The organism is Pseudomonas laurylsulfativorans, from assembly GCF_002906155.1.
GTDB classification, from domain to species: domain Bacteria; phylum Pseudomonadota; class Gammaproteobacteria; order Pseudomonadales; family Pseudomonadaceae; genus Aquipseudomonas; species Aquipseudomonas laurylsulfativorans.
Window position 1 is genome coordinate 340,060 of record NZ_MUJK01000004.1, and the last position, 113,731, is coordinate 453,790.

The window sequence follows — 113,731 nt, forward strand, 5'->3', positions numbered from 1 at the left end:
TTGCAGCAACCCCGGCACATGGATCGGGAAGTGCCCGATGGCCAGGTGCAGGCGACCGTCGAGTACCCGTTCTTCGAGTTCCGCCGGGGTGCCGACGTACACGTTCAGGTGCACATCATGGCCCCGTGAAACGAAGCGCTGGGTGGTGCGCGGGATTGGCGAATCGGGGTCGGTGATGGTGGTGTCGATGATGCCCAGGTTGAGCTTGCCGCTGATGTGCTGCTTGAGCACGTCGGCGTCCATGCAGAAGTTTTCCACCGCCGACAACAGGCGCTGGGTGGCTTCATGAATCGCCACGCCTTGTTCGGTCAAGCGAAAACCGCTGCGCCCGCGCTGGCAGAGTTTGACCCCGAGGCGGGTTTCCAGATGGGTCATCTGTTCGCTGATGGTCGACTGCCCGGCGTTGAGCGCAGCCTGCGCGGCCGAGAACCCCCCGCAGCGCACAATCGTGGCAAACACCCTGAGCAGTTTCAGGTCGACATCGTGCAGCTGGATCATCAGGCACCTCCGGCATGTGGATGCATCGGCAATGCCGATATGAGTATCTGATGTTTAGCATTTTTTCCACGAAAACCTGCGCCCATAGTCTCTCCAACGGCGGTCGCCTTGCAGTTCCGCCAAGCCGATAACAAGAAGTGGAGAGGCTAGAAATGTCGAACAACGGTTATGAATCCGGTCGCCTGAACCTGCCATTCGTAGGTCATTGCACCTTTGGCAAATCCCCGGTGTGCACCGATTGGGACGCGCTGGATGCCGACGTCGCGGTGCTCGGCGTGCCCAACGACATGGGCACCCAGTGGCGCTCCGGCGCACGCTTCGGACCTCGCGGGATTCGTGAAGCATCGACGCTGTTTTCCTTCGGCCACGCCGGCGCCTACGACCACGAAGATGACGTGATGTACCTCACTGCATCGGACGTGCGCATGGTCGACGTCGGTGATGCCGACATCGTCCACACCGACATGGCCACCAGCAACAAGAACACCGAATATGCCGTGCGCAAGATCCTCGACGCCGGCGTGATGCCGGTGGTGCTCGGCGGCGATCACTCGGTCCACGCGCCAGTGATCAAGGCCTTCGAAGGTCGCGGCCCGATCCACATCATTCACTTCGATGCGCACCTGGATTTCGTCGACGAACGCCACGGCGTGCGCTACGGCCACGGTAACCCGCTGCGCCGTGCTTCGGAAATGAACCACATTGTCGGCATGACCCAGATGGGCATCCGCAACGTCTCGTCGTCCAACCGCGACGACTACGAAGCGGCCCACGAAGCCGGCTCGAAAATCCTCTCGGTGCGCGATGTGCGTCGCCTCGGCGTTGAGGGCGTGCTGGCGCTGATCCCACAGAACATCAATTACTACATCACCATTGACATCGACGGTTTCGACCCGTCCATCGCCCCTGGCACCGGTACCCCGAGCCACGGCGGCTTCCTCTACTACGAAGTGCTGGAAATCATCCAGGCCCTGGCCAAGCGCAGCAAAGGCAACATCGTCGGCATGGACCTGGTGGAAGTGGCACCGGTCTACGACCCGACCGGCATGACCTCGATCCTCGCCGCGCAACTGTTGCTCAACAGCATCGGTTTCATCTTCCACGAGCGGGGCAAGGTGCGGGCCGCCGCCGAGAGCGAAACCGCTCCGGCCTGACAGCCATTACCGATCATCGAAACCAGTGACCCGGCAGGACCTGACTGCCGGGCAGAGAGAACAAAAATGGACACGATCGTCAAAAGCTACCTGCAAAAATTCGGCGTCAGCGAAGCCACCCAGACCTTCCTCAGCAAGGTCCAGAAGATGTTCATCGGTGGCGCCTGGGTCGAATCCAGCAACGGCGAAACTTCCGATGTGATCGAACCTTCGACCGAAGGCCTGATCACCCGTATTCCCATGGGCACCACCGACGACCTGGACCGCGCCGTGCAAGCCGCCCGCGCCCAGTTCGATGGCGGCGCCTGGCGTCAGGCCAAACCGGCCGAGCGCGAGCGCATGATGCAACGCCTGGCCGATCTGATCGAACAGAACGCCGCTGAACTGGCGGAAATCGAATCCATCGACATGGGCAAATCCGTGGCTTTCGCCAATGACGTGGACATCCAGGGCACCGTCGATACCCTGCGTTACTTCGCCGGCTGGGCCACCAAACTGCACGGCCGTACCGTCGAACCTTCGCTGCCGGGCAACTACCTGGCCTATACCCGCAAGGAAGCGGTGGGTGTGGTCGGCGCCATCGTGCCGTGGAACTTCCCGCTGCAAACCATGGCCTGGAAGCTCGGCGCGGCGCTGGCCACCGGTTGCACCGTGGTGGTCAAACCCGCTGAACTGACCTCGTTGTCGGCCCTGCGTTTCGCGGAGCTGGTGCAGGAAGCGGGTATCCCTGATGGCGTGATCAACATCGTCACCGGGCGCGGTAGCGTGGTTGGTGCGGCCATGGCCACCCACCCCGGCATCGACAAACTGACCTTCACCGGATCGACCCCGGTCGGCCAGACTGTCGGCCGCGCAGCGCTGGATGACATGAAGCGCCTGACCCTCGAACTCGGTGGTAAATCGCCGGTCATCGTCTGTGCCGACGCCGACATCCCGGCCGCCGCCCAGGCGGTCGCCAACGGCGTGTTTTTCAACTCTGGGCAGGTATGCGACGCCGGTACGCGGGCCTATATTCATAGCAGCGTCTACGACGAATTCCTGCGCGAGCTGATCGCCTACACACGCACCCTGAAAATGGCCCCGGGCCTGGACCCGGACTGCTTCATCGGCCCGCTGGTCTCGGCCCTGCAAAAGCAGCGCGTGACCGAGTACATCGAAACCGGCAAGGCCGAAGGCGCCGAACTGGTCTATGGCGGCCAACCGGTCGATGGCCCTGGCTTCTTCGTCGAGCCGACCATCTTCGCCAATTGCCGCAACGACATGCGCATTGTCCAGGAAGAAATCTTCGGCCCGGTGCTGGTCACTGCACCGTTCGACGATGAAGAGGACGCACTGGCCCTGGCCAACGACTCGCCTTATGGGCTGGCGGCGGCGCTCTATTCCAACGACCTGGGCAAGGTGCACAGCCTGATTCCACGCTTGAAAGCAGGCTCGGTCTACGTCAACGCCCACGGCACCCTCGACCCGTCGATGCCGTTCGGTGGCTACAAACAGTCCGGCTTCGGCAAGGACTTGGGCGCCGAGCAGCTTGATTACCTGCTCGAAACCAAGGCGGTGTGGATCACCTTACCAAGCTGACACGCCCCTTGTAGGAGCGAGCTTGCTCGCGATGGTCTCAAGAGCACCGCGTTTAACCAGCAAGCACGCGTATTCGTTAACGACCATCGCGAGCAGGCTCGCTCCTACAGGTTTTGCGTTTTTCCAATAAGGCATCTGCAACAACGCCAGGTAGGCACGGGCAACACTGAACCTGTGGCCCGAAAGAACGCGGTTATCTCGTCATGATCTTCCAACAATAAGAGTCCATCATGAACACTAACGCCAAGTCCGCCACGAGCGTGTCCAGCCCCGACGAAAAATCCGTCGTCGAGTCGCATTCGATCGACTTCATCCCCGAGAGCGAGCGCACCGACAAACTGTCGAGCCAGGGCCCGTTCTGGTTCCTCGGCAATTTCACCTTCTTCACCATGACCATCGGCTTCGTTGGCCCAAGCGTCGGCCTGACCGCGCTGTGGACCACGCTCGCCGGCACGCTGGGCATCATGTTCGGCACGCTGTTCATGGCGTTCCATGGTTCGCAAGGCCCGCACCTTGGCCTGCCGCAGATGATCCAGTCCCGTGCGCAGTTCGGTTATCGCGGGGTGATCCTGGTGCTGCTGGCGACGCTGTTCGTGTTCGCCGGCTTCAACATCGTCAACCTGGTATTGATGATGCAGGGCTTGCACACACTGTTCGGGTTCAACCCCGCGGTGATCGCAGTGGCGGTGACCATACCGGCGGCGGTGCTGGCGATTCTCGGCCATGACTGGATGCACCGCAGCTTCAAGTGGGCGCTGTTCCTGTCGCTGCCGCTGTATGGCCTGGTGACCGTCGCGGTGGTGATGGGCTGGGTACCGGATGCGGTGCTGCCGGCGCTCGCCGAAGGCGAAGTGGCCCGCGAGCCGCTGGGGTTCAACTGGACCGGTTTCATCGCGCAGTTTGCGGCGGCCGCCAGCTACAACATCGCCTACGCCCCGTACGTGTCGGACTACTCGCGCTATCTGCCGAAAAATACCTCCAGCGGCAAGCTGATCGCCGTGGTGTTCCTCGGTGCCTCGCTGTCCGGTGCTTGGATGATTTCCGTGGGTGGCTGGCTGGCCGATCACCTGCACTCCACTGACGTGCTGGTGGCCCTGGGGCAAGTCGGCAACACCGTGTCGCCGCTGATGGGCACGGCGGTGGTGGTCGTCACCATCCTGGCGTTCCTGCCGGTGATCGCGATGAACATCTACAGCGCCAAGCTGACCACGCTGACCTGCGTCGACTCGATCAAGCACATCGAACCCACCCGCAGGGCTCGCATCCTCGCCATCGCGTTCGTGATCCTGCTGCAACTGGGCGTGGCCCTGAGCATCCAGAGTTCCGGCAAAGGCCTGTCGGTGCTGGGCATTTACCTGGTGGTGATGCTGTACTTTCTGGTGCCCTGGACCTCGGTCAACCTCACCGACTACTTCTTCGTGCGCAAGGGCCGCTACGCCATCCCGCACTTCTTCATGCCCCACGGCAACATCTATGGCAGCTGGGGACTGCGCGGCATCGCCGCCTATGCCATCGGCTTTATCTCGATGATCCCGTTCTTCTACATCTTCGACGGCGTTGAACAGCGCGAGGTGTATGTCGGCCCGCTCGCCAAGGCGCTGGGCAGCATCGACATCGCCTGGCTGGTCGGGCTGATCGTCTCGGGCCTGGCGTACTACTGGCTGAGCCGCTCGATCGACCTCAAACGCGAAGAAGTGGTGATCCAGCAGATCGAGAAAAACTCTCCGCAATACACCACTGGCGACACGCTGACCCACAAACAGCAGCCACTGCGGGTACTCACTGAATCGACGGTCGGGAGATAACTATGACCACGCAAAGAATGACCACGCAAAAATACGACTACATCATCATTGGCGCAGGCTCGGCAGGTTGTGTGTTGGCCAACCGCCTGAGCGAAGACCCGGCCACCTCGGTGCTGGTCCTGGAATTCGGCGGCAGTGACAAGAGCGTAGTGATCCAGATGCCGAGCGCCTTCTCGATCCCGATGAACACCAAGAAGTACAACTGGCGCTACGAAACCGAGCCGGAGACTTTCCTCAACGGCCGGCGCATTCACTGCCCACGGGGCAAGGTGCTGGGCGGCTCCTCGTCGATCAACGGCCTGGTGTACATCCGGGGCCACGCGCTGGACTTCGACGAGTGGGAATCCCTGGGTGCTGAAGGCTGGGGCTATCGCAACTGCCTGCCGTACTTCAAGCGCGCCGAGAGCTATGAGTCGGGTGGCGACAGCTATCGCGGGCAGACCGGCCCACTGCACACCACCAACGGCAACCACATGAAAAACCCGCTGTACGGTGCCTGGGTCGAAGCCGGTGCCGAAGCGGGCTACATCAAGACCGAAGACTGCAACGGCTACATGCAGGAAGGTTTTGGTGCCATGCACATGACCGTGAAGAACGGTGTGCGTTGCTCAACCGCCAACGCCTATCTGCGCCCGGCCATGGGCCGTCCGAACCTGACGGTGATCACCCATGCGATGACGCGCCAGGTCATCCTCGAAGGCAAGCGTGCGGTGGGGGTCATGTATGACCACGGTGGTCAGACCCACCAGGTGTATTGCAATCGCGAAGTGCTGATCTCTTCCGGGCCGATCGGTTCGCCGCACCTGCTGCAGCGCTCGGGCATCGGTCCGGCGGACGTCCTGCGCAAGGCCGGGATCGGCGTACGCCATGACCTGCCGGGGGTAGGGGAGAACCTGCAGGATCACGCCGAGGTGTACATCCAGTTCGGCTGCAAGGAACCGGTGACCCTCAACAGCAAGATGGACCCGTTGAGCAAGCTGATGATCGGTCTGCGCTGGCTGCTGTTCAAGGACGGCCTGGGCGCCACCAACCACTTCGAGGCCGGTGGTTTCATCCGCTCGGAAAAGGGCCTGCGCTGGCCGGACATCCAGTTTCACTTCCTGCCGGCAGCGATGCGCTACGACGGCAACAAGCCGATCAAGGGCCACGGCTTCATGGTGCTCACCGGTCCCAACAAACCGAAAAGTCGTGGCTACGTGCGTGTTCGCTCGGCTGACCCGTACGAGCATCCGGAGATCCGCTTCAACTACCTGGAGCGCGAAGAGGATCGCGAAGGCTTCCGCCGCTGCATTCGCCTGACCCGCGAGATCATCGGCCAGAAAGCCATGGACCGCTTCCGCGACGGCGAAATCGCCCCGGGCGCGCAGGTGACCAGCGATGAAGACCTCGATGCCTTCGTCCGTGACAACCTGGAAAGCACCTACCATCCGTGCGGTTCGTGCCGCATGGGCGAGGACGACATGGCGGTGGTCGATTCCGAATTGCGCGTGCGCGGCATCGCCGGCCTGCGGGTGATCGATTCGTCGGTGTTCCCGACCGAGCCGAACGGCAACCTCAATGCACCGACCATCATGCTCGCCGAGCGGGCGTCCGATCTGGTACGTGGCATCAAGATGCTGCCGTCAGCGGATGTGCCGGTGGGGTTGGTCGAAGGCTGGGAGAGCAGCCAGCGTAGCTCGTTGCCAGGGCGTAATGTGCGCGTTTGATTGAAACACACCGACACCCCCTGTAGGAGCTGCGGTGCGGCGATCCGACTTGCCAGCGATGGCGGCCAGCCTGATAGACCGCGTCGCCTGGATCGCCGGCAAGCCGGCTCCTACGGGGGATCTTCGTCGGGAAAATTTTACGTCGCTGTTCCTTCGCCATTGCTAGTCTGTAATTCCTTGAGACCGCAATGGAGCACCCTCATGGCTATTCAGGCCCTGCGCGCCGACGCATCGCACATCGACCAGATCGCCCCTTTGTTTGACGCCTACCGGATGTTCTACGAGCAGCCGTCGAACCTGGCGCAATCACGCGCCTTTATCGCCGAGCGACTTGCTCGGGACGAGTCGGTGATTTTTCTTGCCCAGGACAGCGACGGTGAAAACCTCGGCTTCGTCCAGCTGTTCCCGACCTTTTCCTCGATCGACGCCCACCGCACCTGGCTGCTCGGTGACCTGTTCACCACGCCCGCCGCCCGGGGCAAAGGCGTCGCTACACTGCTGATGAACACCGCCCGGGATTTTGCGACGCTGGCCGGTGGCAAAGGCATGACCCTGGAAACCGCCACCGACAACCTCACCGCCCAGCGCCTGTATGAATCCCTGGGCTGGGTGCGCGACCCCGGTTACTACACCTACTGCCTGGATCTGAAAAAAAGCTGACTCAGCGATCCTGTCAGCCAAACACTGGCCGCATGAATGAACGCTCGTAGCTGAGGATGAATTTCTTTTCCTCGGCGTACTTGAACGCCGCGATGCACTGCGGATCGTTCATCGACTGCTGCCGGTAATGCTCGTACGCCGCCAGGCTCGGGAAGGTGAACAGCGCCAGGGCGATGTTGTTGGCGCCCTCCGATGGCAAGAAGTAGCCGTGGTGCTGGCCACCGAATTTCTCTACCAGTGGAATCCACAACTTGCCGTAGTGCTCGAAGGCTTCGAGCTGATAGGGGTCGAGTACGTATTTCAGGTAGCAGGTCACCATTGTTTCGTTCCTTGATCGGGATTTGAGGGCAGGTGCCACTGTAATGAACCGTGGGCGCCTGGCACAGCCGCTTGTTCGACATTGACCGGTAAGTTTGCGCCAGATGCACTATTGGTTCAGTCAATAGTCACCATCAAGAATCGCAAGTTCTGTTTTTTGCGCAAAGGCGGAAAATTGCCAGCATTGAACACGCTGCTCAAGGAACCTGCGCGATGAAAATCTTGACCCGACTGGCTGTGATTGCCCTGTTGCTGGGCAGTGTTGCATCCACCGCATCGGCCTACGCCGAGGATGCGCGTGCCTGCCATCTGCCGCCCATCACGGGGAGCCAGGGCGGATTGCAATACGGTCAAACGGTCGGGGTGCTCTACAGCGAAAACACCGTGGAAAACCTGCAATACCTGGAGCAATACCACTCGGTGGCCGTGAATGGCGCGAGGAACGCACTGGATGCGCGGATTCGCCAGGCCTTCGTCGACAGCTCCGATCCGCAGCTGGCCGTCGACTGGCTGATGCGTTCGCTGCACAAGACTTTTTTGTCGGTGACGGTCTACGACAACCTTGATGCCCTGGTGCAGGCTCATCCCGATGTAGTGGTGATGCTCGATACCCACAACCAGTTGCTGACCCAGCGTAACGACCGGGTCGAGGCGCGATTCGCCGCGCGGTTCTACGACGCCAACCTGCAATACATCGGCAAGGCCGAAGGCGCGGTGGAAAAACAACTGCCGTCGGTGTGGGTGCATGACAAGGCCGCGCCGGAAATTGCCGCACAAATCGAACAGCAACGCGACCTGCAACTGACCGCGCTGAAACAGTTCGACGCGTCGTTGAAGGCACTGGTATCCGCCGGATTGACCGCAGCAACTAATTAACAGGCCCGACGTCCACTGGGCGGCGGGCAATTCAACGATTTTTTCCAGGACCTGATTGATGCGCGCTTTTTTAACCCTGACTCTGGCAATCGCCTCGTTGCTGCTGGCCGGTTGTGCCACGCCGAACGACCCGACGATGACCTTGCAGACCAGCAAGTCGCCCGAGGAGTACACCCATTGCGTGGTGCCGAAGTTGCAGCACGATGCACTGGCACCCACGGTGTCGCAGACCCAGCGCAGCTACCGGATCGTCGTCCCGAGCAAAGTGGCGGCGGACAACGTACTGGAAACCTACAAAGCCTCGAATGGCGGCAAGGTCTTCCTGTACGAGCGCAAGCTGCTGGCCTCGGCGTTCGTGCCGTCGACGTTCGAGCGTGCGGCGCAGGAATGTTTGTAAGCCAAATTTCAGGCAAAAAAAAGCTGCCGGGAGAGGCAGCGGAAAGATAAAGCACGCATTGGATGGCTTGAGTATAGCGCCCGGTTCATGACGATTCGATGACGGTTTGATGGCCTTTCATCGGGATGCCGGAAATCCTGCTGCGAGTGATTAATCGTGGCGAGGGGGCTTGCCCCCGTTCGGCTGCGCAGCAGTCGTATTTGCCAGAAGATTGCTGGGGTCGCTTCGCAACCCAACGGGGGCAAGCCCCCTCGCCACAGGTCTTGTGTTGAGTCAGTAAACCTCCGGCACGATGATTTCCTGCGGTACAGGCCCCCGCGAATAGTCTTTCTGACGCTCGCGTTGTGGCAATTCGATCACGGGCAGCTCGACCTCTTCATACGGCATCTGGTCGAGCAGGTGATGAATACAGTTCAGACGAGCCTTCTTCTTGTCGTCAGCCTGCACCACCCACCATGGCGCTTCGGCGATGTGGGTGCGCTCGAGCATGATTTCCTTGGCCTTGGTGTAGGCCTCCCAGCGGCGGCGCGACTCCAGGTCCATGGGGCTGAGTTTCCACTGCTTGAGCGGGTCGTGAATGCGGCTGAGAAAGCGCAGGTTCTGTTCCTGATCGGAAATCGAGAACCAGTACTTGATCAGCTGGATGCCGGAGCGGGCGAGCATGCGCTCGAACGCCGGCACGGTGCGGAAGAATTCTTCGTACTGGTCGTCATTGCAGAACCCCATGACCTTTTCGACCCCGGCGCGGTTGTACCAGCTGCGGTCGAACAGCACGATTTCCCCGGCGGCGGGCAAGTGCGAAACGTAACGCTGGAAATACCACTGCGTGCGCTCACGGTCGTTGGGCGCGGGCAGGGCGGCTACCCGGCAAACCCGGGGATTGAGGCGCTGGGTGATGCGCTTGATCACGCCCCCCTTGCCGGCGGCATCGCGGCCTTCGAACAGAATCACCACCTTGTGCCCGGTTTTCACCACCCAACTCTGCAATTTCACCAGTTCGCCTTGCAGGCGAAACAGTTCGGCGAAGTAGCGGCGCCGGGCTTCTTTCTCGCTGCCATCGTCGATGTGTTCATCGAACAGGGCGTCCAGGTTGTGTCCGTCTTCCGATAATTCCAGTTCCAGCTCTTCGTCACTGATATCGAGCAGCTCGCGGTGGATGCGCTGGATCAAGGTGTCCTGATTGGAAAGCATGGTGAGCACTCGGGTCGTGGGTGGCACAGCCGATCCTAGTCACAGTTTGTTACGAAGTGGTGATGGCCACTGGTGTCATCTGGGTGTCATCGAAGCCATGGCAACATCCTTGCAATCCGTCTTGAGTGCCCGGCGGTCGCCAGTCTGCCGGCAGATGAATGTGCAAGGAACTCCCTATGAAAGACGCCCCGCTGTTTGCCGCCATCGACCTGGGCTCCAATGCGTTTCGCCTGATGATTGGCCAATCGGTGAGGCGCAACCAGCAGATGGTCATCCAGGAAGTGAAAACCCTGCGTGAGCCGGTGCGTCTGGCCGAGGGCCTGCAGGGCGGGGCGCTCGATGAGTTGGCGCTGGACCGTGGCTGGCAGGCGTTGGCGCGGTTCGGCAAGAAACTGCGCGGTTTCGAGGCCGGACGCGTGCGGGCGGTGGCCACCAGTGCCGTGCGTGAAGCAGACAACGCGCCGCTGTTCCTGGCCAGTGCCGAGCGTCACTTGGGTTTTCGCATCGACGTCATTTCCGGTCACGAAGAGGCGCAACTGGTCTACGCCGGTGTGGCCCACACCTTGCCGGCGCAAAGCACGCGGCTGGTGGTGGATATCGGCGGTGGCTCCACGGAAATGATCATCGGCCGTGGCGACCAGTTGCTGGTCACCGAGAGCATTGCCATCGGCAGCGGCACTTTCGGCGCGCATTACTTCCATGGCGGGCGGATCGTGGCCCAAGCGCTGTTGGAGGCCGAGCGCGCGGCCACGGTGCAATTCGAGCGCATTGCCCGCCGTTACCGCGCCATGGGCTGGCAGCAGGCGATCGGTTCTTCCGGGACAGCGCGGATGCTGGCCAAGGTGCTCAAGGCCAACGGCTTGAATGAGGACGGCCTGAGCGGCATCACCTACGGTGGCCTGTTGCGCCTGTCGCTGCGCCTGCTGGAAGTCAAACATGTGAAACATCTCAAGCTGGCGGGGCTGCCCACCCATCGAATGAGCATTTTGCCCGGCGGCCTGGTGGTGATGCTCGCGGCGTTCAAGGTGTTCGGGATCACCCATATGATTGCATCGGAACCGGGTCTGCGGTTTGGCGTGCTGCATGGGTTGATGAGTAAACACTGAAACCCCGCAAGATCATCCAGCAGGCCGGCATTCCCGGGAAACTGTAGGAGCCGGCTTGCCGGCGATGGACTCAAGTGCGCTGCGGTTATCCAGTTCATACGCGTTATCGTTAACGATTATCGCTGGCAAGCCAGCTCCTACAAGGGATTTGGGATCTCCCCGGCCTGCATGTTCCAATACCCGGCATCGCCAGACTGGAAACGGAACATGAAGAACATCGCAGCACTGCCCCTCGCCCTGGCGCTTAGCGCTGGCCTGTTAAGCGCACCCGCCCTGGCTGCAGGCGATGCCCAGGCCGGGGAGAAAGTGTTCAAGCGCCTCTGCAGCGGCTGCCACCAGATCGGCGAATCGGCTCGCGCCTTCTTTGGCCCCCAGCTCAATGGCGTGATCGGCCGCCACTCCGCCGTCACCACGGACTACGTGTATTCCGATGCGATGAAATCCGCCAACCTGGTCTGGGACCGCGAAACCCTGATCGCCTACCTTGAAGCGCCGAAGAAGGTGGTGCCCGGCACCCGCATGATTTTCTGGGGCCTCAGTGACCCGGAAAAAATCGAAGACCTGTTGGCCTATCTGCAAACTTTTCCGGCGCAGTGATCACTCGCTGGCCAGGTTGTCGACCAACCATTCGGTAAAGGCCCGCGCCATCGGGATGTTCTCGCTGTCTCGGTGGGTCAGTAGCGCCCAGTTCGGGCCGCGGATGGTTTGCTCCACCATCGGCTGCAACAGCCCGGTGGTCCGCGCCTGCCGACTCAGCAACTGGCTCACCAGTGCAATGCCGAGCCCGGTGCAGGCCGCGTCGAGCAGCAAACCCGGATCGGAAAAATTCAGCCCCTGATCCATCTGCCCCACATCAATTCCCGATTCCACCGCCCAGTGGCTCCAGTCCATCTCCCGCTCGCCATGCAGGGTGGTGCGCTGTTGCACCGGTACGGCCAGCAGGCTTGGGTGGCACGCAGGGTACAGGCGGTCGGCGTGCAGCACCTTGAAGCTGCATTCGGCCTGGGAACTGATGTCGTCGCGCAGCGCCAGATCAATGGTCTGGCTGGCCATGTCGGGCACTTCATTGGTGCTGAAAATCCACAGATCGACCTGCGGGTGCTGGCGCCGGAAATCCCCCAGACGCGGCAAGAGCCAGTGCCGGGCGAACGCCGGGGTGGTGTTGAGCACCAGTTGATTGGGTTTCTGGTACTGCCCCAGCCGGCGAATGCCCACCGCCAATTGCTGCAACAACGCCTGGGTGGTGCTGAGCAAGTCGTGACCGGCATCGGTCAGGCTGACGCTGCGCCCGCTGCGATAGAACAACGGTTGCTCCAGGTACGCCTCAAGGCTGCGGATCTGCTGGCTGATCGCCGACTGGGTGAGGTGCAGCTCTTCGGCGGCCTTGTGAAAACTGCCCAGCCGGGCGGCGGCTTCGAAGCCGCGCAGGGTGCTCAGGGGCGGCCAGTGTTTGAGCATGTCGATAAGTTCCTCTAATCAGTTGCCTGCAAAATCCATCGTTTGTTTGCCCGTTTTACCAGCCGTAGCATGCATGCCAAGACCGCCAAGGCCGTTTTCATTGAACACAATGACTTAACTCAGAGGTACTTGTCATGCAGCAGAACGCAATTCAAAACAGTGGTTGGATGATGCCGGCCGAGTGGGTCACCCACGCCGCCACCTGGATGGTCTGGCCGCACAACAAGACCCTTTGGGAGTCAGGCTGGCGGGTGACCTTGCCACAGGTTCAAGAGGACTTCGCCCGGGTGGCGAACGCCATCGCGCGCTTCGAACCGGTGAAACTGGTGGTCGATCCTTCAGCCGTCGCCAGCGCCAAGGCGTTGTGCGGGCCGAACATCGAGTTGATCGAACTGGCGGTCAACGACAGTTGGTGCCGTGACTCCGGCCCGAGCTTCGTTTGCCACCCGCAGCAAGGCCTGGCCGGTGTGAGCTGGCGCTTCAATGCCTGGGGTGGCAAGTCGGCCCACGATCTGGACGAAAGCCTGGCCCGCCGCGCGCTCAATCATCTGGGCCTGGAATGTTTCGGTACGGCGCTGAGTAACGAAGGCGGCGCCATTCACGTGGACGGCGAGGGCACCCTGATCACCACCGAGTCGGTGCTGCTCAACCCTAATCGCAACCCAGGCGTGACCAAGGCCGAGATCGAAGAGATCTTCAGCCGCCTGCTGGGCGTGAAGAAAACCATCTGGCTGCCGGGCGATCCGGACTACGTGACCGGCGACATGACCGACGGCCATGTCGATGGCGTGTGTGCCTTTGCCCGTCCCGGCGTGTTGCTGGTGGATGCCACCCACGACAAGCAATCGGTGTACGCCGAAGTGGCCCGGGAGAACCGTCGCGCCCTGGAACTGGCCACCGACGCCCAGGGCCGCAAGTTCGAGCTGATCGAACTCTATGAAGCCTCCGATGCGGTGGACACCGAGGCCGAAGTGTTCTGCGCCTCCTACACCAATTTCTACATCGCCAACGGCGCGATCATCATGCCGGCCTATGGCATCGATGCCGATCACGTTGCTGCCCAAGTATTGGCGCAGGCATTCCCCGGACGCGAAGTAGTGCCGGTGCGGATCAACCATCTGGCCCATGGCGGCGGCGGTGTGCATTGCATCACCCAGCAACAGCCGGCCTGGCCGGTGCGGGGTTGAAGCCATGACCTTACTCACCATCGCCACCACCCAGATGCCCTGCACCTGGGACCTGAAACACAACCTCGACCAGGCCGAGCAACTGGTCCGCGAGGCCGCGGCCAAGGGCGCGCAGGTGATCCTGTTGCAGGAACTGTTCGCCACGCCGTATTTCTGCATCGAGCAACACCACAAACACCTGGCACTGGCCGAGGAGTATCGCGACAGCCACGTGCTCCAGCGCTTCGCAGCGTTGGCTAAAGAACTCGGCGTGGTGCTGCCGCTGAGCTGGTACGAGAAAGCCGGCAACGCCTACTTCAATTCGTTGAGCGTGGCCGACGCCGACGGGCGTCTGTTGGGTGTGTACCGCAAGACCCACATCCCCAACGCCATCGGCTATCAGGAGAAGGAATACTTCAGCCCCGGCGACAGCGGTTTCCGGGTCTGGGACACCGCGTTCGGGCGCATCGGCCTGGGTATCTGCTGGGACCAGTGGTTCCCGGAAACCGCGCGCTGCCTGGCCTTGATGGGCGCCGAAGTGCTGCTGTTCCCGACCGCCATCGGCTCGGAGCCCGGCTGCGCCACGCTCGATTCCCGCGATCACTGGCAGATGACCATGCGCGGCCACGCCGCTGCCAACCTGCTGCCGGTGGTCGCGGCCAACCGTGTCGGTCGGGAAGCGGCGACCACCGACCCGGCCTTGCAAATGAACTTCTACGGCTCATCGTTCATCTGCAACCACAAGGGCAAATTGCTTGCCGAAGCCGACCGCGACAGCACTGGCGTGCTGGTGCACAGCCTGGACCTGGCGGCCATGCGCGAAGACCGCCTGACCTGGGGCATCTACCGCGACCGCCGTCCGGACATGTACGGCGCCTTGCTGACCCAGGACGGTCGCCAGATCCACTCACGCTGGGCAACCCAAGGGGTGTGACATGAACACGATCAACACGCTGTGCCTGGCCATGGGGCTGGCGCTGAGCTGTGCGGTACCGGCGTTGCACGCCGAGGAGAAAACCCTGCGCCTGTACAACTGGGCCGATTATTTTGCCGAGGACACCCTCAGCAAATTCACCGCCGAAACCGGGATCAAGGTGATCTACGACGTCATGGACGGCAGTGAAACCCTGGAAGCCAAGATGCTCGCCGGTGGCAGCGGCTACGACCTGATCTTCCCCGGTGACACCGTGGCCGAACGCCTGATGCGCGCCGGCAGCCTGCAGCCGCTGGATCAGTCCAGAATCACCGCTCTGGCCGACGTCGAGCCCGGATTACAGAAGCTGCGCTCGAACTATGAACATTCGAGCAAAGCCACCGTGCCGTACACCTGGGGCACCATCGGCCTGACCTACAACGTCGAGCAGGTCGCCCAGCGTGCGCCGGACGCGCCGGTCAACAGCCTGGACATGCTGTTCAAACCGGAACTGGCGGCGAAGTTTGCTGACTGCGGCATCTCGATGATCGACTCGCCGGACGAAGTGCTGGCGGTGGTGCTCAACTACCTCGGCCGCGATCCGCGCAGCGCCAAAACGGCGGACCTGGCGGCGGCCAGTGAGTTGCTGATGAAGGCACGGCCATACATCCGCAAGTTCCAGTCGCAACCGGTGACCGACCTGGTCAACGGCAACCTGTGCATGTCCCTGGGCTACAGCGGCGACATGACCCAGGCGCAGCGCACGTCTGACAGCGCCGGCAAGAAAACCACCTTCCATTACCGCATCCCCCGTGAAGGCACCACGGTGTGGATGGACACCATGGCCATTCCCGTCGACGCCCGGCACCCGGAATACGCCTACGCTTTCATCAACTTCGTCATGCGCCCACAAAACATGGCGGCCATCAGCAACTTCACTGGCTATCCGACTTCCAACGCCAAGGCGCGGCCGGACGTCGATGGGGCGATGCGCAACAACCCGGACATCTACCTCGATGAAGCCACCTACGCGCGGCTGATTCCCGGCAAGGACATTCCCCAGGCCGACATGCGGGCACGCATGCGCACCTGGACCAAGTTCAAGACCGCTACGGTCAAATGATCACCGGTCGGCCCGAGGGCCGGCCAAACCCCGGTTTTCAGGAAAACACATGCCGACACGTCGAACATTCATCAAACAGGTATCCGTCGTCGCCGGATTGGGCGCGGTGGCGTCCATGGGATTGGGCCTCGGGTCCATGCCGGCGCGAGCGGCGGGCAAAGGCTGGTACATGCCCGATGAAGGGGACAAACACCAGCGGGCCTTCATCGCCTTTGGGGCGCAGGACGCGATCTGGGAAGATTTCACGCCCCATGTGCAAGACGCCCTTGGCTTGATCGCCCGTACCATCGCCGAATACGAGCCGGTCACCGTGTTCTGTCGCCAGAGCGAACGGCGCCTGGCCGAAGCCAAATGCGGCAGCCGCAACACCACCTTCGTGATCGCCGAGCTGGACGACATCTGGATGCGCGACATCGGCGCCAATTTTGTCGTCGACGGCAGCGGCGGCCTCGGCGCCGTGGACTTCAACTTCAACGGCTGGGGCAACAAACAGCGGCATGCAGACGATGCGCAACTGGCCGCCCAGGTCGCGGAAAACGCCAAGGCGGATTACCTGCGCAGCGAGCTGGTGGGCGAGGGCGGAGGCATCGAAGTGGATGGCCACGGCACCGGGATCATGACTGAAAGCAGCTGGATCAACCGCAACCGCAACCCGGACTGGAGCAAGGCCGATTTCGAAGCAGAGCTGAAAGAACGGCTGGGCCTGCGCAAAATCATCTGGCTGCCGGGCATCAAGGGCAGGGACATCACCGACGCCCATGTCGATTTTTATGCGCGCTTCGTCAAGCCCGGCGTGGTCATCGCCAACCTCGACAACGACCCCGAGTCCTACGACTACAAGGTCACTCGCGCCCACCTGCAGATCTTGGAAAACGCCACCGATGCCGATGGCCGCAAGTTGCAGGTGCATACCCTGTCGCCGCCGCCCAACCCGCGCAACAGCCGGTTCAGCAAGGACAACCCGGACTTCGCCGCCGGCTACATCAACTACTTCGTGATCAATGGCGCGATCATCGCACCGCAGTTCGGCGACAAGGAAGCGGATGCCAAGGCCTTCGACCTACTGTCCGAGCTCTACCCGGACCGCGAAGTGGTGCAACTCAACATCGACGCGATCTCCGCGGGCGGGGGCGGGATTCACTGCGTGACCAGTCATCAGCCGAGGGTGTGAACCTGTAGGAGCGAGCTTGCTCGCGATGGACTTAAGAGCGCCGCGGTTATCCAGATACCCCGCGTATTCGTTAACGACCATCGCGAGCAGGCTCGCTCCTACAGGGTGGGCAGGACGTCAGGCTTTGCTAGCCTTCAGGTAAGCACCGAGACGCCGGCCCATTTCCTCACCCAACGCCTGCAAGCCACTGAGCGGGCGCACCATCACTTCAAACTCGACAATCTTGCCCTGTTCGTTGAAGCGGATCATGTCGATGCCCTTGAGCTCTTTCTCGCCAACTTTGGCGCTGAATTCGAGAATCACGCTCAAGCCATCGGCCGTCGCCAGTTCACGGTGATAGGCAAAATCCTCGAACACGCTCACAACCGTGTTGAGGATCATCGACACCACCGGCGCCCCCGGATACGGCGTGTGCGCCATCGGCGAACGGAACACGGCCTGCGGGTCGAGCATTTCGGGCAGGCCGCTCAAGTCGCGGTTGTCGATCATCGCGTGCCACTGCTTCAGGGACGCTGCGACATTGGGGTTCAGGTTCAGCTCAGACATCTTCAACTCCTGTTTTTATTGTTGTGGTGCGAAAGCGTTGGTCGATGACCCTGGCGGCATCGTCGGCCCATTGACGGTAAAGCATCGGCCCCGGGTGAAAACCATCGCTGGCCATCAGGCCCGGTTCGGGCGCCAGCGGGGTGATCAGCATCGTACATTGATCCACACGATCTGCCAGATCCGCCAAATGTGCGTTGAAACGACGCGCCCTGAAACCCAGAAACCAGCGCAGCGGCTGCGGCAGGGCGGGGAACAGGTGCATGGGCGGAAGCGGCGACACCACAATCTGCCTCACCGCGAACTTGTCGCACATCAGCGCCATCAAACGCCGTTGCCGAGCGAGCCAGTGATCAAGTGCCAATGTGCTGGTGACATCGTTGACGCCGATGGACAGCAGCGCCACATCGAACCGCTCCGGGCCGTGCTGTTCGAGCAGCTCCAGCAGCCCTTGCGAATCCAGACCTGAGCGCGCCCAGAGTTTCCACCTCACCCGATAATCCTCGGCCAAACGCTCGACCAGCCGACCGCTGAGCGCTTCACCTTGAGTCGCAGCACCCACACCTGCAGCGGCGCTGTCGCCGACAATCAACAAGCGCAGAACCTCGCCGCTGCCGACCTCGCCCTGGCGTTCACCTTCGGCCTCCGGCAATTTCGGCGTCACCCGCCGCGTGTACAGGCCCTGCACAAGCAGCAACGGCCCGAGCAGTATTTTGGCGAGGGTTTCAGTGTGGCTCATGCATGGGGGCCTGAGACAGGAATGGATTAGCCGGCGAGCTCATCATCAAAAATACTCTCAATGGGCAGTTCAAATGCCCGGGCAATCTGGAATGCCAAGGGCAGGCTGGGATCATAGCGGCCATTTTCGATGGCATTGATGGTCTGCCGCGAAACATTCAATAACGCTGCCAGATCCACCTGCGACCACTTGCGTTCGGCGCGCAGTTCCTTGAGACGGTTTTTCATTGATAGCGCCGTTTGGCAAGCCTGAGCCCAATCATCCACATCAGGCCCATCACGGGCCACACACAGACCCAGGACACGTGTGGAAAACCGACATTCTCCAGAAAGCCATAAGTGAAGGTCAGCAATGCCGAAGCGGCAAAGGCAAAACCAAGCGCTTCGTACTGAATACGCAAATGCATTTCGTCCAGCGTGCGCATATTGCGCACCACCGCCCAACACATCAGCCCCGCAGGAATCACAGGCAGCAGTGTGATGATGATCTTCAGCGCCATGGCCATCTCTTGCTGATCCTTGAGCAGGATGACCGACAAGATCAGCAGTACCGAGTACAGCGCCGCTGCGGCGCCCATTTCCATGTAATAGCGTTTCATTGCTTTTCCTTGATGTAAAAGACCCTTTACATGCTCGTCCGTAACTTCACGAATGTAAAGGGTGTTTTACGTCGCGGTCAGCCGACTGTCTCCGGTTGTCGCGCAGGCGGAGCCTCTTGTGTACGCAACTGATGGCTCATGTCGTTGCAGTTGCGCGACCAGTCCGTCAGCCATGCCGGCATCGACGGTGATTGCTCTGGCAAACCCAGTTCCAGCGCGAATTCACCGGGTGCCACCGTGCCTCTGCCCGCGCGGAACAGACCGCGCATCACCACCACGCCGACCACCCGGCCCTTGCTCACGAAACGGTGCTCCATAAAGGTCCATTTGTTGTCCCAGCCAAGCATGCGGGTATGTATTTCAAAGGCTTCGAACAGGCGCAACTCTCGGCGGAACTTGCCCCAGGTATCGCCGACAATCGGCACGGCCTTATGACGAAGCGCCACGCGAAAGGCACCGCTGCGCAGTACGTAATCCATTCGCCCGATGTCTGCCAGCGTGAAATAGCGACCGTTGGTGACGTGCCGGTTGAGGTCCAGATCCAGCGGCCACACGCGCATGCGCACAACGGTGGTCGCCGAGGCGTCCACGGGTTTGCGCCACGGGCGACGCAACAGCATAAGGAAAAGTCGAAACCAGAGATTCATAAATGCGCCACTGTTGGATTGATGGCTGCACTTTAGGCCGTGGAAATCGGCTAAGGTAGGTGCGCAAATGACATTTTACATGCGGAAAGTGCAATGGAGTCGCTATGCACATCACCTTGTTACTGGCTGATCAATGCTCCGCCGCCAGCGCAACCATGGCCCTGGAAGTACTCAGTGCCGCCAATCTGTTCGCCGATAGCGACCCACCACCGTTCAGGGTGGTCAGCGCTTCGCTCGATGGCGCCGATGTCGCCGCCTGGGGCGGGCAGCGCTTGCATGTGAACCATTCCACTGGCGAGATCCCGCTAACCGATCTGGTCCTGATCCCGGGATTCCTCTTCACCCTCAAGGACGCCTTGCCGGCCTTTTGCGCCTATGGGCCGTGGCTGCGTGAGCAGCACGCCCAAGGTGCGGTGGTGGCTTCCATGTGCACGGCGGCGTTTATGTTGGGTGAGGCCGGGCTATTGAACGGCACTCGTGCGACCACGCACTGGGCTTTTGCCGAGTTTTTCCGTCGCCGCTATACCGAAGCGTTGCTGGACGAAGGGCAAATCATCTGCGAGGACAATCGCGTGGTCACCAGCGGCGGCGCGAGTGCGGCCATGGACCTGTTGCTGCACCTGGTGCGTCGCTTTGCGTCTCTGGAACTGGCGCAAAAGTGTGGCAAGTACCTGTTGGTCGATTCGGTGCGCAGCGAGCAGTCGGTGTATGTGATGTGGTCAATGCCCAAGAGCCACGGTGATGGCGACATCCTGCGGGTGCAAAACTGGCTGGAAGAACGCTTCGATCAGCCGTTGTTGATCGATGATGTGGCCCAGCAATTCGGCTTCGGCGTGCGCAACTTCAAGCGACGTTTCAAGGACGCCACCGGCTACACGCCGATTACCTACCTGCAGACCTTGCGTCTGGAAAAGGCCAAACAGTTGCTTGAGTCCACACGCATGACGCTGGACAGCATCACCTATGCCGTGGGCTACGAGGATGGCAACTCGTTTCGCAGGCTGTTTCAACAACGCGTCGGGCTACTGCCGGCGGCTTACCGCAAGCGGTTTCAAGCGGCGGCGAACTGACGTGCAAAGAGCGTCCATGAAAGCCCGGCTGATTGGGCCGGGCTCTTCGTCTGGATCACTGCACTGTCACCGCCCCACAACACACAACTCACCCGTCGCACGAATCATCGCCTGTCCATGCAGATAATCCTTGATCAACGCAGAGCGTTCGGTGGCCAGCCATTGCGGGCAGTTCGGGTCTTTACGGTAGGGCAGGAACGCGGCGTATTGCTTGAGCAACAGGTTTTGCAGCTTGTCGAGCTTCGGCCGGATGTCGTTATTGAGGTCCGGCCGTGGTGTGTCCGGTGCCTTGTGCGCCGCTTGCCATTGCGCGAGCCGGCCGTATTGCACCAGTTTGCTGGCTTCGATCTGGGCGGCGATCAGGCCGGCAACGTCGTCGGGGTCGAGCTTGCGCTGGGTGGCTTGCGCGCGGGCATTGGCAATGACTTGCGCTTCCCGGGCGTTGTCCTGGATCGGTTTGCCGCTGTCCCACTTGGTCAGCGCCACCAGCTCACTGATGTACAACCGCTCATTCATCGTTGCCAGCAGCGGTTGCAAGGCATCGGGCGCCGGGGGCGTGGTGTTGGCCTGGGCGCCGCCAGCGAGCAAACCGAACAGGGTGCAGGCCAGCCAGTGCGGCAGGCGTGGGGAACGGGGCATGGACGGAGTCTCCTTGGACGCAGCAATCACTCCGGCCTGTGTATCACAAGTGCGACCAGGGAACGATAGGTTGCGAAGGATTCAGGCGAGCAGACGTTCAATCTGCGCCAGTTCCCAGGTGCTGAGCAAACTCACCGGGTCGGTACCGAAGCGCTGCCCGTTGTCGAACGCATATTCGCGGCCATCGGGGCATTGGCCGTGCAGGCAGTGGCGCAAGTGGCCGGCGTCGACGTCGAGCGTCAGGCGCCAGCCGTCGATGTCGACCTGTACATGGCCAGACTCGCAGGCGGCGTCGACTCGCTTGAAGGTGCGAATGCCCTGGGCGGTGTCGCGCAACTGCTGGTAAACCTCGCGGGCGGTGAGGGCGGGCACAGGTGTCTCCGGGGTGGAATCGGGGAGGCACAGGATAGATCATCAGCCTGCAAAAAGGCCCGGACTCTGTAGGAGCGAGCTTGCTCCGGGCGGCGTTCCGACGATGGACTTCAGAACACCGCGCTCATCCAGCGAAGGCGCGTTATCGTTAACGACCATCGCGAGCAGGCTCGCTCCTACAGGGTACTCATTGCTTGCTCTATTTTCGGTTCAACGCCGCCTCCGCCGCGGCGATTTCAGCCTGGCGCCTGACGATCATGTCGCCCACCGGTGGCCCCTGGAAGCGTCGCGCTTCAAAGCCGAACCAGACGATGGCCGTTAGCACCAGAAAGCCGATGGTGATGTACAGCGCCCAATCGTTCGGTGGCTGGATGCCGATGACGAAAATGATGATCATCGACAGGATCGAGAGGATGGCGAACACCGAGTACCAGAAACGTCCCATGTTCCACGGACCCATGGTCGGCCACTTCGACGTGCCGTAGGTAAACAGGCCGAGCACGATGGGGATGGCGAAGGAGAAGAACAGGAAGATCACCGTGCAGGACACCACGATCGTGTAGACCGGCGTTGCTCCGACCGAGATCACCGACGAGCCCCAGTCGAACAGGACGGCAAGGGTGGCACCGGTCCAGATGGCCGCCACCGGGCTGCGAAAGGTCGGCGAGACGGAGGCCAGGGCTTTGGAGCAGGGCAGGCCACCGTCCCGGGAGAACGCGAAGATCATCCGCGATACCGAGGTGACCGTGGCCAGCCCGCAGAGTACCTGCGAGATGAAAATAGCCACGTAGAGCACCAGCTTCAAGGTCGGGTTGACCTGGGTGTTCATGGCCCAGAAAAACACGTTCCAGCCTTGCTTGGCCGCCTCGTCCATGTTCGGCAGCATCAGCACGAACGCGCTGAGCATCAGCCAGCCGAACAGCAGCGACCAGACCACCGACATGACCATGCCGCGCGGCACCGACATGGCCGCGTTGCGGGTTTCTTCGGAGGTATGCGCGGAGGCGTCATAGCCGGTGATGGTGTAGATCGGCAACAGCAGGCCGAGCATGAAAATCCAGCCGTTGGAGACCTGCGGCCAGACGCCGCCACCCGCCTCGCCGGAGTAGTTGCCGAATGTCCACAACCGCGCGAACTCATAGCTGGGTGCCGAGACCAGGCAGACGATGGTCAGCGCCAGCGCCGTGGCGAAGATCAGGTAACCGGAGAAGTCGGTGAGCTTTGCCGTCAGGCCGATACCCAAGTGGTTGCACAAGGCCTGCAGGCCGGTGAGGATCGCCAGGAAAATCACCCGGACCGTGGTCGTGTCCTCCATGCCCAGTGCCGGTCCAAAGGCGCCGAAAAAGAAGTAATAGGTACCGACGTTGATCGCGCCAAGCACCGTGACCAGCCCCAGCAGGTTGAACCACGCGGTCAGCCAACCAGTGAAGCGGTTACCCAGGATCGAGCCCCAGTGGTACAGGCCGCCAGCGGTGGGGTAGGCCGAGGAAATCTGCGCCATGGCCATGGCGAACACCCCGGAGATCAGGCAGCCGATCGGCCAGCCGATGCCGATGGATGCACCCCCCGCGCCCGAGGTGCCCTGGGCCAGCGAGTTGATGCCACCCGAGAGGATGCAGATGATCGAAAAGGAAATGGCGAAGTTGGAAAAAACCCCCATTCGTCGTGAGAGTTGCTGGGCATAGCCCATGCTGTGCAGCACCTTGACGTCATCGTCGTGCGCGTCGGTGCCCGACTGGCTTGCTGGGTTCATCATGTGTGCCCCTTTTCAGGTTTTGGACAGGCCGAACTAAGCCGCCGTAGGCTCGACCTTGGTTTTCTGTAGGAGCGAGCAGGCTCGCGATGGACTTGAGGATGACGCAGGGTGTCAGGCTCCCCGCGTCATCGTTGACGTTCATCGCGAGCAAGCTCGCTCCTACAGACGGCCGTGAAGCGCCGCGTCGAAAATCTTTGCCACGCCATCGCGGGTCAATGGCAGCGGGTTGCCGCCGGCGGAAGGGTCGACAACCGCCATGTCCGCGATCAGGTCAGCCTGTTGGTCATCCACGCCCAGCTCGACCAGGGTATGGGGCACGCCGATGTCCTTGCGCAGCTTGAGGACGAAGGCCTGGAAACTGTCGAACCCCGGGGAGGGCAGGCGCAGGTACGCCGCCAGGCGGGTGATGCGTTCCTCGATGGCCGAGCGATTGAATTGCAGGACATAGGGCATGAAGGTGGCGTTGGTCATGCCGTGATGGGTGTCGTACAGCGCACCCACCGGATGCGAGAGCGCGTGCATCCCGCCCAGGCCTTTCTGGAATGCCGTGGCGCCCATCGCCGCCGCCGCGAGCATTTGCGCGCGGGCCTCAAGGTCCGACGGCGTGTGCACCGCCTTCACCAGTGAGTTGGCCACCAGGCGCATGCCTTCCACGGCAATGCCATCGGCCAGGGGGTGAAAGCCGGGGGCGCAGTAAGCTTCCAGGCAATGGGCGAAGGCATCCATGCCAGTGCCGGCGGTGATTTTCGCTGGCATGCCGACGGTGAGGGCCGGGTCGCTGATCACCACGCGCGGCATCATTTTCGGGTGAAAGATGATGCGTTTGGTGTGGGTGCGCTCGTCGATGATCACCGCCGCGCGACCGACTTCCGATCCCGTTCCCGCCGTGGTCGGCACGGCAATGACCGGGGCGATGCGGCTGTCGTCGGCGCGGGTCCAGTAGTCGCCGATGTCCTCGAAATCCCAGACCGGGCGGGTCTGGCCGCTCATGAAGGCAATGAGTTTTCCCATGTCCAGGCCACTGCCTCCGCCGAAAGCGATCACGCCATCGTGCTGGCCGGTGCGCCAGGCTTCGAGCCCGCCAGCCAGGTTGGCTTCCACCGGATTGGGCTTGAGATCACAGAACAGCGCCACGCCAAGACCGGCGGCACGCAATGCGTCCAGCGCCGCCGAGGTGATCGGCGCGCGCGCCAGGCCGCTGTCGGTCACCAGCAAGGGGCGCTGGATACCCTGGCTGCGACAGACCTCGGCCAGCTCGGCAATGCGCCCGACACCGAACCGAACGCTCGTGGGGTAGTTCCAGTTTCCTGTCAGGTTCATGGTCTACACCTCGTGACGCAGATGAAAGGATTTGGCCCGGGTCAGATGTTCGTAACCCAGTGGCGACAGAGTGACGCCGCGCCCACTGTTCTTCACGCCGGTCCAGGCCAGTGCCGGGTCCAGGTAATCGCAGCGGTTCATGAACACGGTGCCGGTGGCGATCTCGTTGCCCAGGCGTTCAGCCGCGGCGAGGTCCTGGGTCCAGATGGACGCGCTGAGCCCGAACTCACTGTCGTTCATCAAGGCGATGGCTTCTTCATCGCTGGTCACCGGCATGATGCCGACCACCGGACCAAAGCTTTCGTCGCGCATGACCGACATTTGATGGTTCACGTCCACCAGCACTTGCGGTGCCAGGTAGGCGCTGCCCGGTACGTCGGCGGGAAAGGTCTTTGCATCGATCAGTGCCGTCGCGCCCTGGGCCAGCGCTTCGGCGATCTGGCCACGAACGAAGAAGGCGGCGCCCGGTGTCACCAGCGGACCGAGGGTAGTGGCCTCGTCCAACGGGTTGCCCAGCACGTACTGGCGGGTCAGTTCGGCGAAGCGTTCGACAAACTCCGGGAAGATTTTCTGGTCGACGTAGAGGCGTTCCACGGCGCAGCAACTCTGCCCGGAATTGAAGAAACTGCCGTCCACCAGATTTTCCACCGCCTGTTCAAGGTTGGCGTCTGCGCGGACATAGGCCGGGTCTTTTCCGCCGAGCTCCAGGCCCATGCCGAGAAATTGTCCGCTGGCGGCGCTTTCCATGACTTTGCCAGCCTCCACGGAACCGGTGAAGTTCACTTGCTGCACACGCCCGTCAGCAATGATCGTCCCGGTCGACACATGGTTGAGCAGCAAATTCTGGAACAGCCCCTCGGGCAGTTTTGCGCGACGCATGGCCTCGGCGAAACGCTCACCCACCAGCAGGGTTTGCGACGCGTGCTTGAGGATCACGCTGTTGCCGGCCATCAGTGCCGGGATGATGGTGTTCACCGCCGTCAGATAGGGGTAGTTCCACGGCGCGACCACCAGCACCGTGCCCAGCGGCTCGCGTTTGATATAGCGCCGAAATCCTGCCACAGGCACCGGCTCTACGGCGGCCAGGGCTTGCGGCGCGATGGCGATCATGTGCCGGGCGCGTTCGGCAAAACCGCGCAGTTCGCCGGCGCCGTAACGCACCGGGCGGCCCATCTGCCAGGCCAGTTCCGGCACGATGTCGGCCTGCATCGACAGCATCGCGTCCACTGCGGCGTTGCAGTAAGCGGCGCGCTCGCTCAGCGAACAGCGTTGCCATGACGCCTGTGCGTTGGCAGCGGCCGTCAGCGCCTGCTCGACCTGCGCCGCATCGGCCACCTCGCGTTCGGCGTACACCCGGCCATCGACCGGGGAGATCAGTTGAACCTTCGCAGTCATGATGTTCTCAATAGCGCTCGAAACCGCGCTGCAATTCCCAGTCGGTGATTCGCCGGTCGTACTCCTTCTGCTCCCACTCGGCGGTGTGCACGTAATGCTCGACCACCTCGTCGCCAAAGGCCTCGCGCAACATGCCGGAGGCCTTGAGGGCGGCGCTCGCCTCGCGCAGGGTCTTGGACACTTCCGGCAAATGCTCATCGAGGTAGGCGTCACCTTCGAACGGCGGCGCGAGATCAAGCTTCTCGTCGATACCGGCCAGGCCCGCCGCGATCAGTGCGGCAAAGGCCAGATAGGGGTTCAGGTCGGCGCCGCCGATGCGGCATTCGATGCGGATGGACTTGCTGCCTTCTGCACACAAGCGAAAGCCGGCGGTGCGATTGTCGCGGCTCCATACCGCCCGCGTCGGCGCAAAAGTGCCAGCCTGGAAGCGCTTGTAGGAGTTGATGTAGGGCGCAAGAAAACAGGTGATGTCGTTGGCATATTTGAGCTGCCCGGCGACCCAGGCGCGCATCAGTTTCGACATGCCGAACTCGGCTTTCGCGTCGAAGAACAGCGGCTTCTTGGCGTTCTTGTCCCACAACGAATTATGGATGTGACTGCTGGAACCGGCGGCGTCGTAGCGCCACTTGGCCATGAAGGTGATTGCCTTGCCCTGCAACTGCGCGATCTCTTTGCAGGCGTGCTTGATGATGACGTGGTGGTCGGCCATGGTCAGGGCATCGGCGTAGCGAATGTTGATCTCTTCCTGGCCTGGGCCCCATTCCCCCTTGGAGTTTTCCACGGGAATGCCCGAGGCCTGCAAATGCTTGCGAATCGCCCGCAGCACTGGCTCTTCGCGGGTGGTCTGGAGGATGTTGTAGTCCTCGATGTAATGGCCGGCGGTTTTCGGTTTGTGATAGTTGCGCTTGTGGATCGCCTCGTAACTTTCATCGAACAGATAGAACTCGAGCTCCGAGGCAAACATGCCGGTATAGCCGCGCTCGCGCAGGCGCTCGACCTGCTTTTTCAGAATCGCCCGGGGGCTGTGGGGCAGGTCCTGGCGATGGTGATGATCGAGCACGTCGCACAGCACCAGGGCCGTGCATTCCAGCCAGGGCACGCGCCGCAGGGTGGACATGTCGGGCTTGAGCACGAAATCACCGTAGCCCTTGCTCCAACTGGCCGCGGCGTAACCCGGCACTGGCTCCATGTCGATGTCATCGGCCAGCAGGTAGTTGCAGCAGTGGGTTTCTTCGTGGCCGCTGTCGATGAAAAACTCGACCTGGAAGCGCTTGCCGACCAGGCGTCCCTGCATGTCGACCATGCAGACCAGTACGGTATCGATTTCGCCGGCGGCCGCGGCGCGCTTGAGTGCATCAAAGCTGAGGAGGGGCTCTGTCATCACGTCGATCCTGCGTGAAAGGTTTGGGCCAGTCTGAGATCGCTGTTGCAGACGCTCTCCAGAAACACCCAAAACCTGCAGAACCGAGCATCATGAGCAACGAGTTGCTCAAAGCTTAGCCTACTGTTGCAATGTGTGAATTTTGCCCCCTGTAGGAGCGAGCCTGCTCGCGATGGACTTGAAGACACCGCGTTTAATCAGAAAACCCGCGTCATCGTTGACGACCATCGCGAGCAAGCTCGCTCCTACATTTACTCCGGCAACCCCGCCAGCCGTAGTCCATCGACGAAGCGGGCGAAGTCCTCGGGCCGTTGAATGGGCAGCCAGTCCTTGAGGGTACCCAGGCGCAAGGAGGGATCGATTTTTCGCAGACGCTGCATCGCCAGATTCGCTTTATCCATTCGATCGCCGAGCGCATGACTGGCCGCCACGAGTGCCGCCGCCACCAGCAGACTGGGCAGGTTGCCCAGTGCCTTTTCCGCCCAGTCCGCAGCGGCATCGAAGTGCCCGGCGAAGAAATGCGCGAGCGCCATCCCGACCTGCATCCGGAACATTTCCGGGTCCAGCGGACTCAAGCGAACAGCATGGTTCAAATGCTCGATGGCGGCGTCTGTTTCACCGCGCAGCGCCCGCAGGATACCGCCCAGAAACCAGGCGGGGGCGAGGTTGGGATTGAGCAGGCGTGCCCTGTCGAGCAGGGCAATACCGCCGTCGACTTCGCCGGCGAGATGGGCCAGTGCATGTCCACCGCGGGTCAACGCGACGGCATCATCGCGGCCGAGGGTCACCGCCAGGCGTGCCAGCCGTATACCCTCGGCGATTTCCGCAGGCCGATCGGTCATCCAGCCATTGAGCTTGCGCCAGAAATGGCACCAGGCGGCCATGCCATAGGCCGAGGCAAATTCCGCATCGAGTTCGATGGCCTTGTAGAACATCGGCAGCGCCTGCTCGATGGCTTCCTGGCTGCCGCTGTGCAGTTTTGCCATGGCGCGCAGGTAATAGTCGTAGGCGTCCAGGCTTTCCGTCGGCTTGCGCTTGGCGCGTTCGATTTCTGCCCGTTCCAGTTGTGGCGCGATCGCACCGACGACGCTTCGTGTGACTTGGTCCTGCAGCTCGAAGATATTGTCGAGCAGGCCTTCGAAGCGCTCCGCCCAGATGTGCGTCCCGCTCGTCGCGTCGATCAATTGCCCGGTAATGCGCACCTTGTTCCCGCACTTGCGCACGCTGCCTTCGAGTACGTAGCGAACCCCCAGCGCCTGGCCAACACCCTGGGCGTCCACCGCCTGGCCCTTGTAGGTGAAGCTCGAATTGCGCGCGATGACGAACAGCCAGCGGATACGCGACAGGGCGGCGATGATGTCCTCCACGATGCCGTCTGCGAAGTATTCCTGCTCCGGGTCACCGCTCAGGTTCTGGAAGGGCAGGACGGTGATCGAGGGTTTTTCCGGCAGGACAAGGGCAGAGGAGGGTATTTGTTTCGATGCGGCGGTCGAGCCCTCATCGATGTCAGGCTGTTGCGCTTGCCCGGTCGTGTCGCCGTTGATTCGACCAACGAAGCGGTAGCCCTTGCGGGCGACGGTGCGCACCAGGCGCTGCTCCTCACCGGTGTCACCGATGGCCTTGCGCACCGCATTGATGTGGCTGGTGATCGTCGATTCCGAAACGATCCGGCCACCCCACACCGCCTTGAGCAATTCGTCCTTGCTGACGACGCGCTCGGGATTGTTGACGAACAGCAGCAACAGGTCGAAGACCTGCGGTCCGACGGCCACGACCTGCCCACGCAGGGTCAGCTCCCGGCGTTCCTGATCAAGTACGTAGTCTTCAAACGCGAATGGCAAGTTGAGCATCCCCTGGCGAAGCGCCCTCAACTCCGTGTTCCAGGCGGCTGGCGGTTGGTAACAGGGGACGATAATACGGCAGCTCGACACCCGCTGCACCGTCTGCGGCAAGGGCGACGGGAGGAACCTCAGTAGCCTTGGACATAAATCCAAGCGCTCGCCAAGGTAAACCCAAGACCGACGCAAGGACTTGCCCGGTGTGCGCAGGCAATCTCTCTACACCGACGCAATGGTTGCAGTCGACAAGTGGAGAAAAGTCATGAAGATCGTCGTCATCGGAGGCTCCGGCCTCATCGGATCGAAACTTGTGAATACCCTTCGCGGGCGCGGCCATGACGCACTCGCCGCCAGCCCCAGCACGGGTGTGAACAGCATTACCCGCGAAGGCCTGGCCGAAGCGATGGACGGTGCTGATGTCGTTGTCGACGTGGCGAACGCACCGTCGTGGGAAGACCAGGCCGTTCTCGATTTCTTCCAGACGTCCAGTCGTAACCTGCTGGCCGCCGAAGCCGCTGCCGGGGTTCGTCACCATGTTGCCCTGTCGATTGTCGGCAGCGAACGGCTTCCCGACACCGGCTATTTCCGGGCCAAGGTCGCGCAGGAAGCCCTTATCAAGGCGTCCGGCATGCCTTACACCATTGTGCGTGCCACGCAGTTCTCCGAGTTTGCCGGCGGCATTGTCCAGTCGTTCGCCGTTGGCGAGGAAATTCGTGCTTCGCCGGCGCTGATCCAGCCGATAGCGTCCGACGACGTGGTGGCGGCGCTGGTCGATGTCGTGCTGGCAGCACCGGTCAATGGCACGGTTGAGGTCGGCGGCCCGGAAACCATGCCGATCGACGAACTGGCCAGGCGCTATCTGCGAGCGACCCAGGACAACCGCAAGGTCGTGCCGGACGTGCATGCGCGCTACTTCGGCGCCGTGCTCGACGACCAATCGCTGGTCACCGGCGAGGACGCCCGCCTGGGCGCGATCCGCTTCGACGACTGGCTGGTCCGGTCGACAGCGCAGTAACGGATCGCACCTCACCTTTCCCTACCCATCCAGGAGAAATCCCATGGTTACCCGATTGCTAATGGCCGCGGTCTTCGCCGCGCTCTCGATCAGCGCCGCATCGGCCGCCGAGCCGCCCGCCGGCAAGGTGACGGTGGTGTTTGACCGTCCCATTCCCAACATCCCTGGCAAGAGCATGAGAGGCGTGGTCGTGGAGTATGGGCCGGGTGCCGCATCGCCGGCTCACACTCACCCGAAAACGGCCTTCATCTATGCAACGGTGCTGGAGGGTTCGTTCCGCATCAAAGTCAAAGGTGAGCCGGAAAAGATCTACAACGTCGGCGAAAACTTCGTAGAGGAGCCGGGTTCCGTGCACCTGGTCAGCGCCAACGCCAGCGACACCCAGCCGGCACGCCTGTTGGCGGTGTTCGTCCTCGATACCGAGGAAAAGGTGCTCGTGACACCGATCAAACAGTGAGCCACGAAAAAGCCCGGCTGTTGAGGCCGGGCTTTTCTTTGAGTCCTGCGGTACAGCACGGCATTCAGACAGCGCGGCTTTCGATCAGACGATCCGAACCGCCTTCAGCGACGCGGTTTTGCAGGAGCTTGTCGGAACCGCCTTCAGCGACGCGGTTTTGCAGCAGCTTGTCGGAACCGCCTTCGGCAACGCGGTTTTGCAGGAGCTTGTCGGAACCGCCTTCGGCAACGCGGTTTTGCATCAGCTTGTCGGAGCCACCTTCGGCCACACGATTCTCGATCAAACGATCGGAACCACCCTCGGCCACACGGCTTTCAATCAGACGATCCGAGCCGCCTTCAGCGACCACAGGTTGAGCAGAGGTAGCGGCGAAAGCGTTAACTGCGAAAACCGAGAAAGCGATGCTGAGGAGGGTTTGGCGTTTCATGATGGTGTGCTCCGGGGTGCTTATGGGGTGGTATGGAACAGATGTTACGCCGGGGATTTTTTAAGAGAACTTCATTGAAATGATGGTGACTATCGATGCCAGCAATGGATCGAGCACTGCGCCTGAAAGCACCACATTTTTGAGGCAAGGGAATTTTCTGTGGCGAGGGAGCTTGCTCCCGCTGGGTCGCGCAGCGGCCCCAAAATAGAGAATGCTACGCAGCCTGACGGGAGCAAGCTCCCTCGCCACAGGGTTATCGCATGGCAATCAGGCTTCGCTGACCTGACTGACACTGGTGATCTGCCCATTCCAGACCATCTCGTAATGTGCCGCCAGGCAAATAAATTCGCAATGGCAGCAAGTTTCGGAAACACCCTACATACACCGTGGTTACTTTTTAAGAAACTCGCTTCCGAAATTTGGACCGGGCCTCTTCATCCTATGGATCCGGCACCACCTCATGCCGAGCTCAGTTGAACACGGACCATTTGATTGACTCACGGAAGACTTGAAATGTCTGATAGATACCTTCGTACCGATACCATCTGCGCCAAAAAAAATGTTCAGGTAGGCCGTCAGATCCAGCATTGGCTAGAGTTCCAGTTACTCGACGAGCGCGGCGAACCCTTACCTCACCAACCCTATCGAGCGATCAATGAGGCGACCCGCTGTCAGCTAGTGCCCGAATTTAGTGGGCAGAGTGATGCCCAAGGTGTGATCCGCCTGGAGGCCCTGCATCCACTGGCCGTGACCCTGCTGCTCATGGCCAATCCGCTGGCAGAGGTGCTGCAGACCCGCCGAGTGCGCGCGCTGCGTGCCGAACGGCCCGTGTCGACGCCCTTGCAGATTCCGTATCGTTATGAACCTCCACCGGCAGGTTTCTCCCCCGTCGAAAAACAGGCCCTCGATGATGGTCACGGTTATCACTACCTGCGTATCGGTCAATTGTGCGATCGATTTCCTGATCTGAACCCCGCCTGGCCAGAACAGGACAAACTGCCCGCGTTCCATTTCCCCGACCCGGGCTTCAGCGGTTTCACGGTTGACGACGAAAATCTGGACCGCCGCCATGTGCTGGAAATCTGCCCCTTTCGCGCCTGGTCGCTAGTGCTGCACCACCAGTCGGAATACAGCATGGCCAATGCCTACAACCTTGGGTTGATGGCGAATTTGTCGTACAGCGTGGTCACCCAGAATTTGATGACGCATCGGCCGAACAGCGATCCCCGAGATGAGTCGGGCTCGGTGGAGGAGTTCTTTTTTCGACAGTGCCTCGACTTGTCTCGTACACCGATGATGATCGATTCCAAGGGAGATCGTCTGCCGGCTCTGGTGGTGGATGTGCCATTTGACCAGCGCTACACCACGGCGGTCATGCTGGATTCGCTGAAGGCCGAGCTGCCGCCGGGCGAGCCAGTGATACCTTCCCTCATTATCGAAAACACCCAGCTTCTTTATGCCATCAATCAGACAGAGGTGATTGTGGCCTGGCGCGGAACTCAGGAGCCCAAGGACTGGCTGACCGATGTGATGTACAGGCCTATGCCTGCCGATGGAAGTGGCTGCGATTTGAAGACACCGGGCACTTATCTGACGGATATTGGAAAAGTGCATTATGGTTTTTTGCAGGCGTTTGAGGTGGCAAAGAAGTTGTTCGCCAATAGATTCGCTGAGATTAAGAAAACGTTAGTTGGTAAAGAGTTGTTTATTTGCGGCCACAGTTTGGGTGGCGCATTGGCACTGATTCACTCCGCAGAGCTGAAAGACAATACCCCCATACTTTATACGTATGGCATGCCCCGCACGTTCACAGGTAAGGTCTTGGAGCAACTTCAAGGGGTGACTCACTTCCGCCATGTCAACGACGCCGACACCATCACCAGCGTGCCGCCCGAGGCGGAACTGGATAACTGGTTATATGGCGCCTTGGGCCCACTGGGCTCCGACCTTGGCTATGTCTGGTCCGTAGCCCAATTGCTGGCCGGCAAACTAGTGCGCTTCGGCGACCCTTACTGGCATCACGGGCAGATCGTGATGTTCTATCGGGCCGACCAGCACTTGGCATCGCAAGGTTCTTCCTATCCGGCCTATCGCAACAAGGATGGCCTGGGCGCGCCCTATCACAACACCATCACCCAGCGTTTGCCGCACCGCACGCGCATCTACCTGGTACCGAGCCTGAACGATGAGTTCAGCCGCTTCGCGTTTGAAGATCAGAAAACTCTGATCAAGTCGTTAAATCAGGAAAATCTGGCGTATTTCTTCCCATCCCACACTAACCCCGAACGCAGTAACAAGCGCAGCAACCCGATGGATCATTCGATGATCAAGGCCTATCTGCCTTTTTTGCACAATCAACTGCTGGAGCTGAGCGACCCCGAGCGACCGCTGAAGCGCAAGGTGGATCGGGCGAAGTTCGAGCAGCAGATGCAAACGTTGGGAATTCCCGAGCCAGAGCGCCATCGCAATGGGCAGTTCCTGGCCCTGCAGAAATTGTTACCCATGGCGCTGCGCGCGACCCAGGATCTGGAAGGTGGCCCAGAGGCTCTGCAACGTTTCTGCGTCGAACGCGAATTTGGCGTGATGATCGAGATCACCCAGGCCTGAGTCCGCGCTCCGGTGCAAAGCGGCCGAGGTTTTCAACCACAGGGAAAGAGGTAAACCATGAATATTCTGATCCATCCGGCGCAATTTCCAGTGCAAAACGTGACTCATCGGGTCCTCGATGGAAGTGGGGCGATTTCTCCCTACGTCAGATACCGCATCACCACACGGGAACGCAAAGTGTTCGAGGGCGTGACCGACCACGCCGGGATCTCCCAACCTGTCCCCACCCGCTACCCCGAGGCAATGACCATCGAGTTTCCAGACACGCAGGTTCCCAACTCGGAGGAGCAGTGAGCATGAACACCCTCATCAAATGCACTGCCTCCGGGCTGTTACTGTTCAGTCTCAACGGCTGTGCCCTGGATCGTGGCTTGTCGCCAGAGCCGGGCGGCGAGCAGGTCAGCATTACGGTGAAGGTCCCGCAGAATCTTGCAGCGGAGCCCATGCAGGTGATCTACCGTTCGGCAAAATGCCCGATCAAGCGTTCCGGACCGGACTGGTCCAGCTTTGAGGTGGACGGCTACCTGACCACCACGGTTCAGCCGCTACAACAGGGAAACAGCAACCTGTATGAGACGAAGCTGGCAATCAACAGTGGTGGCGGCTGTCAGTGGCAATTGAGCAATGTGACCTTTGGCGTCACCTATGCGAGCACGACGCACTTCGGACAAAACGTTAAGTCGGGTCCTGGAGGGGGAATTATCGTGATGTTTGATCATCATCTACCACAACAACGCTCGGCTTTTGACCCGACTAAAGAGGTCAGTGGTGACCTACTGATTAGAGAGGACTATTACCCATGGGTTAATGAGCAATTCCTTGGGGGACATGAAAAGCTCGCCTGGTTAATCGGCAAGGGCGGCATCTATTTGTATTATCGCGCCAAAAATGCTCGAAAGGTGGAGTTTGAACCCATTCTGCATGCCGATTACATGGTCTATTCGGTGGGGCCGAAGATGAAAAAAAAAGGGAGTCATAACCAGTTCACCTACTCCGATGGTAGCGTAGTGATGGGTGGTAGTGACCCAAGCTTCCAAAAGCTGCAAGCCATTCGCCTGGGACAGGCACAGTGAGAGTTCAATTCACGAAGCCCATCGCCACTCGGTTTCTTAGACCAATGGGGAACGAACGCAAAGTGTTCGAGGGCGTGACCGACCACGCCGGGATCTCGCAGCCTGTCCCCACCCGCTACCCCGAGGCGATGACCATCGAGTTTCCAGATACGCTGGTTCCCAACTCGGAGGAGCAATGAGCATGAACACCCTCATCAAATGCACTGCCTCCGGCCTGTTACTGTTCAGTCTCAACGGCTGCGCCCTGGATCGTGGCTTGTCGCCGGAGTCGGGCGGCGAGCAGGTCAGCATTACGGTGAAGGTCCCGCAGAATCTTGCAGCGGAGCCCATGCAGGTGATCTACCGCTCGGCAAAATGCCCGATCAAGCGTTCCGGACCGGACTGGTCCAGCTTTGAGGTGGACGGCTACCTGACCACCACGGTTCAGCCGCTACAACAGGGAAACAGCAACCTGTATGAGACGAAGCTGGCAATCAACGGTGGTGGTGGATGCCAGTGGCAGTTAAGCAATGTGACCTTTGGTGTCACCTACGCCAATACGACGCACTTCGGGCAAAAAGTTAAGCCAGCGTCTGGAGGGGGAGTGATCGTAATGTTTGATCATCACCTTGCGCAACGACGCTCGGCTTTTGACCCGACTGAAGAGGTCAGTGGTGACTTGCTGATAAGAAAGGACTACTACCCAAGAGTGAGCGAGCATTTCATAGGTGGACATGAAAAGCTCGCTTGGCTGGTCGGCGAGGGTGGTACTTATTTGTATTATCGTGCCCCAAATGCCCGAAAGGTTAAGTTCGAACCCATATTGCATGCCAATTACGTGCTGTATTCAGTGGGTCCGAAAGTGAAGGAAAAAGGCAACTTCACTCGCTATACGTATCCTGATGGTAGCGTGGTGGCTGATCGTATCAGCGATCCGAACTTCAAAAAGCTGCAAGCCATTCGCCTGGAGCAATCTCGATAAAGTGTCAGTGACGCAGCCCCACAGACATCCGTTACCGCACAGGAAGCGTGCTCACATGATGACGGCAGCAAATTGGGCATCAATGCAGACGGCCCTGGAGCTATAACTAATTCGCTCTCACACCAATGGAATTCACCTCACAGATTTCAGGGCAACAAATCGCAAAGTATTCAAGCCTCGCTGATCTGGCTCACACTGGTGATCTGCCCATTCCACACCATCTCGTAATGCGCTGCTTGAACAATCGAAGACACCGGCCTCGGCGTCATCAACGCCCAGCAATGGCTGCCCGGCATGCGCACCGAGTGATAACGCAAACCCGGACAACCGGCATCCCGCACCGCCCGCCCCAGAACACGGGAATGGCTGTAATCGTCCGGCGCATACACCGGATCGGTCAGCGGCAGGGCGGTGGCGTCCTTCATCCCGCCATCGCCAAACGCACAGGCCAACCCGCGAAACACAAACCGCTCATAGTTCAGGCTCGGCACCTTCGACCAATACAGACTCTGGTGATGCCTGACCTCGGCCAGCGCCGCTTCCATCGAATCCGCCAGGTACAACACGCCAAAATTACCATCACTGAAACGCGAACCCGCCGGGTTCACATGAGTAAACGGCGCGATGGCATAAGAGCAGCCTGCAATGCCGAACGGAATCTCGCTACGCGCAATCAACTCCAGCTGACCCACCTCATTCTTCAATCGCGGATTGGTCAGTGCCTGAATCTCGAACAACACCTCGAACTCATCCGCGTCCGCCACATCATCAAACAACGCAATCGGCGGAAACTTCGAATTGACCAGGCGATATGCCTGCAACGACTGACCGGCAAACACCGCCAGCTCACTCGCCATCACCATTGCGCACCCCGCAGCATGTCGATGCGGCGGAAGGTTTCATACAGCGAAATCATGTCGCCCTGAGCCATGATCTCCAACGGGCTGCGGCCATTGAAAAACTCATTGTCATTGGTCATCGAGGCAAAGCCATACACGTTGTCCGGGTTGTCGAACACCAGCCGCAACGTTGCATGCATGTTCAGCACAAAACTGATGCGCTGCATCTGGTCCGCATCCAGCGCCACCGCCCAATCCGGGTCACGTTGGCGGGCGCGGGTGTAGGTGCTGCGGGAAATACGCAGGATGCGACAGGCCTGGTCGCTGGTGGCTTTCCACTTTTCCAGAATGCTCACGGCGGCGCGCAGGCCGGTGACGCATTGGTTTTTAGTGAAGGATTGGGGTTGCAGGGGGACGGCCATGTTCGTGTCCTTGTATCGCGTCTATAGATTCAAATGTAGATAGATTGAATCTGTAGAGCAATGCTGGTGCGACGGATGGGCCCGGCATGCCAATGCAACGAAGAATTCAGCTGGTGGTGAGGGAGGGATCGTCTGCCGGCCAAACCCTGACTGAAAGGTGTCCCAGCATCGCCTCGACAACTGAAGAGTCAGGTCTTGCCTTCGCATTTTATTTCATATGGCTAATCGCTTAAAAAGCCTGATTTTGTTGGCTTTGATGCCGCTTCGTGGAGCTTTTTAACTGAGCCGCCTTCACGTTTTATTTCACAAATTTGTTTGAGAAAAACTCCAGGATTCTGAAGATTCAATCGCCAACAAATACAAGACGGGCTCCGGTATTCAATTACTTCGCTGCGGCGTCCTCATGTACCGCTGCAACTAGCGCGGCCACCGGGTTGCCCGCCTTTTTTTCCCATTGCGAATAAACGCGGTGCCCACGGCTGCATCATTGATGAAACGTGCGCCCCAACGCATCCAGCCGAGTCGCAATAGGCGGCAAGCGCCGACTGCTCGACGCCAGCGTCTGCACATCATCCGCCGTGTTCTGCGCGATGCTCTGCACCGACTGCAAGCGCCCGACAATCTCGACACTCGCCGTGGATTGTTCGCGGGTCGTCGTGAAAATCCGCCCATTGAGACAAATCGTTTGCCGGCATGGTCGCGGTGTATGTGAGAGACCGTGGAGGGCGTAGCCCTTGGCCATCACTCCAGGCGGGTACGACGTCGCCTGTGGAAAACAATGTCCGATATAGAGGCAAGTAATGCTGAAGCGACGGGGAGTACGACAGACTCCGTTGCAAAGCCTGCCGTAAACGAGGTCATTACGATTTCTTCGGCGGATAGTTACCGCGCAAGCCACCGGACGTGTTACCGGTTTTGCTCGGCAGGTTCGGCACGAGCGGGCGTGATCTGGGTTGGGGGTTGGAGCGGCTTTGGGGTTGAGGTTGCTTGCTCATGTTCGCCTCCTGACGTTCAGGGTTACGCGAGGTGTTTTACCCATGAAGTTTAGCTAATCGACTGTGTGCAGGGGCGTTTGGCGTGTTGTGAGCGACCAAAACCCGCTGCATGCGGCGTAAACAAAACGGGCGCCTGATTAGGCACCCGTTTTCGTTTACTCCGCTGCTTGTGCTCGCAAGCTTTCTGTAGAAGGGGAGTGTCGCGGGGCTGAATTCTGGGCTGGATATCCAAGGTGTCGGGGTCAGGATTCAGATAATTGCGCCGACCAGTGTTTCATCTCCTCGGCAATGAAATGGTTAACCAGGTCGCTATACATCTTCGCGATGGCATCCGGGCTCAGGCCTTCGGCCTTAGCCCACTCACGACGAGTCGCAAGCATGGTATTGAATCGTTCCTGGGCACGCACCGAGGCCGCAGATGTCTTGAATTTCGAAGCAGCAATTACGTACTGAAAACGTCTGCCCAACAGCTTGATAACGGCCTGATCGAGGGCATCGATCTCGCGTCTGATGTCCTCCATTCCTGCACACTCTGCAGGTTGCAAATGATTGGAAACTTCCATGTGGGTAACTCCGTTTGCTGAAAAAAACTGTGAGCACTGCTGAAGTGCTGTCAGGGATCTTACTTCCCCCGAGAGTGTGGAGATACAGCCTGGCCTCTGCCTCTCTCTCCAATGTCATAGTCAAATCTGAATGGTTGATTTTGATCAAGAACTGGCGGAGTTTTTAATTAAAGAGCAAAGGGGCCTGATTTTTTTGCCAAACAGACAACGAGCGCATTAATCACCCGCTTTCATTCACTGCGCTGCCTGCGCCCGCAACCTCAGTCCAATCAAATTCATCAAATCACAACCATCGCGCAATGGAATGGCCAGCAGCTTGGAAAGCGCACAACACCGCCGTGTCGCAACCAAGCATCGAATGAATGAAAAAGCGAGACAGAGTCTCAAAAAAACGCCCGGGCCACATTGCGTGGACCGGGCGTCAATCAAGCGGCGCTAGTGCGCGGCTATCGGTGCCTTGACCGACTTGCCGAACGCCGAGGTGATGGTCACCGTCGGGCTGGACGACGGGCCAGCGCCGGTCGTCGTGACCGACACTCGCCAGCGAGCACCCGTGCCGGTTGGCGTGAGGGTGGCCGTGCCGAGGTTCAGCGGCCCTGCCGTGGTCGAGACCGTCACTGTGAGGGTGTTGCCCGTGCCGCGCGACGTCGTGCCGGCCAGATCCCAGGTGTAGCGGCTGTTGCTGCGGGACGTGACGGAAGCGCTGGTGACGATCAGGTCTTCGTTGACGGTCACCGGTGCCGAGACGGCCACGGACACCGTCGCCGGTGCCGACACGGCATCCTTGGCATCACTGGCCTGATAGGTAAAGGTCGCGGTGAACGGCGCAGCAACCGTGGTAGGTGGCGTGTAGATCACGCGCACGCCATCGGTAGTGACCGTGCCTTTGCCGGAGTCTGGTTGCTCCAGTCCTACTACTTTAAGTGGCACGTTGCCGTCAGGGTCGCTGTCGTTGGCCAGAACGTTGATGGTCACCGGTTGGCCGTTGCTGCTGATGGCACTGTCGGGGTTGGCGATCGGTTTTTTGTTTTCGCCTTGGTTATCGTCGTCACCTTTACCACCGGAGCGGAAAGTCGGCAGCGCGGCGGAGTTCACATAGGTGACACCGTCCCAGCCAGGCAGGGGCGTTGGCATCAACTGGAACTGGCCGGGATGCTCGATATCCCAACGCAGTAGCATCGAGTTGTCTTCGTGCTGGGTGTTGTGACAGTGCTCCATGTAGGTGCCAGCGAACTCGCGGAAACGAATGGCCATTTCCACATCCACCGAACTGTCGACTTCCTGGCCGATACGATAGACGTCCTTGCGCGCACCCTTTTCCCATTCCGGTGGTGCTTTACCGTCGCGGCTGAGGATGATCCCTTCCTCAAAGTGCACGTGCACCGGGTGGCTCCAGCCATTGCCGCCGTTCTTGACTTTCCATACTTCGAGGGTGCCGTCGCCAGAGAACCCAGCGTCGGTCGGGCCGGTGGCCAGTTGCGGCGCAGCGTCGATCCGGCGTGGGTCCATGCTGTAACCAAAACCACCGTCAGTCTTGACGGTCCACGGTGCTTCGTCGGTACCGTCGGAGCGGCCGAAGATGAACTCGCGATGCCGGGCCACTTTGAGTTTGGCCTGAACCGCCGGGTCATCACGATTGAGCGTCAACGGGATCATGATTTTTCCGGCTGCTTTACCCGGTTTGGCGGGTTCGTAGTCGGCGGGGTTCATGCTCACGTCCTGGCCACTGTAAGGCTGCACCAGCAGTTGCAGGAACTTGCCCACGACCGGGTCACCCTTGTCCCATTGCGGGCCTTTACTGGTTTGCTTGATCACCGCTTTGTATTTTTCGGAGAGTACGTCGGCCAGACTCACTTCCTCTTTCTGCGGGCCCTTGCCGGTCTGGTGCTCCATGAGGTTAACGAAGTACAGCTTGTCGCCCGGCACGATGCCGTTTTTCGCGAAGTTGATGATGATGTCGTAACGCTCGGCGATCGCCTGCGTCGGCAGGATGGCGTTGTGGCGCTGTTTATCGCCTTCGCCGTCCAGGTCCATGCTGCCGTCGAATGGCACCGCATGTTCCATCAGGTTGCCGTCGTTGCCGATCATGTGAAACGGCACGCGGGCGTATGAAACGCCTGAGCCGGACGGTCCGGGGAATTCGCCACGGTTACCGGCGATTTCGCGCACCACAGCAATCTTGAAGTAACGCGACACCGAGCCGTTGAGGATGCGGAAGCGATAACTGCGCGCGCGCACTTTCAGGCGCGGCTGGTACTGCCAGTTGACCAGGATCTGATCACCGAGGAAGCCGTCGGTGTTGAACGGGTTGAACCACAACTGACCGTTGGCATCCCAAGCCTTGTCCGCGACTACCAGGTTGACGTCGTAATCGCGGTTACCCCAAGGCAATGCTGAGCCGCTAGGCAGGCGCAGGTTGACGCCGTCCTGCAGCGCTTCGTTGCCACGATCCAGGGCGCTGTAGTAGTTCATCATCACCGCGTTGCCCTTGTAGACGTTCTGCGCGGTGAAATCGAGCATATGGTCGTGGAACCAATGGGTACTCATGGTTTCACGCCAGTCGCCACGGATCTTGATGCTGCCGTTGTTGCACGTCTTCAGGCCCGGCGTGGCGTCGTTGACATACAGGGTTTCGCCCGGGGCGCAGGGGAACGCCGCGCGTGGGTCTTCAGCCTTGGTGTTGATGGTGTCGTAGCCGGCCAATTGGATCGGCCAGCGGTAGTCGTAATACTGCCCCGGGAAGAAGAATGCGTTGGCATAGCCATCGCTCTCGGCCGGGGAGTGGCCGTTGTGTTCGTGGGTACTGATGGTGTGCAGGCCAAAACCGGCGTTGGCGGCGGGGTCAATAGGCAGGGCGTTGTAGTGACGCATCAACGTCGGTTGGCCGTAACGCACCATCAGCAGTTTTGGCGGAAAGGTGCCGTCGAAGGTCCACAGTGATTTGTGATTTTGCAGGGGAAAGTTGGGGTGGAAACGGGTGTCGATGCCTTTGGTCGTGCCCGTGGTGGTCGGGATGTCCGAGGTCTGGTAGTAGAGCCCGCCTGGCCCGAACTCACCGACGGCATAGTTGTGCAGTTGCCTGCGGTCGCGCATGCCGCCGTTGAGCTTGGCGCCCGCTTGCACGGTCTTGAAGGCGACCTGTGGGTAAAACTCGTTCCAGCGCTGGTGCGACCAGCCTTTTCCTGGCGGACGCCCCTCGGCTGGCGAGCCGACCGGATGACGGTTGAGGAAGGCTTCGATCTGCCCTTTCCACGGGTTGCGGTCCAGCACGTTGGAAAACTGCGATGGAAACGGGTACAGCCCCGGCTGGCGCATGAAGGCTTCCAGCGCCGTGGCCGAAGGGCCGCTGCGGGCGATGCTGTTCGGGTCCTGCGCCGGTGCCGGGCCGACGGTCGGCACCGGGAAGGTCAGGGGCGGTGCCGGCAGCGTCGGGTCGAGTTTCTCGGTGCCGAACTCCTCGAACAAAAGCAGTTGTTGGGTGAAAGGCAGGGCCCCGAACAATGGGCTGGGTTTGCCATTGGTGGGGAAGTTGAATGAGGTCTGCAGGCTCGGTGGCAGCACGTTGTCGGCCCGCGGCGTGTTGCGATCACCGTACGCGCCATCAGGCAGAGCGATAGCGCCCTGGTTGGCTTCTGGCAACAGCTTCAAGGCTTCCAGGGCGGCGGCTTCATCGGCCGATGGATTGGCATAGGCCGACGGATCGGTAGGCGGTGGTTGGCTGACATCGTCCAGCGGTCCGGCGTTGGCCGTACTCAGGCTCATATTGATCAGCATGAAGGTGGAGAGGCTCGCTCTTCTAAAAAATCCGAGCGACTTGAAGTCAGATGTACTTTCCATGTTGGTTCTCTCGGGGCGCGCCCGTATAGTCGACGCAAGCAAGTCACCCAACGCAAAAGTTGCGCCAATAATTAGTGTTAGAGTAAAAGTTTATTTATATCAATGGGTTGAATAGATGCGCGTAACTTGAGCATGCGAATTTACTTAGAGGGTAACTGCGTGATTGGGTGGGTGAAGTTCCCCATTGCTGGAGATAGAGGAAGTTCTAATTCAGTGTCGTCTTACTCTATGACCTATAAGCCACTTCGGTGGTCGCGATCAATCCATTGAATTGAATAACTGCTCTGAGTTTTTCGCGTTACACGCCGTATCTGCTTGCGCTCGCGTTGAAAATGAAAAGGGGAAGGCGACACTTTTCCTTATTGTCGTAGATGTTGAAGCCAGAAGAGACTGTGCTGGAATAGAAGCGAGCACCGTTTGCAGCCAGCGATCACGCGGTAGGCATTGCCGTCAGATGGGTTGTTCATGGCAATCCACGCCGTGGATCTTAAACACGTTCTTGGCCAGGTCGACCGCAATGCGCATAAGCTTCATGTGTGGACTCTTTCTCACGGTTGCTGCCTCTCGCCAAGGGCTACAGTCGATTGATGCAGTCATTCGTGATCGTCAAGCGGATGCCCTTGTTTCCCCCTTGATCCTTCTCGCATTTTGTCTGCGGGCTATGCCTGCGTATGCCAAAAAGTAACGACCACTGTCCTGTCCTAATCTGCTTGCCCAAGTGATGGGAGGCGACGACCGGACAAGCTAAGTGGCAAATGGCTATATACAATGAATGCCACTTTCTGTGCGGCCGGGCAGTAGAAGGTTGCAAGCGGGCGCAGCCGAGTTTGTCACCCAGTTCACCAGCGCAGCACCTTGGCCATGAGTGAACTGAATGAAAATGAGTGCTGACCTACGTGGCCTCGACGAATTTCGATGCAATGCCCGGCGACTTCACCTCGCCTGTTACTGGTGACAAATAACAACACCGCCGCGTGGGTTGCCACTTGCGGCCCTGAATGAAGGAACAATCACACATGGCCGTGATAACAGGCACTACGAGCAACGATGATCGTTTGGGGACAAGTGAGCCCGACAGCATTACCGGCCTGGCGGGAGATGACACCCTCGACGGTGGTGCGGGCCAAGATACCGCCATCTATACGGGCAACGCCGCCGACTACCGCTTTGGATGGAGCAACGGCCAACTGACGGTCACCGACCTGAATGTCGTGGGTGGCGATGAAGGTACCGATTACCTGCGTAATATCGAAAGCCTGCAATTCGCCGACAGGGTTCTGAGCGTCAAAGCGGGCGGTGAAAGTCGGGTTAGTACGCTTACGCCGTTAGTTCAGGACAGTATCTCCATTACCGGTCTGGCCGACGGTGGGTGGCTGGTGTCCTTGCAGAACAGTGATCCAACCTATGGCAGCGATATTGTAATCCAGCGCTACAACGCTGCAGGCGAGAAGCTGGGCGATGAGATTGCTGTCTCCCCTACGCTACGCGCCCAGGGATATTCCGATGTCGCCGGGCTGGCTGACGGCGGCTGGGTGGTGACCTGGCAGTCCTATGGGGAGGATGGCGACACTGGCGGCATCTATGCCCGGCGTTTCAACGAGGCTGGTGATGCCGTGGGCGGTCAATGGCGCGTCAATACCCACACGATTGACAGCCAGGACAGCCCCGCTGTTACAGCACTGGGTGATGGTGGTTGGCTGGTGGTATGGATGTCGCGGGACGTCGGTGGCAATAACTTCACGATCGAGTCCCAACGCTATAACGCGGCGGGCACGGCTGTGGGGGGTGAAACCCAGGTCAATACGACGACTGGGGATAATCAGATCGCACAGTACAGCTCTGACGTGACTGCCCTGAAGGACGGTGGCTGGCTGGTGACCTGGCATGCGAATCACCCGGGCGAAAGCCGCTTCGATATTTATGCCCAGCGTTACGATGCAACCGGTAACAGGGTCGGCAGCGAAACTCAGGTAAATACCAACACGCTTGATGTCCAGTACATTCCTGCGGTCACGGCCTTGAACGATGGTGGATGGCTGGTGAGCTGGTCATCCTTCATAGCAGGCAATGGTGACGATATCTACTTCCAGCGCTATAACGCTAATGGTCAGGCGGTCGGCGGTGAAACCCTCGTCATAAACAACCCTCACTTTGCCACTCAATCTCAGAGTTTCTCCGATGTAACGGCATTGGCTGATGGCGGCTGGGTGGTGACCTGGGAAGCGGGTGGCGAACAGGATGGCAGTGTGATGGCTATCTATGCCCAGCGCTACAACGCCGCGGGCCAAGCCGTCGGTGGCGAAACCCTGGTCAACACCACCACTGACGGCTATCAGGTTTCCGCCAAAGTCACGTCTCTGGAAGACGGCGGCTGGGCAGTGACCTGGATGTCTGTCGGACAGTCCAGTCATGTTAATGACGGTATCCATGTCCAGCGCTTCAGTGCCGATGGCACCGCGATGCGGCTGGAGGTCACTGGCGGGAGCGGTGACGACACGCTGAACGGTCAAGGCAACATGCTGCTGGCCGGGGGCACCGGCAATGATACTTATGCAGTGGGCGACAGCCTGATTCAACTTCGTGAAGAGCTGGGTGCCGGCACTGACACGGTCAAGTCGGCTGTGAGCTGGGTGCTGGGTGCCAACCTGGAGAACCTGACGCTTACCGGGACTTCAACGATCAATGGCACCGGTAACGGCCTCGCCAACACGCTGACCGGCAACGCCGCCGCCAATACGCTCAACGGCGGTGCCGGCGCCGATGTGATGATCGGCGGCCTGGGCAATGACATCTACTACGTCGACCATGCCAGCGACGTGGTCACCGAAACCTCCGCCACCGGTGGCGTTGACACCGTCGTTTCCAGCGTCAGCCGCACCCTCGGCAACTACCAGGAGAACCTGACCCTCACGGGCAACGCGGCGCTCACAGGCACGGGCAACAGCCTCGCCAACACGCTGACCGGTAACGCTGCCGCCAACCTGCTCTACGGCGGTGCCGGCAATGACTTTTTAAATGGCGGCGCAGGCGTCGACAGGATGACGGGGGATGATGGTTCTGACATCTACTACGTCGACAACGCGGCTGACGTCGTGGTTGAAACCAATGCCACGGCCAGCACCGGCGGCAGCGACACGGTCTACAGCTTTCTCAACGCCTACACCCTCGGCACCCATGTCGAGAATGGGCGCGTCCTCGCCACCGGCATCGCCGCCCTGACGGGTAACGGCCTGAACAACACCCTTTATGCCGGGGTCGGCAACAACGTCCTCAATGGTGGCATCGGCGTCGACACCGCCTCCTACCTCTATGCCGGCAGCGCAATCACCGTCAGCCTGGCCGCGACCACGGCCCAGGCCACCGGCGGGTCAGGCGCCGACACCCTGATCGCCATCGAAAATCTCACCGGCTCCAACTACAACGACAGGCTGACGGGCAACGCCGCCGCCAACCTGCTGAGCGGTGGTGCCGAAAACGATACGCTCGACGGTGGTGGGGGCAATGACGTTTTGAATGGTGGCACTGGCTCCGACGGGATGACGGGCGGTGATGGCTCCGACATCTACTACGTCGACAACGCTGGCGACGCCGTGGTTGAAACCAATGCCACGGCCAGCACCGGCGGCAGCGACATGGTCTACAGCTCTCTCGGCGCCTACACCCTCAGCGACAATGTCGAGAACGGTCGCCTCCTCGCCACCGGGATCGCCGCCCTCACGGGCAACGACCTCAACAACACCCTCTATGCCGAAGTCGGCAACAACGTCCTCAATGGCGGCACCGGCGTCGATACGGCGTCCTACTTCTATGCCGGCAGTGCAGTCACCGTCAGTCTCGCCGTGACCACGGCCCAGGCCACCGGCGGCTCGGGCGCCGATACCCTGATCGCCATCGAAAACCTCACCGGTTCCAACTACAACGACACGCTCACGGGCAACGCCGCGGCTAACTTGCTGAACGGTGGCGTCGGTAACGATACGCTCGACGGTGGGGCGGGCAATGACGTTCTGGATGGCGGCGCAGGCGTTGACAGGATGACGGGCGGCGATGGTTCCGACCTCTACTACGTCGACAACGCTGGCGACGTAGTGGTTGAAACCAATGCGATTGTCAGCACCGGCGGCAGCGACACGGTCTTCAGCTCTCTCGGCGCCTACACCCTCGGCACCAATGTCGAATATGGTCGGGTCCTCGCCACCGGGGCCGCCGCCCTGACAGGCAACAGCCTCAACAACACCCTCTATGCCGGGGCCGGCAACAACGTGCTCAATGGCGGCACCGGCACCGACACGGCCTCCTACGCCTATGCCGGCAGCGCCGTCAGCGCCAGCCTCGCCGTGACCACGGCCCAGGCCACCGGCGGCTCAGGCTCAGACACCCTGATCGCCATCGAAAACCTCACGGGTTCCAACTACAACGACACACTCACGGGCAACGCTGCCGCCAACCAGCTAAGCGGCGGCACCGGCAATGACATCCTGATCGGCGGAATGGGCAAGGATGTTCTCACCGGCGGCGCCGGCAACGACATCTTCGATTTCAACGCCCTCGCTGAAACGGGGCTGACCAGCGCCACCTGGGACATCATCAGCGACTTCGTCCGGGGAGCCGACAAGATTGACCTGTCGACGCTGGATGCCAACACGGCGACGGCCACCAATGACGCCTTTAACTCGGTCATCGGCAGTACCGCTGCCTTCAGTGCGGCCGGGCAGTTGAAAGTGTCAGGGGGCGTGCTCTACGGCAATACCGATGTCGACAGCGCCGCCGAGTTTGCCATCCAGATAGTCGGTCTCAACAGCGCGACCACGGCGGACTTTATGCTTTAACTTGCGAATCTGGCATCTGACAGGGTGGCGCGCAGCGAGTCACCCTTGATTTTCCAGACGCATCTGACTGTTTCCTTTTGGCCGCTTTACTGCTCGGACAAAAATCGGGCGCCTTTGGCGCCCGTTTTCATTCAGTCCGCAGCCTGTGCCCGCAACTGCCGCCCAATCACTTCCATCAAATCGCACCCATCGCGCAAGGGAATGACCAGCAGCTTGGAAAAGTCTTCCAGCACTACAGTGTCGCAACCGAGTTCGGATCGGTAGGCGATGTTTTCCAGCACCTGCGTGACTGCACGAATACGGTAATCCGCCATGGCTTGCAGGGCGTCGAGAGGGGCTTGGGTGTCGATGAGCAGGGATGCCGGAACCTGGTCAATTCCGGTGAGAGGCATGTATCGATTCATTTTGAATGATCTCTTTTAGATGGGCTCAACGCCGTCAGTCGGTCATTCTCTGTTATCAGGTCGCCAAACCCGAATCGCCATTAGGGCGACGGCGCCGACTATAAGCCGCACGGGATCAGCGCGTGAGGTGAGGCATTCCGAGCTTCATGTAGGACCCGCGACGATGAAACTTCAGACCTTTCACCTCAGGTCACTGGAAATATAAACACAGACCTGAGATGGTCTTCGCCCCTTGGTTTCAGTCACCAACGCTATCCTTAATCATCGCTCCCGCCGTCGAGATGGATCTTCGCCCATGCAAACCCCCAACCCCCAACGCCCCCTCTGGAAAACCTACCTGTTTTTCCTCGCCCCGATGGTCCTGTCGAACTTCCTGCAATCGATGTCCGGCACGGTCAACAGCATCTACATCGGCCAGATGCTTGGCACCCAGGCGCTGGCGGCGGTGTCGGGGATGTTTCCCATCGTGTTTTTCTTCATCGCCCTGGTCATCGGCCTTGGCGCGGGTGCGGGGGTGTTGATCGGGCAGGCGTGGGGGGCACGGGAGACGCATCTGGTGAAGGCCATCGCCGGGGCGACGGTGTTGTTGGGGGTGTTGATCGGGTTGGTAGCGGCGGTGGTGGGGAGTGTGTTTGCGCGGTCGGCGTTGGTGGGGTTGGGGACGCCGGCGGATGTGCTGGACGATGCGGTGGCGTATGCCCATGTGATGTTGTGGATCATGCCGTCGCTGTTGGTGTTTGTGTTGTTCACGCAGTTGTTGCGCGGGGTGAGCGATACCTTGTCGCCGTTGTTGGCGCTGGTGGTGTCGACCATTGTCGGTCTGGCGCTGACGCCGGCGTTGATTCGCGGGTGGTTGGGTTTTGCGCCGATGGGGATTCAGAGTGCGGCGATTGCCGGGTTGGTGGGTAACCTGGTGGCGATGGGGCTGCTGGCGTGGCGCTTGATTGGCAAGGGTCATCCGCTGGCGCCGGACCGTGAGTTCTTTGCGGCGATGAAGCTGGACATGGCGATTCTCGGCAAGGTGCTGCGCATCGGTTTGCCCACCGGGTTGCAGATGGTGGTGTTGTCGTTGTCGGAGCTGGTGATTCTGGCGCTGGTGAACCAGCACGGTTCCCAGGCGACGGCGGCGTATGGCGCGGTGACGCAGATCGTCAATTACGTGCAGTTCCCGGCGCTGTCGATTGCGATTACCGCGTCGATCCTCGGGGCGCAGGCGATCGGGGCTGGGCGCATTGAGCGCATCGGGCCGATCCTGAAGACCGGGCTGATGATCAACGTGTGTTTGACCGGTGGTCTGGTGGTGCTCGGGTACTTGTTGTCGAGCTGGTTGCTGGCGTCGTTCCTCACTGAAGAAGCGACACTTAACATGGCCGAGCACCTGTTGCACATCATGCTCTGGAGCCTGTTGGTGTTTGGCTTCCAGGCGATCATCGGCGGCATCATGCGCGCCAGCGGCACGGTGATGGTGCCGGTGGCGATTTCCATTGTCTGTGTAGTTGGGATTCAGTTGCCGGCGGCGTATCTGCTGGACGCGAAGTTCGGGCTGCAAGGGGTGTGGATGGCGTTTCCGGTGGCGTATCTGGGGATGCTGGTGTTGCAGACGCTGTATTACAAGCTGGTGTGGCAGCATCAGAAGATCGAGCGGTTGGTGTAGGCGGGACGCAGCGGGAGGGGCATGCTATTCACTGAACGTTGTGGCGAGGGGGCTTGCCTCCATTCGAGTGCGAAGCGCTCGCAAAAAATTGTACTGATCGCTAGATTTTTGGGGGGCTGCTGCGCAGCCCAACGGGGGCAAGCCCCCTCGCCACAAAGCCTTCGCCACAAAAGGACGGTGTGACTGAAAAAGACAGGCGCCATCGCCTGGGGAGGTTTTCAAATGAGCCCCTTGTCCCATTCCATCCTGCAAGACCGGCCAGCGGCGGGGCGGCGTTTGATTGAGCCGCTGCTGCCTTACGCCAATCGCCCCGATGTGATCATTCTGGCCTTGCCCCGTGGCGGCGTGCCGGTGGCTTATGAAGTGGCCACGGCACTGAAGGTTCGCCTGGACCTGATGCTGGTGCGCAAGCTCGGGGTGCCGTCTCGCCCGGAGTACGCCATGGGCGCGATTGCCAGCGGTGGTATCCAGATTTGTAACGAAGAGGCATTGCGCGTGCACCCGATTGATCGCGCCGCGTTTGACGCCGTGGTCGAACGGGAAACCCGCGAACTGCTGCGCCGCGAGAAGGTTTACCGGGGGGCGCGGGCGCCGGTGCAACTCAAGGATCAGGTGGTGATCCTGATCGACGATGGCCTGGCCACCGGCGCTTCGATGAGGGCGGCAATCCAGGCGCTGCGGGTGCAGGCGCCTTCGCGCATCGTGGTGGCGGTGCCGGTGGCGCCGATCGAGACAGTGGAGGCCTTGCGCAACGAGGTGGATGAACTGGTCTGCCCGCTGATGCCCGAGTGGTTCACGTCGATTGGCCATTGGTACGTGGACTTTTCCCAGACCTCGGATGGCGAGGTGATCGCGCTGTTGCAGCGGGCGTGGCAACGCCGGGAGTGTGGGTAGTGCGGACAGCCAGCGGCAGGTGGTCGCAAATCGCCGTGGGAAGTGGAATAAACGCCGGTTGTTTGCTTTAGTCCATCTGGTGCCAGCTTTCATGTGCGGCACGCCAACTCAAGACGGGAGCCCTCCCGGAGAGTGCCATGAACCTTCGATCCGCGCGTTGCGTCGCCCTGGCCACCACATTGGTGTTCGGCCTGGTGCAGTTCGGCCTGGCGCCGTTCGCTGAAGCCGTGGAATACAAGGAAGTGAACGCCAAGGCCAGCACCTTGAGTTTCACCTATCAGCAAATGGGTTCGCGAAACTACGGTACTTTCGGCAAGTTCGAGGCCAATCTCGACTTCGACACCGATAACCCCGGCGGCGCCCACGCCGCGCTGACCATCGACCTGAGCAGCATCGAAGCCGGCAGCGACGACGCCAACACCGAGCTGCAAAAACCGGCGTGGTTCGACACCGCGACTTATCCGGTGGCAACGTTCGAATCGACGTCCATCAAGGCCCTCGGCAATAACCGCTACACCATCACCGGAAAGCTGTCCCTGCGCGGGCTCACTCGGGAGGTAAGTGTGCCGGTGCTGCTGAAATCGGAGAGCTCCATTGGCATCTTCGTTGGCGATCTGGTGATCAAGCGTGACGACTTCAAAATAGGCGAGGGCGAGTGGGCGAACAGTGTGGTGTCCAACGAGATCAATATCCGCTTTCGCATGGTGGCGCCGCAGCGATGACTGGAGCCTGCTCGCGAACGCGTTCTGACAGTCATCGCAAAAACAAGTTTTTCACGCAATCCCGGGACACCCCCCGATAACGCGATACCTGTAGGAGCCGGCTTGCCGGCGATGGACTCAAGTGCGCCGCGTTAATCCAGTTCAGACGCGTTTTCGTTAACGACCATCGCCAGCAAGCTGGCTCCTACAAGAGACCGCGTGACCTTCAAACCCTGTAGGAGCCGGCTTGCCGGCGATGGACTCAAGTGCGCTGCGTTTATCCAGTTTTCACGCGTTATCGTTAACGACCATCGCTAGCAAGCTGGCTCCTACAAGAGACCGCGTGACCTTCAAACCCTGTAGGAGCCGGCTTGCCGGCGATGGACTCAAGCGCGCCGCGTTTATCCAGTTCAGACGTGTTTTCGTTAACGACCATCGCCAGCAAGCTGGCTCCTGCAAGTGACCGCGTGACCTTCAAACCCTGTAGGAGCCGGCTTGCCGGCGATGGACTCAAGTGCGCTGCGTTTATCCAGTTTTCACGCGTTTTCGTTAACGACCATCGCCAGCAAGCTGGCTCCTACAAGTGACCGTGTGACCTTCAAACCCTGTAGGAGCCGGCTTGCCGGCGATGGACTCAAGTGCAGCGCGTTTATCCAGTTTGCACGTGTTTTCGTTAACGACCATCGCCAGCAAGCTGGCTCCTACAAGTGACCGTGTGACCTTCAAACCCTGTAGGAGCCGGCTTGCCGGCGATGGACTCAAGTGCAGCGCGTTTATCCAGTTTGCACGCGTTTTCGTTAACGACCATCGCCAGCAAGCTGGCTTCTGCAAGTGACTTCCAAATCAGTGAAAGCCCAAAAAAAGCGCCCGGTCCACATTGCATGGACCGGGCGCCGATCAAGCCGCTCTAGTGCACTGGCACTGTCACGGTTTTGCCGAAGGCTGATGTGATGGTCGCTGTCGGGCTAGTCGATGGCGGACTGCCGACGGTCGTCACCGCTATGTTCCAGCGCGCGCCTGTAGCCGTAGGCGTCAGGGTCGCGGTGCCAAGGTTCACCGTACCGGTCGTGGTCGTGGCAGTCGCCGTGATGCTGTTGCCCGGGCCACGCGAGGTGGTGCCGGACAGCACCCAGTAGTAACGGCCGTTGCTGCGGGCGGTGACGGTAGCACTGGTAACGATCAGGTTTTCGACCACCGCTGCCGAGACCGCCACGGACACCGTTGCCGGTGCCGATTCCGCACCCTTGGCATCGGCGGCCTTATAGGTAAAGGTCGCGGTGAACGGTGCGGGGATCGTGGCCGGTGGCGTGTAGATCACACGCAGACCATCGGTGCTGACGCTGCCCTTGCCGGAGTCCGGTTGCTCCAGGCCCACCACTTTGAGCGGCACGTTGCCGTCAGGGTCGGAGTCGTTGGCCAGCACGTTGATGGTCACCGGTTGGCCGTTGCTGGTGGCGCTGTCGGGGTTGGCGATGGGTTTTTTGTTGTCGCCATCGTTGTTGCGTGTATCGCCCGTGCGGAAAGTAGGCAACGCGGCCGAGTTGACGTAGCTGACGCCGTCCCAGCCGGGCAGGGGCGTTGGCATCAACTGGAACTGGCCAGGGTGCTCGATATCCCAGCGCAGCAGCATGGAGTTGTCCTCGTGCTGGGTGTTGTGGCAGTGCTCCATGTAGGTCCCGGCGAATTCACGGAAGCGGATCGCCATTTCCACATCCACCGAGCTGTCGATGCCCTCGCCGATGCGATAGACGTCCTTGCGTGCCCATTTTTCCCATTCCGGTGGCGCCTTGCCGTCGCGGGTGAGGATAATGCCTTCTTCGAAGTGCACGTGCACCGGGTGGTTCCAGCCGTTGCCGCCGTTCTTGATCTTCCACACTTCCAGGGTGCCGTCGCCGGAGAAGCCGGCATCGGTCGGGCCGTTGGCCAGTTGCGGGGCGGCGCTGATCCGCCGTGGGTCCATGTTGTAGCCCAAACCGCCATCGGTCTTGATGGTCCAGGGGGCTTCGTCGGTACCGTCGGAGCGGCCGAAGATGAACTCACGATGCCGTGCCGCCTTGATCTTGGCCTGCATCGCCGGATCGTCGCGGTTGATGGTCAGCGGGATCATGACCTTGCCGACCGGTTTACCCGGTTTGGCGGGTTCGTAATCGGCGGGATTCATGCTCAGGTCTTGGCCGGCATAAGGCTGGACAATCAGCTGGAGGAACTTGCCCACCGCCGGGTCGCCCTTGTCCCATTCCAGCCCTTTGCTGCCCTGCTTGAGCACTGCTTTGTACTTCTCGGACAGGACGTCGGCCAGGCTCAGCGGAGTTTTTTCCGGCTGCTTGCCGGTCTGGTGCTCCATCAGGTTGACGAAGTACAGCTTGTCGCCGACAGAGATCCCGTTTTTCGCGAAGTTGACGATGATGTCGAAACGCTCGGCGATGCCCTGGGTAGGCAGGATGGCGTTGTGGTCCTGCACATCGCCGTCACCGTCCAGATCCATGCTGCCGTCGAACGGCACGGCGTGTTCCATGAGGTTGCCGTCGTTAGCGATCATGTGGAACGGCACGCGGGTATACGACACGCCGGAACCTGCCGGGCCGGGGAATTCGCCACCGGTGCCGGCGACTTCACGCACCAGCGCGAACCTGAAGTAGCGCGATACCGAGCCGTTGAGGATGCGGAAACGATAGCTGCGCGCACGCACTTTCAGGCGCGGCTGGTACTGCCAGTTGACCAGGATCTGATCGCCGAGGAAGCCATCGGTGTTGAACGGGTTGAACCACAGTTGGCCATTGGCGTCCCAGGCCTTGTCGGCCACCAGCAGGTTGACGTCATAGTCGCGGTTGCCCCAGGGCAACGCCGAACCGCTGGGCAGACGCAGGTTGACGCCGTCCTGGAAGGCTTCGTTACCGCGGTCCAGGGCGCTGTAGTAATTCATCATCACCGCGTTGCCCTTGTAGACGTTTTGTGCGGTGAAATCGAGCATGTGGTCATGGAACCAGTGGGTACTCATGGTTTCATGCCAGTCGCCACGAATCTTGATGCTGCCGTTGTTGCACGTCTTCAGGCCCGGCGTGGCATCGTTGACATACAGGGTTTCGCCCGGGGCGCAGGGGAACGCCGCGCGCGGGTCTTCAGCCTTGGTATTGATGGTGTCGTAACCGGCCAGTTGCATCGGCCAGCGATAGTCGTAGTACTGCCCCGGAAAGAAAAACGCATTGGCAAAGCCGTCGCTTTCGGCCGGAGAGTGGCCGTTATGTTCGTGGGTTGTAATGGTGTGCAGGCCAAAGCCCATGTTGGCCGACGGATCGATCGGCAGGGCGTTGTAGTGCCGCATCAGCGTCGGTTGACCGTAGCGCACCATCAGCAGTTTTACCGGAAAGGTGCCGTCGAAAGTCCATAGCGCCTTGTGGTTCTGAACGGGCATGTTGGGGTGGAAACGGGTGTCGATGCCTTTGGTCGTGCCCGTGGTGGTCGGGATGTCCGAGGTCTGGTAGTAGAGCCCGCCAGGCCCGAACTCACCGACGGCGTAGTTGTGCAATTGCCTGCGGTCGCGCATGCCGCCGTTGAGCTTGGCGCCCGCTTGCACGGTCTTGAAGGCAACCTGTGGGTAGAACTCGTTCCAGCGCTGGTGCGACCAGCCTTTTCCTGGCGGACGCCCCTCGGCTGGCGAGCCGACCGGTTGGCGGTTGAGGAAGGCTTCGATCTGCGCTTTCCACGGGTTGCGGTCCAGCACGTTGGAAAACTGCGACGGAAACGGGTACAGCCCCGGCTGGCGCATGAAGGCTTCCAGCGCCGTGGCCGAAGGGCCGCTGCGGGCGATGCTGTTCGGGTCCTGCGTGGGCGCCGGGCCGACAGTCGGAACCGGGAAGGTCAGGGGTGGCGCCGGCAGTGTCGGGTCGAGTTTTTCCGTGCCGAATTCCTCGAACAGCAGCAGTTGCTGAGTGTACGGCTGCGCCCCGAACAATGGGCTGGGCTTGCCGTTGGTGGGGATCTTGAACGATGTCTGCAGGGCTGGCGGCAGCACGTTATCGGCTGTTGGCGTGCCGCGGTTGCCATACACACCGTTGGGATAGGCGATGGAACCCTGGTTGGCGGGTGGCATGGTCAGAAGGGCATCCAGCGCGGCCTTGGGGTCGGCCGCCGGGTTGGAATACGCCGAGGGGTCCGTCGGTGGTGGCTGGTTGACATCGTCCAAAGGTGCGGCGTTGACGGTGCCGATGCTGGCGTTGATCAGCATCACAGCGGCGATGCCCGGTTTGCTGAAAAAATAGAGAGATTTGGGGGCAGGCAGGCTTTTCATCTTGTTTCCCTCGGGGCGCGCCGATGTGGCTGACGTTCGCAAAGCGGTCGATGCAAGAGGTGCGCCAAACGAGGGAAGGTCCGAGGAAAGGCGAAAGCTTGATTTGTATCAAAAGATTAAAGACTGTGGTGATAGCGCCGCAGTGGGTGGGAATCCTCAAAATCGGGGGGCTTCACCCACCCATTTTCCCCACTCACACCATAGACCTGCGTGGACTGGCGAGGGCAGGGGTAATACAGCGGACCGCGGGTGCCAGGCGCGTTATGATAGGCGGCCCTTGCCCCCGGAGCCTGTCACCGCAATGCCCCTGATCAGCCATTTCAAGACCCCGTGCCCCGAGCACATCAATAGCCAGATCCTGCAAATGGTGGTCGACAACCTGACCGACATCAGTATGGTCGCGATCTCGCCCAGCAACCTGCTGTACAACCTCTATCAATACGCGATCGGCTATGAGGTGCACCTGTATCTGGAGGCGCTGAAGGGTGAAAAGGGCATTGCCGTCGAGTTGATCGTCGCCACTGACGAAGACGACCCGGACAAGGTCATTGGTTTTGTACTGTACCTGCCGGTGCAGGACGATTCCGAGGCATGCGGCGTGGCGTACATGGCGGTGCAGGCCGAGTATCGGCGCCAGGGCGTGGCCCGGCGGATGCTGCGGGAAATGGTCGGCCGCTATCCCCATGCCGAGCTGACCTGCGCGGTGGCCAAGGTGCCGTATTTCGAGGCGATGGGCTTTGAGGTGGTGGGCGCGCGCGCGACCCAGGTGTTGATGAACACCCGCGACCACGCCACCGATGGCTTGATGGCGCTGCTGGATGTGGCGTCGATCTACAGCTCGCTGGAAGTGCGGCAGATTCATACCTACCTGCTGCAAAAGCACGGCAAACGGGCCATGACCGATGCGGAAAAACAGCGCGACCGGCATCTGGACCAGTTGACGCGCAAGGCCAATGAGTTTGTGCGGGGCCGCTTGGGTGACGATGCGGTGCCGGCCGCAGGCCCTCGGTTGCGCCTGGTCTGAGTGCTTTTCCCAGCCGATTTCAGCGGTCTTGCCAAACGGTGCCGGCTTCGAAGAAAATGAGAGTCATTATCAAATAACTCTTGTCTCGGGTCGTTTCCATGTCATCCGCTGATTTCTCGCTGCAACACTCCGTGCACACGCTGTACGAGGACCATCACGGTTGGCTATGCGGCTGGCTGCGAAAAAGGCTTGGCTGCGTCGACCATGCCGCGGACCTGGCCCAGGACACGTTCATTCGCGTGCTGACCCAACGCAAGAACCTGGAGTTGCGTGAACCGCGCGCCTACCTGAGCACCATTGCCCGCAGCCTGATGATCGACTCGTTCCGCCGGCGGGCGCTGGAGCAGGCGTATCTGGAAACCCTGGCGGCCATCCCCGAACCCGTGGCGGTGTCGCCGGAAACCCGCGAATTGATCATCGAAACCTTGATGGACATTGACCGTCTGCTCGATGGCCTGGGGGAGCGCACGCGCGAGATCTTCCTGCTGGCGCAGCTCGATGGCTTGAGTTACGTCGAGATCGGCCGGCGTTTGCAGGTCTCGGTCAACACGGTGAAGAAGCATGCGGTGCGCGCCTTGACCCACTGTCTGTTGCTGATCGAGGACTGAAGCGTGGCGCAACTGCAACCACTGGATCACGCCACCCTCGAAGCGGCGGCGCGCTGGTATGTCGACTTGCGCGACGAGGCGCCGGACGGGGCTGTTTGCGAGGCGCACCAGCGTTGGCTGGAACGCGATCCGCGCCATTTGCAGGCGTGGGAACGCTTGGCGCGCTTGCAGGACAAGCTCGGCCAGATCAACCCCGCCATCGGTCGGTCGACCCTGGCCGGCGCCCGGGCCAGGCGCCGTGACGTGCTCAAGGTGTTGTCGATTTTGCTGGTGGCGGGCGGGGCGGGCACGTTGGCCTGGAACACCACGGCAATGCCTGTCCTGATGGCCGATCAGCGCACCGCAACAGGTGAGCGCCGCCGCGTGCGCCTGGACGATGGCACGCAACTGCAACTCAACACCGCGACAGCCGTGGACGTGCGGTACAGCGCAAGCCTGCGCGAAGTACGTTTGCTCAAGGGTGAGATCCAGATCGAAACCGCCCGCGACCCCCAGGCGCGTCCTTTCATCGTGCACACGGCCGAGGGCAGCATTCGCGCCCTGGGCACACGGTTTGTGGTGCGCAGCGAAGCAGGGCGCAGCGAAGTCAGCGTGCAGGAGCATGCCGTGGAGGTGCGCACGGCCAGCCTGTCGGGACCGGTGGTGCGGGTCGATGCCGGTCAGCAGTTGGGTTTTCACCAGAACAGTATTGAGCCCGTGCAACAGGCCAATCCCCAGGCCGATGCCTGGACCCGCGACATGCTGGTGGCCAACGACTGGCGCCTGGGCGACTTCATCGCGCAGTTGCAGCGTTATCGCCCCGGGCACCTGGGGTGTGATCCGGCGGTGGCGGTTTTGCGGATTTCCGGGGCGTTCCATCTGGGCAATACCGACACGGTGCTGGACAACCTGACGTCGACCTTGCCCGTGCGCATTCGTCGGTTCAGTCGCTACTGGGTCTCGGTGGAGCCGACTTGAGTACGATCGAAAAAAAATTCGTCGTGGGTGTTGTTGATTTTGATTCTCGTTCGACTTGGTAGATACAGGCGCAACAGACGCTGCCATTCACTGCCAACGGGCGAAAGGAAACTGCATGACCCCTCGCAATCCCCAACACCGCCATTCACCTGCCCAGTCACCCGTCAAACCCCTGAACCGTGCCGTGCAAGCGGCGTTGCTGGGGATGGCGCTGGCCGTTCCGTTGGGGATGGCGATGGTGGCACAACCTGCATGGGCGCAAACCGATGTCGAAGCGCAATTCAATATTGCGGCCGGCCCGCTGGGTTCGGCGCTGACCCAGTTTGCCTCCATCGCCGGGGTGACCGTTTCCTTCGATCCGGCCCATGCCAACGGCCAGAAAACCGCCGGGTTGCAGGGCCGCTATACCACTGACGCCGGCCTGCGCCAACTGTTGGCCGCCAGCAAACTGGAAGCGGTGCGCCATGACAATGGCAGCTATTCGCTGCTGCCGATCGTGGCCAGCGGTACGGCATTGCAGTTGGGCGCCACGAGCATTTCCGGCGCGCTAACCGAGTCTGCGTATGGTCCGGTGGACGGCTACGTCGCCACCCGCAGTGCCACCGCCACCAAGACCGACACACCGATCCTGGAGATCCCGCAGACCATCAACGTGGTCACCGCCGCCCAGGTGGAGACCCAGGGGGCGCGCAACCTGACCCAGGCCCTGCGCTACACGCCGGGGTTGAACACCGGCGGTTTCACCGACCGTAACTCGATTGCCGACGAGATCACCAGCCGTGGCTTCGCGCCGACGCCGCTGTACCTGGACGGCGCCTACATCCCGTATGCGGGTAGCCTGGGCGGTGCGCCGCAAATCGATCCGTACACCCTGGAACGCATCGAAGTGCTCAAGGGGCCGTCGTCGGTGCTCTACGGGCAGAACCAGCCGGGCGGCTTGATCAACATGGTCTCCAAGCGCCCGACCAGCGAGCAGCGCAACCAGGTCAAACTTGGCGCGGGCAGCTACAACCGGGTCAACGGCGCCTTCGACACCAGTGGCCCGCTCGATGACCAGAAACAGTTCCTCTATCGTCTCGTCGGCGTTGCCGATAAAGGCAATGAACAGGTCGACCACAACAACAGCCAGCGCATGTTGCTGGCGCCGAGCCTGACCTGGAACATGAACGACGAGACCGCCCTGACCTTGCTGGCACAAGTCCAGCGCGACGACGGCGTGCCGGATTATCAGTCGCTGCCGAGGATCGGTTCCCTCGACCGTGGACCGAACGGTGAGCGGATCAACCGCCACTTCTTCTCCGGCGATACGAACTTCAACGATTACAAACGCGATCAGTATGTCTTCGGCTACGACTTCACCCACGATTTCAGCGAAGACCTGAAATACCGCTCCAGCGCACGCTACACCGACGTGCGTGACCGCTATAAAGGTTTCTACCTGCGCAGCTTCGTCACCGAAGGCGGTGTGACCGATTACACCCGGGCCAACCGCGCCAAGGTCGACTGGCACCAGCACAACATCGCGTACACCATCGATAACAACCTGGAATACAAATTCAACACCGGCGCCCTGGAGCACACCACATTGATGGGGGTGGACTATCGCCATTTCACCCGCAAGTACGATGGCTACAACGCCAACAACGTGTTGCCGGTCGACCTGTACGGCAAGAACAACTACGACACCAGCAGCGTGACGCCGACGCTGACCACCCAGTGGGACAACACGCTGCGCCAGACCGGTGTGTACTTGCAGGACCAGATCAAGCTGGACAAGTGGATCCTGACCATTGGTGGCCGCCAGGACTGGGCGGAAATCAACAACAAGGACTTGCTGGCGTCCACCCATGAATCCAAGCGCGACAGCCAGTTTACTGGCCGGGTGGGCCTGACCTACGTGACCGATTTTGGCCTGGCACCGTATGTCAGCTACTCCGAGTCGTTCTTGCCGACCCTGGGCACGGCGGCACCCGAGCGCGGCGGCAAGGCGTTCGAACCGACCAAGGGCGAGCAGTACGAAGTCGGCGTGAAGTACCAGCCATTCGAGAAAACGCTGATTACCGCTTCGGTCTATGAGGTCAAGCAGAAGAACGTGTTGACGGGCGACGTCGTGTACCCGGAGTACATGGCCCAGAGCGGCGAAATGCGCTCGCGGGGCATCGAGCTGGAGGTCAAGTCGAGCCTCGACAACATCGACGTCATGGCTGCCGCCAGCTACATGGACTCGTTCTACACCAAGGACACCTGGGGCAATCAGGACCACCGCAACGAGGCGCAGTCGCCGGTGTCGGCATCGATGTGGGTCGACTATCACTTCACCCAAGCCAACCTCAATGGCCTGACCTTCGGTGCCGGTGCCCGCTATACCGGGCGCAAGCCGGGTGATGCGGCCAACTCGTTCGACGTGCCGTCCTGGGTCGTGTATGACGCCACCGTCAGCTATGACATGAGCAAACTGGATGCGAGCCTGCGCGGTCTGCAGACCCGCCTGAACGTGCAGAACATCTTCGACCGTGAGTACGTATCGGACTGCAACTATTCGTTCGGTTGCTATTACGGACAAGAGCGGGTGGCGTCGGTCGAGATGACGTACGACTGGTAATTGTTGTCGCCGCGAAGGCTGCCCAACACCGCAAATCCCCTGTAGGAGCCGGCAAGCCGGCTCCTACGGTCATCGGTTGTCTGCGAGAGCCCGGGCAGTACTCACGCCAGCTTCACATTCATGGTAATCCGCGCCGTGAACACCTTCTTGCCCTCGGCATCATGAATGTCCACCGGCACGATCTTGTCGCCTTCGGTGGTCCAGTCCACTGCATCTCCTTCGGCTATCGCCGTCACATCGCTCTTGGCCTTGGCCAGGTATTCCACGGTCATGCCTTTGGGAATCCAGCGTGCGCCGGCGGGAATGGACACGTCGGTCATCATCCCGGCGGCGAGTTCCGCGGCGTTGCACATGGCGATCGCATGCACCGTACCCAAGTGATTGGTGATCTCCCGGGCAAATGGCACGTGCACGGTGGCGCTGCCTTTGCGCAAATCCTTGACCAGCGGGTTGATAGTGGAGAAGTAGGGCGCCACCTGGCAGGCCATTTTGCTGAACGCTTCTGGCCCTGCGCTGTTGAACATGCTGAGGAACTGACTCATTTTGATGCCTCTTGAGGATGACGGATTGCAGAATATTGTTCCGTTACAGAATATTGTTCTGTAACGGAACAGTATTCTGTCGAGGAGAAATCTGTCAACCTAGCGCCAATAGTTCGCTGGCCTCCGCCAGCCTCCACCGATGACTTTTCTGGATTGTTTTTCTGCATGGAAACCGCCGATCTGCTCGAACGCTGCTACCCCGGACGACGCGCCGAACTCAAGCGCGACATCTTCAGAAAGGCCCTCGGCCTGTTCAACGAACAGGGGATCGAGGCCACGACCATCGAAATGATTCGCGCCGAATGCGACACCAGTGTCGGCGCGATTTATCACCATTTCGGCAACAAGGAAGGGCTGGTGGCGGCGCTGTTTTTTACCGCCCTCGATGACCAGGCCCGTTTGCGCGACAGCTACCTGGCTGAGGCCCAAACCACTCAAGCAGGCGTGCACGCGCTGGTGCACAGCTATGTGGATTGGGTCGACAGCCAGCCGGAGTGGGCGCGGTTCCAGTACCACGCGCGGTTTGCCGTCACCAAGGGGCCGTTCCAGGAGGAACTCGCCACCCGCAACAGGACGCGCAACAAGCAGTTGCTCGAGTGGCTGGGCGCACACGGCAATGAACTGGGGCGTTTTCCGGCGGAGTTGATACCGTCAATGATTGTCGGCCAGGCAGACAGCTACTGCCGCGCCTGGTTGTCGGGCCGGGTCAAGGGCAGTCCGAAGGCATACCGGGACATGCTGGCGCAGGCGGCGTGGCGTTCCCTATGCCCGACCGAGCCCCAATGAAAATCCCCTTGTAGGAGCGAGCTCGCTCGCGATGGACGCCAACGATAACGCGCGCTATCTGAAGGACCGCGTTGTCCAGAGGTTTTTCGCGAGCAAGCTCGCTCCTACAGGGGAGAAATGTGTGTTTTTCAGAGGCAAAAAAAAGAGCCTCAAAGCTCTTTGATGGGGAGGAAGTAGAGCCCTTGAGGCTCAAGATGCGCATGAATCAAGTGGTGAGCTTGGTAGGGGTTCAGTTCACTCACCACCTACGCAGCGGCTTGAGTTAACAAGCGACTGCGTAAGTTCATCCTAGAAAGACCGAGTGTTTCACTCAAGTACCGCTAGTCGCGTCCCCCGGCCAGCCGGCGCGGCGCAATGCCTTGAGCAAGGTGTCGGCATCCAGCCCCTGTACGCTGTGCCCGTTGCCTTCGGCCGTGTCGGCGGCGAGCAGGGCATTGATGATGGCTTCTTCCACGGCCTCGGTGGCGGCCAGGAACAGCTCGCTGATGTGGTCGTTGTTGACCATGCTCAGGTGGTCGGTGGTTGGCGCTTTCTTGCTCTCGTAGGCCGCCGGTGGCACATCATTACCGGTGGCGAAGGCGATGAAGATGTCGCCGCTGTGGTCTTCATTACCGCCGCCAGTGCGGGCCAGGCCGAGGCTGGCGCGCTGGGCCAGGCGGGTGCACTGGTGCGGCAGCAACGGCGCATCGGTGGCCAGGCAGACCACGATCGAGCCCATGCCTGGATGGGGCAGCGAGGCCTTGAGGAACGGCGAATCGACCTGTTCCATGTAGCGCCCGACCGGGTAGCCGTCGACGCGCAGTTCGTTACGGATGCCATGGTTGGCCTGGACAATCGCCCCGACCGTCCAGCCGCCCTGGGCACTGTTCAAGCGTCGCGACGCGGTGCCGATACCGCCCTTGAATTCGTGGCAGATCATGCCGCTGCCACCGCCGACATTGCCTTCGGTCACCGGGCCGCTCTCGGCGCTGCGCACGGCTTGGGCCACGTGCTCGGGCTTGACGTGAAAACCGTTGATGTCGTTGAGCAGGCCATCGAAGGTTTCCAGCACCACCGGCATGTTCCAGTAGAGGCGCCCGTCATCGGGTTGCTGCTCGCGGTCGAGCACGATCAACGCATCGCGTACCACGCCCAGGCTGTGGGTGTTGGTGAAGGCGATGGGGCTGGTCAGCAAGCCTGCTTCGCGAATCCACTCCAGCCCCGTGGCATCGCCATTGCCGTTGAGCACATGCACACCGGCAAAGCACGGTTGCTGGCTGGTGGAACCGGCGCGCGGTTCGATGACGGTGACGCCAGTGAGGATGTCGCGGCCGTTGGTGGTGCGGCCTCGCACATTGCTGTGGCCAACCCGTACGCCGGGGACGTCGGTGATGGCATTGAGCGGGCCGGGTTGCAGTTGACCGAACTGGATGTTGAGGTCGCGGGCACGTGGTTTCATGGTTTTCTCATCTTCGATTCGTGGCAGAAAAAAGAATATTTGTTGGGCACCACGGCCCCTGTGGGAGCGAGCAAGCCCGCTCCCACAGGGTTTTGTGGTGTCCGGTCATTGACCGTTCTTGACCTTGCTCCAGATCCGCGTCCGCACCCGTTCCGTAGCAGGCGGCAGTGGCTGGAGGGTGAACAAGGTGGCCATGGCTTCGGCTGGCGGATAGACGGCCGGGTTGCTGCGGGTCGCTTCGGCCACCAGCGTGGTCGCGCTGCGGTTGCCGTTGGGGTAGTTGAGGTGGTCGCTGACCGGGGCGATGACTTCAGGGCGCATCAGGTAGTCGATGAAGGCCATGCCTTGCTCGGGGTGCGGTGCGTCCTTGAGCAGCACCAGCGTGTCGAACCACACCGGCGCGCCTTCCTTGGGCAGGCTGTAGGCGATCTTCACGCCGTTGCCGGCCTGCTCGGCGGTGGTCTTGGCTTCGAGCATCGCGCCGGACCAGCCGACCGCCACGCAGATGTTGCCGTTGGACAGGTCGCTGATGAACTTCGACGAGTTGAAGTAGGCGATGTGCGGACGCAGCTTGAGCAGCAGCGCTTCGGCCTTCTTGTAGTCTTCGGGGTTGGTGCTGTTGGGTGGCAGGCCGAGGTAGTGCAGAGCGACCGGCAGCATCTCCGACGGCGAGTCGAGCATGGCCACGCCACATTCGCCGAGCTTGGCCAGGTTCTCTTCCTTGAACACCAGGTCCCAGGAATCCACCGGCGCCTTGTCACCCAGCACCGCGCGCACTTTGTCGATGTTGTAGCCGATGCCGTTGGTGCCCCACAGGTAGGGCACGGCGTACTGATTGCCCGGATCGTTGTTGGCCAGTTTCGCCAGCAGATCGGTGTCCATGTTCTTGAAGTCCGGCATCTGCTCACGGGGCAGTGGGGCGAGGGCGCCAGCCTTGATCAGCGTGGGCAAGCTGAAGTTGCTGGCCACCACCACGTCGTAGCCGCTGCGACTGGTGAGCAACTTGCCTTCGAGCACTTCGGCGCTGTCGAAGGTGTCGTAGACCAGCGCAATCCCGGTGTCACGCTTGAAATCCTGCAGGGTAGTAGGGCCGATGTAGTCGTACCAGTTGTACACATGCACGGTCGGGGCTTCGACGGCAAAGGCCGACAGCGACACCGCCAGGCTGGCGCCAAACCCCAGATTGAAATACAAGCGGTGACGACTCATGATGCGGCACTCCTGGCCTGTTGCGGCCGGTGGTAATCAGGAGTTTGCAGCGTATCGACCGGGGTGACCTTCACCCATTCCCATCATGGGTTACTCAAAAGGGGTAGTGCGTGGACGCGTTGTTGAAAGAGTTGCCGGTGCACCAGGGGCTGGCGCGAGTCTTCACGGCGGTGGGACGGGAAGGTTTCTGGCGGGCGCTGGTCGACACCCTGCGCTTGCTGGTGCCGCTGGACAACGCGCTGGTGGCGCTGATGCGCCCGGGCCATGTGCCACGCCTGCTGATTGATTTCGATGCCAAGGGCAGCGCTGATGAGCAGGAAGAACTGGCGGACTACCGCGCCGGCATGTACCTGCTCGATCCGTTCTATCAGGCCGCCTGCGCGGGTATCGCCGATGGCTTGCACAGCCTCGAATCGGTCGCCCCTGACCAGTTCCAGCACAGCGAGTACTACCTGAGCTACTTCAGCACCGTCGTCGGTGGGGACGAGTTGCAGTTCATGGTCAACGTCGATGGTGCCGTGCTCGGCTTGTCCCTCGGGCGCTCGGTGCGCTTCAGCCTCGAGGAGCAGGGCCGCTTGATTTGCGTGCGTGACTGGGTGTTGGCCGCGATGCGCCGACACCTGGATTTGCTGCCGCTGGAAGGACCGGTCACCGAACCACCGGCCGGCGATCTGGCGACCTTGCTCGATCGCTTCGACGCACGCCTGACGCTGCGCGAGATTGAAACGGCGCGCCTGATCCTCCAGGGTTTCTCCAGCAAGGCCATCGCGCAGCAACTGGGCATCTCCCCGGAAACGGTGAAAGTGCACCGGCGCAACGTCTACCACAAGCTCAACGTCAACGGGCATGGCGAGCTGTTTGCGCTGGTGTTGCAACCGCGTTAATCCGGATTGTCTGGTTGACCAAGCCGTCGCCTTCGCGAGCAGGCTCGCTCCCACAGTTGAACTGCATTTCATTGTGGGAGATTCTATGTTTGGGGGGAACCCCCAAGCATAGAATTAGGCTTGTATTCACTTTGGTTTTTCATCAACGCGAACATCACTCTGGCCAGCTTGCGTGCCAGGATAACCAAGGCTTGAGTACCTTTTAGGCCTCTGGCCAGATAACTCTCGTAGTACGGTTTCCAGATCGGCGAACGGCTGGCGGCCATGGCGCTGTTGTGAAACAGGCGCCGGAACTCCGAGTCTCCTCGCTTGGAGAGTCGACGCCTTTGATCCTTTTGTCCTGACTGCCTCACCCGCGGATCCATGCCGAGGAAGGCCACGTATTCGTCGCTGTTAGCAAATTTTCCACGCAAAAACGCTGTGGCCGCTGCTGTGGCTGTCAGGAGCCCGACACCCTCGACGGCCTGGCAGCGCTTCACCTGATCCTGCATCCCGGCGTCCTCAGCAATCTCCTTGAGTGTTTTCTGAATCGTTTTTTCGAACTGGGCAATGGCGGCCAGAAGCTGCTTGAACTGTTCTTTGAGCAGGGGTTCGTTTTTCCAGCTTTGCTTGAGTGCGACACAGCCCCGGACCAACTGAGCCCGGCGACGAAGCAGGCTTTTGAGTTGGGTGTAAGCCTTCGGCGGAGGACTCCAGATCCTCAGTCTGTCGGACTCCCTGCTCAAGTAACGCGCCAGCAGTTCGGCATCCAAGGCATCTGTTTTCGCCCTCATGCCTATTCCGTCGCGGTATTTGTTGAGGCGACAGCCATCGATGACATAAACGTCATGGCCCATTTCATGGGCTATTTCCGTTGTATCAAGGTGATAGATATTGGTCGCTTCAAGCGCGATAGCGCTGTTCGCAGGTAGCGTCTTGAGCCATTGCTTCAGGGCTGATCGCTTGTTCGCGACATTTCGGGTTCGTTCCAGGTCGGATCGATAGATAACAATCTCGTCCTTCGCCACATCCACACCAACGACCACCTGAGAATCAAGGATTGTCATGGCCCACCCTCCGAGCTAGGGTTTAAAGACTTGTTGGGGTTCACCGTTGCGCTGGCTTGTTTCTATCGTCGGTCCGAGCCGATGCATTCCTTATCGGCGCATTAGGTGAAGGGGTGGGACGAAGTCTCCCACGGTCTGTACTGGTCAGAGTCAGATGACGAGCTTTAGTCCCACCCACCCCTTCAAGTCTAAACATACAAGCGAGCCTGCTCGCGAAGGGTGCTATGCGGTCTTTATTGGTTTGATCCAGCCTTTCAGGCCTGGTGTTCCTGCCAATGCGCCTTGAGGTAATCGATGAACACTTTCACCTTGCGTGTGTTGCGCCGGTGCGCCAGGTACAGCACGTAGATCCACGGCCCGAACGCGCTGGGCTCACGCCAGTACTGCGGCATCAATTCGACCAGCTCGCCGCGCGCCAGATAGGGCGCGGCACTCCATTGCGGGATGAACTGCAGGCCCTGGCCATCAAGCAGGCAGGCCAGCAGAAAGTCGTAGTTATCGCTGGCCACCCGTGGCGTTGGTTGGGTCAGGCGTATGCGTTGTTCACCTTGCTTGACCCACCAGAAGTGCCGATTCAGTAGCGGATGGCGGAAGATCAGCCAGTCGTGCTGCTGGTAATTGTCCAGTGAAACATCCTCGCCTTTGCGCGCTAGGTAAGCCGGGCTGGCGCACAGCAACATCTGGTTTTCCACCACCGGCTGCGCTATCACGCCGGGCAGGTCGATGGGGCCGTCGCGCAGGGCGAGGTCGTAGCCGCCGTCCACCGGGTCTTCGAAGTTATCGCTCAGGTCCACTTCCAGTTTGACCTGCGGATGCGCGGTCAAGAAGCGACAACACACCCGGTTGAGAAACGCCGGTGCGAACGAAGGTGGGGCGGTGATCCGCAGATCGCCGCGCAATTCATGCTGCAACTGCTCCACGTCTTCGGTGGCCAGTTGCAGTTGCATCAACGCCTGCCGTGCGCCTTCCAGATAGATGCGGCCCGCCTCGGTCAGGGCCATGCGCCGGGTAGTGCGGTCGAACAGGCGCGTGCCGAGCTCTTCCTCCAGTTGGGCCACGGCCTTGGTCAGGGCCGAAGGGGTTTTGCCGAGCAGGTCGGCGGCACGGCTGAAATTACCCTGTTCGGCGGTTGCGACGAACATGGTCAGGGCACTCATTTTGTCCATTGATCTATTCCTGATGGGCACAGAAGTTGTGCGGGAGCAGGCATTCAGTTCTTGATTTGGCTTGGATAGTCTTGGCTACAGCCCAACAAAAATAAAGAGCCACCCCATGAAACAGATTCTGACCTTGGCCGCGTCACTCGCTCTGGCCTGTTCCTCGATGGAAAGTATGGCCGCTGTCGATCTCATCCTGCACAACGCCCGGGTGTACACCGCCGAGCCCGGCCAGCCCTTGCAGCAGGCCATTGCGGTCGAGAACGGCAAGGTCGCGGCGGTGGGTTCCGATGCCCGGGTGCTTGGGCTCAAACAGCCGGGCACGCGCATCATCGACCTGGGCGGCAAGGTGCTGATGCCAGGGTTCATCGACTCGCACTCGCACACGGTGAAGGGCGGCCTGCAATTGCGTCAGGCCAATCTGGACGGTGAGTTGCTGCCGCTCGATGAGCTGGAAACGCGCCTGCGTCAGTGGCGCGAAGACGGCAAGGCCAAACGTGGTGACGTCCTCAGCGTCGGCGGTTTGCCATCGACTTACTGGAGCCAGATCGAGGCCCTTGAGCAACGCTTCAATCAGGGCGAATGGGCGGACACCCCGATTCTCTTTCTGGGCTGGGACCTGCACACGGGCTGGGCCAACCGGGCCATGCTCCAGCGTGCCGGCGTCGATGCCGCGCGGGTCAAGGCACTCAAAGATGAAGAGCAGGCGACGATAGGGCATCACGCCGATGGACGCCCGAATGGTTTCCTGGTCGATGCCGGTTTGTACCCGGTGCAGGCGCTGCTTCCACCCCCGACCACCGAGGAGTTGATGGCGGGCGCGCGCGCAGCACTCGACTACTACAAGAGCCTGGGCATCACCGGCTGGATGGACCCGATCGCCAATGAAATTCCCGGCAGCGATGTGAACAATCAGTCGGTGGGCGTGCTGCCAATCTACAAGGCGCTGGCCGAACGCGGCGAGCTGACCGCTCATGTGGCCGCGCTACTGATGGCCGACTCGAAAGCCACGCCGGCCGATCTCGATGAACTGGACAAGGTCCGCCAGCAGTTTCTCGGCGTGCCCAACCTGACCCTGCCGGGCATCAAGGTGTTTGCCGATGGCGTGGCAGAAGTCCCGGCACAAAGTGCCGCCATGCTCGAGCCCTACAAGAACTCGAAGAAATCCGGAGAGCTGCTGATCGACCCGGCGCACTTCGGCGAACTGGTCAGTGCCGCCGATGCCCGTGGCTGGTTGGTGCACATCCACGCGATTGGCGACCGTGCGGTGCGTGAGTCGCTCAACGGCATCGAGCAGGCGCGCAAGGATCGGCACAGTGGTATCGCGCACTCCATTACGCACCTGCAAATGGTCAATCCGAAGGAATTCGCCCGCTTCAAAACCCTCAACGTCATCGCCTCGATGCAGCTGTACTGGGCCATGGGCGATGAGTCGAGCATGGACCTGGTCAAACCCTACGTCAGCGCCATGGCCTTCATGTACTCGTACCCGGCGCGCTCGCTGCTCAAGAACGGCGCGACCATTGCCGGTGCCAGCGATTGGCCGATCACCACGCCGGACCCATGGAAGGCGATCTACCAGGCGGTCAGCCGCAAAGGTCCGAAAGGCGTGCTCAACGCCGCCGAAGAGATCGACCGCCAGACCATGTTCCAGGCCTACACCCTCAACGCGGCCCGCACCCTGCGCCTCGAGGAACAAATCGGCTCGCTCAAGCCGGGCAAGCAGGCCGACATGATCGTCCTCGACCGCGATGTCTTCGCCGTCAGCCCAGAGGCCCTGCGTGATACCCAGGTGCTGAACACCTGGTTCGCCGGTCGCGAAATCTTTGCCCGCACGCAATAACTTCGGGACCTGTAGGAGCCGGCTTGCCGGCGATGACGGCGGATCAATCAACATTGATGTTCCTGCCAGATCCTTATCGCCGGCAAGCCGGCTCCTACAGAGACCAGGCAAAATTATCAACGTAAAACAGGAAAACCTTTCGTGAATCTGCATTGCTTCGTCACCGACACCCAAAACCCACACATCCGCGGCCAGCAAATCGGCGAAACCTGGGCCGCGCAAATCGGCAAGACGGTGGCGCTTTATCTCGACTTCTTCAATCAGGTCGGCGTCTCACCCGAGCAGGTGCGCGCTATTGGCGAAGCCAGCCTGCAAGCGCTGACCGAGTGGAGCCCGAGCCTGGCCCAGGAATTGGTGGCGACGGCCGAAGGTGCCGGGATTCCCCTGTGGCAACTGGCGAGCCTGAACGCGCGCACGGAAATCCTCGCAGTGATGCCGGCCTCGCTCGAAGGTGAATGCTCGACGGCGGTCTATGCGCCGGCGGGATTGGAGTCGCCCAAGACCATTCAGACTTGGGACTGGCACGATTCACTGGTGCCCCACGGCATGCTGTTGCAACTCACGGCCAGTTCCGGGATCACCGTCAAGCTGTTCACCGAGCTCGGCATGCTCGGCAAGATTGGCGTGAACAGCGCAGGCGTCGGGCTGCATTTCAACATCCTCCACCACGCCAGCGACAACGCTATTGCCGGCGTGCCGGTGCATGCGATTGCCCGACGGATTCTGGAAGAGGCTACCAGTGTTGAAGAGGCCATTGCCCTGGCGCGGTCGGCGCGGGTCAGTGCCTCGACGGTGCTGACGGTGTTCTCGCACAGGGATGCGTCGCCACGTGCGGCGAGCATTGAAATGTCCGCCGCCGGCATCGCCGTGGTCCTGCCAGGCGAAGACGGCTGGATCACCCACACCAACCACTTCCTCGACGAGGCGCTGAGCCTTGGCGAGCGCACGCCGGACGCTTCGACCACCTACGCACGCCTGGCCCACGTCAACGCGGCGCGGGTCGACATGATCCATGGCGACCTTAATCGCCGGGCCGCGGCCATGTGCGGTGCCGCCGGCGACGAGGCGCCGATCTGTTTCCATCCAGACCTGAGCATGCCGGCCACCGAGCGCTGGGAAACCCTGCTGACCATCGGCATCGACAGCGAGCACGGCGTGCTGGAATACGCCGCCGGCAACCCGATGCTGCTGGCCCGCGATGGCTTCCAACGCTTCTAAACCGACGTCCTCCATAACAACAAAAAGAGCACTCGATATGGCTAGTTACGGTCATTTCCCGGCGGGTTCGCAATCCGCCCTCAGAACGTTCTTCGTCTCCGGCATGGGCACCGCGCTGGAGTTCTATGACTTCGTCATCTACGGCACGGCGGCGGCGCTGGTGTTTCCCAAGGTGTTCTTCCCGCAGATGGACCCGCTGACCGCCACGCTGTTTGCTTTCGGCGCCTTTGGCGCGGGCTTTTTTGCCCGTCCGCTGGGCGGCATGGTCTTCGGGCACTACGGTGACAAGATTGGCCGGCAGAAAATGCTGGTGATCACCTTGTTGCTGATGGGCCTGAGCACTTTGCTGATCGGCTGCCTGCCGGGCTATTCGTCGATAGGCCTGGCAGCGCCGGCACTGCTGGTGCTGTTGCGGTTGATACAGGGCTTCGCCGCCGGCGGTGAGTGGGGCGGGGCGGCGCTGTTCGGCATCGAATCGGCGCCCCCGGGGCGACGGGGGCTGTGGGGCAGTTTTACCAGCATGGGCATCGGTATTGGCGGCATCCTCGGTGCAGCGGTGTTCGGCATCGTCAGTGTTGCCTCGAACGATAACCTTGCCGATTTCGCCTGGCGCATTCCGTTCTGGTTGGGCGGCGTGCTGGTGTTGATCGGGCTCTATGCGCGATTGCAAAAGCCCGTGGCACAACCCGTCGAACACAAGACGCAGGCACGCATTCCCCTGGTCGCGGCACTGCGGGCACGTCCAAAGGAAATGCTGTTGTGCACGGGGATCGCGTTCGGCTATGTGACCATCGCCTACATCGGCAGCACGTTCTTTCTGTCCTATGCCACCCAGCTTGGCTACGGCAGCACCGATGCGCTGATCTTCGATTTTTCATTGTCGGTGGCCATCGTGGTGACCGCGCCGCTGTTTGCCCTGCTGTCGGACCGGATCGGCCGGCGCAAAGTCATGATCCTCGGCGCAATCATCATGGCCCTCGGGTTCTTCGCCTTCTTCCCATTGGTCGGCATGAAAAGCCTGCTGGTATCGACCCTGGCGTACATCGCGGTCGGCGCGTTCATGGGGGCGACACAGGGGCCGATTCCGGCGTTTCTCGCAGAGCAGTTCCCTCGGGATATGCGCTATTCAGGGATGTCCGCCGCCTACCAGATCGGTGCGGCACTGGGCGGCGGTACGGCGTCGAGCGTGGCCACGGCGATCCTGATTGCCACCGATCACAATGCGGTCGGCGTCGCGGTGTATGGCTCGGTGGCGTTGGCGATTGTCGCGGTGTGCTCGTTCTGCCTGAGGGAAACGGCGCACTTGAGCATGGCGCAGATTGATCAAGCGCCAAAGAATGACGGCGTACCCCTGGTTGCGACAGTCAATCGGTCTGGTGCTGCCTGAACACCAACGCCTTCAACCCACATTCGACATCGGTATCGGGAAACTCCGGCGGATTTTCCAGTCGCTGCTCGAACTGAAGGCTGGGTGCTTCACGGGTGACACCGTCGATCAGGAAGTCGGCGCCGAACGCAGGGTCGTTCATGCAGGCCAGCACGGTGCCATTTTCAGTGAGCAGTTCGGGTAGCCGGCGCAGCACGCGCTGGTAGTCCTTGGTCAGCAGGAAGCTGCCTTTCTGGAATGACGGCGGGTCGATGATCACCAGGTCGTACGGGCCTTTGCCGATCACTTTGCCCCAGGACTTGAACAGGTCGTGGCCGAGGAAGCTCACCTGGCCCAGGTCGTGGCCGTTGAGCCGGTGGTTGTCGCGACCACGGCTCAAGGCCGGGCTGGACATGTCGAGGTTGACCACATGGGTCGCGCCGCCTTCGATGGCCGCCACCGAAAAACCGCAGGTGTAGGCGAACAGGTTCAACACCCGCTTGCCTTCGGCATGGGCGCGGACCCAGTCGCGGCCGTAGCGCATGTCGAGGAACAGACCGGTGTTCTGTTTGCGGCCCAGGTCCACCCGGTACTTCAGCCCGCCCTCGGTGATGGTCATTTCTTCGATGACGTCGCCGAGCAGCCACTCGGTAGTGCTTTGCAGCAGGTAGCGGTGTTGCAGCAACAGCGTATGCGCGGCGGATGTTGCCCACTGTTCAGACTGGGTGATTGCCATCAGCACGTGTTTCAAATTTTCCAGTTGCCCGGCTTCCGGCTCCTTGAACAGTGCCACCAGTACCACGCCCTGCAGCCAGTCCACGGTCACTTGCTCCAGCCCCGGCCAGCAGCGGCCACGGCCGTGGAACAGGCGACGGGTTTCGGCGGGGGCGGCCGCCAGGGCGGATAGCAAATGCTCATGTAGGGTGGCGAGGGCTTCAGGGTTCATTGGATCGGGTCGGTGGCGTGGAAAGGGGCGGCATTTAACCATAAATGCCCATCTTGCGGTCCACACAAAACCCTACAGATTTTGCGGTGATCTTGAGGGCCAGTTATCACATTAAATTTAACTTTACGTGAGGATTTGGCGATCTTCCGGCTCCCATACTCGGCTCCAACGAACAACAAACGGGAGCCGGACATGTCGCAGAGCACTGCTTCACCCAAGGCCAGTCATCCACGCTGGCTCCGCCTGACCCACTGGCTCAACGCCCTGGCGGTGCTGGTGATGGTGACCAGCGGCTGGCGCATCTACAACGCCTCGCCGATCTACGAATTCAGCTTTCCCAAGTCGATCACCCTCGGTGGCTGGCTGGGGGGCGCGCTGCAATGGCATTTCGCGGCGATGTGGTTCCTGGCGATCAACGGTCTGATTTACCTGGCATTCAACCTGTTCAGCGGACGCCTGAAACGGCGTTTCTTCCCGGTTTCGCCCAAAGGCGTGCTGCATGACCTGTGGGCTGCGTTGCGCGGAAAACTGGGGCACGCCGACCTCAGCCATTACAACCAGGTGCAACGCGTCGCGTACCTGTTCGTGATGGTCGACATCGTGCTGCTGGTGCTCTCCGGGCTGGTGTTGTGGAAGTCGGTGCAGTTCCCGTTGTTGCGTGAATTGCTGTTCGGTTACGAAGGCGCGCGCCGTGTGCACTTCTTCGCGATGGCGCTGTTGGTGGCCTTCGTGGCGGTGCATCTAGTGATGGTCGCGCTGGTGCCGAAAACGCTGTTGGCCATGATCGTCGGCCGCAAGGAGCAGGTATGAAAAAGCGTATTCAAATCCCCGGGCTGGACGAGGCGTCGATCCTCACCGATGCCCGCAAGATCCTCGCGCCGCAGATCGAAGATCGCTCGCGCCGCTCGTTCCTGCTGCGCGGCCTGACCCTCGGCAGCGTGGCCATGTTGTCCGGCTGCAATATCACCGACAACGAAAGTGTCGAGACCGCGTTGTCGTCCATGTCGCGCTTCAACGATCGGGTCCAGGGCTGGCTGTTCAATCCCAATGCGATGGCGCCGACCTATCCCGAATCGATGATCACCCGGCCATTTCCGTTCAATGCCTTCTACGGTATCGACGAGGCGCCGACGGTGGAGGAGGAGGGCTATCGCCTGGAAGTCACCGGCCTGGTTGCCGACAAGCGCAGCTGGCGCCTCGAAGAGCTGCGCGCCATGGCCCAGACCGAGCAGATCACCCGGCATATTTGCGTCGAAGGCTGGAGCGCGATCGGCCGCTGGGGCGGCGTGCGCTTCAGCGATTTCCTCAAGCGCATCGGCGCTGACACCGACGCCAAATACGTCGGTTTCAAATGCGCCGACGACTACTACACCAGCATCGACATGGCCACCGCACTGCATGCGCAAACCCTGTTGACGCTGACTTATGACGGCGCGGTGCTGCCGCGCGAATACGGCTTCCCGATGAAGCTGCGCATGCCCACCAAGCTTGGCTACAAGAACCCCAAACACATTCAGGCGATTTTCGTCAGCAACACCTACAGCGGTGGCTACTGGGAAGACCAGGGCTACAACTGGTTTGGTGGCAGCTGATGAACGTGCGAATCATTCACTGTCCACAAAACCGTGCTCCAAGGAGATTCATCATGAAAAAGTTGACCACCGTTGTTCTGTCCATGTGCCTGGCCGTTGGTGCTGCCTCTGTGTTCGCCGCTACTGCTGTTGACAACGGCAGCATGAGCAACGACAGCATGAGCAAGGATTCGATGTCCAAGGATGCGATGAAGAAGACCGATTCAATGTCCAAAGACGCCATGTCCAAGGACGCGATGAAAAAAGACGCCATGTCCAAGGATGCGATGAAAAAAAGCGAAATGTCGCAGTAAGTCCAGACAACAGAAATCCCCCCTGTAGGAGCGAGCCTGCTCTCGATGGTCTGTCAGTCAACACAACAGTGACTGATACACCATCGCGAGCAGGCTCGCTCCTACAGGTTTTTCATTGCTCTTGAAGGGATATGACTTGAAGTCATGCCCTCATGACTTTTAATGGTTACAGCCCTGCCAACCTCCAGTGTTAAAAAATCGCAAACCAGCTCATCAACAACAAAAAAGAGCGTTTGCAACCATGACTCATCATCACAGCCGCGTCTTCGCTAGCTTCCCGCTGCGCTCTTCGAACCCAGACTTTTGCCACGCCAGGCTCCCTGCCTGCGTGCGCTTCTGACCGTCCTAAACATCCCTCTGCGTCCTGACAAGAGTAATGATCATGAAAGAACTCGACCTGTACATCGGTGAAGGCTTCGAAGGCCCAGGCGTGAACGCCGCGCACATCAACATTCTGATCGGCCCGCGCAACGGTCCGGCTGGGCAAGCATTCGCCAACAGCCTGGCCTCGCCAAGCCAGGGTCACTGCCCGTTCATGGTGATCGCCCAGCCGAACATTCCGGTCAAGCCGATGACCCTGTACGTCAACAAAGCCGCGATCGGCAGCGACCTGCACGGCAACGCCACCTGGGGCGCATCCCAGGCCGGTATCGCCAAGGCAGTTCTGGAAGCGCTGCTCGACGGTACCCTGCCGCCGGAAGCCGAAGACGAGTGGGCCATCGTCACCGCCAATTGGGTCAACCCGGCCTGCGACGATCTCGACGCCGTGTACCTGAACAACTACAACGCCTGCCGCACCGCGATCCGCGCCGCCCTGACCGGCAAGCCGGAAACCGCGCAGCTCAAGGATGTGGTCAATCACATCAGCAACCCTTTCTACACGCCAAAAGCCTGAGGTCCGCGCCATGCAATACATTCGTTTGGGCAACTCCGGCCTCGAAGTCTCCCGCCTGTGCCTGGGCACCATGAACATGGGCACCCCGGACTGGAAACCGTGGATCTTCGATGAGAAAAAAAGCGAACCGATCGTCAAGCACGCGCTGGATAACGGCGTGAACTTCATCGACCTGGCGGACTTCTATTCCGCCGGCGTCGGCGAGGAAGTAGTAGGGCGCATCGTCAAGCGCCTGGCCCGTCGCGAGGACCTGGTGATCACCACCAAGGTCGGCTACGGCACCCGCACCGGCGTCAACGCCAGCGGTCACTCGCGCAAGCACATCATGGACAGCATCGATGCTTCGCTCAAGCGCCTGGACATGGACTACGTCGATGTCTTTATGCTGCATTACTTCGACGTCAACACCCCGGTCGAAGAGACCATGAGCGCCATGAACGACATCGTGCGTTCCGGTAAGGCCCGTTACATCGGCGTGTCGACCATGCTCACCGGGCAGTTGGCAAAAATCCTCATGGCCTGCGAGCGCAATGGCTGGGTCAAGCCGATCAACATGCAGCTGCAACTGAACTGCGCCTACCGTGAAGAAGAGCGCGAGATGATCCCGTTCTGCCGCGACCAGGGCTTGGGTGTTTCGGTGTTCAGCCCGCTGGCCCGTGGCCTGCTGACCGGCGACGCTCAGTCGACCCGTAACCAGACCGACTTCTTCACCCAGCAGATGTACAGCGACGAAGCCTCGTTCGAGATCGCCCATTCGGTGCAGCGCGTGGCTCGTGCCCGTGGAGTGTCGAACGCGCAGATTGCCCAGGCGTGGGTGGCCAACCACCCGGGCGTGGATTGCATGCTGGTCGGTGCCGACACCACCGAGCAGTTCGACAGTGCCCTGGCGGCCCTGGAAACAAAGCTCGACGCCGAAGAGCTGTACGAGCTGGAACGCAACTACACGCCGTGCGACGTGATCAACGATTACACCGCCGGTAAACGTATCCTGCGTTCGGCCCGTCCGGGTCTGGAGCGCTTCAACCTGACCGAGGCCGTGGCATGAGCGCGTTGATTCGTCACGGCCATTTCATCGATGGCCAATGGTCCCGCGGCGGTGCGACTTATCCGGTGCTGAACCCGGCCAATGGCGAGCTGATCGCCGAGGTGCAAAAGGCCGGCGCTGAAGAGACTGATTTGGCCATCGCAGCTGCCAACCGCGCGTTGCCGGCCTGGCGCAAGCTGACCGCCAAGGAACGCAGCCAGCGCCTCAAGCGCTGGAGCGAGTTGATGCTGAGCAACCAGAAGGACCTGGCCACGCTGCTCAGCCGTGAACAGGGCAAGCCATTGGCCGAAGCCATGGGCGAAGTGGTCTACGCCGCGAGCTTCCTGGAATGGTTCGGCGAAGAAGCCAAGCGTGCCTATGGCGATGTGATCCCGAGCCACAAGGCCGATGCACGGATCATCGTGGTCAAGGAGGCGATTGGCGTGGTCGCGGCGATCACCCCGTGGAACTTCCCGTTGGCCATGGTCACCCGCAAGGTCGGTCCTGCGCTGGCGGCTGGGTGCACGATGATCCTCAAACCGTCGGAAGAAACCCCGCTGTCGGCCTTCGCCCTGGCGGTGCTGGCCGAGCAGGCCGGGATTCCGGCCGGTGTGTTCAACATCGTCTCCGGTGATGCCGTGGCGATTGGCGGCGCGCTGCAAGCGTCGAGCGTCGTGCGCAAGCTGTCGTTCACAGGCTCGACCCGCACCGGCAAGCTGCTGATGCGCCAGGCCGCCGACACGCTGAAAAAGGTCTCGCTGGAACTGGGTGGCAACGCGCCGTTCATTGTGTTCGACGACGCCGATCTGGACGCTGCCGTCAAAGGTGCGATGGCCTCGAAGTTTCGCAACACCGGGCAAACCTGCGTCTGTGTAAACCGCTTCTTCATTCAGGACGGTGTCTACGAAGCCTTCACCGGCAAACTCGCCGAAGCGGTGGCAGCGATGCGCGTCGGCAGCGCCCTGGACGGTGAAACCGAGCAAGGTCCGCTGATCAATCATGCCGCGCTGGCCAAGGTCGAGCTGCACGTGAGCGATGCGGTGGAGAAGGGCGCCAAGGTTCTGTGTGGTGGCCGTCGCCATGTCCTGGGCGGCACGTTCTACGAGCCGACCATTCTTGCCGAAGCCAGCAGCGACATGCTGATTGCCCAGGATGAGACGTTCGGTCCGGTGGCGGCCTGCTTCCGTTTCAAGGACGAGGCCGAAGTGCTGCAACGAGCCAACGACACACCGTTCGGTTTGTCGGCGTACTTCTACAGCCGCGACATCGGCCGCGTCTGGCGCATGGCCGAAGGCCTGGAAGCCGGCATGGTCGGGATCAACGAAGGGATCATTTCCACGGAAGTGGCGCCGTTCGGCGGCATCAAGGAGTCGGGCCTGGGGCGCGAGGGTTCGAAGTATGGCCTGGATGACTACCTGGAGATGAAATACCTGTTGATGGGTGGTCTCTAACCCCGCGAGCCCCCCTGTGGGAGCGGGCCCTGTGGCGAGGGGGCTTGCCCCCGTTGGGTCGCGAAGCGGCCCCGGCATTTCCGACCTTTAATCGGATGTTCCGGGTTTACGGCCGCTTCGCAGCCGAACGGGGGCAAGCCCCCTCACCACAAAGGCTTGCCCCCACAATTGGAAACCAGCGTTTTTCGTTTCATTTCTCCTTAAATAACAACAATTGGAGATTTACATGTCCGCACAACCGGTAAAAATCGACGACCTGCCCATCGGCCGTTTTCACATCAAGATCGCCGGCCTGACCTTCGGCGCGCACTTCACCGACGGCTACATCCTCGGCCTGATCGGTATCGCTTTCACCCTGCTGAGCCCACAGATGCAACTGGACGCATTCTGGCAGGGCCTGATCGGCGCTTCGGCACTGATCGGCCTGTTTCTCGGCAGCCTGTTCTTCGGCTGGATCTCCGACAAGGTTGGCCGGCAGAAAATCTTCCTCGTCAGCTTTGTGCTGATCACCCTCGCCTCGGTAATGCAGTTCTATGTTGAGTCGGCCATGGCGCTGTTCCTGTGCCGGGTACTGATCGGCATCGGCCTGGGCGGTGACTTCAGTGTCGGCCACGCCATGCTCGCCGAGTTCGCACCGAGAAAGCATCGCGGTGTGTTGCTCGGCTCATTCAGCGTGATCTGGACCTTCGGTTACGTCGCCGCGACTTTCGTTGGTACTGCGATGCTCAGCCTTGGCGATGACGCCTGGCGCTGGATGCTGGCCTCGTCGGCGATCCCGGCGGCGTTGATTCTGATCGCCCGAATCGGTACTCCGGAGTCGCCGCGCTGGCTGGTCAATCAGGGGCGTATCGCCGAGGCCCGGGCCATCGTCAAGAAACACCTGGGCGACCACGTCGAACTCGACGAAACCCCGTCCGGCGAAACCCGTTCCGGCTATGCCGTACTGTTCAGCCGCGAATACCGCAAGCGCACGGCGTTCAACTGCCTGTTCTTCGTGTGCATCGTGATGCCGTACTTCGCCATCTACACCTTTCTGCCGTCGATCCTGCAGAAGATGGGCCTGGCCGAAGGCTTCGGCACCGAACTGATGTTGAACATGCTGCTGATCCTCGGCGCGCTGATCGGCATCTGGTGCACCATCAAGTTCACTCGGCGCGGGTTCCTGATCAACTCGTTCATCATCCTCGCTGTGGCATTGTTCCTGTTGGCGGTGTTGCCGGGTAGCGCGGCGTGGCTGATGGTGCTGGTGTTCGGCGTGTTCACCCTGGTGCTGTCGGCGGTGAGTAACCTGGTGGGCGTGTTCCCGGCAGAAAGCTTTCCGACCGAAGTGCGTGCCAGCGGTATCGGCCTGGCCACGGCGGTGAGTCGCCTGGGTTCGGCGATCAGCACCTTCCTGTTGCCGGTGAGCGTGGCGGGGATTGGCTTGAGCCCGACCATGGGCATTCTCGCGGCGATCCTGGCCATTGGTGCGTTGTTGTCGTGGGCCTGGGCACCGGAGACCAAGTCGCTGACCCTGAGCCAGGCGTGCAAGGCGCAGAGTCCGGTGGAGGGTGGTTCGACGGTGGCGGGGAAAGTGGCTGCTTCGGTCTAACAGGCTGTCGCTGATCCCTGTAGGAGCGAGCTTGCTCGCGATGGACGTCAACTATAACGCTGGGTGCCTGACACACCAATGCGCTCTTTAGTCCATCGCGAGCAAGCTCGCTCCTACACAGGGGCTTCGGCCTATCAGGGATTGCTGACCAATCCCAACCACTCGGTAAACAATCGCACCTTCGACAGGCCCTGCTTGTCATTCGCCACATCCAGCCAATAGCCATACGGCCCGACCACTTCCACCGGGGTGATCGGCAGCAGGCTGCCATTGGCCAGTTCCTTTTCGATCATCTGCCGGTCGATCACCGCCAGTCCGCCGCCCGCCAGTGCGGTGTGGATCACCTGGTCCAGGGTGCTGAATTCCAGGCCTTGCCCCGCATCGACATCCTCCCGGCCCATGGCCGCCAACCAGTTTTCCCAGACCTTCAGGCGCTTGCCGTCGTGCAGGATGTGCAGCAATGGAAATTGCCGCAGGTCCGGCGGCTCGTCGTTGCTGAACAGTTCCGGGCTGGCCACGGCGATGTGCCGTTCCATCACCAGCAAGCGGCTGCTGCAATGGCTGGCCGCTTCGAGGCCGAAGCGGATGTGGCAGTCGATTTCCGCGAGGCTGTCGTGGCCCAGCGAGTTGGTCACGCTCAGGCTGATGTCGGGATAGCGTTGCACGAAAGCCCGCAGGTGCGCCGACAGCCAGCGCGTCGCCCAGGTCGGCGGCGCGACGATGCGCAGGCGCTGGCGCAGATTGGGTATACGTACGGCTTGCAACGCGCGTTCTATATGGTCGAAAGCCTCGCTCAGATGTGGGGAAAGGGCGGTGCCGGAGTCGGTCAGGGTCAGGCCCTGGGGCGTGCGGATAAACAGCGCGACGCCGAGGTAGTCTTCGAGTTGTTTGATCTGCCGGCTGACGGCGCCCTGGGTGACATTCAGGCTCAATGCCGCCTGACTGAAACTGCGATGCCGGGCGACTTCTTCGAAGATTCGTAGCATGTTGAGCGAGGGCAGTTGACGCATGAAAGAAGGGCTCCGCACCGGCCGCCAGTGTTGCGTGGGGCCGGTTGAATGTACGACATTTCCGAAGGCCCTATCTGACTATCAGTGATAAGCGGATGCAAGTGTTGTTTCGGATGACGCCATCGCTGGCAAGCCAACTCCTACAGAGATTTTCGCTGTTCACAAAACCTGTAGCAGCTGGCTGGCCAGCGATAGCGTCCTCAAGGATGCTACAAAGCCCGGATCGATCACCTGGCTACATCTAAAATGAATTTCCGCCGAGCCCGCTGCTCATACCTTTAAGGTAGCGGATTAGAGCCCCGCGAAATCATTGAGGCAATCAGGGAGTGGCACGGTCATGAGTCGAATACCGACGGCGGATGGAGATCTTCCTGGTGGATTGATTCTGGTGGTTGAGGACGACCCGCTGATCCTCGAGTTTCTCTGTGAGATTCTTCAAGAGGAAGGTTTTGTCGTTGAGCCGAAGATCAGTGCGGATGCGGCGATCCTCTATCTGGAACAGCATGCACCCGAGGTGGGCATGCTGTTGACGGACATCACCATGCCCGGCGCGCTCAATGGCGCGGACCTGGCCAACCAGTTCGGCGATCGCTGGCCGGACAAGCCGATCATGATCATGTCCGGTTTCGAAACCCCTGAAAGCGCAGGCGTGCGGCACGTGGTTTCATTCATCAGGAAACCCTGGATGATTGGCGGGCTGCTCGATTGCGTGGGGCAGACATTCAAGTCCAGACGACTCAACTGAGGCGCGCGCAGATGCTACATTGCCGGGCAAATCCGTCCGGCACCTGCGAGGCCATTTTCCTTGTCCGATCACTCTGTATTCAACTCGACCTACCGTGCATTTCTGTTCGACATGGACGGTACGGTCCTGACGTCCATTGCCGCCGCCGAGCGGGTCTGGACAACCTGGGCCGTGCGCCATGGCGTCGATGTCGAGACCTTTCTGCCGACCATTCACGGTGCCCGCGCCATCGACACCATCCGGCGCCTGGGCTTGCCCGGGGTGGAGGCCGAGGCTGAAGCCGCGTGGATTACCGAAGCGGAAATCGAGGATGTCGACGGGGTATTCGAAGTGGCGGGCGCGGCGAAATTCTTGCGGTCATTGCCAGTCAATCAGTGGGCTATCGTCACTTCCGCCCCGCGGAAACTGGCGTTGCGGCGGATGGGGGCAGCGGGCATTCCCGAGCCCGAGGTGATGGTGACGGCCGAGGACGTCACGGCGGGCAAACCCGATCCGGCGGGGTACCAACTCGCGGCCCGGCGCCTGGGTGTCGAACCTGAGCAGTGTCTGGTTTTTGAAGATGCCACGGTGGGGATTCTGGCGGCCGAGGCGGCAGGGGCGGATTTGATGATTGTCACGGCGACTCATGGGCAGCCTGTTGAGACGCGGCATGGGACGTTGGCGAGTTATGAATCTGTGCGGGTTCTGGTGGATGCCGCAGGTCTCATGGGGGTGCACAAAATCTAATGTGGGATAGGGATGCAGTCAGTAAAGTCCTGGGATCAACCTCCAGCTGCGGGCGCAATAGGCCTCGTATTCACTACCGAACTGCGCCTTGAGCAAGGCTTCTTCAGAGTGAATGCGCGCGATCAGCGGGATCAGCGTCAGCGCCACCAATATCAGCCCGACCCCCGAGCGAAACGCCAGCGCCCAACCAATGCCGATGACCATCATCCCCAGATAACTGGGGTTGCGCAGGTTGCGGTAAATACCTTCGGTGACCAGGCGATGCCCCGGCTGGATGGCCACCAGCCCGCTGAAGCGCTTGCCCAGCACAAACACCGGCCACAATCGCAGCGCGCCGCCGACGATGAACAGCAGCGCCCCGAGCCAGCGCACGCCTTCACCACCGAAGGTCCAGAAATCGATGCGGTCAGTGTAGGCCGGCAGGAATCCGCTCAGTAGCCCGATCACGCCGAAGGCCGGAATGACCCAGCGATTGGCCCGGTCTTCGCGTTCCCCCGAACTCAGGTTGACCTCGGTGAACAGTGACGCGACGGCCATGATCAGGGTGGCCAGGGCAACGACGACCAGTGAACCGTGGCTGAAATAGGCCGCGAAACCACCCAGCCCCCCAATCGCCAGGGCGAGGTAGGCGAGGGTGCTGACGACGGCGAAAAACGCCAGTTTGGCCGAGATTTTCATGGTGCCTCCCAAAAAAATTCCGGTATGTTCAAGTGTAGATACCGATGGTTCCCGCGCTGAGCGAGCGTTATCGCCGAGACGATTGCCCCGGGGCCGGGTGAACTAAGCTTGGGAGAGAGGACCGTTCACCACCGGCTCGCGGTCGCTCGACGAGCCGGTGGCGTGTAACAGGAGCCCTTATGCTTCATATCCGCACGCCTCTGATCCTGCATCCTGGCCTGTCGACCCCGACCCGGCGTATCTGGCTGAAACTGGAAAACCTGCAACCTGGCGGCTCGTTCAAAATACGCGACAATCGGGTTGCTGTGCAGCCGGGCGGCGCAGCAGGGCAAGCGCAAAGTGGTCTGTCCTGGTCACGGCCATGGCCGCAGCATGCCTGGGCCTCAAGGCCTGCATCGTGGTGCCGCACACCACCGCGCAAAGCACCCGGGTGAGTATCAACGCGCAGCTCGTGGCCGGGTGGGCACGCATGTCCACTGGCACGCACGGCAAGTAGGGCTGGAAACGCTATCCCGGTGTCACTAGCCCCACCGCTCGCGATGACGATCTTCAGTGATCGGCGGCAACGCCTTCCTGGACGAGAATGGCGCGGGCCAGGTCTTCGTCGCTTGCGTTATTGAGCGCAGGATTGTCCTGACGGACTTTTTTCAACACCGCCTCCAGATAAGCACCACGAATCGCACCGCCACTGGCCACGAAGCTGGAGGCGTCATCCCGGGCGGGAATCATGAGTTTGTGGTCTTTGAACGTCGAGTACAGCGAGGCGGAAACCCCGGCGGAAGTGGCGACGTCACCCGCATCCACTTTGGCCAGAGCCGAACCTGCGGGCAAACAAAGTACCAGCGTAGAAATGATAAACAGACGGCGCATGACGGTGTCCTCCGACAGCATGAAGCATAAGGGAAGTACCACATAGTTTAGGATGCGCGACGGCCACCGAGAGTTCCCTGATGCTGCCGACTCTGCGAATCGACGAGCGGCTACATGGCCTTGCCGCTGGTGATTTTCTCCAGCCTGATCGACTATCGACAGCCAGACAGGTGTGAGAGGGCAGGGACGTTGAACGTCGATATTCAAAGCGTGGTGATCGGGGCGGGTGTCGTCGGGCTGGCCGTGGCCAGGACCCTGGCCATGAGCGGACGCGAAGTGCTTGTGGTCGAGGCCGGTGCGGGCATCGGCGCGGGTGTCAGCTCACGAAACTCGGAAGTGATTCACGCCGGCATCTATTACCCGAGCGGCAGTCTCAAGGCCCGGTTGTGCGTGGAGGGCAAGCAGCGCCTCTACGCGTTTTGCGATGAGCACGGCGTTGAATACCGGCGCGTCGGCAAGCTGATCGTGGCCACTGATGAGCAGCAGCACTCGGCTTTGCAGCGTCTGTTGGAGCAGGGGCGCCTCAATGGTGTCGATAACCTGCAATGGCTGGATGGCGCACAGGCCCGGGCGCTTGAACCGGCGCTGTCCTGCGTCGCGGCGCTGTGGTCGCCCTCCACCGGCATCGTCGATTCCCACGCCCTGATGCTGGCGCTTCAGGGCGATGCCGAGCGGTTCGGCGCGACGCTGGCCCTGCACACGCCGTTGCTGTCGGCCCGTTGCAGGGAGCAGGGCTTCGAGTTGCACATGGGCGGCAGCCAACCCATGACCCTGCACTGCCGCGAATTGATCAACTGTGCGGGGCTGTCCTCTCCCAAAGTGGCGCGCACTATTATCGGTCTGCCTGGGTCATTCATTCCCGAGGCGCATTTGTGCAAGGGCAGTTATTTCAGTTTCAGCGGCCGGGCGCCGTTTCGCCACTTGGTGTATCCGGCCCCGGAGAGCGCGGGACTGGGCGTGCACATGACGCTCGACCTGGGTGGGCAGGCGCGCTTCGGGCCGGATGTCGAATGGGTCGAGCACATTGATTACCGCGTCGAACCCCGTCGGGCCGAGGGGTTCTATCAGGCGATCCGCCGTTATTGGCCGGATTTGCCGGACAACAGCCTGCAACCGGCCTACAGCGGTATCCGCCCGAAAATCACCGGGCCGACGGAACCGGCCGCCGACTTTCTCATCAGCGGATGCGCCGAACATGGCGTGCCGGGACTGGTGAATCTGTTCGGCATCGAATCACCGGGGCTGACCAGTTGCCTGGCGCTCGCCGAGCACGTGGTGAAACGCCTGAACGACCGATGATCAGTGCTGGCGCTGCTTTGCGGCCATCGGGTCTATGCTAGGGAGTGCGCTTACTGCCATCGGAGAACTCTGATGATCACCGTACGCACTGCCTGTATGCTGGCCGATTACAAACGCTGGGCCAATCAGCGCCTGTTTGATAGCCTTGCGGCACTTCCTCCGGGCGAAGTCAAAAAAGAACGGGTGTCGGTGTTCAAAAACATGATCGGCACCCTCAACCACGTCTATGTGGTCGATTGCATCTGGCGGGCGCACCTTGAAGGCCGGGGGCATGGCTTCAAGACTTCACACGACCTGCTGCATGCCAACCTGTCCGAACTGCGCATGGCGCAAAAAGAGATCGATCGCTGGTACTGCGACTGGAGCGCCCGGCAAACCGATGCCTCCCTGGACAAGCCCGTGGAGTTCACTTTTGTCTCGGGCGAAAGCGGCGTCATGAGCGCTGGCGCGATGCTGATGCACGTGGTCAACCACGCCAGCTATCACCGTGGCTGGGTGGTGCAGATGTACTTCGAGATCCCGGCCATGCCACCGGTCACCGACATGCCGGTGTACCTGCGCGAATCTGAACCGGTGGTCCTGCAGTCGATCAATGCCCCGACAGTGGCGCCGCCATGTGCTGTGCAATTTTCGAGCGCAACCAGCGTTCTGCCGGATCGTTATCGTTGACCCCGTTCCAGACCATCGACAGTTCGGACAGGTTGATCTCGAACGGCGCATCGTCAGCCCGTAATTGGCTGCTGCCGTCGATCAACGCACTCGCCGCATAATCGGGCACCGTGGCGAGTATGTCGGTGCCCGCCAGCACCACCCGGCGCGAACGGCCGATCCGCGCCAGGTCATTGTCGATGGCCCCGCTCAAATCCCCGGAAAACGACACCAGCGCGTGAGGGCGTTCGCAGAACTCGTCCAGGGTCAACGGGCCGGGACGATCATCGCCGTGTTTTCAGTAAAGCACCAAACCCTGTAGGAGCGAGCCTGCTCGCAATAGCTGTGGGTCAGTCAATGCTAATGCTGTCTGTGCTGGCCCCTTCGCGAGCAGGCTCGCCCCCACAGGTGTCAGGTTCGGTCAACATCTTGCGGAAGGTTTCTACCAGCGGCCGCAAGTTGATCCGGTGCCACGCCGCCCACAGCGGTCGGGTGAGGGGAATCCATGGCACTTCCCGCAGTACCACGCCTGGCGGTGCGTTGCGGCTCAAGCCTTTCTGGATCATGGCGATGCCCAGTCCCGAGGCCACCAGGGCCATTGCCGTGAAGGGGCCGGTGGCTTCCATGCGGATATCCGGGGTGAAGCCTGCGCGGATACAGGCGCTGACGAAGTTTTCCCGGCTGGTGACATTCTGGTGTTGCACACCAATCCACTCTTGATTGGCGAGATCTTCCGGGGTCAGCACGCTCTTCTGTGCCAGGGGATGGTGCTCGGGCAGGACCAGCAGCATCGGGTCGTCCAGCACCTGGAAACCCAGCAGGTCTGGGTCGTCGTCCGTCGGCGGTTCGCTGACCAGTGCGATATCGAGACTACGCTGGCGCAAGCCTTCGAGTTGTTCGGCGGAGCTCTGGTTGTACAGCGCCACATGCACGTTCGGCCGGTTGACCCGCAACACGCGCAAGGCATTGGGCAACACGCCGGCGTGCATGGCGTTTTCGATGTAGCCGATGCACAAGCCGCCTTCTTCGCCGCGCCCCAAACGCTTGCCGAGGGATTCCAGGCGACTGGCGTGGGTCAGCAGGGCGCGGGTTTCGGCGAGGAAGGTCTGGCCGTCGCGGGTCAGGCGGATGCGTTGCTGGCTGCGCTCGAACAGGGTCAGGCCCAGGCGTTCTTCGAGCTGGGCGATCTGTCGGCTCAGGGGCGACTGGGAAATGTGCAGGCGTTCGGCGGCGCGTCCGACGTGTTCTTCCTCGGCGACGGCGACGAAGTAGCGCAATTGGCGGATGTCGATCATGTCAGACCTTAAGGGACTCAAGTGCTGCAGATTATGTCTTGGACGGTCCGATCCTCGCAATCTAGGATTTGCTCAACGGTCACTGCAAAGCGCTGACCCCTGTAGGAGCCGGCTTGCCGGCGATAGCGGTTCTTCAGGCGACACCTGTGTCGACTGTTCCGGCGCAATCGCCAGCAAGCCGGCTCCTACAGGGTTACCTGATAATCGAGAGGATTCATCCATGAGCTTGAAAGACAAACTGCCCGGTGCACTGGGTTTCGGTACCGCGCCGCTGGGCAACATGTTCCGTGCCATTGCGGAAGAAGAAGCGCAGGCGACTGTCCACGCCGCCTGGGACGCCGGTGTGCGCTACTTCGATACCGCGCCGTTCTACGGTTCGGGTCTGTCGGAGATTCGTCTTGGCGCCGCGCTCTCACGCTACAACCGTGACGACTATGTGCTCAGCAGCAAGGTCGGCCGGGTGATTCTCGATGAAGTCGAAGACGCCGCTGCCCGTGACCTGGGCGAGAAGAGCGGGGTATTCGAACACGGCCTGCCGAACAAGATCGTCAATGACTACAGCGCCGACGCGACCCTGCGTTCGATCGAGGACAGCCTCAAACGCCTGCAAACCGATCGCCTCGACATCGTCTGGGTGCACGACATCGCCCAGGATTTCTACGGCGATCAGTGGCTGGAGTACTTCAACCAGGCCCGTACCGGTGCCTTCAAAGTGCTGACCCGCCTGCGTGAAGAGGGCGTGATCAAGGGCTGGGGCTTGGGCGTGAACAAGGTTGAGCCATGCGAGTTGACCCTTGATCTGAGCGAAGCGCAGCCGGACGGTTTTCTGCTGGCGGGTCGCTACACTCTTCTCGATCATGATCGCGCCTTGCAGCGATTGATGGACGCCGCCCTGGCGCAGAACGTCGAGATCGTGGTCGGCGGACCTTACAGCTCGGGCATTCTGGCCGGTGGCGCACACTTCGAATACCAGAAGGCCAGCCCGGCGATCATCAGCAAGGTCGAGCAAATCAAACGCATCGCCGCGGCCCACGGTGTCGATATCAAGGCAGCGGCGTTGCAATTCTCGTTGGCTAACCCGGCGGTGGCGGCGGTGATTCCGGGTTCCAGCCGCCCGCAGCGGATTGCCGAAGACGTGGCTGCGTTGTCGGCGGTGATTCCCACCGCATTCTGGCATGCGATGCGTGAGGCGAAGCTGGTTTCCGAGCGCGCACCCTTGCCCCTCATTGGAGCTTGAGCATGAAGATTGATTTGAGTGGAAAACTGGCAATCGTCAGCGGCAGCACCGCCGGCATTGGCCTGGGCATCAGCCAGGCGCTGGCCGAGGCGGGCGCCACGGTGGTGGTGATCGGCCGCGACACGGCCAAGGTCGAGCAGGCGCTGGCGAGCATTCGTCAACGGGTTCCCGCCGCGCAATTGCGTGGCGTGACCGCCGACCTCGGCACCGCCGAAGGCGCCGAAAAATTGTTCGCCGCCGAACCTCGGGCGGACATCCTGGTGAACAACCTCGGGATCTTCAACACGGTGGATTTCTACGACGCCCCGGACAGTGAGTGGGCACGCTTCTACGAGGTCAACGTGATCTCCGGCGTACGCCTGTCACGGCATTACACGCCGGACATGATCAAGCAGGGCTGGGGGCGGGTGATCTTCCTGTCTTCGGAATCCGGCGTGGCGACGCCGGCGGACATGATCAACTACGGCGTGACCAAAAGCGCCAACCTGGCCGTGTCCCATGGCCTGGCCAAACGCCTGGCCGGCACCGGCGTGACGGTCAACGCAATCCTGCCCGGCCCGACCTTTACCGATGGCCTGGAAGAGATGCTCAAGGACGCCACGGCCGAATCCGGGCGCAGCGCCCGGGACGAAGCCGATGCGTTCGTGCGCAAGGCCCGGCCGACGTCGATCATCCAGCGCGTGGCGGATGTCGAGGAAGTCGCCAATCTGGTGGCCTACATCGCTTCGCCGTTATCCTCGGCCACCACCGGCGCTGCCTTGCGGGTCGACGGCGGTGTGGTCGACAGCCTGGCCATCTGAACCTTATTGATTAGAGAGAATATTTCATGGCAACTGCATCAGCCTCCATCGACATCCCGGCTTCGGCCGAGCAGGTCTGGCAATTGATTGGCGGTTTCAACTCGCTGCCGGACTGGCTGCCGTTCATTCCCAAGAGCGAGCTCAGCGAAGGCGGGCGCGTGCGCAGCCTGCAAACGGCGGACGGCGCGGTGGTGGTCGAGCGCCTGCAAGCGTTCGACAACGCGGGCCAAACCTACAGCTACTCGATTTTGCAGGCGCCGTTTCCGGCGACTGATTATCTGGCGACGATCAAGGTGGAAGCACAAGGCGAGGGCGCGCGGGTGACCTGGTCCGGGCGGTTTGAACCGGTGGGTGTGAGCAATGAGGAAGTGCAGGCGTTGTTTACCGGCATCTATCAGGGTGGGCTTGAGGCGCTGCGGGCCAATTACCCGGCCTGATCCACGCAGCGCAAATCACCACCAATCCTCTGTAGGAGCGAGCCTGCTCGCGATGGACGCAAGGTCGACGCGTTGAATCAGACTGCACGCGTTATCGTTGACGTCCATCGCGAGCAGGCTCGCTCCTACAGGGATTCAATTTCAGGCCTGCGGAATCAGACTCTCCCGGCAATCAAGCACCAGCCGTGCGCCACCCAGTTCGCTGTGGGCCACTTCCAGCGTAAACCCGTGCAGGCTGACAATCGCCGCGACGATGGACAGCCCGAGCCCGAAGCCGCTTTTCTGATTGCCTGCCTCGGCGCGATAGAAACGCTGGAACACCGCCTCGCGTTCCGCCTCGGGAATACCCGGGCCGGAGTCGAGTACTTCGATTCGCGTGTGCCCGCTGTCATTGACCCCGCGCAAGATCACCGCGCCGCCGGGCGGGGTGAATTTGATCGAGTTGCTCAGCAGGTTCGCCACGGCTTCGAACAGCAGTGCCCGGTCGCCATTGAGGGGGGGCAATGAGGCGGGCAGGTGCAGTTGGAACACCAGCCCGTCGTCTTCGGCCAGGGGCAGATAGAACTCATGCAGCTCTTGCAACAACGCCACCGGGTCCACTTGCACGAATCCGGAGCGGCGCTGGCGGTCTTCCAGTTCGGAAATCCGCAGCAAGCCACGGAAACGCGCCATCAGCGTATCGGCCTCGGCCAGTACCAGGTCCAGTTGCATGGCCTGCGGTGAACCTTCGCCGGCTTGCTGCTGCATGCGGTAAAGCTGGGCGCGCAGACGGGTCAGGGGCGTACGCAGGTCATGGGCAATGTTGTCGCACACGCCCTTGACCTCGTTCATCAGGCGCTCGATGCGTTCGAGCATGGCGTTGACGATGGCGGCGAGCATGTCCAGTTCGTCACGCCGATTGGACAGTGGCAACCGCCGGCTCAGGTCACCCGCGACGATGGCTTCGGCGCTGGCCTGAATCCCGCGAATACGGCGCAACGGCCGGCGTCGCAGCAAGTACCAGCCGACGATGCCCGGAATAATGGTCAGGGTCACCCCCCAGAACAGGGCATGAAGGATGATCCGGGTCACGGCGAACAGCGAGCCGTTGTCGCGCACCAGCACCAGCCAGCGGCCGTCGAGGGTGCGGGTTGCCACGGCGTCGCAACTGTCGGCGGGCAGCGTCTGGTCATCATCGTCGCCGGAGGCATCGCAGTCGCGCAGCATGTGGATCTTGCCATCGAGTGGCAAGCCGTCCGGAATGTAGCGCAGGGCACCGCTGAGGTAGCGATGTTGGGCATCGAACAGGCCGTAGGCGTCGATACCGCGGATGTCGAAGGTCATGCTGACGGCGAGGGCGTCCACCAGTTGCTCGCCCGAAAACCGCGAAAACAGGTGCTGGCGCTGCATCAGCGAGTGCTTGGCCAGGTTGTCCAGGTAAGCGGAAACCTCGTAGTACATGACCCCCATGAGAATCCCGCTCCAGATCACGAACAGCGAACTGTAGAGCGCCAGCAAACGGCTGCTGGAGGAGCGCCAGCCTTTAGACGGGTTCGGCAATGACATAACCCGAGCCTCGCACGGTCCGAATCAGTGGGACATTGCCAGGCGGGTCGATCTTCTTGCGCAGACGGCCGATGTGGACATCGATCAGATTGGTGCCGGGGTCGAAGTGGTAACCCCAGACCTCTTCGAAAATCATCATCCGCGAGAGGATTTGCCCGGTATTGCGCATCAAGAATTCCAGCAGCTTGTACTCGGTGGGCAACAGCGTCAGCAGTTGACCGTCGCGGCTGGCTTCGTGGCTGATCAGGTTCAGCTCCAGGTCCGCCACCCGCAGCGTGGTGGCCTGGGCGGTCACGGTGTTCTGCCGGCGCAGCAGGACTTCGACCCGGGCGGCCATTTCATCGGTGGCGAAGGGTTTGGTCAGGTAGTCGTCGCCACCGGCGCGCAAGCCACGCACGCGCTCATCGACGTCGGACAGTGCGCTGATCATCAGGATCGGCGTGGCCACGCCCATGGTCCGCAGCGTGGTGACAATCGCCAGGCCATCGAGCTCGGGCAACATGCGGTCGAGGGTGATCAGGTCATAGTTGCCGCTGACCGCACGCTCCAGCCCTTCGCGGCCATTGTCGACCCAGTCGACGTCGAGGCCGTGGTTACTCAGTTCGGCGACAATTTCCCGGGCGGTCACGGCGTCGTCTTCGATGGTCAAGATGCGGGTCATAAGGCTGGCCTGATAAGCAGTTCAATACGAAGTTGCAAGCATTTTGCCAAGAATTGTCCGCGACTTAATAAATTAACTTTCATCTGGCCGGGGGCGTTGCTCGCAACATTGATATCATTGAGCCATAACCTCGATAGGGTGCTGCGTTGTGCTTACCTCGATCCGCTGTGGCTGGATGCCGATTTGTCTGTTGCTGTTCAGTGTTTTCAGTTCATCGGCCTGGGCTGGCAATACACCCTGTTCCGGCAAGAAGGGTGGAATCGATCGATGCGACGGCGACCTGTTCCTGTGTAACGACGGCTCGATCAGCGGCTCGAAAAAAAGCTGCTCGGCCATGTTCGGCGGTCAGACCCAGGCACGTCCACAAGCGTTTATCCAGGACACGCAGGGTTGCTCCTGCGGTACCGGTTCGTTTTGTACCGGGCCCAGAGGGGGCGTTTACTGCCTGACCCCAAGTGGCAATAAAAGCTATAAGCGCAAATGACCCATGCATAAAACCCGTCGAAGCAACCTGATCGTTGCAGTTTGCATGGGGCAGAGAAGTTCAAACTTTCCAAGTGATTGAAACAGAACGATTTATTCAAAGTGCGCGACTGGCACGGTGACTGCAATTCCTTCCTTGAAGAGTTGTAACACCATCTTTCTGCCTGGAGCGATAAAACAATGAATAGATCCTCTGATGGTTTCTATCCTGCCATGGACGAGTCCACCACGCTGTCCGGCGTGTCCTGGGGAGCGATTTTCGCGGGTGCCGCTGCGGCGGCGGCGTTGTCGCTGATCCTGGTGTTGCTCGGTTTCGGCCTGGGTTTTTCTGCGGTATCGCCCTGGGCCAATGAAGGCGTGAGCGCCAAAGGCCTGGGGATCTCGACCATTGTCTGGCTGGCCTTTACTCAGATCATCGCTTCCGGACTTGGCGGTTACATCGCCGGGCGGCTGCGGGTGAAGTGGGCGTACATGCATGGCGATGAAGTTTACTTTCGCGACACGGCCCATGGTTTTCTGGCCTGGTGCGTGGCGACGCTGGTGACGGCCACGCTGGTCGCCGGCTCGGTCAGCAGCCTGGTGGGCGGAGGCGTGCAGGCCGGGGCGAACATGGTCGGTGGAGCGGCGAGTGCCGCGACGCAAGCCGTGGGCACTTCGGCGGGCAATACCAATAGCGATCAATACGGTTACTTCGTTGACAGCCTGTTCCGTGATGATCGTCCGGGTGCTGTCAGCGATGATGCGGCCCGGGGTGCCGTCACCCGGATCTTTGTACGTTCCCTGAGCATGGATGGACTGGCCAGCGAAGACCGGACTTATCTGGCGCAACTGGTCGCGCAGCGGACCAACCTGACTCAGGCCGACGCCGAACGTCGTGTCGATGAGGTGTATGCCCGCACCCAAAAAACCGTGGCCGATGCCAAACAAGGCGCACAAGAGGCTGCCGACATAGCCGCCAAAGTGGCGGCGTGGACCACGCTGTGGATGTTCGTTGCACTGTTGGCCGGTGCGTTTTTCGCCAGCCTTGCCGCGACCTTCGGCGGTCGCCGTCGGGATGCGGTGGTGTATCTGGAAACCGGCGCTTACGTCACCACGATTCCTGTTCGCTAACCCAGGAGAATCATCATGCGTTCATTACTGCTGTTCTTTCTCGGCGTGCCAATCCCGATCATTATTTTGATTGCGTTGTTTGTGCATTGAATTGACTGGACGCTTTAAAAGCTTCGCGGGCAAGCCCGCTCCCACAGAAGGACGCAATCGACTGTGGGAGCGGGCTTGCCCGCGAAGATGGCTAATCAGGTGAAAAAAATCACTCAGTCAATCGGCGTGCTGACAAACACCTCAAGCCCTTCGGCATACGCAGTAAATGCGGCGATTCGCGGAAACTGTGCCGCACTCACCTGGTCCGGCACCACCAGATTGGTGAAGCTCCAGGCCACCGCCAACGTGATGCCGTCCTGCTCGATCGCACCGTCAGTCTTCAGCGGCTGTTTTTCCAGCTCCCGCTCCAGCGCCGAATAGGCCGCCACCAACTGTCCTTCGACCCGCTGCACCCAAGGCTCGAATTGAATCTCCGCCGGCCGCAGGTTGCGCTCGTAATAAAGCTGCACGGATTTTTCGCTGGCGGCCAAGGCCAGGCCAACCAGGCGCAACGCGCGTAGGCGCTGGCTCGGTTCGACAGGCATCAGGCTGTTATCGGCCAGGGATTCCAGGTAATCGATGATCAGTGTCGAATCCATCAACACTTCACCGTCATCCAGCACCAGGGTGGGCGCCTTGACCACCGGGTTGATCTGCTGAAATTGTTCGAAGTGGCGGAACACCGAGACCGATTGATGTTCCAGGGCGATTCCCAGGTATTTCGCAGAAATGGCGACGCGCCTGACATAGGGCGAGTCCAGCATACCGATCAGCTTCATGGTCCTTTCCTTTATATGGCCATTTCGTGAGGGACAACCTTAGCTGAGGTTCGCAGCCCTGCAAATGACAGTGAAAAATGCGCGGTGCAGGCCGTTTGTCATCTATATACAGCCGCTCGATTGAATTTCTTGCTATAAACGCACTCCGATTACCGCCTCAAAGCCTGCCGTAGAGCATTTTCAGGGCTTTGTCGGACAAATTCGCTGTCTTTTCAGTTGCTGAGGCCTCAAGTCGGCCTTAGACTGCCGCCCCTCGTAAATTGAGTGCCGGGTGGCGCTTGGAACAAATGGCGCCTTTCCGATGGCCTGCCCAGGTCTGCCGGAACGCTCCCTTATTCGCCTTAATGCACGTTTTTTATAGAGATATCAATGACAAAGGACAAGTTGCTGGCCATGCCGGCGGATGACTACATGAATGCCGAGCAACATGCTTTTTTCTCCGAGCTGTTGCAGAACATGAAAGTCGAAACCCATGAGCGCATCGAACAGAACCGCATCGCCATCGAGAGTCTGGACACCCCGGCCGATCCGGCAGACGCGGCTTCGGTCGAAGAAGAGCGCACCTGGCTGGTAAACGCGATCGATCGCGACCAGCGCATGCTGCCTCAGTTGGAACAAGCCCTTGAGCGTATCAAGGAAGACAGCTTCGGCTGGTGCGACGACAGCGGCGAGCCGATTGGCCTCAAGCGCCTGCTGATCAGCCCGACCACCAAGTACTGCATCGAAGCTCAAGAGCGTCACGAGCAAATCGACAAGCACCAGCGTCAGGCCTGATTCTGCGAGGCAACCCGTTTTAAAGGGGCTGCCCTGAAAAGATCGCAGCCTGCACCAGCCCCTGCGTAATTGAAGCAGGGCGCTGGCGCAGGCTGCGATCTTTGCTTTGTGCCGTCTTCGATTTCCCTCCGGTTCTTCTATTGATCTGCTGCAACGTTCGCGACTAAAGGCTCATGGATAATGGCTTTATGGTGGCGTTAAATGCGAAGACAACAATTAGAAGTTTTCCGGGGTGACGATGATGACGAGAGACGGGTCTCTGGTTGCGGCAGTGCCTGCTGCAGTGCTGTTGCCGAAAAACCGCTGGCTGACACCGACGCTGCAAAGCATCGCCCTGATGCTGTTGCTAAGTGGCATGACGCTGGGCGAATGGTCGCTCTACCTTGGCCTGCCCCTGGCCGTATTGATTATCTGGCTGCCTCGTCTGCGTTCGCGCGCGACCCTGCAGGCTGCTTGCCCCGACAACCCCGATGCCATCGGCGCGTTGACTCGCGATCTTTCCTACACCACCAGCCATAATGCGCTGTCGGCCGCTGGCGTGGCGTTTTCGGTTCGGCAAGTGGCGGACAAACTGCAATCACAGCTCACGGCGGCGGCACAGATCGTCAGCAATGCCGAGGTGATGATCACCACCGAGCAGGCCACCTCGACGCTCAGCCGCCAGGCGCTCAGTGCCGCCAGTGAGGCTCATCAAAGTGGCGCGGTCGGGCGTACGGAGCTGATCGAGTCCATCGCGCGCATGCATCAGCTCAGCCGGCGCGCCAGTAACAGCCGTGAACTGATCGAAGCCTTGAGCGTGCGCAGCGATGATATCCAGCGCGTGACCCTGGTGATTCAGTCCATTGCCAGCCAGACCAACCTGTTGGCGTTGAACGCAGCCATTGAAGCGGCGCGGGCGGGGGAGCACGGTCGCGGGTTTGCAGTGGTGGCCGACGAAGTTCGCGGGCTCGCCGCACGCACGGCGACCGCGACGGGGGAAGTGGGCGAGATGGTGGCCGATATCCGGCAACGCACGGCGCAGGTGGTGGAGCAGATCCGCCAACTGTCCAGTGACCTCGACACCGGCGTCGAACAGGTCGAGCGGACGGGGCAGCACCTGGAGAACATTGCCCGTCTGGCCGCCAGTGTCGAGTCCCAGGTCGGGGAAATTGCCCAGGGCGCAGACACCAACCGTGAGCAACTGGGCAGCCTGTTTCACGCCATTGAACAGATGCGCAGCGATCTGGCGGTCAGCGACCAGCAGACACAACGTCTGGCCCAGGCGGCGGTGCAAATGGAAGGGCAGGCCGAAACCATCAGCGAGCGTCTTGCCGAGGTGGGGCTGGATGACTATCACCAGCGGATCTATGACCTGGCCCGGGAAGGTGCGAGTCAGATCGCCGCGCGTTTCGAGGCGGATATCGATGCCGGTCGAGTCAGTCTCGACGATCTGTTCGACCGCAACTACCAGACTATTGCCAACACCAGTCCGGCCAAGTACCAGACGCGTTTCGACCGCTACACCGATCAGGTTCTGCCCACGATCCAGGAACCGTTGTTGCCGCGTCACGAAGGATTGGTGTTCGCCATCGCCTGCACCCAGCAGGGTTATGTGCCGACCCATAACAACGCGTTCAGCCACCCGCTGACCGGGGACGCGCAAATCGATGCTTTGCAGAACCGGACCAAACGCAAGTTCGCTGACCGCACCGGGATCCGTTGTGGCAGCCATCAGAAGGCCGTGTTGCTGCAAACCTATACCCGCGACACCGGCGAGTTGATGCACGATCTCTCGGTGCCGATCATGCTCAAGGGCCGGCATTGGGGCGGTTTGCGCCTGGGCTACAAGCCGCAAAAGCCGCGCTAGAGCCCCGGGCCGGCAGACGATTGTTGCGACTCCTGCAATGAACCTGTGCAGGGTTTTGCTGTTTCCTCGCCGGAAAACTAATTAGCATATCTATTAATTAGGCTGCTAATGAAGTTCGAGAGGTCGGCGTGCAAAGCAAAGTTGATATCGCGGTCATGATCGGCAGCGGGGTACCTGCCAATCTGCGCTCCATGGGACGCAAGGTCTGCTGGGTGGTGTTGCTAAATGGCGAGCGCCGGGGTACGGCGTTCTCCAGTCGCGAAGAGGCGCAAGAGTGCAGGGCTGCCTGGTTGGCGCAATTGAACGCCGAAAGGCCTGACAGCCTGCATTGAGGTTGTCAGTGTGTCTGGTGCATACGCAGGTTCAGGTCGTCCACCACTCGCGCCCAGTCTGCGTCTTCGCGTAATTGTTCCTTGAGGAAGCCGGCCTGTTGCGGTGACCAGAACTCGGCGTCGATGAGTTTTTTGTCATCGGGCAGGGAATGGCTGGCAATGAAGTCGTCGATCGCTTTCTGGCTGGAGTCCAGGCCGAGCTGGTCGAACAGGCCTTTCAAGTCGTGTGTCGGTGATTCCATCTTCATCTCCTTGCAGGTCTCGGTCGGGTCGAGGGCGAAGCGCGGTACCCTGGATTCGAGGGCGCCGCACGGGCGAAGTTCGAACGCGATGTTCAAGCGCAACGATGAGCATAGACCGCCAAACCGACAATCAGGCTTTCAATGCACCCGCATCGACCGCCGCCTTGAGGTCCCTGGCTGATTCCTGGGCCGCAATGGCGGCGACATCCGGGGTTTTGAACCAGCGATCCTTTTCGACCTGGTGATACGTCACGGTCTTGAGCGGTGGTTTGGCGCGCATGACAATCACGGCCTGGAATTCACCCTCGACTTCTCTGGCTTCGCCCCGGATAAAAAACTCGCCGATATCAAATTCCGTCACGTTGCAGACTTCCCCTGGCAAAGCATTATTGTTGTCAACGCAACCCGAATTTTTGCGGATCCGTTTTGTTGGGCAGGCAGTATGGCAGTAGTTGCCCGTCGACGGCTGAGATAAGTCAACGGGCAGACGAAACGTCGATGGCAATGAGCGTGGTGGGGCATGTCAAGCGTGTGATTCAAGAAACCGGGCAAGGGCACAGGCTTCGTTATGACTGGCTCGGAAACCTCTGACGCAGCCTGTAGAAATATCCTTGATATGAAAGAAGGCATTCCCCGCCATCACCACCTGAAATCGCGGGCGATACGGAGCATCCTGCAGTAGTTCATGGTGGCGGAACCGTATCGCGGGCAGGAACGCTGGCGTTTCTGTGTCAGGCTCCAGGGGATAGGCAAAGTGTGTCAACGTGCACATATGAAGTCCTTTTCATGGTTTTAACGACGTATGTACGTCGTTTTGGCTAGTCTCCAAGAGCATCGCTGCTCTAGAATCACCCTCACTGGTGGGTGAGTGATGTTTATCTAAAGCAATTTCTTGCGGACGATATGTAGGAAAAGATTTTATCTTGATGAGATTTTTCCCCGAAGTTGATAGTCCATAATTTTCTGGCAGCAGGAAGGGTGTTTTCCTTCAGCCTGTGACGAACGCCAGTCAGGACGACGCGAGTGATGTTCCAGTAGTCTTCTCAAGCTTCGTGATGAATGAGCGCACTGCTCATTCAGGACTTCAATCCGGGTTCTTTGGCTACACCGTCGGCATTGCCGCTTTTTTGGCTGTGCGTCTATTTTTCGCGCACGGCACCATTTTTCAGATGTGGGGATGTTTCCTTGGCAGTAAGTAATCTCGATATGCATGCTTTGTTCGTGCTGGGTGATTTGCGCGCAAAGCTGGTCAAGCAGTTTCAGTCACGTTTCGTTTACATCACCGAGCAGAACGCTGAAGGCATTTACATTGCCGAAATCGACACCGAATCAGCCCTGGTGGTGGACGACAAACCCGGACTCAAACTCAAGGTCGGCGATCATTTCAGCGCGTCCGTGCTGCCCAGTCGCGAAGGCGGCAAACTGGACATCAAGTTCCGCGACATCAAGCTGACGGTTTACGGCATTGGCGACTACGCCTTCGTAACCACGGCCGACGGTCAGGGGATCGTGTTCAAGGAAGGTCACAGCGTGGTGATGGTGTTTGCTGCCCATCAGCAGTTGCAGGAAGGCCTGACCAAGACCCTGAAAGCCGTGACCGCCAAAGCGGCCAAGTGGCGCAAGGGCGAACTGGTGACCTTCAAGGCCAGTGAGTGATGACCCTGACCCGCGCCGACTTCCACGAACAGAACCTGGCCAGTGCTCAAGACGAAGCGCGGCGGCTGTTCGAGCAGAAGACCATTCTGCAAGGGGCCTGGCTGAATTGGGTGGCGTCACGGCTTTACCAACTGCAACCGGCGGAATATGCCAGCATGGTCAGACGAGAGCTGATGCGTTTGCAGGAAACTTCCGAAATCTGATCCACGCACCTCGAAAGCAGGAACCTCTACTACAGTCATTGGACTGAGTATTCAGAGGCTTCGCGGTCTACTGCCAGGCCATCCTGCTATTGCTGTGAACAGCACGAGGTGCAAAAGCATGAACGGATTTCGACGGTTGCTGGCCGCTGTCCTGGCCACTTGCGGTTTGCTGGCGACACCCGCCCCGGTGTTTGCCGCCCAGACGCCGATCCATTTCGCCGACCTGAACTGGGAGAGCGGCAGCCTGATTACCGATGTCCTGCGCATCATTGTCGAGAAGGGCTACGGGCTGCCGACCGATACCTTGCCGGGCACTACCATCACCCTGGAAACCGCGCTGGCCAACAACGACATCCAGGTCATTGGCGAAGAGTGGGCCGGTCGCAGCCCGGTCTGGGTCAAGGCGGAAGCCGAAGGCAAGGTCGTCAGCCTCGGCGACACGGTCAAGGGCGCTACCGAAGGCTGGTGGGTGCCGGAGTATGTGATCAAGGGCGACCCGGCCAAGGGTATCAAGCCGCTGGCGCCGGACCTGCGCAGTGTCAGCGACCTGCCGCGATACAAAGATGTATTCAAGGACCCGGAAGCCCCGACCAAGGGACGTTTCCTCAACAGCCCCATCGGTTGGACCTCAGAAGTGGTCAACAAGCAGAAGCTCAAGGCCTATGGGCTGGACGACAGCTACGTGAATTTCCGCAGCGGCTCGGGCGCGGCACTGGATGCCGAAATCACTTCGTCAATTCATCGTGGCAAGCCGGTGCTGTTTTACTACTGGTCGCCCACGCCGTTGCTCGGCCGCTTCAAGCTGATTCAACTCGAAGAACCACCGTTCGACGCCGAAGCCTGGAAAACCTTGACCGACGCCGACAACCCCAACCCACAGCCGACCCGTTCCCTGGCCTCCAAGCTGTCGATCGGTGTGTCCACTCCGTTTCAGAAACAATATCCGCAGATTGCCGAATTCTTCGCCAAGGTCGAGTTTCCGATCGACTCCCTGAACAAAGCGCTGGCGCAGATGAGTGAGAAACATACGCCGCCGCGTCAGGCCGCAGAGGCCTTCATGAAGGCTCATCCGGACGTCTGGCGGGCCTGGTTGCCCAAGGACGTGGCGGATAAAGTCTCCGCCGGAATGTGAGCGGCCGCCGGTATGAACTTTTGATCTTGCACTTGCTCGCGCACTTCAGGAAAAGCCGACTAGCCTGTTCTGTTCAAATCCCTTTCCAGGATCTCTGAATCATGACCTTGCTGTTGGCTCAATGGCTGGTGACGATCTTCGCGGTGATCAGTCTGGTGCATGTGTATTGGGCGTTGGGTGGTGAGTGGGCGGCGGTGGCGGTGGTCCCGCAAGTACCGCAGGAGGGCAGCGCACAACTGAGGCCGGCGTTCAAACCACGAGGCTGGATCACGCTGGTGGTGGCAGGGGGGCTGCTGTCGATTGCCGTGCTGGTGTGCTTGCGCGTGGGTTGGTGCCTGCCACCCTTGCATCACTGGTCGTTGCAGTGGGTGATCAGCGCGATTGCGATTTTGCTGTTTGCCCGGGCCATTGGCGATTCGGAGCTGGTGGGTTTTTTCAAGGAGGTCAAAGGCTCGAAATTTGCCCGGCTCGATACCTGGGTTTACTCGCCGTTGTGTGTGGTGCTGGGGGCAGGGTTGTTGGCGGTGGCCTGGGTTTGATTGATCGACATTCTGTGGTGGCAATACTGGCCTCATCGCGGGCAAGCCCGCTCCTACAGGATTTGTGGGTATACGAAAATTCCGTCAACAACCGCAATCCGTGTAGGAGCTGGCTTGCCAGCGATGAGGCCGGCCCAGTCAATACAAATCCTTGGTCTAACTACCGCTCTCACTCCGCCGACTGCTCACCTCAGCCGGCACATCATCCCCGGCCATGCGTTTGCGGAACAGCGCGGCTCGGGCCAGCAGCAAGGTTGTCACCGGCACGGTAATCGCCAGCAGGATCGGAATCAGCCAGGCGTGCAGTACCGGCGCGGACTTGAGCGCCGAAAAGTAGATGATCGAAGCCAATGCTACGCACCAGGCCCCGAGCGTCGAGGCCAGGGCCGGCGGGTGCATGCGCTGGAAGTAGTCCTTCATGCGCAGCAGGCCCGTGGCGCCGATCAATGCGAACAGGCTGCCGAGCACCAGCAGGACCGCCACCGGGATTTCCACCCACAACGACAATGGCGTATTCATTCGATCACCTCACCACGCAGCAAAAACTTCGCCAGGGCGAACGAGCCGACGAAACCGAACAGTGCAATCAATAGCGCTGCCTCGAAGTACGTATCACTGGCATAACGGATACCCAGCGTCAGCATCATCAGCATCGCGACGATGTACAGGTAGTCCAGCGCCAGGACCCGGTCCTGGGCCGACGGGCCCTTGAACAGGCGAATCAGAGTCAGGATCATCGCCAGGGAAAAGAAGAACAGGCTCAGCAGGATCGCGTTCGACAGCAACGGGCTCATTCGAAGATCTCCATCAACGGACGTTCGTAGGTCGCCTTGAAGTGCTGGATGAACAGCGCCTCATCGTCCAGGTCGAAGACGTGCAACAACAGAATGCTGCGGTCCAGCGCCAGCTCCGACCAGACCGTACCGGGCACCACCGTGGTGATCATCGACAGCGCGGCCAGACCGTTGGCGTCTCGCAAGTCCAGTGGCACCTTGATGAAGCGCGAGCGTGGCGGGCGGCGACCGGCATTGAGTACGTTCCAGGCCACGGCGAGGTTGGACACCAGCACATCACGCCCGACCACCAGGACCAGGCGCAGGATCACCCCGGGACGACGGATGCGCACCGGCAGCGGGCGCAGCCTGCGCATCATCAGCGGCGCACAAAACCCCAGCACTGCCCCCAGCAGCAGATTGCCGGGGCTTGCCGACAGGTTCAGCAACAGCCAAAGCAGCCACAGGGCCAGCGACAGCAAGGGCGCAGGAAACAGGCGCTTCATGGCTGCACCTCCTGCGGGGCCGTGTCGGCCGACGGGTTCGGTTCGACGCGGGTGTCGAGTACCGCCATCACGTATTGCTGCGGGTTGTACAAGGCATCGGCGGCGGCCTGGGTGTAGCGCAGCAGCGGATCTGCCTTGAAGGTCAGCGCAATGCTCAACCCCAACAGCGCGAAGATCGGCGCGCATTCGAAGCGTCGCAGCAGGGGCGAGGGGCGTTCCGCAGGCGTCCAGAAGCGCTGGATACCCAAACGCGAGAACGCAATCAGCGATGCCAGCCCGGACAAAATCAACAACACCAACAGGCCCCACGCGGCGTTGGAAATCGGTTCGTCACCGCTGTTGCCAAGGCCAAGCGGGTTGAGCAGGGCGCCGATCAACCCGAGTTTGCCGATAAACCCGGACAGTGGCGGCATGCCGATGATCAGCAAGGCGCAGGCGATGAAGCTCAGGCCGAGAAACGCCATGGTCCAGGGAATCACCTGGCCGACCACGGCATTTTGCTCGTCGTCGAGGTTGGTGCCTTTGGGCGGATGCAGGGATTCCAATGGTCGGGGCAGCAGTTCGGCTTCATCTTCGAGCAGGACTTCGTTGGCCGAGCGCGAGCGCTCGATCAGTTCGGCCAGCAGGAACAGTGCGCTCAGCGCCAAGGTCGAGCTGAACAGATAGAACAGCGCCGCGCCGACCAGGTTCGGCTGGGCGAAACCGATGGTCGACAACAGAATACCCGCCGACACCAGAATGCTCAGGCTGGCCATGCGCTCCAGGCGTTGCGCGGCGAGGATCGCAATGGCGGCGCAGACGATCGTTGCCATGCCGCCGTAGATCAGCCAGTCACCGCCATAGAATGCCGATGCCCCGGCCTGAGCGGAGAACAGCAGCGTCCACAGGCGCAGCAAGGTGTAGATGCCGACCTTGGTCATGATCGCGAACATCGCCGCCACCGGTGCACTGGCCGAGGAATAGGCCGGCACCAGCCAGAAATTCAGCGGCCACATGCCAGCCTTGGCCAGGAATGCGACGGCCAGAATCCCCGCGCCGGCATGTAGCAAGCCGCGATCGGCTTCGGACACCAGGGGGATTTTTACCGCCAGGTCGGCCATGTTCAGGGTGCCGGTGACGCCATAGATCAGCGCCGCGCCAATCAGGAACAGCGACGAGGCCAGCAGGTTGATCGAAATGTAATGCAGCCCCGACGACACCCGCGCGCGGCCCGAGCCGTGGAGCATCAACCCGTAGGACGCGGCCAGCAACACTTCGAAGAACACGAACAGGTTGAACAGGTCGGCGGTGAGGAACGCACCGTAAAGGCCCATCAACTGGATCTGGAACAGCGCGTGAAAGCTCGAACCGGCGCTGTCCCAGCGTGCCATGGCAAACAGCAGGGCACTGACGCCGATGATGCCTGTCAGCACCAGCATCAGCGCCGACAGGCGATCGACCACCAGCACCAGGCCGAACGGCACTTGCCAGTTGCTCGGCAGGTACACGCCGATGGAACCGGGCACACCGGTGGTTTGTGTCCATTGCAACAGCGCCACGGCGATGCCCAGGCCGAGCAGGCTGGAGAACAGATTGATCTTCGCCTTGAGCGGCCGGTGCTTCTCGCCGAGCATCAGCATGATCGCGGCGGTCAGCAGCGGCAGCAGAATGGGGGCGACGATCAGGTGGGTCATCGCCATCATTCTTTAGGCTCCCGGCCGTCCACATGGTCGGTGCCGGTCAGGCCCCGTGAGGCCAGCAGCACCACGAGGAACAGCGCGGTCATCGCGAAGCTGATGACGATCGCGGTCAGCACCAGGGCTTGCGGCAATGGGTCGGTGTAGTGCAACAGATCCTGCGGCACGCCGTCCTTGATGATCGGTTCCTTGCCGATGAACAGGCTGCCCATGCTGAAGATGAACAGATTGACGCCGTAAGACAGCAGGCACAGGCCCATGACCACCTGGAACGTCCGTGGGCGCAGGATCAGCCAGACACCGGACGCGGCCAGTACGCCGATGGCGATTGCGATGACTTCTTCCATCAGACGGCTCCCTTGGCGGCAACGGATTTGGGCTGGGCAGCGGTTTTGTGACCCCGCACCGACTGGTGGGCGAGGGCGGTGAGGATCAACAGGGTCGAGCCGACTACCACGCCATACACACCGATGTCGAAGAACAGCGCGCTGGCCAGGTGAATGTCACCCAGCAGTGGCAACGAGAAATGCCAGGTGTGGGTGGTCAGGAACGGATAACCGACCACCATCGCACCCAGGCCGGTGGCCGTGGCGAACAATAGCCCGGTGCCCATCCAGCGCAGCGGCCGCAGGCTCATTTGCGCCTCGACCCACTGCGTGCCGGCGACCATGTATTGCAGGATGAACGCCACCGACATCACCAGCCCGGCAACAAAGCCGCCGCCCGGTTGATTGTGTCCGCGCATGAACAGGTAGAGCGACACCACCAGCGCCACCGGCAACAGCAGGCGCACCAGCACCGCCGGTACCATCATGAAGCCGAGCGCGGTGTCGCTGGCGTGACGCGGGTTGACCAGGTCGGTGACCACGTCCGGTGCGAGCAAGCGTTGCTGGGCCGGCAATTGCAGGCTTTCTTTCGGCGGACGGAAGCGGCGCAGCAGGGCGTACACGGTCAGAGCCACGGCCACCAGCACGGTGATTTCGCCGAGGGTGTCGAAACCACGGAAGTCCACCAGCATCACGTTGACCACGTTGCTGCCGCCGCCTTCGGGCAAGGCGCGGCTCAGGTAGAAGGAGGAAATGTCGTTGGGGGTCTGGCGCGTCAGCATGGCGTAGGCCAGCAACGCCATGCCGACGCCGACCGCGGTCGACAGCAGCAAGTCGCGGATACGCCGCACCCGCGCCCGGCGCAGGCTGCCCGGCAGCGGCGAGACTTCTTCGATCCGTCGTGGCAGCCAGCGCAGGCCCAGCAGGATCAGCACCGTGGTCACCACTTCGACCGCCAGTTGTGTCAGGGCCAGGTCCGGCGCGGAAAACCAGACGAAGGTGATGCAGGTCATCAGGCCGCAGACGCTGACCATGGTCAGGGCCGCGAGACGGTGATACTTGGCCTGATAGGCCGCGCCAAGGGCGCAGGCGATGGCCAGCAACCACAAGGTGACGAAGACGATCGATCCCGGGATCTTCGGCCGGTCGCCCCAGTGCAGGCTGCTGTGCAGCATGGGGATCAACCCGGCCAGCACAGCGGCGAGTACCACCAGGAACAACTGCATTTGCAGGCGCCGGGTGCCAATCCGCGGCTCCAGGCGACGGGCCAGGCGCATGCTGGCGACCAGTACGTATTCGAACAGGTGCTTGCCGTCCAGGCGACCAATGACGGGCGGGCGGTTAAAGCGTCCGCGCTTTAATTGATTGCGCAGCAGCAGATAGATCGCAGTGCCGCAGGACAAGGCGATCAGGCTCATGATCATCGGCGCGTTCAGGCCGTGCCAGATGGCCAGGCTGTACTCGGGTAGCGTGCCGCCGACCACCGGTTGCGCCGCCGCCGCGAGCAGCGGGCCGACCACCTGGGCCGGGAAGATCCCTACCAGCAGGCAAGTGAACACCAGCAATTCGACCGGCGCGCGCATCCAGCGCGGTGGCTCGTGGGGCGTGTGAGGCAAATCGGTCGCGGGCGGACCGAAGAACACATCCACGGTGAAACGCAGGGAGTAAGCCACGCTGAAAGTACCGGCAATCGTTGCCACGATCGGCAAGCTCAACTCGACCCAGCGCGTGGCATTGATGAACACGGTTTCGGCGAAGAACATTTCCTTGGACAGGAAGCCGTTGAGCAACGGCACACCCGCCATCGAGGCGCTGGCGACCATGGCCAGGGTGGCGGTGAACGGCATCAGCTTGTACAGGCCACTGAGCTTGCGGATGTCGCGGGTGCCGCTTTCGTGGTCGATGATCCCGGCGGCCATGAACAGCGAAGCCTTGAACGTGGCGTGGTTGAGGATGTGGAATACCGCGGCGACGGCGGCCAGCGGGCTGTTCAGGCCGAGCAGCAGGGTGATCAGGCCGAGGTGGCTGATGGTCGAGTAGGCCAGCAAGCCCTTGAGGTCATTCTGGAACATCGCGCAATACGCACCGAGCAACAGGGTGCAGGCACCGGCGCCGCTGACGATGTAGAACCATTCTTCACTGCCCGAAAGCGACGGCCATAGCCGTGCGAGCAGAAACACCCCGGCCTTGACCATGGTCGCCGAGTGCAGGTACGCCGACACGGGCGTCGGCGCGGCCATGGCATGGGGTAGCCAGAAGTGGAAGGGGAATTGAGCACTTTTGCTCAAGGCGCCGATCAGGATCAGGGGCAACAGGATCGGGTAGAGGGCATGGGCGCGAATCAGGTCGCCGGCGGCCAGGACCTTGTCCAGGTCATAGCTGCCGACCACATGGCCGAGCAGCATGACCCCCGCCAGCAGGCACAAACCGCCCGCGCCGGTGACCATCAGCGCCATGTAGGCGCCGCGCCGTGCATCGGCGCGATGGTGCCAGTAGCCAATCAACAGGAACGAGAAGAGGCTGGTCAGCTCCCAGAAAAACACGATTTGGATCAGGTTGCCGGAGATCACCAGCCCAAGCATGGCGCCCATGAAGGCCAGGAAAAACGCGAAGAAGCGCGGCACCGGATCGTTCGGCGACATGTAGTAGCGGGCGTACAGCGAAACCAGGGTGCCGATGCCCAGCACCAGCATGGAGAACAGCCAGGCGAATCCGTCCATGCGCAGGACGAAGTTCAGGCCCAGGCTGGGCAGCCAGGTAAACTCTTCGCGAATGACCCCGCCATGGGCGATCTGCGGGTACAGGAACGCGACCTGAAGGGTACCGATCAGGGCGATCAGGCCAGCCAGCAGGGATTCGGCGTTACGTGCATTGTGCGGCAACACGGCCGCCAAACAGCTGCCTATGAAAGGCAGAAGCAGTAGAACTATCAGGGACATAGGCTTCTAATCTGCGGAAGTTTGTGAAGCATCATACGTGCCAGCTCCCGGATCGCCAAACGCCAAGCTGTCGCAGAATCCTACACGGTAGACGGAAAAGCCCTGATTCACATTGTTTCTGGTAGAGGGTTTTCGCCTGTGCTGACGCCATCGCGAGCAGGCTCGCACACAGTGGGAATGCGTTTCCCCTGTGGGAGCGAGCCTGCTCGCGAAAGCTATTCAACAAGCAAAGCAGGAGCTACGGCTTAACCCTGTGTTTCCCGCTCCAGTTCTTCTTCGACCGACGCAGCCTTACCCTTGGTCTTCAACTCGCTGACAATCACCGCCGCCACAATCAACCCGGCGCCGACCAGGGCAATCGCCGGCAGGCGTTCCCCGGCAATGCGCCCGACAATCCCGGCCCACACCGGCTCACCGGCATAGATCAGCGTGGCGCGGGTCGGTGACACGCTTTTCTGTGCCCAGTTCATCGCCACCTGGATCGCCGCACTCGCAGCACCAAGGCCCAGCGCGCTGCACAGCAGCAACCAGGAGAAGTCCGGAATCGCCTCGTTGGTTGGCACCACCATCAGGAACGACAGCCCCGAAGTGACTGCCAGTTGCACCGCCGTCACCCGGCGCACATCGACCTGGCCGGCATAGGTGCTAATCAGGATGATCTCCGCCGCAATGGCCACCGCGCTGATCAAGGTGGCGATTTCACCGGAGCTGAAATTGAACGACGCACCGGACGGCCCGGACAACAGCATCAACCCGGTAAAGGCCAGCATGATGCCGATGCTGGGCATCAACCCCGGTCGCCGCCCCAGCACCAGCCATTGCAGCAACGGCACGAAAGGGACGTACAGCGCGGTAATGAATGCCGACTGGCTGCTGGGAATGCTTTGCAGGCCGACCGTCTGCAAGCCGTAGCCGAGCATGATCGCCACGCCGATAAACGACCCGGCCTTGAGTTCGAACAGGGTCAGGTCGCGCAGGTGACGCCAGGAAAACAGGGCGACGATGCAAGCGGCGGCGGCAAAGCGCAGACCGACGAAAAACATCGGGCCGCTGACGGTCATCGCATGCTGTACCAGCAGGAAGGTACCGCCCCAGACCATCGTGATCAGCACCAGCACGCATTCGGCCTTGCTGAACCTTGTAAAACGGGAGGAAGCCTTTGGGGAGTTCACCGACGTCATGACCTTGCACGCTACTGGAGGGGGACGCACAATGCGCCGAATGTTGCGCAGTATACTGCCCAACCCCACTCAGTGAGCAATATAGTGCACAAAGATTCTACCCAACGGGCTTCGGTCCTCCAGCACGTCAGTCAAAACGTCCGTCGCTTGCGTCATGCCGCCGACCTGAGCCAGACGGCGCTGGCCGAAAAGTCTGGTGTCAGTCGCCGAATGCTGGTGGCGATCGAGGCGGGGGAAAAGAATGTCAGCCTGACCACCCTAGACCGGGTCGCCGAAGCCCTCGACGTTGCCTTCAGTGATTTGATCCAGGCGCCCGACGCCCGCGACCCCAGCCGTATCAATGAACTGGCCTGGACTGGCACGATCCCCGGCAGCAAGGCCGTGTTGCTCTCCAAGGCCCAGGCCAGTCGCGAAGTCGAGCAGTGGGAGTGGTGCCTGCAACCGGGCGAGGTGTATCCGTCGGAGCCGGATGCCGATGGCTGGAGCGAGCAGATTTATGTCTTCGAAGGTTGCCTGACCGTTATGCTCGGCGAACAGCCACAGATTATCGCGACGGGTGAATTCTTCATGTTCGCCAGCAACCAGCCGCACTGTTACCGCAACGACGGGGCGGTGGCGGCGAAGTTTGTGCGTAATGTGGTGATCTGAACCGGGAGAGCACGATGGACCAGACCTTGACCAATGATGCTGACATCCTGATTGTCGGCGGCGGCCTCAGTGGTGCGATGCTGGCGGCGCAGTTGATGCGTTTGCCGGGCCAGCGCCGGGTGCTGGTGATCGAGCCCCGGGCCGAGTTGGGGCGGGGCGAAGCCTACAGCGCGGTGGAGCTGGGCCACACGCTCAACGGCAACGCGGCGCGGATGAGTGTCGACCCGGACAACGCCGACGATCTGACCCAATGGCTGACCGAATACATCGCGGCGGGTGGCTGGCCGGAATCGGATCAGCAGCACGTGCCAATCAGCGAACTGTTTCCACCTCGAGGGATTTTCGGCCTGTACGCCCGACAGCGCCTGGCAGAAGCGCAGGCGGTGGGTGCATTGAACGGTTCGACAGTCGAGCATGTGCAGGCCGAGGTGGTCGATTTGCAAGCCAATGCCGGCGCCGTGCAACTGACCTTGAGCGATGACCGATGCTTGCAGGGCGCTTTTGCGGTACTGGCCACCGGAATGTTTCCCGCCGCGCGCACGCCACAAACCCAATCCAGCGGCTTGAACGCCGCCGCCCTCGATCCGTGGGACGTGGCAGCCATGCAGAGGCTCGATCCGCAAGCGACGGTCATGATCATCGGCTCGGGCCTGACCATGGTCGACGCCGTGGTCTCCCTGGAACAGGCCGGACATCGCGGACCGATCGAAGTGTTTTCCCGCCATGGCCTGCTGCCCCATGTGCGCCGCCAGCCACCAGCCTGGGTGGATTTTCTCGCGCAGGACCAGAGCATCCGCACCCCTCGTCAGTTGATGCGCGAACTGCGTCGACACTGCCAGGAGGCCATCGCCCAGGGCATCGACTGGCAGGCACCACTGGACACGGTGCGAGCCCATATCGGCCGCTTGTGGCATCAGGCGACGGATAGGCAGCGGCAGCAGTTCGTGCGGCATGTACGGCCGTGGTGGGAAAGCCATCACCACCGCTCACCACCCTTGAGCGCCGAACTGGTGGAGCGCTTATATAAAGAAGGGCGGTTGCGTATTCACGCGGCTTCGTTCAAGGGGCTTGAGCCTTCAACGGGCGACGGCGTCAGTATCCGCCTTCGACGGCGCGGCGAGGCGCAGACCTGTGTGGTCAGCGGTGCTGCCCTGATCAACTCCAGCGGTATCGAATACGACTGGCGCCGGGTCGCGCGGCCGTTGCCCCGGCAACTGCTCGACCGTGGCCTGGTGCGGCCGGGGCCGCTGGCCTTGGGCATTGCGGCAGAGGTCGATGGCGCGGTGGTGAACGCCGAGGGACAGCCCGCCCGCCGTCTGTTTGCCATGGGCCCGCCGTTGCGCGGCATGTGGTGGGAAAGTACCGCCGTCACCGATGTGGCGAGCCAGGCCAAGGCGTTGGCCGAGCGGCTTGTGCGCTAGCCGTCCATTCTGGACTTCAGCGCGGTGTGTTGGGGCTCAGCCAGCGTTGCTTGAGTCGCTCCAGGCTTCCGTCCTGTCGCATCTGCTCCAGCGCTAGTTGCCAGCGCGCCACCTGGTGGGCATCGGTCTTCAGGGAAAACGCAATGTAGCTGCCTTGCCGCATCAACGAGATCTGGTAGTGCAGTTGGCTGGGCGGCACGCCTTCTTCACGGGCCAGGGTGGCAATGGACAAGGTGTCGGCCACCACATAGTCGGCACGCCCCAGACGCGCCAAGCGCATCATCTGCTCGGGTGTTTCGACGCCATACAGATTGTCCAGGCCCTGCTTCTGCAAATAGTTGTAGGCCAGCCATTTACGCGGCACCGCAATGGCACCGTGACTGCCGGCTTCCAGCAGGCTGCGCACGGGCTGGCGGGTGCTGTCGGCGGAATACAGGGCCGTTTCGACGTCCAGCAACGGGCCGACCCATTGGTACAGGCCATCGCGCTCGGCCGTGCGCAACACGGTGAACACCCCGGTGGCCGGTTCGCTGCTGGCGACATGCAAGGCCCGCAGAAATGGCAGTTGTTGCAGGTGCACGCGATCTCCGGTGCGCTCGGCCAGTGTCCGCACCACGTCCACACCAAACCCCGTCAATTCGCCGCCTTGCTGGAAATGCAGTGGCGGATGGTTGTCGGTCAGCAGGTTCAGGTCAGCCGCGCATGCGCTGAAGGTGAGGAAGTACAGCAGGCAAACGGCAAAGCGCTTCATGAATCGTCCTTGATGAAATGAAGCGCAGAGCTTAGTACGGGCGTGCTGCGGCTGTCCTGCACAATTGTCGGACTTTTTTGGCTGACTTCGGGACTGGCCAATCAGGTTGTGGATCCGGGTACATATCCGTTTTTTAGGAACGGCGGCTGGCGGTTTCGCCCTTACGGCTAGCCACTTTTAACAAGCGCCTAAAAAACCAAGCAAAAAAACGCTCGGTATGACTCGCCCCTGGCGCCCGGCCCCTCGCTCCGAGGTGGCGGGTGGATCAAGCGCTGCAGGCGAGCTAACGCTCGGCCTGATGAGTGGTGAGAGGCGTGGGTGTACGCCGCTTTTTCTTTCGCTTTTCTGTGGGAGCGAGCCTGCTCGCGAAGACGCAGGCACATCCGACACTCATGCCTCCCGCCCCGCAGCCCCCTCGATGATTATTTTTTGTCGGCCATCGCTTGCGTGTCACGGCCGATAGTTGGGCACCGTGTTCGGGCTGAGCAAACCTGACCGGAGCCCAATAATGATAAAAAAACGCTCGGCCACAGCCGGAGTCCGCCAACGACTTCACCGGCTTGGCCATACCCGCCCGCAACCCCTTGCGCTGGCGATTCTTGCCGTATTCACGGGGCCGACCTACGCCACCACCTTTGACCTCAACGAAGACTGGAGCCTGTCGACCAAGACCAGCCTGAGCCTGGGCAGCAGTTGGTCGACACAGAGCCCCGACAAAAGCCTGATGACCCGCGCCAACGCCTTGCAGGCCCAGGGCGTAAATGCCAATGGCAGCAGCGTCAGCGCCGACGACAACCGGCTGAACTTCGAGAAAGGCGACCCTATCTCGCAACTGTTCAAGGGCCTCACCGATTTCAGTCTCGATGGCCAGGGCCAGGGCGCGTTCATCCGTTTCAAATATTGGTACGACCATGCTTATGAAACCGGCAATGGCCGCTTCAAGGATTTCGATGATTCGGGCTGGGATGACCTGGCCAAGTTCAAGGGCTTCCAGGTGCTCGATGCCTACGTCTGGAAAGACTTTCAGGTGGCTGAGCATCCGCTGAGCGTGAAGGTTGGTAACCAGGTGTTGTCCTGGGGCGAAGCGCTGTTGATCCAGAACGGCATCAACGTGATCAACCCGCTGGACATCTCGGCGTTCAACCGTCCCGGCGTGGAGATCAAGGAAGGCCAGTTGCCGGTGGAGATGGTCTCCTTCAGCTTCGGCCTGACCGACACCACCAACCTCGAAGGTTTCTACCAGTACAACTGGCGCCCCAGCGTGCTCGATGGTTGCGGCACCTTTTTCGCCAGCAGCGATGTGATCCAGCCGGGCTGCGGGCCGCTGTAGCTGAGCCAGGTGCAGACCGATCAACAGATGCAGGCCGCCGGTCTGTACGCCACGTCTCGGGGCAACGAATCACCGTCCGACAACGGCCAGTTCGGTTTCGCCTTGCGCCAGATGATCCCGGCGTTGAACGATGCCGAAGCGGCGTTCTACTACATCAACTATCACTCACGCCTGCCGTATTTCACCCTCAATGCCAGGAACACCGCCTTGCCCGGCACCTTTCCCGGTGGCGTCCAGGCGCCGAGTTATGCGGCGGCGTTCCCGGAAAACATTCACCTGTACGGCATCAGCCTCAACGGTGTCGAGCCGGTCACCGGGATTTCCCTGGCGAGTGAGCTGAGCTACCGGCCGAACATGCCGCTTGGAATCAACGCGCCCGACGTCAACGTCGCGGTGATTTCCGGCCCGGGGGGCAGTTCCTGGGTGCAGTTGCCGCCCGGTTTCAGCACCACCAATGGTAGCCAGTTCGATGCGTGGGAGCGCAAGGGTGTCTGGCAGTTGACCGGCTCGGCCACCCAGGCCATCGACAACGTGCTGGGTGCCACGCGCCTGAGCCTGTTCGGTGAAGCCGGTGTCGTGCACATCGACGATCTGGGCGACGAGCGCCTGGGCCGCAACGCCGCGTTTGGCCGCAGTGCCCCGCGTAACGGCACGCCGTGCAACACCGTGGCCTCCGGCGTCACCAACCAATATTGCACCGACAAGGGCTTTGCCACTGATTGGTCGTGGGGTTATCGCCTGCGCGCCAGCCTCGAATACAGCGACGTGCTGCCGGGCATCAACCTGATTCCGGCGGTTAACTGGCGGCATGACGTCTCGGGCTATTCCTACGATCCGCAAGGGCCGTTCCAGGAAGGCCAGCAAGCGCTGGGCGTGAGCCTGACCGGCGTCTACATGAACGATTACAGCGTGGAACTGGCCTACAACGCGTTCTTCGGTTCCAACGACTACAGCACCCTCGACGACCGCGATTTCGCATCCGTCAGCTTCAAGGCAGACTTCTAAGGAGAACCGTTATGCGTATGCAATTGTGCGTGCTGGCCCTGGCCTGCACCGTCGGTCTGGCCCAGGCTAAAGGCACCGATTCGGCGGCTCTGGGCAAGACCCTGACCCCCATGGGCTCGGAAATGGCGGCCAATGCCGACGGCAGCATTCCGGCCTGGACCGGTGGCCTGGCGAGTAACGCCGGTACTGTCGACAGCAAGGGCGGCTACAGCGATCCGTATGCCGCTGAAAAACCCTTGTTC

At 60.9% G+C, this 113,731-nt stretch carries 107 protein-coding genes and 4 pseudogenes (2 of these 111 running past the window's edge); 61 read left to right on the forward strand and 50 right to left on the reverse strand.

Features of this window, described 5'->3' with window-relative positions; all coding sequences use genetic code 11:
- Positions 1–498: the 5' portion of a LysR family transcriptional regulator gene (locus tag B0D71_RS15445; protein ID WP_103395527.1), read on the reverse strand. Its footprint begins 417 nt before the window's first position; only the first 498 of its 915 coding nucleotides appear in the window; it begins with the start codon at positions 496–498; its stop codon lies off the left edge, out of view.
- Positions 499–650: 152 nt separating this feature from the next.
- Here B0D71_RS15445 and speB point away from each other — a divergent pair, with 152 nt between their 5' ends.
- From speB to B0D71_RS15470, 5 genes are all read left to right on the forward strand, one after another.
- Positions 651–1,652, forward strand: a complete 1,002-nt coding sequence (gene speB / locus B0D71_RS15450; protein WP_103395528.1) for an agmatinase — start codon at positions 651–653, stop codon at positions 1,650–1,652.
- A gap of 66 nt (positions 1,653–1,718) precedes the next feature.
- A complete protein-coding gene (locus B0D71_RS15455) occupies positions 1,719–3,230 on the forward strand; it encodes an aldehyde dehydrogenase family protein (protein ID WP_103395529.1) in 1,512 nt (503 codons plus the stop codon).
- A 230-nt stretch (positions 3,231–3,460) separates the two neighbouring features.
- The gene (locus B0D71_RS15460; RefSeq protein ID WP_103395530.1) at positions 3,461–5,035 is read left to right on the forward strand and encodes a purine-cytosine permease family protein; all 1,575 of its coding nucleotides are present in this window, start codon (positions 3,461–3,463) and stop codon (positions 5,033–5,035) included.
- A 17-nt stretch (positions 5,036–5,052) separates the two neighbouring features.
- Positions 5,053–6,741, forward strand: coding sequence for a choline dehydrogenase (betA, locus tag B0D71_RS15465; RefSeq protein WP_103395753.1), 1,689 nt, complete (start codon positions 5,053–5,055; stop codon positions 6,739–6,741).
- A 201-nt stretch (positions 6,742–6,942) separates the two neighbouring features.
- Positions 6,943–7,401, forward strand: a complete 459-nt coding sequence (locus tag B0D71_RS15470; protein ID WP_103395531.1) for a GNAT family N-acetyltransferase — start codon at positions 6,943–6,945, stop codon at positions 7,399–7,401.
- A gap of 13 nt (positions 7,402–7,414) precedes the next feature.
- Here the strand turns inward: B0D71_RS15470 and B0D71_RS15475 are convergent, their stop codons facing one another.
- On the reverse strand, positions 7,415–7,720 hold the full coding sequence (locus tag B0D71_RS15475; RefSeq protein ID WP_103395532.1) for an NIPSNAP family protein: 306 nt from the start codon (positions 7,718–7,720) through the stop codon (positions 7,415–7,417).
- 212 nt (positions 7,721–7,932) lie between these two features.
- Between B0D71_RS15475 and B0D71_RS15480 the strand changes: the two genes are divergently transcribed.
- Both B0D71_RS15480 and B0D71_RS15485 read left to right on the forward strand, forming a co-directional pair.
- A complete protein-coding gene (locus tag B0D71_RS15480) occupies positions 7,933–8,595 on the forward strand; it encodes an ATPase (protein WP_103395533.1) in 663 nt (220 codons plus the stop codon).
- Between the two features lie 58 nt (positions 8,596–8,653).
- Positions 8,654–8,992 carry a hypothetical protein gene (locus B0D71_RS15485; protein ID WP_103395534.1) on the forward strand — a complete coding sequence of 113 codons (339 nt, stop codon included), beginning with the start codon at positions 8,654–8,656 and terminating at the stop codon, positions 8,990–8,992.
- A 273-nt stretch (positions 8,993–9,265) separates the two neighbouring features.
- On the opposite strand, the gene ppk2 is transcribed toward B0D71_RS15485, so the two are convergent.
- On the reverse strand, positions 9,266–10,183 hold the full coding sequence (gene ppk2 / locus B0D71_RS15490) for a polyphosphate kinase 2 (RefSeq protein ID WP_103395535.1): 918 nt from the start codon (positions 10,181–10,183) through the stop codon (positions 9,266–9,268).
- A 176-nt stretch (positions 10,184–10,359) separates the two neighbouring features.
- On the opposite strand from ppk2, the gene B0D71_RS15495 reads away from it, so the two are divergent.
- Positions 10,360–11,289 (forward strand): Ppx/GppA family phosphatase, encoded by a 930-nt coding sequence (locus B0D71_RS15495; protein ID WP_103395536.1) that lies wholly within the window; start codon positions 10,360–10,362, stop codon positions 11,287–11,289.
- Between the two features lie 207 nt (positions 11,290–11,496).
- On the forward strand, positions 11,497–11,886 hold the full coding sequence (locus B0D71_RS15500; RefSeq protein WP_103395537.1) for a c-type cytochrome: 390 nt from the start codon (positions 11,497–11,499) through the stop codon (positions 11,884–11,886).
- On the opposite strand, the gene B0D71_RS15505 is transcribed toward B0D71_RS15500, so the two are convergent.
- Entirely contained in the window at positions 11,887–12,747 is an 861-nt protein-coding gene (locus B0D71_RS15505) for a LysR substrate-binding domain-containing protein (protein WP_103395538.1), read from the reverse strand. It abuts the gene before it with no gap.
- A gap of 134 nt (positions 12,748–12,881) precedes the next feature.
- Between B0D71_RS15505 and B0D71_RS15510 the strand changes: the two genes are divergently transcribed.
- Genes B0D71_RS15510 through B0D71_RS15525 form a run of 4 tightly spaced genes read left to right on the forward strand, consistent with a single transcriptional unit; the run spans position 12,882 to position 17,120 of the window.
- On the forward strand, positions 12,882–13,934 hold the full coding sequence (locus B0D71_RS15510) for an agmatine deiminase family protein (RefSeq protein ID WP_103395539.1): 1,053 nt from the start codon (positions 12,882–12,884) through the stop codon (positions 13,932–13,934).
- 4 nt (positions 13,935–13,938) lie between these two features.
- Entirely contained in the window at positions 13,939–14,847 is a 909-nt protein-coding gene (gene aguB, locus B0D71_RS15515) for an N-carbamoylputrescine amidase (RefSeq protein ID WP_103395540.1), read from the forward strand.
- Position 14,848: 1 nt separating this feature from the next.
- The gene (locus B0D71_RS15520) at positions 14,849–15,949 is read left to right on the forward strand and encodes an extracellular solute-binding protein (RefSeq protein ID WP_103395541.1); all 1,101 of its coding nucleotides are present in this window, start codon (positions 14,849–14,851) and stop codon (positions 15,947–15,949) included.
- Between the two features lie 49 nt (positions 15,950–15,998).
- A complete protein-coding gene (locus B0D71_RS15525; protein ID WP_103395542.1) occupies positions 15,999–17,120 on the forward strand; it encodes an agmatine deiminase family protein in 1,122 nt (373 codons plus the stop codon).
- Between the two features lie 117 nt (positions 17,121–17,237).
- On the opposite strand, the gene B0D71_RS15530 is transcribed toward B0D71_RS15525, so the two are convergent.
- From B0D71_RS15530 to B0D71_RS15550, 5 genes are all read right to left on the reverse strand, one after another.
- Positions 17,238–17,666, reverse strand: coding sequence for a nuclear transport factor 2 family protein (locus tag B0D71_RS15530; RefSeq protein ID WP_103395543.1), 429 nt, complete (start codon positions 17,664–17,666; stop codon positions 17,238–17,240).
- Positions 17,659–18,402 carry an SGNH/GDSL hydrolase family protein gene (locus tag B0D71_RS15535; protein ID WP_103395544.1) on the reverse strand — a complete coding sequence of 248 codons (744 nt, stop codon included), beginning with the start codon at positions 18,400–18,402 and terminating at the stop codon, positions 17,659–17,661. Before B0D71_RS15535 ends, B0D71_RS15530 begins: the two co-directional genes overlap by 8 nt.
- 26 nt (positions 18,403–18,428) lie before the next feature.
- Entirely contained in the window at positions 18,429–18,629 is a 201-nt protein-coding gene (locus B0D71_RS15540; RefSeq protein WP_103395545.1) for a helix-turn-helix transcriptional regulator, read from the reverse strand.
- Complete coding sequence (locus B0D71_RS15545; RefSeq protein WP_103395546.1) at positions 18,626–19,000, reverse strand: hypothetical protein; 375 nt, start codon at positions 18,998–19,000, stop codon at positions 18,626–18,628. The genes B0D71_RS15540 and B0D71_RS15545 overlap by 4 nt, the downstream gene beginning before the upstream one ends.
- Before the next feature lie 77 nt (positions 19,001–19,077).
- Positions 19,078–19,647, reverse strand: a complete 570-nt coding sequence (locus B0D71_RS15550) for an acyl-CoA thioesterase (RefSeq protein WP_103395547.1) — start codon at positions 19,645–19,647, stop codon at positions 19,078–19,080.
- 104 nt (positions 19,648–19,751) lie between these two features.
- Here B0D71_RS15550 and B0D71_RS15555 point away from each other — a divergent pair, with 104 nt between their 5' ends.
- Entirely contained in the window at positions 19,752–20,717 is a 966-nt protein-coding gene (locus B0D71_RS15555; RefSeq protein WP_103395548.1) for a GlxA family transcriptional regulator, read from the forward strand.
- Between the two features lie 66 nt (positions 20,718–20,783).
- Here B0D71_RS15555 and B0D71_RS15560 read toward each other — a convergent pair whose 3' ends face one another.
- The 7 genes from B0D71_RS15560 to B0D71_RS15595 form a co-directional block, all read right to left on the reverse strand.
- Positions 20,784–21,356 (reverse strand): chorismate mutase, encoded by a 573-nt coding sequence (locus B0D71_RS15560; RefSeq protein ID WP_103395549.1) that lies wholly within the window; start codon positions 21,354–21,356, stop codon positions 20,784–20,786.
- A gap of 81 nt (positions 21,357–21,437) precedes the next feature.
- Positions 21,438–21,728, reverse strand: a complete 291-nt coding sequence (locus B0D71_RS15565) for a DUF7693 family protein (RefSeq protein ID WP_103395550.1) — start codon at positions 21,726–21,728, stop codon at positions 21,438–21,440.
- A gap of 199 nt (positions 21,729–21,927) precedes the next feature.
- Positions 21,928–23,481 (reverse strand): amino acid permease, encoded by a 1,554-nt coding sequence (locus B0D71_RS15570; protein WP_103395551.1) that lies wholly within the window; start codon positions 23,479–23,481, stop codon positions 21,928–21,930.
- A gap of 162 nt (positions 23,482–23,643) precedes the next feature.
- Complete coding sequence (locus B0D71_RS15580; RefSeq protein WP_103395553.1) at positions 23,644–24,804, reverse strand: iron-containing alcohol dehydrogenase; 1,161 nt, start codon at positions 24,802–24,804, stop codon at positions 23,644–23,646.
- A gap of 3 nt (positions 24,805–24,807) precedes the next feature.
- Complete coding sequence (locus B0D71_RS15585; RefSeq protein ID WP_103395554.1) at positions 24,808–26,199, reverse strand: aldehyde dehydrogenase family protein; 1,392 nt, start codon at positions 26,197–26,199, stop codon at positions 24,808–24,810.
- Positions 26,200–26,206: 7 nt separating this feature from the next.
- Entirely contained in the window at positions 26,207–27,580 is a 1,374-nt protein-coding gene (locus tag B0D71_RS15590) for a glutamine synthetase family protein (RefSeq protein WP_103395555.1), read from the reverse strand.
- 251 nt (positions 27,581–27,831) lie between these two features.
- Positions 27,832–29,421: a winged helix-turn-helix domain-containing tetratricopeptide repeat protein gene (locus tag B0D71_RS15595; RefSeq protein ID WP_103395754.1), complete on the reverse strand. Its 1,590-nt coding sequence runs from the start codon at positions 29,419–29,421 to the stop codon at positions 27,832–27,834.
- A 259-nt stretch (positions 29,422–29,680) separates the two neighbouring features.
- On the opposite strand from B0D71_RS15595, the gene B0D71_RS15600 reads away from it, so the two are divergent.
- Together B0D71_RS15600 and B0D71_RS15605 are read left to right on the forward strand one after the other, a co-directional pair.
- Positions 29,681–30,433, forward strand: a complete 753-nt coding sequence (locus tag B0D71_RS15600; protein ID WP_103395556.1) for an SDR family oxidoreductase — start codon at positions 29,681–29,683, stop codon at positions 30,431–30,433.
- Positions 30,434–30,476: 43 nt separating this feature from the next.
- A complete protein-coding gene (locus B0D71_RS15605; protein WP_103395557.1) occupies positions 30,477–30,890 on the forward strand; it encodes a cupin domain-containing protein in 414 nt (137 codons plus the stop codon).
- Positions 30,891–30,954: 64 nt separating this feature from the next.
- Here B0D71_RS15605 and B0D71_RS15610 read toward each other — a convergent pair whose 3' ends face one another.
- Positions 30,955–31,317 carry a hypothetical protein gene (locus B0D71_RS15610; protein WP_103395558.1) on the reverse strand — a complete coding sequence of 121 codons (363 nt, stop codon included), beginning with the start codon at positions 31,315–31,317 and terminating at the stop codon, positions 30,955–30,957.
- A gap of 513 nt (positions 31,318–31,830) precedes the next feature.
- Between B0D71_RS15610 and B0D71_RS15620 the strand changes: the two genes are divergently transcribed.
- From B0D71_RS15620 to B0D71_RS15635, 4 genes are all read left to right on the forward strand, one after another.
- Complete coding sequence (locus B0D71_RS15620; RefSeq protein WP_103395560.1) at positions 31,831–33,924, forward strand: lipase family protein; 2,094 nt, start codon at positions 31,831–31,833, stop codon at positions 33,922–33,924.
- 57 nt (positions 33,925–33,981) lie between these two features.
- Positions 33,982–34,218 (forward strand): hypothetical protein, encoded by a 237-nt coding sequence (locus B0D71_RS15625; RefSeq protein ID WP_103395561.1) that lies wholly within the window; start codon positions 33,982–33,984, stop codon positions 34,216–34,218.
- 2 nt (positions 34,219–34,220) lie between these two features.
- A complete protein-coding gene (locus B0D71_RS31480; RefSeq protein ID WP_165798723.1) occupies positions 34,221–34,997 on the forward strand; it encodes a hypothetical protein in 777 nt (258 codons plus the stop codon).
- Positions 34,998–35,178: 181 nt separating this feature from the next.
- Positions 35,179–35,958, forward strand: a complete 780-nt coding sequence (locus tag B0D71_RS15635; protein ID WP_240635708.1) for a hypothetical protein — start codon at positions 35,179–35,181, stop codon at positions 35,956–35,958.
- A 170-nt stretch (positions 35,959–36,128) separates the two neighbouring features.
- Here the strand turns inward: B0D71_RS15635 and B0D71_RS15640 are convergent, their stop codons facing one another.
- From B0D71_RS15640 to B0D71_RS15660, 6 genes and pseudogenes are all read right to left on the reverse strand, one after another.
- Positions 36,129–36,821, reverse strand: coding sequence for an RES family NAD+ phosphorylase (locus tag B0D71_RS15640; protein ID WP_103395563.1), 693 nt, complete (start codon positions 36,819–36,821; stop codon positions 36,129–36,131).
- Positions 36,815–37,219 (reverse strand): antitoxin Xre-like helix-turn-helix domain-containing protein, encoded by a 405-nt coding sequence (locus B0D71_RS15645; RefSeq protein WP_103395564.1) that lies wholly within the window; start codon positions 37,217–37,219, stop codon positions 36,815–36,817. Before B0D71_RS15645 ends, B0D71_RS15640 begins: the two co-directional genes overlap by 7 nt.
- Positions 37,220–37,703: 484 nt before the next feature.
- Positions 37,704–37,895 (reverse strand): annotated as a pseudogene (locus B0D71_RS15650) (methyl-accepting chemotaxis protein); the annotation flags it as partial.
- A 184-nt stretch (positions 37,896–38,079) separates the two neighbouring features.
- On the reverse strand, positions 38,080–38,214 hold the full coding sequence (locus B0D71_RS32105; protein WP_276310357.1) for a hypothetical protein: 135 nt from the start codon (positions 38,212–38,214) through the stop codon (positions 38,080–38,082).
- Positions 38,215–38,456: 242 nt separating this feature from the next.
- The gene (locus tag B0D71_RS15655) at positions 38,457–38,777 is read right to left on the reverse strand and encodes an isochorismate lyase (protein ID WP_103395565.1); all 321 of its coding nucleotides are present in this window, start codon (positions 38,775–38,777) and stop codon (positions 38,457–38,459) included.
- Between the two features lie 435 nt (positions 38,778–39,212).
- Positions 39,213–42,614 carry an Ig-like domain-containing protein gene (locus B0D71_RS15660; RefSeq protein WP_103395566.1) on the reverse strand — a complete coding sequence of 1,134 codons (3,402 nt, stop codon included), beginning with the start codon at positions 42,612–42,614 and terminating at the stop codon, positions 39,213–39,215.
- Positions 42,615–43,630: 1,016 nt separating this feature from the next.
- Between B0D71_RS15660 and B0D71_RS15665 the strand changes: the two genes are divergently transcribed.
- Entirely contained in the window at positions 43,631–47,443 is a 3,813-nt protein-coding gene (locus B0D71_RS15665; RefSeq protein ID WP_103395567.1) for a beta strand repeat-containing protein, read from the forward strand.
- Between the two features lie 131 nt (positions 47,444–47,574).
- Here the strand turns inward: B0D71_RS15665 and B0D71_RS15670 are convergent, their stop codons facing one another.
- Positions 47,575–47,847 carry a hypothetical protein gene (locus B0D71_RS15670; RefSeq protein WP_103395568.1) on the reverse strand — a complete coding sequence of 91 codons (273 nt, stop codon included), beginning with the start codon at positions 47,845–47,847 and terminating at the stop codon, positions 47,575–47,577.
- 295 nt (positions 47,848–48,142) lie between these two features.
- Here B0D71_RS15670 and B0D71_RS15675 point away from each other — a divergent pair, with 295 nt between their 5' ends.
- From B0D71_RS15675 to B0D71_RS15685, 3 genes are all read left to right on the forward strand, one after another.
- Positions 48,143–49,501, forward strand: a complete 1,359-nt coding sequence (locus B0D71_RS15675; protein ID WP_103395569.1) for an MATE family efflux transporter — start codon at positions 48,143–48,145, stop codon at positions 49,499–49,501.
- Between the two features lie 222 nt (positions 49,502–49,723).
- The gene (locus B0D71_RS15680; RefSeq protein WP_103395570.1) at positions 49,724–50,395 is read left to right on the forward strand and encodes a phosphoribosyltransferase; all 672 of its coding nucleotides are present in this window, start codon (positions 49,724–49,726) and stop codon (positions 50,393–50,395) included.
- Positions 50,396–50,532: 137 nt separating this feature from the next.
- Positions 50,533–51,117, forward strand: coding sequence for a YceI family protein (locus tag B0D71_RS15685; RefSeq protein ID WP_103395571.1), 585 nt, complete (start codon positions 50,533–50,535; stop codon positions 51,115–51,117).
- An 886-nt stretch (positions 51,118–52,003) separates the two neighbouring features.
- Here the strand turns inward: B0D71_RS15685 and B0D71_RS15695 are convergent.
- A complete protein-coding gene (locus B0D71_RS15695) occupies positions 52,004–55,384 on the reverse strand; it encodes an Ig-like domain-containing protein (RefSeq protein WP_103395573.1) in 3,381 nt (1,126 codons plus the stop codon).
- Between the two features lie 301 nt (positions 55,385–55,685).
- Between B0D71_RS15695 and B0D71_RS15700 the strand changes: the two genes are divergently transcribed.
- The 4 genes from B0D71_RS15700 (at position 55,686) to B0D71_RS15715 (ending at position 60,575) form a co-directional block, all read left to right on the forward strand.
- The gene (locus tag B0D71_RS15700) at positions 55,686–56,408 is read left to right on the forward strand and encodes a GNAT family N-acetyltransferase (protein ID WP_103395574.1); all 723 of its coding nucleotides are present in this window, start codon (positions 55,686–55,688) and stop codon (positions 56,406–56,408) included.
- Between the two features lie 98 nt (positions 56,409–56,506).
- Positions 56,507–57,016, forward strand: a complete 510-nt coding sequence (locus tag B0D71_RS15705) for a sigma-70 family RNA polymerase sigma factor (protein ID WP_103395575.1) — start codon at positions 56,507–56,509, stop codon at positions 57,014–57,016.
- A gap of 3 nt (positions 57,017–57,019) precedes the next feature.
- On the forward strand, positions 57,020–57,973 hold the full coding sequence (locus tag B0D71_RS15710; RefSeq protein WP_103395576.1) for a FecR domain-containing protein: 954 nt from the start codon (positions 57,020–57,022) through the stop codon (positions 57,971–57,973).
- Positions 57,974–58,088: 115 nt separating this feature from the next.
- Positions 58,089–60,575 (forward strand): TonB-dependent siderophore receptor, encoded by a 2,487-nt coding sequence (locus B0D71_RS15715; RefSeq protein WP_103395577.1) that lies wholly within the window; start codon positions 58,089–58,091, stop codon positions 60,573–60,575.
- A 101-nt stretch (positions 60,576–60,676) separates the two neighbouring features.
- On the opposite strand, the gene B0D71_RS15720 is transcribed toward B0D71_RS15715, so the two are convergent.
- On the reverse strand, positions 60,677–61,117 hold the full coding sequence (locus B0D71_RS15720; protein WP_103395578.1) for a hotdog fold domain-containing protein: 441 nt from the start codon (positions 61,115–61,117) through the stop codon (positions 60,677–60,679).
- 165 nt (positions 61,118–61,282) lie between these two features.
- Between B0D71_RS15720 and B0D71_RS15725 the strand changes: the two genes are divergently transcribed.
- On the forward strand, positions 61,283–61,903 hold the full coding sequence (locus B0D71_RS15725; protein ID WP_103395579.1) for a TetR/AcrR family transcriptional regulator: 621 nt from the start codon (positions 61,283–61,285) through the stop codon (positions 61,901–61,903).
- 310 nt (positions 61,904–62,213) lie between these two features.
- Here the strand turns inward: B0D71_RS15725 and B0D71_RS15730 are convergent, their stop codons facing one another.
- A complete protein-coding gene (locus B0D71_RS15730) occupies positions 62,214–63,341 on the reverse strand; it encodes a DmpA family aminopeptidase (RefSeq protein ID WP_103395580.1) in 1,128 nt (375 codons plus the stop codon).
- Between the two features lie 105 nt (positions 63,342–63,446).
- A complete protein-coding gene (locus tag B0D71_RS15735; protein WP_103395581.1) occupies positions 63,447–64,550 on the reverse strand; it encodes an extracellular solute-binding protein in 1,104 nt (367 codons plus the stop codon).
- Between the two features lie 110 nt (positions 64,551–64,660).
- Between B0D71_RS15735 and B0D71_RS15740 the strand changes: the two genes are divergently transcribed.
- Positions 64,661–65,434, forward strand: coding sequence for a helix-turn-helix transcriptional regulator (locus B0D71_RS15740; protein WP_103395582.1), 774 nt, complete (start codon positions 64,661–64,663; stop codon positions 65,432–65,434).
- Between the two features lie 83 nt (positions 65,435–65,517).
- Here B0D71_RS15740 and B0D71_RS15745 read toward each other — a convergent pair whose 3' ends face one another.
- Entirely contained in the window at positions 65,518–66,480 is a 963-nt protein-coding gene (locus B0D71_RS15745; protein ID WP_103393606.1) for an IS110 family transposase, read from the reverse strand.
- 254 nt (positions 66,481–66,734) lie between these two features.
- Positions 66,735–67,646 carry a LysR family transcriptional regulator gene (locus tag B0D71_RS15755; protein ID WP_103395583.1) on the reverse strand — a complete coding sequence of 304 codons (912 nt, stop codon included), beginning with the start codon at positions 67,644–67,646 and terminating at the stop codon, positions 66,735–66,737.
- Between the two features lie 106 nt (positions 67,647–67,752).
- Here B0D71_RS15755 and B0D71_RS15760 point away from each other — a divergent pair, with 106 nt between their 5' ends.
- From B0D71_RS15760 to B0D71_RS15770, 3 genes are all read left to right on the forward strand, one after another.
- Positions 67,753–69,480 (forward strand): amidohydrolase, encoded by a 1,728-nt coding sequence (locus B0D71_RS15760; RefSeq protein WP_103395584.1) that lies wholly within the window; start codon positions 67,753–67,755, stop codon positions 69,478–69,480.
- A 141-nt stretch (positions 69,481–69,621) separates the two neighbouring features.
- Entirely contained in the window at positions 69,622–70,698 is a 1,077-nt protein-coding gene (locus tag B0D71_RS15765; RefSeq protein WP_103395585.1) for a C45 family autoproteolytic acyltransferase/hydrolase, read from the forward strand.
- A gap of 37 nt (positions 70,699–70,735) precedes the next feature.
- Positions 70,736–72,085: an MFS transporter gene (locus B0D71_RS15770; protein WP_103395586.1), complete on the forward strand. Its 1,350-nt coding sequence runs from the start codon at positions 70,736–70,738 to the stop codon at positions 72,083–72,085.
- On the opposite strand, the gene B0D71_RS15775 is transcribed toward B0D71_RS15770, so the two are convergent.
- Positions 72,063–73,010 (reverse strand): class I SAM-dependent methyltransferase, encoded by a 948-nt coding sequence (locus B0D71_RS15775; RefSeq protein WP_103395587.1) that lies wholly within the window; start codon positions 73,008–73,010, stop codon positions 72,063–72,065. The two genes, B0D71_RS15770 and B0D71_RS15775, sit on opposite strands and share 23 nt — an antisense overlap.
- Before the next feature lie 192 nt (positions 73,011–73,202).
- Between B0D71_RS15775 and B0D71_RS15780 the strand changes: the two genes are divergently transcribed.
- The 7 genes from B0D71_RS15780 to B0D71_RS15815 all read left to right on the forward strand — a co-directional run bounded on the left by B0D71_RS15780 (position 73,203) and on the right by B0D71_RS15815 (position 79,856).
- Complete coding sequence (locus tag B0D71_RS15780; RefSeq protein ID WP_103395588.1) at positions 73,203–73,820, forward strand: cytochrome b/b6 domain-containing protein; 618 nt, start codon at positions 73,203–73,205, stop codon at positions 73,818–73,820.
- Positions 73,817–74,602: a molybdopterin-dependent oxidoreductase gene (locus B0D71_RS15785; protein ID WP_103395589.1), complete on the forward strand. Its 786-nt coding sequence runs from the start codon at positions 73,817–73,819 to the stop codon at positions 74,600–74,602. The genes B0D71_RS15780 and B0D71_RS15785 overlap by 4 nt, the downstream gene beginning before the upstream one ends.
- A 53-nt stretch (positions 74,603–74,655) precedes the next feature.
- Entirely contained in the window at positions 74,656–74,895 is a 240-nt protein-coding gene (locus B0D71_RS15790; RefSeq protein WP_103395590.1) for a pentapeptide MXKDX repeat protein, read from the forward strand.
- 382 nt (positions 74,896–75,277) lie between these two features.
- Entirely contained in the window at positions 75,278–75,790 is a 513-nt protein-coding gene (gene fae, locus B0D71_RS15795; RefSeq protein WP_075948975.1) for a formaldehyde-activating enzyme, read from the forward strand.
- A gap of 10 nt (positions 75,791–75,800) precedes the next feature.
- Positions 75,801–76,835 (forward strand): aldo/keto reductase, encoded by a 1,035-nt coding sequence (locus tag B0D71_RS15800; protein WP_103395591.1) that lies wholly within the window; start codon positions 75,801–75,803, stop codon positions 76,833–76,835.
- A complete protein-coding gene (locus B0D71_RS15805; RefSeq protein ID WP_103395592.1) occupies positions 76,832–78,265 on the forward strand; it encodes an NAD-dependent succinate-semialdehyde dehydrogenase in 1,434 nt (477 codons plus the stop codon). Before B0D71_RS15800 ends, B0D71_RS15805 begins: the two co-directional genes overlap by 4 nt.
- Positions 78,266–78,491: 226 nt before the next feature.
- Positions 78,492–79,856, forward strand: coding sequence for an MFS transporter (locus B0D71_RS15815; RefSeq protein WP_103395593.1), 1,365 nt, complete (start codon positions 78,492–78,494; stop codon positions 79,854–79,856).
- A 134-nt stretch (positions 79,857–79,990) separates the two neighbouring features.
- Here the strand turns inward: B0D71_RS15815 and B0D71_RS15820 are convergent, their stop codons facing one another.
- Positions 79,991–80,866 carry a LysR substrate-binding domain-containing protein gene (locus tag B0D71_RS15820; protein ID WP_103395594.1) on the reverse strand — a complete coding sequence of 292 codons (876 nt, stop codon included), beginning with the start codon at positions 80,864–80,866 and terminating at the stop codon, positions 79,991–79,993.
- A gap of 337 nt (positions 80,867–81,203) precedes the next feature.
- Between B0D71_RS15820 and B0D71_RS15825 the strand changes: the two genes are divergently transcribed.
- Positions 81,204–81,611, forward strand: coding sequence for a response regulator (locus B0D71_RS15825; protein WP_103395595.1), 408 nt, complete (start codon positions 81,204–81,206; stop codon positions 81,609–81,611).
- Positions 81,612–81,671: 60 nt separating this feature from the next.
- Complete coding sequence (locus B0D71_RS15830) at positions 81,672–82,337, forward strand: HAD-IA family hydrolase (RefSeq protein ID WP_103395596.1); 666 nt, start codon at positions 81,672–81,674, stop codon at positions 82,335–82,337.
- A gap of 18 nt (positions 82,338–82,355) precedes the next feature.
- Here B0D71_RS15830 and B0D71_RS15835 read toward each other — a convergent pair whose 3' ends face one another.
- Positions 82,356–83,015 carry a methyltransferase family protein gene (locus tag B0D71_RS15835; RefSeq protein WP_103395597.1) on the reverse strand — a complete coding sequence of 220 codons (660 nt, stop codon included), beginning with the start codon at positions 83,013–83,015 and terminating at the stop codon, positions 82,356–82,358.
- Between the two features lie 179 nt (positions 83,016–83,194).
- On the opposite strand from B0D71_RS15835, the pseudogene B0D71_RS15840 reads away from it, so the two are divergent.
- Positions 83,195–83,454: pseudogene (locus B0D71_RS15840) on the forward strand (pyridoxal-phosphate dependent enzyme); the annotation flags it as partial.
- Between the two features lie 110 nt (positions 83,455–83,564).
- On the opposite strand, the gene B0D71_RS15845 reads toward B0D71_RS15840, so the two are convergent.
- Positions 83,565–83,885, reverse strand: a complete 321-nt coding sequence (locus tag B0D71_RS15845; protein WP_103395598.1) for a DUF2388 domain-containing protein — start codon at positions 83,883–83,885, stop codon at positions 83,565–83,567.
- A 189-nt stretch (positions 83,886–84,074) separates the two neighbouring features.
- Between B0D71_RS15845 and B0D71_RS15850 the strand changes: the two genes are divergently transcribed.
- Together B0D71_RS15850 and B0D71_RS15855 are read left to right on the forward strand one after the other, a co-directional pair.
- Entirely contained in the window at positions 84,075–85,184 is a 1,110-nt protein-coding gene (locus B0D71_RS15850) for an NAD(P)/FAD-dependent oxidoreductase (RefSeq protein ID WP_103395756.1), read from the forward strand.
- Positions 85,185–85,256: 72 nt separating this feature from the next.
- Positions 85,257–85,853 carry a DinB family protein gene (locus B0D71_RS15855; protein ID WP_103395599.1) on the forward strand — a complete coding sequence of 199 codons (597 nt, stop codon included), beginning with the start codon at positions 85,257–85,259 and terminating at the stop codon, positions 85,851–85,853.
- Here the strand turns inward: B0D71_RS15855 and B0D71_RS15860 are convergent.
- Together B0D71_RS15860 and B0D71_RS15865 are read right to left on the reverse strand one after the other, a co-directional pair.
- Positions 85,774–86,124: pseudogene (locus B0D71_RS15860) on the reverse strand (type 2 periplasmic-binding domain-containing protein); the annotation flags it as partial. The gene B0D71_RS15855 and the pseudogene B0D71_RS15860 overlap by 80 nt on opposite strands.
- Positions 86,125–86,182: 58 nt before the next feature.
- Positions 86,183–87,127 carry a LysR substrate-binding domain-containing protein gene (locus B0D71_RS15865; protein ID WP_103395600.1) on the reverse strand — a complete coding sequence of 315 codons (945 nt, stop codon included), beginning with the start codon at positions 87,125–87,127 and terminating at the stop codon, positions 86,183–86,185.
- A 220-nt stretch (positions 87,128–87,347) separates the two neighbouring features.
- Here B0D71_RS15865 and B0D71_RS15870 point away from each other — a divergent pair, with 220 nt between their 5' ends.
- The 3 genes from B0D71_RS15870 to B0D71_RS15880 are packed head-to-tail and all read left to right on the forward strand — an operon-like array spanning position 87,348 to position 89,601.
- Positions 87,348–88,364, forward strand: a complete 1,017-nt coding sequence (locus B0D71_RS15870; protein WP_103395601.1) for an aldo/keto reductase — start codon at positions 87,348–87,350, stop codon at positions 88,362–88,364.
- Positions 88,365–88,366: 2 nt separating this feature from the next.
- Complete coding sequence (locus B0D71_RS15875; protein ID WP_103395602.1) at positions 88,367–89,164, forward strand: SDR family NAD(P)-dependent oxidoreductase; 798 nt, start codon at positions 88,367–88,369, stop codon at positions 89,162–89,164.
- Between the two features lie 26 nt (positions 89,165–89,190).
- The gene (locus B0D71_RS15880; protein WP_103395603.1) at positions 89,191–89,601 is read left to right on the forward strand and encodes an SRPBCC family protein; all 411 of its coding nucleotides are present in this window, start codon (positions 89,191–89,193) and stop codon (positions 89,599–89,601) included.
- Positions 89,602–89,742: 141 nt separating this feature from the next.
- Here B0D71_RS15880 and B0D71_RS15885 read toward each other — a convergent pair whose 3' ends face one another.
- Both B0D71_RS15885 and B0D71_RS15890 read right to left on the reverse strand, forming a co-directional pair.
- A complete protein-coding gene (locus B0D71_RS15885; protein ID WP_103395604.1) occupies positions 89,743–91,146 on the reverse strand; it encodes a sensor histidine kinase in 1,404 nt (467 codons plus the stop codon).
- A complete protein-coding gene (locus B0D71_RS15890; RefSeq protein WP_103395605.1) occupies positions 91,124–91,807 on the reverse strand; it encodes a response regulator transcription factor in 684 nt (227 codons plus the stop codon). The genes B0D71_RS15885 and B0D71_RS15890 overlap by 23 nt, the downstream gene beginning before the upstream one ends.
- Positions 91,808–91,982: 175 nt before the next feature.
- Here B0D71_RS15890 and B0D71_RS31850 point away from each other — a divergent pair, with 175 nt between their 5' ends.
- Both B0D71_RS31850 and B0D71_RS15900 read left to right on the forward strand, forming a co-directional pair.
- Positions 91,983–92,291 carry a YdcA family protein gene (locus tag B0D71_RS31850; protein ID WP_103395606.1) on the forward strand — a complete coding sequence of 103 codons (309 nt, stop codon included), beginning with the start codon at positions 91,983–91,985 and terminating at the stop codon, positions 92,289–92,291.
- Positions 92,292–92,470: 179 nt separating this feature from the next.
- A complete protein-coding gene (locus B0D71_RS15900; protein WP_103395607.1) occupies positions 92,471–93,400 on the forward strand; it encodes a hypothetical protein in 930 nt (309 codons plus the stop codon).
- A gap of 203 nt (positions 93,401–93,603) precedes the next feature.
- Here the strand turns inward: B0D71_RS15900 and B0D71_RS15905 are convergent, their stop codons facing one another.
- On the reverse strand, positions 93,604–94,209 hold the full coding sequence (locus tag B0D71_RS15905; protein ID WP_103395608.1) for a glutathione S-transferase: 606 nt from the start codon (positions 94,207–94,209) through the stop codon (positions 93,604–93,606).
- A 369-nt stretch (positions 94,210–94,578) separates the two neighbouring features.
- On the opposite strand from B0D71_RS15905, the gene B0D71_RS15910 reads away from it, so the two are divergent.
- The 3 genes from B0D71_RS15910 to B0D71_RS15920 all read left to right on the forward strand — a co-directional run bounded on the left by B0D71_RS15910 (position 94,579) and on the right by B0D71_RS15920 (position 97,161).
- Positions 94,579–94,983 carry a TraR/DksA family transcriptional regulator gene (locus tag B0D71_RS15910; RefSeq protein ID WP_007935965.1) on the forward strand — a complete coding sequence of 135 codons (405 nt, stop codon included), beginning with the start codon at positions 94,579–94,581 and terminating at the stop codon, positions 94,981–94,983.
- Between the two features lie 622 nt (positions 94,984–95,605).
- Positions 95,606–96,829 carry a methyl-accepting chemotaxis protein gene (locus B0D71_RS15915; protein WP_420825137.1) on the forward strand — a complete coding sequence of 408 codons (1,224 nt, stop codon included), beginning with the start codon at positions 95,606–95,608 and terminating at the stop codon, positions 96,827–96,829.
- Between the two features lie 128 nt (positions 96,830–96,957).
- On the forward strand, positions 96,958–97,161 hold the full coding sequence (locus B0D71_RS15920) for a hypothetical protein (protein WP_103395609.1): 204 nt from the start codon (positions 96,958–96,960) through the stop codon (positions 97,159–97,161).
- Positions 97,162–97,166: 5 nt separating this feature from the next.
- Here the strand turns inward: B0D71_RS15920 and B0D71_RS15925 are convergent, their stop codons facing one another.
- The 3 genes from B0D71_RS15925 to B0D71_RS31855 form a co-directional block, all read right to left on the reverse strand.
- The gene (locus B0D71_RS15925) at positions 97,167–97,403 is read right to left on the reverse strand and encodes a DUF2789 domain-containing protein (protein WP_103395758.1); all 237 of its coding nucleotides are present in this window, start codon (positions 97,401–97,403) and stop codon (positions 97,167–97,169) included.
- Positions 97,404–97,533: 130 nt separating this feature from the next.
- Entirely contained in the window at positions 97,534–97,764 is a 231-nt protein-coding gene (locus B0D71_RS15930; RefSeq protein ID WP_103395610.1) for a hypothetical protein, read from the reverse strand.
- Positions 97,765–97,926: 162 nt separating this feature from the next.
- Positions 97,927–98,175, reverse strand: coding sequence for a hypothetical protein (locus B0D71_RS31855; protein ID WP_103395611.1), 249 nt, complete (start codon positions 98,173–98,175; stop codon positions 97,927–97,929).
- Between the two features lie 413 nt (positions 98,176–98,588).
- On the opposite strand from B0D71_RS31855, the gene B0D71_RS15940 reads away from it, so the two are divergent.
- The 4 genes from B0D71_RS15940 to B0D71_RS15955 all read left to right on the forward strand — a co-directional run bounded on the left by B0D71_RS15940 (position 98,589) and on the right by B0D71_RS15955 (position 100,933).
- Positions 98,589–99,059, forward strand: a complete 471-nt coding sequence (locus tag B0D71_RS15940; RefSeq protein WP_007986246.1) for a hypothetical protein — start codon at positions 98,589–98,591, stop codon at positions 99,057–99,059.
- Positions 99,059–99,262, forward strand: a complete 204-nt coding sequence (locus B0D71_RS15945; RefSeq protein WP_103395612.1) for a hypothetical protein — start codon at positions 99,059–99,061, stop codon at positions 99,260–99,262. The genes B0D71_RS15940 and B0D71_RS15945 overlap by 1 nt, the downstream gene beginning before the upstream one ends.
- A 118-nt stretch (positions 99,263–99,380) precedes the next feature.
- The gene (locus B0D71_RS15950; protein WP_103395613.1) at positions 99,381–100,394 is read left to right on the forward strand and encodes an ABC transporter substrate-binding protein; all 1,014 of its coding nucleotides are present in this window, start codon (positions 99,381–99,383) and stop codon (positions 100,392–100,394) included.
- 101 nt (positions 100,395–100,495) lie between these two features.
- Positions 100,496–100,933: a DUF3995 domain-containing protein gene (locus tag B0D71_RS15955; protein WP_103395614.1), complete on the forward strand. Its 438-nt coding sequence runs from the start codon at positions 100,496–100,498 to the stop codon at positions 100,931–100,933.
- A 156-nt stretch (positions 100,934–101,089) separates the two neighbouring features.
- Here the strand turns inward: B0D71_RS15955 and B0D71_RS15960 are convergent, their stop codons facing one another.
- The 7 genes from B0D71_RS15960 to B0D71_RS15990 all read right to left on the reverse strand — a co-directional run bounded on the left by B0D71_RS15960 (position 101,090) and on the right by B0D71_RS15990 (position 108,334).
- Positions 101,090–101,452: a Na+/H+ antiporter subunit G gene (locus B0D71_RS15960; RefSeq protein WP_103395615.1), complete on the reverse strand. Its 363-nt coding sequence runs from the start codon at positions 101,450–101,452 to the stop codon at positions 101,090–101,092.
- Positions 101,449–101,727: a K+/H+ antiporter subunit F gene (locus B0D71_RS15965; RefSeq protein ID WP_103395616.1), complete on the reverse strand. Its 279-nt coding sequence runs from the start codon at positions 101,725–101,727 to the stop codon at positions 101,449–101,451. Before B0D71_RS15965 ends, B0D71_RS15960 begins: the two co-directional genes overlap by 4 nt.
- On the reverse strand, positions 101,724–102,212 hold the full coding sequence (locus B0D71_RS15970) for a Na+/H+ antiporter subunit E (protein ID WP_103395617.1): 489 nt from the start codon (positions 102,210–102,212) through the stop codon (positions 101,724–101,726). The genes B0D71_RS15965 and B0D71_RS15970 overlap by 4 nt, the downstream gene beginning before the upstream one ends.
- Positions 102,209–103,894 (reverse strand): monovalent cation/H+ antiporter subunit D, encoded by a 1,686-nt coding sequence (locus tag B0D71_RS15975; protein ID WP_103395618.1) that lies wholly within the window; start codon positions 103,892–103,894, stop codon positions 102,209–102,211. The genes B0D71_RS15970 and B0D71_RS15975 overlap by 4 nt, the downstream gene beginning before the upstream one ends.
- Entirely contained in the window at positions 103,891–104,235 is a 345-nt protein-coding gene (locus tag B0D71_RS15980; RefSeq protein ID WP_007986256.1) for a Na+/H+ antiporter subunit C, read from the reverse strand. Before B0D71_RS15980 ends, B0D71_RS15975 begins: the two co-directional genes overlap by 4 nt.
- Positions 104,235–107,153 (reverse strand): monovalent cation/H+ antiporter subunit A, encoded by a 2,919-nt coding sequence (locus B0D71_RS15985; RefSeq protein ID WP_103395619.1) that lies wholly within the window; start codon positions 107,151–107,153, stop codon positions 104,235–104,237. Before B0D71_RS15985 ends, B0D71_RS15980 begins: the two co-directional genes overlap by 1 nt.
- Positions 107,154–107,398: 245 nt before the next feature.
- Positions 107,399–108,334, reverse strand: coding sequence for a DMT family transporter (locus B0D71_RS15990; protein ID WP_240635709.1), 936 nt, complete (start codon positions 108,332–108,334; stop codon positions 107,399–107,401).
- A gap of 84 nt (positions 108,335–108,418) precedes the next feature.
- Here B0D71_RS15990 and B0D71_RS15995 point away from each other — a divergent pair, with 84 nt between their 5' ends.
- On the forward strand, positions 108,419–108,982 hold the full coding sequence (locus tag B0D71_RS15995; protein WP_103395621.1) for a helix-turn-helix domain-containing protein: 564 nt from the start codon (positions 108,419–108,421) through the stop codon (positions 108,980–108,982).
- 14 nt (positions 108,983–108,996) lie between these two features.
- Positions 108,997–110,403 (forward strand): FAD/NAD(P)-binding protein, encoded by a 1,407-nt coding sequence (locus B0D71_RS16000; RefSeq protein ID WP_103395622.1) that lies wholly within the window; start codon positions 108,997–108,999, stop codon positions 110,401–110,403.
- Positions 110,404–110,419: 16 nt separating this feature from the next.
- Here the strand turns inward: B0D71_RS16000 and B0D71_RS16005 are convergent, their stop codons facing one another.
- Entirely contained in the window at positions 110,420–111,154 is a 735-nt protein-coding gene (locus tag B0D71_RS16005; RefSeq protein WP_103395623.1) for a substrate-binding periplasmic protein, read from the reverse strand.
- 508 nt (positions 111,155–111,662) lie between these two features.
- Between B0D71_RS16005 and B0D71_RS16015 the strand changes: the two are divergent.
- Both B0D71_RS16015 and B0D71_RS16020 read left to right on the forward strand, forming a co-directional pair.
- A pseudogene (locus tag B0D71_RS16015) lies at positions 111,663–113,489 on the forward strand (DUF1302 domain-containing protein).
- Positions 113,490–113,500: 11 nt separating this feature from the next.
- Positions 113,501–113,731, forward strand: partial view of a DUF1329 domain-containing protein gene (locus B0D71_RS16020; RefSeq protein ID WP_103395624.1) — the start only. The gene runs 1,107 nt beyond the window's last position; 231 of the gene's 1,338 nt are visible here — the first part of the coding sequence; its start codon is at positions 113,501–113,503; the stop codon falls past the right edge of the window.

Coding starts and splice junctions, on each gene's coding strand:
- speB (WP_103395528.1), top strand. CDS start 651: ATGTCGAACAACGGTTATGAATCCGGTCGCCTGAACCTGCCATTCGTA.
- B0D71_RS15455 (WP_103395529.1), top strand. CDS start 1,719: ATGGACACGATCGTCAAAAGCTACCTGCAAAAATTCGGCGTCAGCGAA.
- B0D71_RS15460 (WP_103395530.1), top strand. CDS start 3,461: ATGAACACTAACGCCAAGTCCGCCACGAGCGTGTCCAGCCCCGACGAA.
- betA (WP_103395753.1), top strand. CDS start 5,053: ATGACCACGCAAAAATACGACTACATCATCATTGGCGCAGGCTCGGCA.
- B0D71_RS15470 (WP_103395531.1), top strand. CDS start 6,943: ATGGCTATTCAGGCCCTGCGCGCCGACGCATCGCACATCGACCAGATC.
- B0D71_RS15475 (WP_103395532.1), bottom strand. CDS start 7,720: ATGGTGACCTGCTACCTGAAATACGTACTCGACCCCTATCAGCTCGAA.
- B0D71_RS15480 (WP_103395533.1), top strand. CDS start 7,933: ATGAAAATCTTGACCCGACTGGCTGTGATTGCCCTGTTGCTGGGCAGT.
- B0D71_RS15485 (WP_103395534.1), top strand. CDS start 8,654: ATGCGCGCTTTTTTAACCCTGACTCTGGCAATCGCCTCGTTGCTGCTG.
- ppk2 (WP_103395535.1), bottom strand. CDS start 10,183: ATGCTTTCCAATCAGGACACCTTGATCCAGCGCATCCACCGCGAGCTG.
- B0D71_RS15495 (WP_103395536.1), top strand. CDS start 10,360: ATGAAAGACGCCCCGCTGTTTGCCGCCATCGACCTGGGCTCCAATGCG.
- B0D71_RS15500 (WP_103395537.1), top strand. CDS start 11,497: ATGAAGAACATCGCAGCACTGCCCCTCGCCCTGGCGCTTAGCGCTGGC.
- B0D71_RS15505 (WP_103395538.1), bottom strand. CDS start 12,747: ATGCTCAAACACTGGCCGCCCCTGAGCACCCTGCGCGGCTTCGAAGCC.
- B0D71_RS15510 (WP_103395539.1), top strand. CDS start 12,882: ATGCAGCAGAACGCAATTCAAAACAGTGGTTGGATGATGCCGGCCGAG.
- aguB (WP_103395540.1), top strand. CDS start 13,939: ATGACCTTACTCACCATCGCCACCACCCAGATGCCCTGCACCTGGGAC.
- B0D71_RS15520 (WP_103395541.1), top strand. CDS start 14,849: ATGAACACGATCAACACGCTGTGCCTGGCCATGGGGCTGGCGCTGAGC.
- B0D71_RS15525 (WP_103395542.1), top strand. CDS start 15,999: ATGCCGACACGTCGAACATTCATCAAACAGGTATCCGTCGTCGCCGGA.
- B0D71_RS15530 (WP_103395543.1), bottom strand. CDS start 17,666: ATGTCTGAGCTGAACCTGAACCCCAATGTCGCAGCGTCCCTGAAGCAG.
- B0D71_RS15535 (WP_103395544.1), bottom strand. CDS start 18,402: ATGAGCCACACTGAAACCCTCGCCAAAATACTGCTCGGGCCGTTGCTG.
- B0D71_RS15540 (WP_103395545.1), bottom strand. CDS start 18,629: ATGAAAAACCGTCTCAAGGAACTGCGCGCCGAACGCAAGTGGTCGCAG.
- B0D71_RS15545 (WP_103395546.1), bottom strand. CDS start 19,000: ATGAAACGCTATTACATGGAAATGGGCGCCGCAGCGGCGCTGTACTCG.
- B0D71_RS15550 (WP_103395547.1), bottom strand. CDS start 19,647: ATGAATCTCTGGTTTCGACTTTTCCTTATGCTGTTGCGTCGCCCGTGG.
- B0D71_RS15555 (WP_103395548.1), top strand. CDS start 19,752: ATGCACATCACCTTGTTACTGGCTGATCAATGCTCCGCCGCCAGCGCA.
- B0D71_RS15560 (WP_103395549.1), bottom strand. CDS start 21,356: ATGCCCCGTTCCCCACGCCTGCCGCACTGGCTGGCCTGCACCCTGTTC.
- B0D71_RS15570 (WP_103395551.1), bottom strand. CDS start 23,481: ATGAACCCAGCAAGCCAGTCGGGCACCGACGCGCACGACGATGACGTC.
- B0D71_RS15580 (WP_103395553.1), bottom strand. CDS start 24,804: ATGAACCTGACAGGAAACTGGAACTACCCCACGAGCGTTCGGTTCGGT.
- B0D71_RS15585 (WP_103395554.1), bottom strand. CDS start 26,199: ATGACTGCGAAGGTTCAACTGATCTCCCCGGTCGATGGCCGGGTGTAC.
- B0D71_RS15590 (WP_103395555.1), bottom strand. CDS start 27,580: ATGACAGAGCCCCTCCTCAGCTTTGATGCACTCAAGCGCGCCGCGGCC.
- B0D71_RS15600 (WP_103395556.1), top strand. CDS start 29,681: ATGAAGATCGTCGTCATCGGAGGCTCCGGCCTCATCGGATCGAAACTT.
- B0D71_RS15605 (WP_103395557.1), top strand. CDS start 30,477: ATGGTTACCCGATTGCTAATGGCCGCGGTCTTCGCCGCGCTCTCGATC.
- B0D71_RS15610 (WP_103395558.1), bottom strand. CDS start 31,317: ATGAAACGCCAAACCCTCCTCAGCATCGCTTTCTCGGTTTTCGCAGTT.
- B0D71_RS15620 (WP_103395560.1), top strand. CDS start 31,831: ATGTCTGATAGATACCTTCGTACCGATACCATCTGCGCCAAAAAAAAT.
- B0D71_RS15625 (WP_103395561.1), top strand. CDS start 33,982: ATGAATATTCTGATCCATCCGGCGCAATTTCCAGTGCAAAACGTGACT.
- B0D71_RS31480 (WP_165798723.1), top strand. CDS start 34,221: ATGAACACCCTCATCAAATGCACTGCCTCCGGGCTGTTACTGTTCAGT.
- B0D71_RS15635 (WP_240635708.1), top strand. CDS start 35,179: ATGAACACCCTCATCAAATGCACTGCCTCCGGCCTGTTACTGTTCAGT.
- B0D71_RS15640 (WP_103395563.1), bottom strand. CDS start 36,821: ATGGTGATGGCGAGTGAGCTGGCGGTGTTTGCCGGTCAGTCGTTGCAG.
- B0D71_RS15645 (WP_103395564.1), bottom strand. CDS start 37,219: ATGGCCGTCCCCCTGCAACCCCAATCCTTCACTAAAAACCAATGCGTC.
- B0D71_RS32105 (WP_276310357.1), bottom strand. CDS start 38,214: ATGAGCAAGCAACCTCAACCCCAAAGCCGCTCCAACCCCCAACCCAGA.
- B0D71_RS15655 (WP_103395565.1), bottom strand. CDS start 38,777: ATGGAAGTTTCCAATCATTTGCAACCTGCAGAGTGTGCAGGAATGGAG.
- B0D71_RS15660 (WP_103395566.1), bottom strand. CDS start 42,614: ATGGAAAGTACATCTGACTTCAAGTCGCTCGGATTTTTTAGAAGAGCG.
- B0D71_RS15665 (WP_103395567.1), top strand. CDS start 43,631: ATGGCCGTGATAACAGGCACTACGAGCAACGATGATCGTTTGGGGACA.
- B0D71_RS15670 (WP_103395568.1), bottom strand. CDS start 47,847: ATGAATCGATACATGCCTCTCACCGGAATTGACCAGGTTCCGGCATCC.
- B0D71_RS15675 (WP_103395569.1), top strand. CDS start 48,143: ATGCAAACCCCCAACCCCCAACGCCCCCTCTGGAAAACCTACCTGTTT.
- B0D71_RS15680 (WP_103395570.1), top strand. CDS start 49,724: ATGAGCCCCTTGTCCCATTCCATCCTGCAAGACCGGCCAGCGGCGGGG.
- B0D71_RS15685 (WP_103395571.1), top strand. CDS start 50,533: ATGAACCTTCGATCCGCGCGTTGCGTCGCCCTGGCCACCACATTGGTG.
- B0D71_RS15695 (WP_103395573.1), bottom strand. CDS start 55,384: ATGAAAAGCCTGCCTGCCCCCAAATCTCTCTATTTTTTCAGCAAACCG.
- B0D71_RS15700 (WP_103395574.1), top strand. CDS start 55,686: ATGCCCCTGATCAGCCATTTCAAGACCCCGTGCCCCGAGCACATCAAT.
- B0D71_RS15705 (WP_103395575.1), top strand. CDS start 56,507: ATGTCATCCGCTGATTTCTCGCTGCAACACTCCGTGCACACGCTGTAC.
- B0D71_RS15715 (WP_103395577.1), top strand. CDS start 58,089: ATGACCCCTCGCAATCCCCAACACCGCCATTCACCTGCCCAGTCACCC.
- B0D71_RS15720 (WP_103395578.1), bottom strand. CDS start 61,117: ATGAGTCAGTTCCTCAGCATGTTCAACAGCGCAGGGCCAGAAGCGTTC.
- B0D71_RS15725 (WP_103395579.1), top strand. CDS start 61,283: ATGGAAACCGCCGATCTGCTCGAACGCTGCTACCCCGGACGACGCGCC.
- B0D71_RS15730 (WP_103395580.1), bottom strand. CDS start 63,341: ATGAAACCACGTGCCCGCGACCTCAACATCCAGTTCGGTCAACTGCAA.
- B0D71_RS15735 (WP_103395581.1), bottom strand. CDS start 64,550: ATGAGTCGTCACCGCTTGTATTTCAATCTGGGGTTTGGCGCCAGCCTG.
- B0D71_RS15745 (WP_103393606.1), bottom strand. CDS start 66,480: ATGACAATCCTTGATTCTCAGGTGGTCGTTGGTGTGGATGTGGCGAAG.
- B0D71_RS15755 (WP_103395583.1), bottom strand. CDS start 67,646: ATGGACAAAATGAGTGCCCTGACCATGTTCGTCGCAACCGCCGAACAG.
- B0D71_RS15760 (WP_103395584.1), top strand. CDS start 67,753: ATGAAACAGATTCTGACCTTGGCCGCGTCACTCGCTCTGGCCTGTTCC.
- B0D71_RS15770 (WP_103395586.1), top strand. CDS start 70,736: ATGGCTAGTTACGGTCATTTCCCGGCGGGTTCGCAATCCGCCCTCAGA.
- B0D71_RS15775 (WP_103395587.1), bottom strand. CDS start 73,010: ATGAACCCTGAAGCCCTCGCCACCCTACATGAGCATTTGCTATCCGCC.
- B0D71_RS15780 (WP_103395588.1), top strand. CDS start 73,203: ATGTCGCAGAGCACTGCTTCACCCAAGGCCAGTCATCCACGCTGGCTC.
- B0D71_RS15785 (WP_103395589.1), top strand. CDS start 73,817: ATGAAAAAGCGTATTCAAATCCCCGGGCTGGACGAGGCGTCGATCCTC.
- B0D71_RS15790 (WP_103395590.1), top strand. CDS start 74,656: ATGAAAAAGTTGACCACCGTTGTTCTGTCCATGTGCCTGGCCGTTGGT.
- fae (WP_075948975.1), top strand. CDS start 75,278: ATGAAAGAACTCGACCTGTACATCGGTGAAGGCTTCGAAGGCCCAGGC.
- B0D71_RS15800 (WP_103395591.1), top strand. CDS start 75,801: ATGCAATACATTCGTTTGGGCAACTCCGGCCTCGAAGTCTCCCGCCTG.
- B0D71_RS15805 (WP_103395592.1), top strand. CDS start 76,832: ATGAGCGCGTTGATTCGTCACGGCCATTTCATCGATGGCCAATGGTCC.
- B0D71_RS15815 (WP_103395593.1), top strand. CDS start 78,492: ATGTCCGCACAACCGGTAAAAATCGACGACCTGCCCATCGGCCGTTTT.
- B0D71_RS15820 (WP_103395594.1), bottom strand. CDS start 80,866: ATGCGTCAACTGCCCTCGCTCAACATGCTACGAATCTTCGAAGAAGTC.
- B0D71_RS15825 (WP_103395595.1), top strand. CDS start 81,204: ATGAGTCGAATACCGACGGCGGATGGAGATCTTCCTGGTGGATTGATT.
- B0D71_RS15835 (WP_103395597.1), bottom strand. CDS start 83,015: ATGAAAATCTCGGCCAAACTGGCGTTTTTCGCCGTCGTCAGCACCCTC.
- B0D71_RS15845 (WP_103395598.1), bottom strand. CDS start 83,885: ATGCGCCGTCTGTTTATCATTTCTACGCTGGTACTTTGTTTGCCCGCA.
- B0D71_RS15855 (WP_103395599.1), top strand. CDS start 85,257: ATGATCACCGTACGCACTGCCTGTATGCTGGCCGATTACAAACGCTGG.
- B0D71_RS15865 (WP_103395600.1), bottom strand. CDS start 87,127: ATGATCGACATCCGCCAATTGCGCTACTTCGTCGCCGTCGCCGAGGAA.
- B0D71_RS15870 (WP_103395601.1), top strand. CDS start 87,348: ATGAGCTTGAAAGACAAACTGCCCGGTGCACTGGGTTTCGGTACCGCG.
- B0D71_RS15875 (WP_103395602.1), top strand. CDS start 88,367: ATGAAGATTGATTTGAGTGGAAAACTGGCAATCGTCAGCGGCAGCACC.
- B0D71_RS15880 (WP_103395603.1), top strand. CDS start 89,191: ATGGCAACTGCATCAGCCTCCATCGACATCCCGGCTTCGGCCGAGCAG.
- B0D71_RS15885 (WP_103395604.1), bottom strand. CDS start 91,146: ATGTCATTGCCGAACCCGTCTAAAGGCTGGCGCTCCTCCAGCAGCCGT.
- B0D71_RS15890 (WP_103395605.1), bottom strand. CDS start 91,807: ATGACCCGCATCTTGACCATCGAAGACGACGCCGTGACCGCCCGGGAA.
- B0D71_RS31850 (WP_103395606.1), top strand. CDS start 91,983: ATGCCGATTTGTCTGTTGCTGTTCAGTGTTTTCAGTTCATCGGCCTGG.
- B0D71_RS15900 (WP_103395607.1), top strand. CDS start 92,471: ATGAATAGATCCTCTGATGGTTTCTATCCTGCCATGGACGAGTCCACC.
- B0D71_RS15905 (WP_103395608.1), bottom strand. CDS start 94,209: ATGAAGCTGATCGGTATGCTGGACTCGCCCTATGTCAGGCGCGTCGCC.
- B0D71_RS15910 (WP_007935965.1), top strand. CDS start 94,579: ATGACAAAGGACAAGTTGCTGGCCATGCCGGCGGATGACTACATGAAT.
- B0D71_RS15915 (WP_420825137.1), top strand. CDS start 95,606: ATGATCACCACCGAGCAGGCCACCTCGACGCTCAGCCGCCAGGCGCTC.
- B0D71_RS15925 (WP_103395758.1), bottom strand. CDS start 97,403: ATGGAATCACCGACACACGACTTGAAAGGCCTGTTCGACCAGCTCGGC.
- B0D71_RS31855 (WP_103395611.1), bottom strand. CDS start 98,175: ATGTGCACGTTGACACACTTTGCCTATCCCCTGGAGCCTGACACAGAA.
- B0D71_RS15945 (WP_103395612.1), top strand. CDS start 99,059: ATGACCCTGACCCGCGCCGACTTCCACGAACAGAACCTGGCCAGTGCT.
- B0D71_RS15950 (WP_103395613.1), top strand. CDS start 99,381: ATGAACGGATTTCGACGGTTGCTGGCCGCTGTCCTGGCCACTTGCGGT.
- B0D71_RS15955 (WP_103395614.1), top strand. CDS start 100,496: ATGACCTTGCTGTTGGCTCAATGGCTGGTGACGATCTTCGCGGTGATC.
- B0D71_RS15960 (WP_103395615.1), bottom strand. CDS start 101,452: ATGAATACGCCATTGTCGTTGTGGGTGGAAATCCCGGTGGCGGTCCTG.
- B0D71_RS15965 (WP_103395616.1), bottom strand. CDS start 101,727: ATGAGCCCGTTGCTGTCGAACGCGATCCTGCTGAGCCTGTTCTTCTTT.
- B0D71_RS15970 (WP_103395617.1), bottom strand. CDS start 102,212: ATGAAGCGCCTGTTTCCTGCGCCCTTGCTGTCGCTGGCCCTGTGGCTG.
- B0D71_RS15975 (WP_103395618.1), bottom strand. CDS start 103,894: ATGATGGCGATGACCCACCTGATCGTCGCCCCCATTCTGCTGCCGCTG.
- B0D71_RS15980 (WP_007986256.1), bottom strand. CDS start 104,235: ATGGAAGAAGTCATCGCAATCGCCATCGGCGTACTGGCCGCGTCCGGT.
- B0D71_RS15985 (WP_103395619.1), bottom strand. CDS start 107,153: ATGTCCCTGATAGTTCTACTGCTTCTGCCTTTCATAGGCAGCTGTTTG.
- B0D71_RS15990 (WP_240635709.1), bottom strand. CDS start 108,334: ATGACGTCGGTGAACTCCCCAAAGGCTTCCTCCCGTTTTACAAGGTTC.
- B0D71_RS16000 (WP_103395622.1), top strand. CDS start 108,997: ATGGACCAGACCTTGACCAATGATGCTGACATCCTGATTGTCGGCGGC.
- B0D71_RS16005 (WP_103395623.1), bottom strand. CDS start 111,154: ATGAAGCGCTTTGCCGTTTGCCTGCTGTACTTCCTCACCTTCAGCGCA.